The organism is Lactobacillus melliventris, assembly GCF_013346935.1.
Classification (GTDB): domain Bacteria; phylum Bacillota; class Bacilli; order Lactobacillales; family Lactobacillaceae; genus Lactobacillus.
Map to the genome: position 1 here is coordinate 230,687 of NZ_JAAEEB010000001.1, position 110,143 is coordinate 340,829.

Annotated in this window: 101 protein-coding genes, 1 other RNA gene and 1 riboswitch (1 of these 103 only partly in view); of the genes, 47 read left to right on the forward strand and 55 right to left on the reverse strand. The window is 35.8% G+C overall.

What is annotated here, in order from left to right; translation table 11 throughout:
• From GYV61_RS01080 to GYV61_RS01155, 16 genes are all read left to right on the forward strand, one after another.
• Positions 1-389, forward strand: the final stretch of a protein-coding gene (locus tag GYV61_RS01080) for a DNA polymerase III subunit alpha (RefSeq protein WP_174794433.1). Its footprint begins 2,752 nt before the window's first position; only the last 389 of its 3,141 coding nucleotides appear in the window; its start codon lies beyond the left edge, outside the window; it ends in the stop codon at positions 387-389.
• A 163-nt stretch (positions 390-552) separates the two neighbouring features.
• Positions 553-1,512, forward strand: coding sequence for a 6-phosphofructokinase (gene pfkA, locus GYV61_RS01085; protein WP_110446052.1), 960 nt, complete (start codon positions 553-555; stop codon positions 1,510-1,512).
• 29 nt (positions 1,513-1,541) lie between these two features.
• Positions 1,542-3,311, forward strand: coding sequence for a pyruvate kinase (gene pyk / locus GYV61_RS01090; RefSeq protein WP_122037558.1), 1,770 nt, complete (start codon positions 1,542-1,544; stop codon positions 3,309-3,311).
• Positions 3,312-3,484: 173 nt separating this feature from the next.
• Positions 3,485-4,372: a CvfB family protein gene (locus GYV61_RS01095; RefSeq protein ID WP_174794434.1), complete on the forward strand. Its 888-nt coding sequence runs from the start codon at positions 3,485-3,487 to the stop codon at positions 4,370-4,372.
• Complete coding sequence (gene xerD, locus GYV61_RS01100; protein WP_174794435.1) at positions 4,365-5,264, forward strand: site-specific tyrosine recombinase XerD; 900 nt, start codon at positions 4,365-4,367, stop codon at positions 5,262-5,264. Before GYV61_RS01095 ends, xerD begins: the two co-directional genes overlap by 8 nt.
• Before the next feature lie 9 nt (positions 5,265-5,273).
• The gene (locus GYV61_RS01105) at positions 5,274-5,624 is read left to right on the forward strand and encodes a reductase (RefSeq protein WP_174794436.1); all 351 of its coding nucleotides are present in this window, start codon (positions 5,274-5,276) and stop codon (positions 5,622-5,624) included.
• Between the two features lie 5 nt (positions 5,625-5,629).
• A complete protein-coding gene (locus GYV61_RS01110) occupies positions 5,630-6,367 on the forward strand; it encodes a segregation and condensation protein A (RefSeq protein ID WP_110446056.1) in 738 nt (245 codons plus the stop codon).
• A complete protein-coding gene (scpB, locus tag GYV61_RS01115; protein ID WP_174794437.1) occupies positions 6,357-6,965 on the forward strand; it encodes an SMC-Scp complex subunit ScpB in 609 nt (202 codons plus the stop codon). Before GYV61_RS01110 ends, scpB begins: the two co-directional genes overlap by 11 nt.
• A gap of 2 nt (positions 6,966-6,967) precedes the next feature.
• Positions 6,968-7,684 (forward strand): pseudouridine synthase, encoded by a 717-nt coding sequence (locus tag GYV61_RS01120; protein ID WP_046325201.1) that lies wholly within the window; start codon positions 6,968-6,970, stop codon positions 7,682-7,684.
• Between the two features lie 29 nt (positions 7,685-7,713).
• A riboswitch (FMN riboswitch) is annotated at positions 7,714-7,828 on the forward strand.
• An 81-nt stretch (positions 7,829-7,909) separates the two neighbouring features.
• Positions 7,910-8,596 carry an ECF transporter S component gene (locus GYV61_RS01125; RefSeq protein WP_046325202.1) on the forward strand — a complete coding sequence of 229 codons (687 nt, stop codon included), beginning with the start codon at positions 7,910-7,912 and terminating at the stop codon, positions 8,594-8,596.
• Positions 8,597-8,699: 103 nt separating this feature from the next.
• The gene (locus GYV61_RS01130) at positions 8,700-9,188 is read left to right on the forward strand and encodes a LysM peptidoglycan-binding domain-containing protein (RefSeq protein ID WP_174794439.1); all 489 of its coding nucleotides are present in this window, start codon (positions 8,700-8,702) and stop codon (positions 9,186-9,188) included.
• Between the two features lie 38 nt (positions 9,189-9,226).
• Positions 9,227-9,913, forward strand: a complete 687-nt coding sequence (cmk, locus tag GYV61_RS01135) for a (d)CMP kinase (RefSeq protein WP_174794440.1) — start codon at positions 9,227-9,229, stop codon at positions 9,911-9,913.
• Positions 9,914-9,973: 60 nt separating this feature from the next.
• Positions 9,974-11,179: a 30S ribosomal protein S1 gene (gene rpsA, locus GYV61_RS01140; RefSeq protein ID WP_122026031.1), complete on the forward strand. Its 1,206-nt coding sequence runs from the start codon at positions 9,974-9,976 to the stop codon at positions 11,177-11,179.
• Between the two features lie 58 nt (positions 11,180-11,237).
• Positions 11,238-12,545, forward strand: coding sequence for a ribosome biogenesis GTPase Der (gene der, locus GYV61_RS01145; protein WP_174794441.1), 1,308 nt, complete (start codon positions 11,238-11,240; stop codon positions 12,543-12,545).
• Between the two features lie 185 nt (positions 12,546-12,730).
• Positions 12,731-13,006: an HU family DNA-binding protein gene (locus tag GYV61_RS01150; RefSeq protein ID WP_046324801.1), complete on the forward strand. Its 276-nt coding sequence runs from the start codon at positions 12,731-12,733 to the stop codon at positions 13,004-13,006.
• A gap of 116 nt (positions 13,007-13,122) precedes the next feature.
• Positions 13,123-14,379: a tetratricopeptide repeat protein gene (locus tag GYV61_RS01155; RefSeq protein WP_174794442.1), complete on the forward strand. Its 1,257-nt coding sequence runs from the start codon at positions 13,123-13,125 to the stop codon at positions 14,377-14,379.
• 139 nt (positions 14,380-14,518) lie between these two features.
• Here GYV61_RS01155 and GYV61_RS01160 read toward each other — a convergent pair whose 3' ends face one another.
• Entirely contained in the window at positions 14,519-15,406 is an 888-nt protein-coding gene (locus GYV61_RS01160) for a YitT family protein (RefSeq protein WP_046324803.1), read from the reverse strand.
• 84 nt (positions 15,407-15,490) lie between these two features.
• Here GYV61_RS01160 and GYV61_RS01165 point away from each other — a divergent pair, with 84 nt between their 5' ends.
• On the forward strand, positions 15,491-16,690 hold the full coding sequence (locus GYV61_RS01165) for a CCA tRNA nucleotidyltransferase (protein WP_122026035.1): 1,200 nt from the start codon (positions 15,491-15,493) through the stop codon (positions 16,688-16,690).
• Position 16,691: 1 nt separating this feature from the next.
• Here GYV61_RS01165 and trhA read toward each other — a convergent pair whose 3' ends face one another.
• Positions 16,692-17,357 (reverse strand): PAQR family membrane homeostasis protein TrhA, encoded by a 666-nt coding sequence (trhA, locus tag GYV61_RS01170; RefSeq protein WP_110446703.1) that lies wholly within the window; start codon positions 17,355-17,357, stop codon positions 16,692-16,694.
• Between the two features lie 121 nt (positions 17,358-17,478).
• Here trhA and GYV61_RS01175 point away from each other — a divergent pair, with 121 nt between their 5' ends.
• The 11 genes from GYV61_RS01175 (at position 17,479) to GYV61_RS01225 (ending at position 28,475) form a co-directional block, all read left to right on the forward strand.
• Positions 17,479-18,339: a DegV family protein gene (locus GYV61_RS01175; RefSeq protein ID WP_110446064.1), complete on the forward strand. Its 861-nt coding sequence runs from the start codon at positions 17,479-17,481 to the stop codon at positions 18,337-18,339.
• A gap of 3 nt (positions 18,340-18,342) precedes the next feature.
• A complete protein-coding gene (locus GYV61_RS01180) occupies positions 18,343-18,573 on the forward strand; it encodes a YozE family protein (RefSeq protein ID WP_046324806.1) in 231 nt (76 codons plus the stop codon).
• 51 nt (positions 18,574-18,624) lie between these two features.
• Positions 18,625-19,464, forward strand: a complete 840-nt coding sequence (gene ylqF, locus GYV61_RS01185) for a ribosome biogenesis GTPase YlqF (protein ID WP_046324807.1) — start codon at positions 18,625-18,627, stop codon at positions 19,462-19,464.
• Positions 19,461-20,216 (forward strand): ribonuclease HII, encoded by a 756-nt coding sequence (locus GYV61_RS01190; protein ID WP_174794443.1) that lies wholly within the window; start codon positions 19,461-19,463, stop codon positions 20,214-20,216. The genes ylqF and GYV61_RS01190 overlap by 4 nt, the downstream gene beginning before the upstream one ends.
• A gap of 45 nt (positions 20,217-20,261) precedes the next feature.
• Positions 20,262-21,092, forward strand: a complete 831-nt coding sequence (dprA, locus tag GYV61_RS01195; RefSeq protein ID WP_174794444.1) for a DNA-processing protein DprA — start codon at positions 20,262-20,264, stop codon at positions 21,090-21,092.
• A gap of 81 nt (positions 21,093-21,173) precedes the next feature.
• On the forward strand, positions 21,174-23,285 hold the full coding sequence (topA, locus tag GYV61_RS01200) for a type I DNA topoisomerase (protein ID WP_174794445.1): 2,112 nt from the start codon (positions 21,174-21,176) through the stop codon (positions 23,283-23,285).
• An 85-nt stretch (positions 23,286-23,370) separates the two neighbouring features.
• A complete protein-coding gene (gene trmFO / locus GYV61_RS01205; protein ID WP_174794498.1) occupies positions 23,371-24,687 on the forward strand; it encodes a methylenetetrahydrofolate--tRNA-(uracil(54)-C(5))-methyltransferase (FADH(2)-oxidizing) TrmFO in 1,317 nt (438 codons plus the stop codon).
• The gene (gene xerA, locus GYV61_RS01210) at positions 24,688-25,614 is read left to right on the forward strand and encodes a site-specific tyrosine recombinase/integron integrase (protein WP_174794446.1); all 927 of its coding nucleotides are present in this window, start codon (positions 24,688-24,690) and stop codon (positions 25,612-25,614) included.
• Positions 25,614-26,138 (forward strand): HslVU peptidase proteolytic subunit, encoded by a 525-nt coding sequence (hslV, locus tag GYV61_RS01215; protein ID WP_046324812.1) that lies wholly within the window; start codon positions 25,614-25,616, stop codon positions 26,136-26,138. Before xerA ends, hslV begins: the two co-directional genes overlap by 1 nt.
• Before the next feature lie 18 nt (positions 26,139-26,156).
• On the forward strand, positions 26,157-27,566 hold the full coding sequence (hslU, locus tag GYV61_RS01220; RefSeq protein ID WP_174794447.1) for an ATP-dependent protease ATPase subunit HslU: 1,410 nt from the start codon (positions 26,157-26,159) through the stop codon (positions 27,564-27,566).
• Between the two features lie 18 nt (positions 27,567-27,584).
• Positions 27,585-28,475 carry an aldose 1-epimerase family protein gene (locus GYV61_RS01225; RefSeq protein ID WP_046324814.1) on the forward strand — a complete coding sequence of 297 codons (891 nt, stop codon included), beginning with the start codon at positions 27,585-27,587 and terminating at the stop codon, positions 28,473-28,475.
• A 154-nt stretch (positions 28,476-28,629) separates the two neighbouring features.
• On the opposite strand, the gene plsY is transcribed toward GYV61_RS01225, so the two are convergent.
• On the reverse strand, positions 28,630-29,265 hold the full coding sequence (gene plsY / locus GYV61_RS01230) for a glycerol-3-phosphate 1-O-acyltransferase PlsY (RefSeq protein ID WP_046324815.1): 636 nt from the start codon (positions 29,263-29,265) through the stop codon (positions 28,630-28,632).
• A gap of 95 nt (positions 29,266-29,360) precedes the next feature.
• Between plsY and parE the strand changes: the two genes are divergently transcribed.
• The 4 genes from parE (at position 29,361) to GYV61_RS01250 (ending at position 35,928) form a co-directional block, all read left to right on the forward strand.
• Complete coding sequence (gene parE, locus GYV61_RS01235) at positions 29,361-31,319, forward strand: DNA topoisomerase IV subunit B (RefSeq protein ID WP_194240777.1); 1,959 nt, start codon at positions 29,361-29,363, stop codon at positions 31,317-31,319.
• 15 nt (positions 31,320-31,334) lie between these two features.
• Positions 31,335-33,788 (forward strand): DNA topoisomerase IV subunit A, encoded by a 2,454-nt coding sequence (gene parC / locus GYV61_RS01240; protein WP_174794448.1) that lies wholly within the window; start codon positions 31,335-31,337, stop codon positions 33,786-33,788.
• A gap of 139 nt (positions 33,789-33,927) precedes the next feature.
• The gene (locus GYV61_RS01245) at positions 33,928-34,863 is read left to right on the forward strand and encodes a LysR family transcriptional regulator (protein ID WP_174794449.1); all 936 of its coding nucleotides are present in this window, start codon (positions 33,928-33,930) and stop codon (positions 34,861-34,863) included.
• Between the two features lie 135 nt (positions 34,864-34,998).
• Complete coding sequence (locus GYV61_RS01250; RefSeq protein WP_174794450.1) at positions 34,999-35,928, forward strand: manganese-dependent inorganic pyrophosphatase; 930 nt, start codon at positions 34,999-35,001, stop codon at positions 35,926-35,928.
• Between the two features lie 41 nt (positions 35,929-35,969).
• Here GYV61_RS01250 and GYV61_RS01255 read toward each other — a convergent pair whose 3' ends face one another.
• Entirely contained in the window at positions 35,970-36,329 is a 360-nt protein-coding gene (locus GYV61_RS01255) for a helix-turn-helix domain-containing protein (RefSeq protein WP_034979176.1), read from the reverse strand.
• A 1,511-nt stretch (positions 36,330-37,840) separates the two neighbouring features.
• On the opposite strand from GYV61_RS01255, the gene xerS reads away from it, so the two are divergent.
• Positions 37,841-38,926, forward strand: coding sequence for a tyrosine recombinase XerS (xerS, locus tag GYV61_RS01260; protein ID WP_110446075.1), 1,086 nt, complete (start codon positions 37,841-37,843; stop codon positions 38,924-38,926).
• An 18-nt stretch (positions 38,927-38,944) separates the two neighbouring features.
• On the opposite strand, the gene GYV61_RS01265 is transcribed toward xerS, so the two are convergent.
• From GYV61_RS01265 to GYV61_RS01275, 3 genes are all read right to left on the reverse strand, one after another.
• Positions 38,945-39,580, reverse strand: a complete 636-nt coding sequence (locus GYV61_RS01265; RefSeq protein ID WP_110446076.1) for an NUDIX hydrolase — start codon at positions 39,578-39,580, stop codon at positions 38,945-38,947.
• A 48-nt stretch (positions 39,581-39,628) separates the two neighbouring features.
• Positions 39,629-40,507: a DegV family protein gene (locus tag GYV61_RS01270; protein WP_174794451.1), complete on the reverse strand. Its 879-nt coding sequence runs from the start codon at positions 40,505-40,507 to the stop codon at positions 39,629-39,631.
• An 88-nt stretch (positions 40,508-40,595) separates the two neighbouring features.
• Positions 40,596-40,997, reverse strand: a complete 402-nt coding sequence (locus GYV61_RS01275) for a MarR family winged helix-turn-helix transcriptional regulator (protein ID WP_174794452.1) — start codon at positions 40,995-40,997, stop codon at positions 40,596-40,598.
• A gap of 338 nt (positions 40,998-41,335) precedes the next feature.
• Between GYV61_RS01275 and GYV61_RS01280 the strand changes: the two genes are divergently transcribed.
• Positions 41,336-43,024 carry an Rqc2 family fibronectin-binding protein gene (locus GYV61_RS01280; protein ID WP_174794453.1) on the forward strand — a complete coding sequence of 563 codons (1,689 nt, stop codon included), beginning with the start codon at positions 41,336-41,338 and terminating at the stop codon, positions 43,022-43,024.
• 31 nt (positions 43,025-43,055) lie between these two features.
• Here GYV61_RS01280 and GYV61_RS01285 read toward each other — a convergent pair whose 3' ends face one another.
• The 10 genes from GYV61_RS01285 to GYV61_RS01330 all read right to left on the reverse strand — a co-directional run bounded on the left by GYV61_RS01285 (position 43,056) and on the right by GYV61_RS01330 (position 54,865).
• Positions 43,056-46,232 carry a carbamoyl phosphate synthase large subunit gene (locus tag GYV61_RS01285; RefSeq protein ID WP_174794454.1) on the reverse strand — a complete coding sequence of 1,059 codons (3,177 nt, stop codon included), beginning with the start codon at positions 46,230-46,232 and terminating at the stop codon, positions 43,056-43,058.
• A gap of 2 nt (positions 46,233-46,234) precedes the next feature.
• A complete protein-coding gene (locus GYV61_RS01290; RefSeq protein WP_046324826.1) occupies positions 46,235-47,290 on the reverse strand; it encodes a carbamoyl phosphate synthase small subunit in 1,056 nt (351 codons plus the stop codon).
• Positions 47,291-48,202 carry an RluA family pseudouridine synthase gene (locus tag GYV61_RS01295; protein ID WP_174794455.1) on the reverse strand — a complete coding sequence of 304 codons (912 nt, stop codon included), beginning with the start codon at positions 48,200-48,202 and terminating at the stop codon, positions 47,291-47,293.
• Positions 48,192-48,659: a signal peptidase II gene (gene lspA / locus GYV61_RS01300; RefSeq protein WP_110446081.1), complete on the reverse strand. Its 468-nt coding sequence runs from the start codon at positions 48,657-48,659 to the stop codon at positions 48,192-48,194. The genes GYV61_RS01295 and lspA overlap by 11 nt, the downstream gene beginning before the upstream one ends.
• Before the next feature lie 9 nt (positions 48,660-48,668).
• On the reverse strand, positions 48,669-50,345 hold the full coding sequence (locus tag GYV61_RS01305) for a formate--tetrahydrofolate ligase (RefSeq protein ID WP_174794456.1): 1,677 nt from the start codon (positions 50,343-50,345) through the stop codon (positions 48,669-48,671).
• A gap of 609 nt (positions 50,346-50,954) precedes the next feature.
• Positions 50,955-52,184 (reverse strand): metallophosphoesterase, encoded by a 1,230-nt coding sequence (locus tag GYV61_RS01310; RefSeq protein ID WP_174794457.1) that lies wholly within the window; start codon positions 52,182-52,184, stop codon positions 50,955-50,957.
• A complete protein-coding gene (locus tag GYV61_RS01315; protein WP_174794458.1) occupies positions 52,171-53,304 on the reverse strand; it encodes a THUMP domain-containing class I SAM-dependent RNA methyltransferase in 1,134 nt (377 codons plus the stop codon). The genes GYV61_RS01310 and GYV61_RS01315 overlap by 14 nt, the downstream gene beginning before the upstream one ends.
• Positions 53,305-53,369: 65 nt before the next feature.
• Positions 53,370-53,739: RNase P RNA component class B (rnpB, locus tag GYV61_RS01320), an RNA gene on the reverse strand.
• 26 nt (positions 53,740-53,765) lie between these two features.
• Positions 53,766-54,206: a DivIVA domain-containing protein gene (locus GYV61_RS01325; protein ID WP_174794459.1), complete on the reverse strand. Its 441-nt coding sequence runs from the start codon at positions 54,204-54,206 to the stop codon at positions 53,766-53,768.
• A gap of 92 nt (positions 54,207-54,298) precedes the next feature.
• Positions 54,299-54,865, reverse strand: a complete 567-nt coding sequence (locus tag GYV61_RS01330) for an SLOG family protein (RefSeq protein WP_046324835.1) — start codon at positions 54,863-54,865, stop codon at positions 54,299-54,301.
• Between the two features lie 69 nt (positions 54,866-54,934).
• Between GYV61_RS01330 and recU the strand changes: the two genes are divergently transcribed.
• Both recU and GYV61_RS01340 read left to right on the forward strand, forming a co-directional pair.
• Positions 54,935-55,567 carry a Holliday junction resolvase RecU gene (gene recU, locus GYV61_RS01335; RefSeq protein ID WP_046324836.1) on the forward strand — a complete coding sequence of 211 codons (633 nt, stop codon included), beginning with the start codon at positions 54,935-54,937 and terminating at the stop codon, positions 55,565-55,567.
• Positions 55,557-57,923 carry a transglycosylase domain-containing protein gene (locus GYV61_RS01340; RefSeq protein ID WP_174794460.1) on the forward strand — a complete coding sequence of 789 codons (2,367 nt, stop codon included), beginning with the start codon at positions 55,557-55,559 and terminating at the stop codon, positions 57,921-57,923. Before recU ends, GYV61_RS01340 begins: the two co-directional genes overlap by 11 nt.
• Before the next feature lie 38 nt (positions 57,924-57,961).
• Here the strand turns inward: GYV61_RS01340 and GYV61_RS01345 are convergent, their stop codons facing one another.
• The 8 genes from GYV61_RS01345 to GYV61_RS01380 form a co-directional block, all read right to left on the reverse strand.
• Positions 57,962-58,162, reverse strand: a complete 201-nt coding sequence (locus tag GYV61_RS01345) for a DUF3923 family protein (RefSeq protein ID WP_110446086.1) — start codon at positions 58,160-58,162, stop codon at positions 57,962-57,964.
• Between the two features lie 65 nt (positions 58,163-58,227).
• Complete coding sequence (gene nth / locus GYV61_RS01350; RefSeq protein WP_174794461.1) at positions 58,228-58,857, reverse strand: endonuclease III; 630 nt, start codon at positions 58,855-58,857, stop codon at positions 58,228-58,230.
• Complete coding sequence (locus GYV61_RS01355) at positions 58,858-59,499, reverse strand: DnaD domain protein (protein WP_174794462.1); 642 nt, start codon at positions 59,497-59,499, stop codon at positions 58,858-58,860. It lies immediately after the preceding gene.
• 73 nt (positions 59,500-59,572) lie between these two features.
• Positions 59,573-60,871 carry an asparagine--tRNA ligase gene (asnS, locus tag GYV61_RS01360; RefSeq protein WP_174794463.1) on the reverse strand — a complete coding sequence of 433 codons (1,299 nt, stop codon included), beginning with the start codon at positions 60,869-60,871 and terminating at the stop codon, positions 59,573-59,575.
• Between the two features lie 67 nt (positions 60,872-60,938).
• A complete protein-coding gene (locus GYV61_RS01365; RefSeq protein ID WP_110446089.1) occupies positions 60,939-61,421 on the reverse strand; it encodes a hypothetical protein in 483 nt (160 codons plus the stop codon).
• The gene (locus tag GYV61_RS01370) at positions 61,408-64,197 is read right to left on the reverse strand and encodes a helicase C-terminal domain-containing protein (protein ID WP_174794464.1); all 2,790 of its coding nucleotides are present in this window, start codon (positions 64,195-64,197) and stop codon (positions 61,408-61,410) included. The genes GYV61_RS01365 and GYV61_RS01370 overlap by 14 nt, the downstream gene beginning before the upstream one ends.
• A gap of 21 nt (positions 64,198-64,218) precedes the next feature.
• On the reverse strand, positions 64,219-67,866 hold the full coding sequence (gene addA, locus GYV61_RS01375) for a helicase-exonuclease AddAB subunit AddA (protein WP_174794465.1): 3,648 nt from the start codon (positions 67,864-67,866) through the stop codon (positions 64,219-64,221).
• A 2-nt stretch (positions 67,867-67,868) separates the two neighbouring features.
• Positions 67,869-71,342 carry a PD-(D/E)XK nuclease family protein gene (locus tag GYV61_RS01380; RefSeq protein WP_174794466.1) on the reverse strand — a complete coding sequence of 1,158 codons (3,474 nt, stop codon included), beginning with the start codon at positions 71,340-71,342 and terminating at the stop codon, positions 67,869-67,871.
• 75 nt (positions 71,343-71,417) lie between these two features.
• Between GYV61_RS01380 and mvk the strand changes: the two genes are divergently transcribed.
• From mvk to fni, 4 genes are read left to right on the forward strand one after another with little or no spacing between them, the layout of a single operon-like run.
• Positions 71,418-72,326 carry a mevalonate kinase gene (mvk, locus tag GYV61_RS01385; RefSeq protein ID WP_174794467.1) on the forward strand — a complete coding sequence of 303 codons (909 nt, stop codon included), beginning with the start codon at positions 71,418-71,420 and terminating at the stop codon, positions 72,324-72,326.
• A gap of 3 nt (positions 72,327-72,329) precedes the next feature.
• On the forward strand, positions 72,330-73,289 hold the full coding sequence (mvaD, locus tag GYV61_RS01390; protein ID WP_174794468.1) for a diphosphomevalonate decarboxylase: 960 nt from the start codon (positions 72,330-72,332) through the stop codon (positions 73,287-73,289).
• A gap of 36 nt (positions 73,290-73,325) precedes the next feature.
• Positions 73,326-74,408, forward strand: a complete 1,083-nt coding sequence (locus GYV61_RS01395) for a phosphomevalonate kinase (RefSeq protein ID WP_174794469.1) — start codon at positions 73,326-73,328, stop codon at positions 74,406-74,408.
• 9 nt (positions 74,409-74,417) lie between these two features.
• Complete coding sequence (fni, locus tag GYV61_RS01400) at positions 74,418-75,434, forward strand: type 2 isopentenyl-diphosphate Delta-isomerase (protein WP_174794470.1); 1,017 nt, start codon at positions 74,418-74,420, stop codon at positions 75,432-75,434.
• Between the two features lie 58 nt (positions 75,435-75,492).
• Here fni and GYV61_RS01405 read toward each other — a convergent pair whose 3' ends face one another.
• Genes GYV61_RS01405 through GYV61_RS01420 form a run of 4 tightly spaced genes read right to left on the reverse strand, consistent with a single transcriptional unit; the run spans position 75,493 to position 79,382 of the window.
• Positions 75,493-76,278, reverse strand: a complete 786-nt coding sequence (locus tag GYV61_RS01405) for an HAD family hydrolase (RefSeq protein ID WP_110446097.1) — start codon at positions 76,276-76,278, stop codon at positions 75,493-75,495.
• A gap of 15 nt (positions 76,279-76,293) precedes the next feature.
• Positions 76,294-77,679: an RsmB/NOP family class I SAM-dependent RNA methyltransferase gene (locus GYV61_RS01410; protein WP_174794471.1), complete on the reverse strand. Its 1,386-nt coding sequence runs from the start codon at positions 77,677-77,679 to the stop codon at positions 76,294-76,296.
• Positions 77,672-78,574, reverse strand: a complete 903-nt coding sequence (locus GYV61_RS01415; protein WP_238786731.1) for a hypothetical protein — start codon at positions 78,572-78,574, stop codon at positions 77,672-77,674. The genes GYV61_RS01410 and GYV61_RS01415 overlap by 8 nt, the downstream gene beginning before the upstream one ends.
• 52 nt (positions 78,575-78,626) lie before the next feature.
• Positions 78,627-79,382, reverse strand: coding sequence for an SAM-dependent methyltransferase (locus GYV61_RS01420; RefSeq protein WP_174794473.1), 756 nt, complete (start codon positions 79,380-79,382; stop codon positions 78,627-78,629).
• Between the two features lie 84 nt (positions 79,383-79,466).
• On the opposite strand from GYV61_RS01420, the gene lepB reads away from it, so the two are divergent.
• Entirely contained in the window at positions 79,467-80,045 is a 579-nt protein-coding gene (gene lepB / locus GYV61_RS01425; RefSeq protein ID WP_110446101.1) for a signal peptidase I, read from the forward strand.
• Between the two features lie 62 nt (positions 80,046-80,107).
• Positions 80,108-80,299 (forward strand): LBP_cg2779 family protein, encoded by a 192-nt coding sequence (locus GYV61_RS01430; protein ID WP_046324857.1) that lies wholly within the window; start codon positions 80,108-80,110, stop codon positions 80,297-80,299.
• A gap of 265 nt (positions 80,300-80,564) precedes the next feature.
• Here the strand turns inward: GYV61_RS01430 and GYV61_RS01435 are convergent, their stop codons facing one another.
• The 14 genes from GYV61_RS01435 to GYV61_RS01500 all read right to left on the reverse strand — a co-directional run bounded on the left by GYV61_RS01435 (position 80,565) and on the right by GYV61_RS01500 (position 91,850).
• Positions 80,565-81,404 carry a hypothetical protein gene (locus GYV61_RS01435; protein ID WP_174794474.1) on the reverse strand — a complete coding sequence of 280 codons (840 nt, stop codon included), beginning with the start codon at positions 81,402-81,404 and terminating at the stop codon, positions 80,565-80,567.
• Positions 81,404-82,111, reverse strand: coding sequence for an ABC transporter ATP-binding protein (locus GYV61_RS01440; protein WP_038522685.1), 708 nt, complete (start codon positions 82,109-82,111; stop codon positions 81,404-81,406). The genes GYV61_RS01435 and GYV61_RS01440 overlap by 1 nt, the downstream gene beginning before the upstream one ends.
• Positions 82,111-82,476 carry a GntR family transcriptional regulator gene (locus GYV61_RS01445; RefSeq protein ID WP_174794475.1) on the reverse strand — a complete coding sequence of 122 codons (366 nt, stop codon included), beginning with the start codon at positions 82,474-82,476 and terminating at the stop codon, positions 82,111-82,113. Before GYV61_RS01445 ends, GYV61_RS01440 begins: the two co-directional genes overlap by 1 nt.
• A 140-nt stretch (positions 82,477-82,616) precedes the next feature.
• On the reverse strand, positions 82,617-83,456 hold the full coding sequence (locus GYV61_RS01450) for a hypothetical protein (RefSeq protein WP_174794476.1): 840 nt from the start codon (positions 83,454-83,456) through the stop codon (positions 82,617-82,619).
• A 76-nt stretch (positions 83,457-83,532) separates the two neighbouring features.
• The gene (locus tag GYV61_RS01455) at positions 83,533-84,360 is read right to left on the reverse strand and encodes a hypothetical protein (protein WP_174794477.1); all 828 of its coding nucleotides are present in this window, start codon (positions 84,358-84,360) and stop codon (positions 83,533-83,535) included.
• 43 nt (positions 84,361-84,403) lie between these two features.
• Positions 84,404-85,213 (reverse strand): hypothetical protein, encoded by an 810-nt coding sequence (locus GYV61_RS01460; protein ID WP_174794478.1) that lies wholly within the window; start codon positions 85,211-85,213, stop codon positions 84,404-84,406.
• Positions 85,213-85,917, reverse strand: coding sequence for an ABC transporter ATP-binding protein (locus GYV61_RS01465; RefSeq protein ID WP_174794479.1), 705 nt, complete (start codon positions 85,915-85,917; stop codon positions 85,213-85,215). The genes GYV61_RS01460 and GYV61_RS01465 overlap by 1 nt, the downstream gene beginning before the upstream one ends.
• 10 nt (positions 85,918-85,927) lie before the next feature.
• Positions 85,928-86,281, reverse strand: a complete 354-nt coding sequence (locus tag GYV61_RS01470; protein ID WP_174794480.1) for a GntR family transcriptional regulator — start codon at positions 86,279-86,281, stop codon at positions 85,928-85,930.
• A 76-nt stretch (positions 86,282-86,357) separates the two neighbouring features.
• Entirely contained in the window at positions 86,358-87,122 is a 765-nt protein-coding gene (locus GYV61_RS01475) for an ABC transporter permease (RefSeq protein WP_174794481.1), read from the reverse strand.
• An 18-nt stretch (positions 87,123-87,140) separates the two neighbouring features.
• Complete coding sequence (locus GYV61_RS01480; protein WP_174794482.1) at positions 87,141-87,896, reverse strand: ABC transporter permease; 756 nt, start codon at positions 87,894-87,896, stop codon at positions 87,141-87,143.
• 5 nt (positions 87,897-87,901) lie between these two features.
• Positions 87,902-88,765 carry an ABC transporter ATP-binding protein gene (locus tag GYV61_RS01485; protein WP_174794499.1) on the reverse strand — a complete coding sequence of 288 codons (864 nt, stop codon included), beginning with the start codon at positions 88,763-88,765 and terminating at the stop codon, positions 87,902-87,904.
• Positions 88,766-89,121: 356 nt separating this feature from the next.
• Entirely contained in the window at positions 89,122-90,363 is a 1,242-nt protein-coding gene (gene pepT, locus GYV61_RS01490) for a peptidase T (protein WP_174794483.1), read from the reverse strand.
• A 13-nt stretch (positions 90,364-90,376) separates the two neighbouring features.
• Positions 90,377-91,174, reverse strand: a complete 798-nt coding sequence (locus GYV61_RS01495) for a Nif3-like dinuclear metal center hexameric protein (protein WP_174794484.1) — start codon at positions 91,172-91,174, stop codon at positions 90,377-90,379.
• Positions 91,167-91,850, reverse strand: a complete 684-nt coding sequence (locus GYV61_RS01500) for a tRNA (adenine(22)-N(1))-methyltransferase (protein ID WP_174794485.1) — start codon at positions 91,848-91,850, stop codon at positions 91,167-91,169. The genes GYV61_RS01495 and GYV61_RS01500 overlap by 8 nt, the downstream gene beginning before the upstream one ends.
• 266 nt (positions 91,851-92,116) lie before the next feature.
• Between GYV61_RS01500 and GYV61_RS01505 the strand changes: the two genes are divergently transcribed.
• Both GYV61_RS01505 and GYV61_RS01510 read left to right on the forward strand, forming a co-directional pair.
• Positions 92,117-92,557, forward strand: coding sequence for an 8-oxo-dGTP diphosphatase (locus tag GYV61_RS01505; protein WP_174794486.1), 441 nt, complete (start codon positions 92,117-92,119; stop codon positions 92,555-92,557).
• 11 nt (positions 92,558-92,568) lie between these two features.
• Positions 92,569-93,798 carry a CPBP family intramembrane glutamic endopeptidase gene (locus GYV61_RS01510; RefSeq protein WP_174794487.1) on the forward strand — a complete coding sequence of 410 codons (1,230 nt, stop codon included), beginning with the start codon at positions 92,569-92,571 and terminating at the stop codon, positions 93,796-93,798.
• A 44-nt stretch (positions 93,799-93,842) separates the two neighbouring features.
• Here GYV61_RS01510 and rpoD read toward each other — a convergent pair whose 3' ends face one another.
• The 10 genes from rpoD to rpsU form a co-directional block, all read right to left on the reverse strand.
• On the reverse strand, positions 93,843-94,964 hold the full coding sequence (rpoD, locus tag GYV61_RS01515; protein WP_084619548.1) for an RNA polymerase sigma factor RpoD: 1,122 nt from the start codon (positions 94,962-94,964) through the stop codon (positions 93,843-93,845).
• A gap of 13 nt (positions 94,965-94,977) precedes the next feature.
• Positions 94,978-96,786, reverse strand: coding sequence for a DNA primase (gene dnaG / locus GYV61_RS01520; RefSeq protein ID WP_174794488.1), 1,809 nt, complete (start codon positions 96,784-96,786; stop codon positions 94,978-94,980).
• Between the two features lie 15 nt (positions 96,787-96,801).
• Positions 96,802-98,868 (reverse strand): glycine--tRNA ligase subunit beta, encoded by a 2,067-nt coding sequence (glyS, locus tag GYV61_RS01525; protein WP_174794489.1) that lies wholly within the window; start codon positions 98,866-98,868, stop codon positions 96,802-96,804.
• The gene (gene glyQ, locus GYV61_RS01530) at positions 98,861-99,778 is read right to left on the reverse strand and encodes a glycine--tRNA ligase subunit alpha (RefSeq protein WP_046324875.1); all 918 of its coding nucleotides are present in this window, start codon (positions 99,776-99,778) and stop codon (positions 98,861-98,863) included. Before glyQ ends, glyS begins: the two co-directional genes overlap by 8 nt.
• Before the next feature lie 243 nt (positions 99,779-100,021).
• Positions 100,022-100,777: a DNA repair protein RecO gene (gene recO, locus GYV61_RS01535; protein ID WP_174794490.1), complete on the reverse strand. Its 756-nt coding sequence runs from the start codon at positions 100,775-100,777 to the stop codon at positions 100,022-100,024.
• Position 100,778: 1 nt separating this feature from the next.
• The gene (gene era, locus GYV61_RS01540) at positions 100,779-101,687 is read right to left on the reverse strand and encodes a GTPase Era (RefSeq protein ID WP_046324877.1); all 909 of its coding nucleotides are present in this window, start codon (positions 101,685-101,687) and stop codon (positions 100,779-100,781) included.
• Positions 101,687-102,211: an rRNA maturation RNase YbeY gene (gene ybeY / locus GYV61_RS01545; protein ID WP_174794491.1), complete on the reverse strand. Its 525-nt coding sequence runs from the start codon at positions 102,209-102,211 to the stop codon at positions 101,687-101,689. Before ybeY ends, era begins: the two co-directional genes overlap by 1 nt.
• A gap of 5 nt (positions 102,212-102,216) precedes the next feature.
• Positions 102,217-103,167: a PhoH family protein gene (locus GYV61_RS01550; RefSeq protein ID WP_110446122.1), complete on the reverse strand. Its 951-nt coding sequence runs from the start codon at positions 103,165-103,167 to the stop codon at positions 102,217-102,219.
• Between the two features lie 24 nt (positions 103,168-103,191).
• On the reverse strand, positions 103,192-103,635 hold the full coding sequence (locus tag GYV61_RS01555; protein WP_046324880.1) for a GatB/YqeY domain-containing protein: 444 nt from the start codon (positions 103,633-103,635) through the stop codon (positions 103,192-103,194).
• A gap of 138 nt (positions 103,636-103,773) precedes the next feature.
• On the reverse strand, positions 103,774-103,950 hold the full coding sequence (rpsU, locus tag GYV61_RS01560; RefSeq protein ID WP_009560161.1) for a 30S ribosomal protein S21: 177 nt from the start codon (positions 103,948-103,950) through the stop codon (positions 103,774-103,776).
• Positions 103,951-104,114: 164 nt separating this feature from the next.
• On the opposite strand from rpsU, the gene GYV61_RS01565 reads away from it, so the two are divergent.
• The 3 genes from GYV61_RS01565 to GYV61_RS01575 all read left to right on the forward strand — a co-directional run bounded on the left by GYV61_RS01565 (position 104,115) and on the right by GYV61_RS01575 (position 106,656).
• The gene (locus tag GYV61_RS01565; protein WP_174794492.1) at positions 104,115-104,942 is read left to right on the forward strand and encodes a pyruvate, water dikinase regulatory protein; all 828 of its coding nucleotides are present in this window, start codon (positions 104,115-104,117) and stop codon (positions 104,940-104,942) included.
• 148 nt (positions 104,943-105,090) lie between these two features.
• A complete protein-coding gene (gene msrA / locus GYV61_RS01570; RefSeq protein ID WP_174794493.1) occupies positions 105,091-105,627 on the forward strand; it encodes a peptide-methionine (S)-S-oxide reductase MsrA in 537 nt (178 codons plus the stop codon).
• Positions 105,628-105,777: 150 nt separating this feature from the next.
• Positions 105,778-106,656, forward strand: a complete 879-nt coding sequence (locus GYV61_RS01575; RefSeq protein ID WP_046324883.1) for a YitT family protein — start codon at positions 105,778-105,780, stop codon at positions 106,654-106,656.
• A gap of 322 nt (positions 106,657-106,978) precedes the next feature.
• Here GYV61_RS01575 and GYV61_RS01580 read toward each other — a convergent pair whose 3' ends face one another.
• Together GYV61_RS01580 and GYV61_RS01585 are read right to left on the reverse strand one after the other, a co-directional pair.
• A complete protein-coding gene (locus GYV61_RS01580; protein WP_174794494.1) occupies positions 106,979-108,550 on the reverse strand; it encodes a glycoside hydrolase family 30 protein in 1,572 nt (523 codons plus the stop codon).
• A 15-nt stretch (positions 108,551-108,565) separates the two neighbouring features.
• A complete protein-coding gene (locus tag GYV61_RS01585; protein ID WP_174794500.1) occupies positions 108,566-110,137 on the reverse strand; it encodes a glycoside hydrolase family 30 protein in 1,572 nt (523 codons plus the stop codon).
• Positions 110,138-110,143: the final 6 nt, after the last annotated feature.

Consider the following 110,143-nt stretch of genomic DNA (forward strand, 5'->3'; position numbering starts at 1 on the left):
AACAGGAAAAAGCAGTCATGGAAGTAGAGTCCTTGGGCTTTTCCACGTTAACATCACCTTTAATAACGGTAGAAAAATACGCGCAAAAGTTTAATGCAAAAGCACTAAGTGAATTTCAAATTCATGAAAGTGGCATAGCCGTAGGAAAATTAATGTCATTAAAGTTAGTCAGAACTAAAAAGGGGCAAACCATGGCTTTTGGCAATTTTGCCGATACGACTAGTAAGCAGGATATTGTAATTTTTCCTGGTGTTTATGATAAAATTCAATCGAATTTAAAGGAGGGTAATATTTATTTATTAGGCATTAGAGTTCAGAACAATCGTTTCGATTCGAGTAAAAAACAATATATTTTAACAAATTTAAAGGTTGTTAATTTACAAGAGTAGGGTTTTTGGTTAAGCGTTAACAAATAAGTATTGTTACCGCTAACATCAAAAAAGACCGTCAAATCAAGAATTTTAATCCTTTTTTGTGAGATTTTTTCGTGAAAGAATGTTAAAATTTAGTGGATGTGAGAAATTACACAATAAATCTTGATGAGGTGAATTCATGAAGCGAATTGGAATTTTAACGAGCGGTGGCGACGCTCCTGGCATGAATGCGGCTGTTAGGGCAGTAACTAAAACCGCTATTCATCATGGACTTGGTGTTGTTGGTATTCGTTATGGTTTTGCCGGGCTTGTAGCTGGTGACTTTGTAACCTTAACTGCTGAAAATATTGATCACATGATTAATGCAGGTGGTACTTTTCTCTACAGTGCCCGTTACCCGGAATTTGCACAAAAAGAAGTGCAAGAAAAGGGAGTAGAGCAATTAAAAAAGCATGACATCGATACTGTAATTGTTATTGGTGGTGATGGTTCATATCATGGTGCGCTGGCATTAACCCGTTTGGGAATTAATTCTATTGGGTTACCGGGTACCATCGATAATGATATTCCATACACTGAATATACAATTGGTCTTGATACCGCCTGCAATACAGCCATGCAAGCCATCGACAGAATTCGTGATACTGCCAGCAGTCATCACCGTGTTTTTGTTGTGAATGTGATGGGACGTGATTGTGGTGACATTGCTATGCGCGTTGGTTTAGCCAGTGGCGCCGATGCTATCGTCGTTCCAGAACGGCAATTTGATATTAAAGAAATTGCGGAGAGATTAAAACGTGGTTTCAAAGACGGCAAAGACAATGGTATTATCATTTTAGCTGAAGGTGTCATGAATGCTGCTGATTTTAGAACTGAGCTTTTAAAATACGGCGATTTCGATTGCAGAGCCAATATTATTGGTCATATGCAGCGTGGCGGATCACCTACAGTTTTGGATAGAATAAATGCTACAAAGATGGGCAATTATGCGGTTAAGTTACTTCTTGATGGTAAAGGCGGTTTAGCTGTCGGCATGGAGAATGGCCAACTGGAAACCCACGATATTCTGGATTTATTTGATGAAAAACATGCCAGCGAAGAGTCGTTAATTGATATTAATGAAGAAATGACTAAATAATTAGTCGATTTTGGGGAGATTTTTAAATAATGAAGAAAACTAAAATTGTTAGTACCTTAGGGCCAGCTTCAAATGATATTGAAACTATTACAGCTTTGGCTAAGTCAGGCGTAAATGTATTCCGTTTCAACTTTTCACATGGTGATCATGCTGAGCATCTGTCACGGATGAAAATGGTTCGTCAAGTCGAAAAAGAAACTGGCTTAGTACTTGGTATCGCATTAGACACCAAAGGTGCTGAGATTAGAACCACTGATCAAGAAGGTGGCAAGTTTACCATTAATACTGGAGACCAAATTCGTGTATCAATGGACGATTCCAAACCGGGTAACAAGGACATGATCCATGTTACTTACGAAGGTCTTTATGGTGATACCCACGTTGGTGGTCATGTTTTAATTGATGATGGTTTAGTTGACTTATTAATTAAAGAAAAAGACGAAGAAAAGAAAGAGCTAGTTTGTGAAGCTCAAAACACTGGTGTTATAGGTTCCAAAAAGGGTGTTAATGCACCTGGAGTTGAAATTCGCCTGCCAGGAATTACCGCAAAAGATGCTGATGACATCAAATTTGGTTTAGCTCATGGCATTAACTTTATTTTTGCTTCGTTTGCACGTAAGGCACAGGATATCCTTGATATCCGTAAGTTGTGTGAAGATGCAGGTTGTGATTATGTTAAGATTTATCCTAAGATTGAATCACAAGAAGGTATCGATAATGCAGATGAAATCTTGCAAGTTTCAGATGGTTTAATGGTTGCTCGTGGTGACATGGGGGTTGAAATTCCATTTATTGATGTGCCATTTGTTCAAAAAGATTTAATCAAGAGAGCAAACGCACTTGGCAAGCCAGTTATTACTGCTACCCAAATGCTTGACTCAATGCAAGAAAATCCTCGTCCAACTCGTGCTGAAGTTTCAGACGTAGCTAACGCTGTACTTGACGGTACCGATGCAACTATGCTTTCTGGTGAATCCGCCAACGGTTTGTACCCAGTTAAGGCTGTTTCTGCAATGGCTGAAATTGATGAAAGAACTGAACAAGAACTTCTTAAGCGTAATACATTGGCTCTGCAAAGATTTGAAGAATACAAGGGTTCAAACGTTACTGAAGCTATTGGTGAATCTGTTGTGCGGACTGCCCAAGAATTAGGTGTTAAAACCATTATTACTGCAACTAATTCAGGCTATACTGCCAGAATGATTTCTAAATATCGTCCAAACGCCAATATCTTGGCCTTAACTTTTGACGAAAAGATTCAACACTCACTTGGCATTTCTTGGGGTGTTCAACCTTTACTTACTGACAAACCAGCTTCGACTGATGATATGTTTGAAGTAGCAGCTAATGTTGCCAAGGAACAAGGCTATGTTAAAGATGGTGATTTAGTAATCATTGTTGCTGGTGTTCCTGTTGGTGATTCAGGTACAACCAACTTAATGAAATTACAAATCATTGGTAGCAAATTGGCTCAAGGGCTGGGTGTTGGTAACGGCTCAGTTGTTGGTAAAACAGTTGTTGTTAATAGTGCTGAAGAAGCTATCAGCAAGGTTAAAGAGGGCGACATCATGGTTGCCAGAACTACTGATCCTGATTACATGCCAGCTATTAAGAAGGCTTCAGGTTTAGTTGTTGAAGCTTCTGGATTGACTTCACACGCTGCAGTTGTCGGTTTATCATTAGGAATTCCAGTTGTGGTCGGTGTTACTGGTGCTACTGAAAAGATTGGCAGTGGTATTACTATTACTGTTGATGCTCGTCGTGGTGCTATTTACCAAGGTGAAGTTTCAAATCTTTAATTAAAGTAAAATGTGAAAATAGCCAGTAGCCAGTACTGGCTATTTTTGTTTGCTTTTGATCTGGGTAAATTAAATTAAAATCATTAGTTAATTTGGTTTGACTGATATCAATTTAAGCCATTAAAATGATATACTTGTTATCAGATCCAATATCTAGACTTAGGAGATTAATCATGCTAGGCACTATTGCAACTGGAAAAATAATAGATCAAAATGAAAATTCTTTTTTTGTTCAAGTCGAAGGTTTCACTTATGAATTGAAACGAAAGGAAATTACTCAGGAAGAAAAGCCAAAACTGGGAGATCAAATCAAAGGATTTCTGTACGATAATAAACAGCATAATCGCGAAATGACCCAGTTTCTACCCTTTGCTCAAGAAGATCAATATGCTTGGAGCAAAGTGACTGAAGTCAAGTATAACTTAGGTGTTTTTGTAGATATTGGTTTGCCAGATAAAGATATAGTGATTTCCTTGGATGATCTCCCTTATGACAAAGAACGCTGGCCTGAAGTTGGTGATCAACTGCTAGTTCATCTTGAAACTGATGAAAAAGATCGTATTTGGGCAAAAATGGCGGATGAAAATATTTTTGAACAACTTGCAGCTCATTTTCCAGACGGTATGAATAATAAAGATGTTTTTGGGACTGTTTATTCAGCCCGTGAAGTAGGAGCATTTGTAATTACTAAAGAATATTATTTGGGTTTTGTTCATCCGTCACAAATGGCTCGGCCACTACGTTTAGGTGAACAATTTAAGGGTAGAGTTGTTGGTGTTAGTCAGTATGGCCGCCTAAATTTGAGCAGTCTGCCGCGATCATTTGAAGAAATAGATGAAGATGCGCAGATGATTTTGATGAGTTTGCGCAGAAAAAAAGATAAAACATTACCTTTTTATGATAAATCTGATGCAGAGGATATAAAAAGCTATTTTGGCATCTCAAAATCTGCTTTTAAACGAGCATTAGGACACTTGTTGAAGGGAAAATACATAGTGGAAGATAAAACTACTGGAACAATTTCATTAGTTAACGACCCCGAAGAAGACAAAAATGAATAATTTAACAGAACAAGTTGAGGACTATTTAAGATATAGTCAAATTGAGCGAGGACTAAGTGCTAATACAATTACTGCTTACAAGCAGGATTTAAGCTCTTTCATTAATTTTTTGCAAAAGGAAAATTTAACTTCCTGGCCGACTAAAGCAATTGATATTGATGCTTTTTTGGCCGAGCAACGCGATCAAAAGAAAGCAACAAGTTCTATTAGTCGTTTAATTTCAAGTCTGCGAAAATTTTACCAGTGGCTGGTAAGACAAAATATTCAAAAATTGAATCCTATGCTTGAAATAGACTCACCCAAAAAACGTCGTCCTTTACCAGTTGCTTTAACCACAGTCGAAGTTACTGACTTACTTAAGCAACCTGATATAAAAAAGAAACTGGGATTACGAGACCGTGCTTTACTTGAAACGTTGTACGCAACGGGCATAAGGGTGAGCGAATTAATAAACCTTAAATTTACCGACTTGCATGAAGAATTGAAATTAGTCAAAGTTTTTGGTAAAGGGTCAAAAGAACGGTTGATTCCTATTAGTAAAGTTGCTTTGTCCTGGATTAATAGTTACAAAGAAAAAGTACGTGATCCACTCATATTAAAAGTGGGAAAAAATACGGATTTTATTTTTCTTAACAGCCGCGGCGGTTCTCTAACTCGACAAGCTGTGTGGCAAATTATCAAGCATTACTGCAAGCTGGCAGGTATTCAGAAAAATGTTACCCCTCATACTTTAAGACACACCTTCGCTACTCACTTACTTGAAAATGGGGCTGATTTGCGTGTGGTTCAAGAGATTTTAGGACACTCGGATATTAGTACTACACAAATTTATACCAATTTGTCCCAAAAACATATCATACAAGTTTACGAGAAAACTCATCCCCGAATTTAAGGTGATTAAATGTTAATTGAATGTAAAAATGACACGGAAAAAGTAGCAATGGGTTTGTTATCCTATTTACCGGATTTTAAAAATCTCGCAAATCTTAAGGATGAAATTCAATTAAATAAAAATAGTGCTGAATTTTGTCTATATCTTTATCGGTCTAAGGATCCTAATTTTATTGGTGTGATTGGCACGCAAGCGAATAAACAATTTGTTGTCATTCGCTACATTTCATTTGCTCCTGATTTTCGCAAAGCTAAATACGAAGCAAAGGCAGTACAAGAACTGGCTCAAAGTAATCCCCAAAAAAGAATTACGGCTGTTCCTGAATATATTGATCTGATTAAATATTTAAAAAAGGACTAAAAAATATGAGTGCTAATCTTACTTTGGAATTACCCAATTTTGAAGGCCCCTTAGATTTGTTGCTGCACTTAATTAAAGTACAGAAAATTGATATTTATGATATTCCGATAGCCCAAATTACCAGCCAATATTTAGCTTATTTACATCAAATGCAAAGTCTTAATTTGAAAATTGCCGGTGAATATTTCGTGATGTCATCATTGTTGTTACGCATAAAGTCTCAATCACTACTGCCGCAAAATGATTTCATAGAAAATGATGAGGAACAGGAAGATCCTAGGGATGAACTCGTACAGCAGCTTATTACCTATTCAATATTCAAAAAAATCTCGGTTTACTTTAAAAAGCGTAACGAAAAGGTTCCCATTACTGCTGCTAAAGAGGAAAGCGTGCCCCTTAGTAAAAAGATTCAGCCGTTACCTCGAGGACAAATTACTTCCACCGAATTGGCTAATACGTTTATTTTAGTATTACAAAGAATGAAGATCAGACAGCCAGATATTGTTTCGGTTGAGGTGAAAGAGACCTCTGTTAAAGAGATGAGTACTTTTTTGCAAAATGAATTGGCAAAGCGCAAAAAGGTCAGTTTTTTTGCATGTTGTCAAAGAATGAAAACTTTATCTGATGTTATTGGTTTGTTTTTAGCATTGCTTGAACTTTGTAAAAAGCAAGAATTGCGGGTAACACAAAATAGAACATTTGGCGATCTGAACTTAGAAAGAATTGATAGCGATGATAACTAAAATTGCCCAGTTAGAGGCTCTATTGTATGTGGCCGGTGATAGTGGCATTGAAAGCACTAATTTGTGTGAACTTTTGCAAGTTGACAGGCCTGCACTGCGCGAATTAACTAAAAGTTTGCAGGAAAAATTACAGCAAAATTCAGATTCAGGTCTACAAATACAGCAACTAAACGATTCTTATAAATTGACAACAAGGCCGGAAGTAAGCAAAACAATTGAAAACTTTTTTCAAAAAGATTTAACTAAAAGTCTTAGTCAGTCCGCTTTGGAAATATTAGCAATTGTTGCTTATAAGCAGCCTATTACTCGGATAGAAATTGATGAAATCAGAGGGGTAAATTCATCTGGTGCTTTACAAACATTAATTTGGCGGGGTCTTGTAAAGATAAATGGCAAAAAAGAGGCTCCGGGACACCCTAATTTATACGTGACAACTGACTATTTTTTGCAGTATTTTGGTTATCAAAGTTTAGCCGATTTACCTCTAATTGAAGATTTTGAAGATGATAGTGTTAATGCCGAAGGTGAAATCGATTTATTTGCGGCTAAGGGTCAAGCAGATAAGAATATTGCTAAAACTCAAAAAGGAGAATCATAATGGTGTTAGAACGATTACAAAAAGTAATTGCTGAAGCTGGAATTGCTTCACGACGCAAGGCTGAAAAAATGATCACCGCAGGGCGGGTGACAGTTGATGGTAATGTAGTTACAAAATTAGGTACTAAGGTAGATACATTTAGTAATATTACCGTCGATGGCGAACCAATTGAGCGGGAAAGTTTGCACACATACCTTTTTTATAAACCGCGTGGTGTGGTATCGACTGCCAGCGATGACAAAGGCCGAAAAACCGTTGTTGACTACTTTAAAGAATTGCCCTACCGCTTGTACCCAATTGGCAGACTAGATTATGACACGTCAGGTTTACTCTTGATGACCAATGACGGAGAGCTTGCAAATTTATTGATGCATCCACGCAATAATGTAGCCAAAGTATATGTTGCTAAAATTACGGGTGTGCTTTCTCCTGCAGAAATCAGTCAGCTTACCCACGGAGTAAAAATTGATCGTCATAGATGTGCTCCAGCTAAAGTTAAAGTAATTAGAACTGACCGCAAAAAAAATAGCCAAATAGTACAGTTAACTATTCATGAGGGGCAGTATCATCAAGTAAAAAGAATGTTTAAGGCCGTTCATCATCAGGTTAAAAAATTAGCACGTGAAAGATATGCCTTTTTAACCCTGGATTCTCTGATTTCCGGAAGTTTTCGCGAATTATCCCATGAGGAAGTTGACAGATTAAAAGACGTAGATTAAGATGGTATTTGAAAATTAAATATTAAGTTTGTTGTCTTCATGGCAGGGTGAAAATCCCGACCGGCGGTGAGAGTCCGCGACCCACGAAAGTGGTGGAATCTATTGTGATACCGATAGTTAAAGTCTAGATGAAAGAAGACAGACTAAACTAAAAGCCAAGATCTTTAGCTTACTTTTACTCGGTCTGTTGCTAGGAGCAGCAGACCGAGTTTTTTGGAGGTAAGAATTTTGCAAAGAAAAGGCAGAAATAATTTAGTCAATATAGTAGCTTATACTTTAATTGGAACAATTGCATATGTATTAATGCTTTTGGAAATACCATTGCCTGTCACTAGCTTCTTAAAATTTGATTTTTCTGATGTTGTAATTACAATTGGTACTTTTTTATTTGGTCCGTTACCCGGTATTTTCATCGCGTTTGTGAGAATGCTAATTAATTTAATATATAAAGGTTTTGCTCTACCAAGTTTAGTGGGTCAATCTGCGGCCTTTTTAGCATCAATTTCATTTGCTTTACCGTTTTATTATTTGACTAGAAATATCAATAAAGATGAAAAGAGTTTTACAAAAAAACATTTAAAACCAATTTTAGGTATAGTCCTTGGCATTATAGCAATGGCTTTTGTTTTGTCAGTTTTAAATGCTCTGGTCCTAACACCTTTTTATGCAGCAACTACGGTACCCAATTTGCCAGCTATTCATGGTTATTCAGGTCTACTGGCGTTTACTGAGAAAGTTTATTTGGGCAAATTGCTCCACATTCCATCAATGAGTGCCTATATTTTTGGCATTATTGTGCCGTTTAATTTATTAAAAGGGGCAATAAATGGTACGGTTGTTTACTTACTGTTTGAAACTGTTTTGAGAACAATCAAACCATTTGTCAGAAAAAACTTCAATTTAAAAAACTAAAATCAGAAATTATAAAATCGGTCTATTAAATGACCGATTTTTTTATCCACTTAAATGTTAAATATGCTAAAATTAAACAGGTTAGGTAAGGAGGCTTTTTAAGATGACTAATAATCCTAAGGGACCATATCAACATTATAAACGTCCACAAAAAACAAGAGTTGAAGCGTACAACTCTGTTTCTAAAGGTTGGATTGTACTCATTGTTTTACTTATAATGATACTAATTGGCCTTGTTCCAGTAGTTCATCATTTAGCAGCGAATAATAGTTCAAGTAATAAAATAGTTGAAGTACGCAAAACCCATAAAAAAGCTGCTAAAAAAGCAAAAACTAAAGCTTCTCCTGCAAAAAACAAACTTGTCGAAAATAAAACTAAGAGCAAGCCGAAAGCAGAACAGAAAGCTAAGGTTAAGCAAAAAAGGAAACACGCAAAAACTAAACCCAAAATTAGACAATATATAGTTCAAAGTGGAGATTCTTTAAGTAGTATTGCTCGTCGTTTTAAAATTTCTGTTGGTCAATTAGCTGAGTTAAATCAACTTGATCCTAACAGTCAGGTGGATATCGGACAAGTACTGCGTATCAAATAACTTAGAAAGGATAGGGACTGCAGTCCCTTTTTTATTGAATGCAAGTAGCAATTGATGGACCAGCTTCAGCTGGAAAAAGTACAGTAGCGAAGATAATAGCTCAAAAATTGAACTTTACGTATATTGATACGGGAGCAATGTACCGTGCTTCTACCTGGTTAGCACGTGAACACAAACTTAGTTATAGTGATGAAAAAGGCATATTGGCTGCTATTGACAAAGAAAAAATTGAACTGAAAAGTGAAAATGGCCAACAAAAAGTTTTTGCCGGCGATAAGGATATATCTCAAGATATACGTACACCGGATATTTCTGCTCACGTTTCTCAAGTATCAGCTTTGGCAGGTATCAGAGCTAAAATGGTCAGTTTGCAAAGACAAATGGCCGGTCAGATGAATGTAGTGATGGATGGTCGTGATATTGGGACCACGGTTTTGCCTGCAGCTGACGTTAAAATCTTTTTAGTTGCGTCTGCTCATTCTCGAGCCCAAAGAAGAATGCTTGATTTTAAAGAAAGAGGAATTAAAACTAACCAGTCCCTTGAAGAAATTGAACAAGACATAGTGGAAAGGGATTATAAAGATTCGCATCGTAAAATTTCACCATTAAAAAAGGCACTTGATGCTATTGAAATAGACACAACTTCTATGACTATAGACCAGGTAGTTAATGCAATCTTATCTGAAATTAAAAAAAGTCAAAAAAACTATAAAAAAAGGGTATAAAACAGTAGAAAAATATCAAACTTTCATTTAGAATTAGAGTATGATATTGGGAGGTAAATAATGTCAGAAAACAGTAATCAATTTTTAGATGCATTAAAGCAAATGCAAGGAGTTGAGGTCGGAGATATTGTAGATGTTGAAGTCTTAGACGTTGAAGAAGGTCAAATCGATGTTGGTGTTGAAAATGCCGGTATTGAAGGTGTAATTCCTCGTCGTGAATACACTTCAGATCGCAACGTTGACCTACGTGAAGCAGTTAAACCAGGCGATAAGCTCAAAGCTTTAGTTTTAAGAAAAGCCGGCGGAGACAAAGAGAATGGTGAATTCTTCTTCTCAGTTACCCGCTTGAAGGAAAGAGAAGCTTACGATGAACTGCAAAAAGATTTTGAAGCCGGAAAGACAATTGAAGGCACAGTTACTTCTTCAGTTCGTGGTGGTTTGTTAGTAGATGTAGGCACTAGAGGATTTTTACCTGCGTCATTAATTTCTAACCGTTATGTTTCGGATCTTAAGCCATTTATCGGCAAAACCATGAAACTTAAAATTACTGAAATTGATCCAAGTAAGAACCGCTTAATCCTTTCTCACAAAGATTTAATTGAAGAAGAACGTGAAGAAGCTTTTGACAAGGTTGCATCACAGTTAGTTGTGGGTGATGTTGTTGAAGGCAAGGTTTCCCGTTTAACTAATTTTGGAGCTTTTGTTGATGTTGGCGGTGTTGATGGTTTAGTCCACATTTCCGAGATCTCATACAAACATGTTGATAAGCCAAGCGATGTTTTAAAGGCTGGTCAAGATGTCAAAGTTAAAGTAATTGGTATTGATGATGATAGACATCGCATCTCCCTTTCAATTAAGCAAACTGAACCTTCTCCTTTTGAACAAGCTACAGCTGACTTACACGAAGGCGATGTGTTTGAAGGCGAAGTTAAATCTTTAACTAACTTCGGTGCTTTTGTTGAAGTAGCTGATAATATTCAAGGTTTAGTTCACGTTTCTGAAATATCATATAAACACGTAGACAAGCCAAGTGATGTTTTAAAGGTTGGTCAAAAAGTTAAAGTCAAGGTCTTAAACATTGACCCTGGTGAGCGTCGCATTTCACTTTCTATGAAGGCTGCTGAGCCAAAGAATTCTGAAAATGAAGGCAACCGTTCACACAGTTCATATAACCGCAATTCAGTAAATAAAAAATATATGAACAATGATGACAGCGGCTTTGCTTTAGGTGACATCATAGGTGACCAATTAAAAGATCGTCGTTAATTTAAATAAAAAGCCGACTCTTAAGTCGGTTTTTTTATTTGTAAAAGGAGGCTGAAAAATGGTTTTACCCGTAGTTGCAATTGTAGGACAGCCTAATGTTGGTAAATCAACGCTTTTCAACCGGATTATTAATCAACGGTTAGCAATAGTTGAAGATAAACCTGGCGTGACTAGAGACCGTAATTATGCGCAAGCTGAATGGTTAGGGCACAAATTTGATTTGATTGATACTGGTGGAATAACTTGGGAAAATAGTAATATTGAAGAAGAAATAAGAGCCCAAGCTGAAATAGCAATTGAAGAAGCGGATGTAATCATCTTTTTAACTAATGTCGCTAATCATGTAACAAATCTTGATGAGCGCATTGCCCAAATGCTTTATCAAACTAAGAAGCCAGTGATTTTAGCTGTAAATAAAGCTGATAATCCAGAGCAGCGGATGGACATTTATGATTTTTATAGCTTAGGTTTTGGCGATCCTATTCCTGTTTCAAGCGTGCATGGCACGGGTATTGGAGATTTGCTGGATCAAATAGTGCAAAGTTTGCCTAAAGACTTGAAGCAAAATGAGCAGGAGCAAATTTCTTTTAGTGTAATAGGTCGGCCTAATGTAGGAAAATCATCAATTGTCAACCGCCTTGTCGGAGAAAATCGTGTAATTGTTAATAACGAAGAGGGAACGACCCGTGACGCAGTTGATACCCCTTTTGAAACAGATGGTACTAAATTTAGAATTGTTGATACAGCTGGTATAAGGCGCCGGGGAAAAGTTTACGAAAAGACTGAAAAATACTCAGTAATGAGAGCAATGGGTGCAATTGAGCATTCCGATGTTGTCTGCTTAGTACTTGATGCTAGCACAGGTATTAGAGAGCAGGACAAGCATGTTGCTGGGTATGCCCACGATGCTGGTAGAGGGATTATTATTGTTGTCAATAAATGGGATTTGCCTAAAAAAACAAGTAACAGTGGCAAGGATTTTGAACAAATTATTCGTACAGAATTTCAATATCTTGATTACGCTCCTATTTTATTTGTTTCAGCAAAAACGGGGCAAAATCTGGCGAAAATTCCCGAATTGGTTCGAAGAGTTTCTCATAATCAGCAACAAAGAATTAAATCCAGCGTGTTAAATGACCTCTTACTAGAAACCAGCAAGTTAGTTCCGACGCCTATGATTAAAGGTAAAAGATTACGCGTTTACTACATGACGCAGGTAGCCACTAATCCACCAACTTTTGTCGTATTTGTCAATGATCCGGAATTAATGCATTTTTCATATCAGCGCTTTTTAATTAACCAGTTAAGGGAAAATTTTGACTTCTCCGGCACCCCTATAAAAATTATTGCTCGAAAAAGAAAATAGTTTGTATCTACCAAAGACACAAAAATCACATTTTTAGAGGTAATTGCTTGTTGTATCAAGGGTTTTGTGCTATTTTGAAATCAAGGAAAAAAGTGATGCTAATAATCATTTATTCCCTGTTCCTCTATTGAGGAATTAAATAAGGATCTTACTAAGAGATTCAAGTTACAGGAGGTGAATTCCCAATGGCAAATAAGGCAGAATTAGTCACTGAAGTTGCAGCAAAAGCTAAATTAACTAAAAAAGATGCAGCTACAGCAGTTGATGCAATTTTTAGTTCAATCCAAGAAGATCTTGCTAAAGGCAAAAAAGTACAATTAATTGGCTTTGGTACTTTTGAAGTACGTAAGCGCGCAGCTCGTAAAGGACGTAATCCACAAACAGGCGATGAAATCCAAATTCCAGCAAGTGTTGTACCTGCATTTAGACCTGGTAAAGCTCTTAAGGAAGCTGTTAAATAGCTCAATGACTTTATTTAAAAGATGGTGGCTTAATTCGCCATCATCTTTTTTGTTTGATATTATTTGTAGCTGTAATTGACCTGATCGGCTAAAATAAAATAATGGAGGAATGAAAAATGAGCTATTCGGAAAAGCTGCTTGACGCAATTGAGCGGCAAGATTTTTCTCAAGAAAAGTCATTATTACAAAAAGCCTTGGACAAAGATGAACCAGAGATTTTAGCATCACTAGCTGAGAACTTGGTGGGGTTAGGATTTACCGATCTAGCAAAGGAAATTTATCGCAGTTTAATTGCCCGTTTTCCCAAAGAAGACTTGTTTAAGATTTATTTAGCTGAGATATTATTAAATGACGGTCAAGATGATGATGGTTTAACTTTGCTTTATAATGTTAGTCCTGACTCCTCCGCCTATCTTGACAGCTTGCTTGTTCAAGCTGACTATTATCAGACTAACGGTCTGCTGGAAACGGCCTATCAAAAACTGCTAGAAGCTGAAAAAATTGCACCTGATGAAGATGTCGTAAAGTTTGGTTTGGCTGAACTCGATTATCTGAGTGGCCATTATGAACAAGCACTTTCGAGATACCAAGATTTGTTGAAGCGTCATAAAACATTTAGTGAAGTCAATTTAAATGACCGTCTGTTTCAAACTTTAGCCAAATTAGGTCGTTACGAAGAGGCAGGGGAAGTAATTGCTAAAAATGGCAATGATATTCTTGATATTGACAGTAAGTATCAGGCTGCCTTGGTAATGTTAACTCTGCATAAAGATGACCAGGCAATTAAGTATTTGAATGAAGTAATCGATCAAAGTCCTGATTATGTTAATGCTTACAGGTTGTTAACTACGGCATATGAGCATAAAAACGATAACGAACAAGAATTACGCTCGGCTCAATTAGGAATAGCATATAATGAACTTGACCCCGTTCTTTATAAAAAAGGAGCACAAGCAGCTGTTAGGTTGAATGACTTAGATACAGCTAAAAACTTGTTACAAAAAGGAATAAAAAAACTTCCTGAAAACTTTGATTTGCGTTTGCAGTTATCTAATCTTTACGTTAGAGAAAATGACAATGAAGCAAACATTGCTCTTTTTGCCAAGGTTGACGATGAAGACTTAGAACCACAGGTTCACTGGAATTTAGCTCTTTCTTACCAAAATTTGGATCAAAGTGCAAAAGCAAAAAGTGAGTTTTTATTAGCCTATCCAGAATTTAAAAATAATAGTGCTTTTTTAAAGCAAATGCTACTATTTTTTAATACCGAACCCAATTCTCAAGACATCGTAAAGGAATTATTAGAAGCCTATCTAAAACTCGAACCCGAAGATACTGAGATGCAGGAAATGTATGATGAATTACTGTCATAATTGCTAAATTAATATGATTACCTGGATTTGAAAAAAAAGATAGTTTTGTAAGCATCCACCTTAAATTTAATAATTAAAAAAGGCAAATAAACTAGTTGCGAAAAACTTGAGTTATTTGCCTTTTTAAATCTTTATGAAGCTATTTCCTAATCAGCAGGTGGTGGCTTTTTTGTTTATAAGTAAAGCCTTCGCCTAAAACCTCATGAACTTCAATAACGCTGACAAATGCCTGGGGATCTTCTGCAGCTATTAATTCTTTTACTAGGGGAATTTCTCTGGGAGAAACTACTAAGTAAATTACTGGTCTTTTAGTTTTTTTATAACCACCACGCGCCTCAAGATAGGTGAAACCACGATCCAGCTTTAAGTCAATCATTTTTGCAATTTCTTGATAATGATCAGAAATAATAAGCAGACCACGTGCAGAATATGCACCCTGTTGAACAGCGTCCATAACACGTGACAGAATAAACGCTGCTACTAGGGTATACATGATATGTTTGAGGTCAAGGTATGTTAAAGAAGATAATAAAATAATGGTATCGCAAAACAGTAAAACTTTGCCAGAAGATATGCCATATTTCATTTGCATAATTCTGGCGATAATATCTGTACCACCCGAAGTACCATTAAAACGAAAAACTAACCCTAACCCAATGCCAGAAAGCGTGCCAGCCAGAATTGCTGACAAGAAGAGGTCGTGTTCTAGGTTCAATTGAGATATAATAGGGATTAAGCGCCAGAACCATAGGAAAAAGGACAGCCATAATGTTCCCCAAATAGTATAGGCCAACAGTCTTTTGCCCATAAAACGGTATCCTAGGATGATTAGCGGTATATTAAGTAGTAAGGACGATAATCCCATATTAATGCCCCAGAAGTGTCTTAATAACAAGGTAATACCGCTGATACCACCATCTGTGAGTTTATTTGGTACTGAAATCATGTCAAGGCTGAGAGCATAAATCGCACAGCCAATCATAATCATTAACAGTTCCATGATGCTTTTTTTGTTAATTTTTTGCATAATAAAAACTTTCTTTTCTAAACCATTACCTTAAGACTACCATAAATTAAAGACAAAAAAACTAATAAATGAGTTGATTTAATAATGATGAAAATAAATAATTTACCAGCTATTTTTACAGCAGCTTTTCCGGTACTTCAACAGTTAGAACAAGCAAATTATGAAGCATATTTTGTTGGTGGTTCTGTTCGCGACCTGCTTTTAAAAAGGCCGATACACGACATTGATATTGCCACGAGTGCCTATCCAGAAGAAGTTAAACAGCTTTTTCCTAAGACAATTGATACCGGAATTAAGCATGGTACAGTTACCGTTTTGCATGGCGGTTCAAGCTATGAAATAACTACCTTTAGAACAGAATCAGGTTACCAGGATTTTCGCAGACCCGATCATGTTACTTTTGTGCAAAATTTAGCTGAAGATTTAAAAAGGCGTGATTTTACCATTAACGCTTTAGCGATGAATAGAAAGGGTGAAATAATTGACCTTTTCAACGGCATAGGAGATTTACAAAAGCACCTCATTAAAGCAGTAGGAGATCCAATGAAGAGGTTTCATGAAGATGCTTTACGGATGATGAGGGCTGTTCGTTTTATGAGTCAGCTTTGTTTTGACCTGGAACCTCAAACTGAAAAAGCCGTAATGGATATGCATCAACTATTGCCCAAAATTTCAGTTGAACGAATTCGTGATGAGTTTGTCAAAATGGGTACCGGAATGAACTCACGCGCAGCTTTCAAAGTGTTTTTACGGACGAAATTAAGTGAGGGTGTGCCGGATTTTGCTGGTAAAAGTGAGTTGCTGGGGATCTATCCCAAACTGAAATTTAACCCAAGTATGGAAACCAGTTTGTGGGCTATCATAATCATTTTATTGAAAATTACTGATAATCAGATAACTCAGTTTATGCGTGATTGGAAAAATTCAAATGCCATGACGGAAAAAGTTAAAAAAATTGTAAATTTGTTTGACTTAATTTCTGCAAAATCTCCTTCTGACCTTGAATTATTCAATGCTGGTAAAGAGACTCTCCTTAACACTATTGATGTAGCTCACATTTTAGGACAACCAATCAATTCTGAGGCTTTAGTAGATCGCTATACAGCATTGCCGATTAAATCAATGTCTGAACTTGCCATTGACGGGCAATTCTTAATAGCTAATGGCGTAAAGCCAGGACCAAACTTAGGACAAATACTTAATCAAATAAAGCAAAAAGTCATTGCAGGTGAATTAGTCAACTCTGAAGATGATATTCAAGAATATTTAGAGCAAATTAAGTAATTCAAACGTACAGTAGTACGGAGAAAAACATTAGGGTTGAGCCTAAAATAACGAATAGATGCCAGATTACATGAATAAAGGGAATACCTTTCATTGTGTAAAAAAGGGCACCAACTGTATAAGCTACGCCACCGCCAACTAAAAGCCAAAATCCCGTGGGACTGAGACGAACATAGAGGTAGTTGCCAGCCAAAATTACGAGCCAGCCCATTGCGACATACAAAATAGTATCAAGTATTACATGCTTACCCCTATTAAAAATATAGTAAATGATGCCAAATATAGCGATGATCCAAACCAAACTGAACAGTAAAATACCCCATTTACCACCAATGGCGACTAATGAAAAAGGGGTATACGAACCAGCAATTAGCAGAAAAATTGATGAGTGATCAAAAATTTGAAAAACATTGCGGGCGCGGGTAAAAATTAAACTATGAAAAAGTGTAGAGAATAAATATAGGAGAAGCAAACAGGAACCATAAATAGTAAAAGTGACGATTCTTAAGAGGCTATGGGTTGAAACTGCTTTAATGATTAACAGAACTAGACCTGCTACTGCTAAACAGAAGCCGATACCATGGGTGACAGCACTTAAAATGTTATCTACTAAGTAGTATGTTTTGGATCTTTGAGCAGGTTCCTGCCACAACTTTTGCAATTTCATCATGAAACAGTTTGTTCGCTTTCTTTTATTTACAAGTTTTTTTGCTATAATGATTTATAATTAATACAGTTCACATTCTATCATAAATGAGAACATCTAAGCAGAATTGAGGGCGAGTACGTTGTCAGAAATTAAAATTTTGACTGATTCTTCCGCGCAGTTAACGCCGGAAGAAATAAAAAAATATCATATTACCGTTGTGCCTTTGTCGGTCACAATTGACGGCAATACCTATATTGATGGAGTGGAAATAACCAGACAGCAATTTGTCCAAAAAATGAGCGAGTCTAAAAAGTTGCCAACCACCAGTCAACCACCAATCGGAACAATAGTTGATACCATTAATGAGCTGACTAAAGATGGCAGTGAAGTCATCGGCATTTTTCTAGCCAAGGTATTAAGCGGAACAATTGACGCTGCTCGTCAGGCTGTGAAATTAACGGGTAAATCTGATCTGGTTCATATTGTTGACTCTGAATTGACGGATCGTTCTGAAGGCTTTCAGGTTTTAGCTGCTGCACGCGATGCAGCTGCAGGCAAGACTATTCCTGAAATTTTAGCTCATATTGAAAAAATTAAAAAAACTCAGCGTTTGCACTTACTAGTTGTTAATTTAGAAAATGTTATTAAGGGTGGACGTTTGGGTCCCTTAGCCGGCAAAATTGTGAACATGCTTAATATCAGAATTGAATTGCAGATGCCCAATGGCCATTTGAAAATTGCTAAAAAAGGTCGCGGCAAGAAGTTCTCTTTAGCTTTTGATAAGCGCATTTTAGATGAGATCGAAGCTAATAAAGAAAAAATTAAAGAAGTTGGCATATCTTATGTCGCAAATGGTAGTACGCCGCAGAAGCTTCTTGATTTAGCCCAGAAAATTAAAGATATCAATTCCAAAATAGATGTTTTGGTGAGAGAAACCAGTCCTATTATTGCTACACACGCAGGGATGGGTGCTTACGCAATTTTGTATTATACGGAGTAGAAATTGGCCTATAGAGAAAGTTTTTATCGTTATTTGATGACTCAGCGCAATGCTGATTCAAATGATGAAGTTGCACAATTTGCCAATAACGCACAAAATGATCAGACTTTTCCTAAACAAGAACAGAATTATGAGAAATTATCTGATTATCTTGAGCTCAATGCTGGCTATTTACCAAGTATGAGCATTTTTGATAAAGCATATCAAATGTATCGTGAAAAGATGACGTATTAATTTAAGGCTTCCTTGAAATTTGAAGCCATTTTAGTTGGGGAAAGGCAGATAATGGTTAACATTCAATGGTATCCGGGACATATGAATAAAGCTCGGAATCAACTTGAAGATAAAATGAGCTTGATTGATGTCTTCGTTGAAGTTTTGGATGCAAGAATTCCTCAGTCTTCACGTAATCCAATGATCGAAAAATTGGTGGGAGATAAGCCACATTTAATTATTTTGAATAAGGCAGATTTAGCTGATCCAGTAATGACCAAAAGATGGCAAAAAAAATTTACCACCAAAGGAAAATATGTGATGGCTTTGGATTCTCTTCATAACACCAATATGCAGATATTAGTGAAAATGATTAAAAAAGCTGCTGCTAATAAAATTAATAAGTTGACCCAAAAAGGGGCAGTCAGCCCAGTGATTAGAGTGGCTATTGCCGGCATACCTAATTGTGGTAAATCAACCATTATTAATCGTCTTGTAGGCCGAAATGTGACTCAAGTTGGTAATAAACCGGGAGTGACAAAGGGCCAAAATTGGTTAAAAACTACTGAAAATATTCAAGTCTTAGATACTCCAGGTATTTTATGGCCTAAGTTTGAAGACCAAACAGTTGGATTAAAGCTTGCCGCTCTTGGTGCCATCAAGGATACTGTTTTTAGTGCCGATGATGTTGCTTTATTTGTTTTATCAAAATTGCGCAAACATTATTTAAACGATTTAAGTAAGTTTGCTCGCACACCAAAAGCTGAAATTGAACGAATTAATGATACTGATTTGTTATTGGCATTAACTGAAGAATACGGCATGCGTGATGATTATGATCGCTTTTCTATGTACCTATTACAAAGGCTGCGCAAGGGAAAAGTAGGAAGGATTACATTAGATCGCATATGACGATTGGAGAAATCAAAAAATTACTTGCTAAGGATGCAGTTAGTCCAGAAGATTTGAATATCTTAAAAAATGATACGCGTGTTGGTGTGCAGAAATTACTACTTAGTTACAATAATCGTCAGCAAAAATTAGCTAAGAAGAAAGCGGCTTTTTTAAAAAGATTTGCATATGAAAAAACGTTTTGGGCAAAAAAGCAAATAGTTGCTGGCGTAGATGAGGTGGGCAGAGGTCCATTAGCCGGTCCGGTGGTGACAGCTGCTGTAGTCATTGATAACAGTTTTGATCTAATTGATGTTAATGACTCTAAAAAATTAAGCGCCAGTCGGCGTTTAGAATTATATCCATTAATTTTAGAAAAAGCAGTTGATGTGGCAATTGGAGTTAAAAGTCCTGAGATTATTGATAAAGTAAACATATACGAGGCAGACCGGTTGGCAATGGCTGAAGCGGTAAAGGATTTACATGTTAAAACTGATGCCTTGCTGGTTGATGCTATGCAAATACCGGTGAATCTACCGCAAATTCGATTAATTAAGGGAGACTCTAAGTCAAACTCTATTGCCGCAGCTTCAATTGTAGCTAAAGTTTTTAGGGATAAATTGATGGCGGATTATGCGCGAATTTATCCTGAATACCATTTTGACGAAAATGCTGGTTATGGCACTCAGACTCATATTCAAGCACTTAAGAAATACGGACCATGCCCGATTCACCGCAAGACTTTTGCACCTGTAAATTCCTTTTATCAATAAAAAATATTCCTCCTTTTTACGTATTTGTATTTAGGAGGTTTTTTTATGAAAATTACCAGCTTTCTTTTGCGCTTGAAATTACAAAAAAACATCGGTTATGTTAAGATGTTACGGGTTGCAAGTCAGTTAAATGTTGATGAGGTCACTATTCAAACTATCAAAAATTTGGACTTGACAAGCAGCTTGATTAAAACCTGCATCAATGCTTATAATGACATGCATGCAGACAAAATGATTAAAAGAGTAGAAAAACAATGTCAAATTATCAGTTTTTTTGATTCTGAATATCCTGAGAACTTACGTCAAATATACCAGCCACCGCTAATTTTATTTTTACAAGGTAATGTACAATTGCTGCAAAAAAACATCGTAACAATAGTCGGCTCACGGCAGGCGACCAGTTACAGCAGTATTGTTTTGAATAAGATTGTACCTAACTTAATAAAAAATGATTATGTTATTGCCAGTGGCTTGGCTAAAGGCGTAGATGTAATGGCACACAAAGCAACATTAAAATATCATGGTCAAACAATAGCGGTGGTAGGTAATGGCTTAAATCATTATTATCCCATGATAAATTGTCATGTGCAGGAACAGATTGCACAAAAGGGGTTAATACTAAGTGAGTACCTGCCAGATACTCCGCCTAAGCCATTCAGATTTCCTCAACGAAACAGAATTTTAGCTGGTATAGCTGAAAGTGTAATTGTCACAGAAGCCAAGCAAAAATCTGGGTCTTTAATTACAGCTAATTTAGCTTTACAAGAAAATCGTAATATTTATGCTGTTCCGGGACCAATTACCAGTGAGCTTTCTCAAGGACCTAATAAACTCATTCAAGCAGGAGCTTATCCCATTACTGATTTTGATTTCTAACTTGAAAGATTTGACAATTAGTAGTTAAATATTCTATTCTCAATTAAGTATTTAAAAAAGAATTTAATGAGGAGGCTTTTGATGCCTACTAAATCAAAGCCAAAGAAACGTAAAAAAACATTAGTCATAGTTGAGTCTCCGGCAAAGGCTAAAACTATTGAAAAATATTTGGGGCGTAATTATCGTGTTATCGCTTCAAAAGGACACATTCGTGACTTACCTAAATCACAGATGGGAATTGACTTCGACAATAATTATAAGCCAAAGTATATTTCAATTAGGGGTAAGGGCGATACCATTAAGGAACTTAAGTCTGAAGCTAAAAAAGCTAAAGATGTTTATTTAGCATCCGACCCCGATCGCGAAGGCGAAGCCATTGCCTGGCACGTAGCCCATGTTCTTAATTTAGACCAAAATGACAAAAATCGAGTAACTTTTAACGAAGTCACTAAAGATGCAGTTAAAAACAGTTTTAAAAATCCTAGAACGATCGACATGGATACTGTTAATGCCCAACAGGCCCGGAGAATTCTGGACAGAATTGTGGGCTACTCTCTTTCTCCTATTTTATGGGAAAAAGTTAAAAAAGGCTTGAGTGCTGGACGTGTTCAGTCGGTTGCTTTAAAGCTGGTGATTGATCGGGAAAAAGAGATCAAGAACTTTAAGCCCCAGGAATACTGGACAATTGACGCTGAATTCAAAAAAGCGGCCAAGACTTTTAAGGGTCAATTCTGGGGGATAAACGGCAAGAAAACTGATTTGCCAAATAATGATGCTGTACAAAATGTTTTAACTAAAGTCGATAAAAAGAAAATTTTTCAAGTTGAGAATGTGGTTAAACGTGAACGCCGGCGCCAACCAGCTGCCCCCTTTACTACATCCACTTTGCAGCAGGAAGCCAATAAGCGCTTGAATTATCGTACTAGAAGAACAATGAGTATTGCTCAACAATTGTATGAAGGAATTAGTCTGGGTAAGCAGGGCACTGTTGGTCTAATTACCTATATGAGAACAGACTCTAAACGTACTTCTCCGGTGGCGCAGGCTGAAGCTTCAAAATTTTTAAACGAGAAATATGGTAAAGAATACGCTGCCAAAGGGGCTCGCCATTTTAAAAATCAAGAAGATGCTCAAGATGCCCACGAGGCAATTCGACCAACTAGCGTCTATCGAACACCAGAGTCGCTTAAATCCGTTTTAACAACTGAACAGTATCGTTTGTATAAATTAATTTGGTCCCGCTTTTTAGCCAGTGAAATGACCCCAGCTGTATATGATACGGTAAGAGCAGATATCACTCAAAATGGGATAATTTTTAGAACAACCGGTTCTAAAATGAAATTTGCCGGTTTTACCAAGGTTTATGACAACCAGCAGGAAACCAATATTGAACTGCCGGAATTAAATAATGGCGATGAAGTCAAACTGACTAAATCAGATAATAAGCAACATTTTACCATGCCACCTGCTAGATATACCGAAGCAAGTTTGGTTCATGCGCTAGAAGAAAATGGTGTCGGTCGGCCTTCAACTTATGCGCCTACTATTGATACAATTCAGCGGCGTTATTATGTTAAATTGGATGGTAAAGCGATTGTCCCAACCGAGTTGGGAGAGATCGTAGACAATTTAATTGAGCAGTTTTTCCCTGACATCGTCAATATCGATTTTACGGCTCAACTCGAAAATGACCTTGACGGAATCGAAGAGGGTAAGAAAAACTGGGTTAAAGTCATTGATGAGTACTACCATCCCTTTAAAAAAGAATTAGACAAGGCCGATGCCGGTATTAAAAAGGTGCAAATTAAAGATGAGCCTGCAGGATTTAATTGTGACATCTGTGGCGCACCAATGGTTATTAAAATGGGACGTTATGGTAAGTTTTATGCTTGTTCTCGTTTCCCTGATTGTCGTAACACTAAAGCAATAGTGAAAAAAGTAGGCGTTACCTGTCCTAAATGTGGTAAGGGTGACGTAATTGAGAAAAAGTCTAAGCGTAACCGTAAATTTTATGGTTGCTCGCGCTACCCGGATTGTGATTTTGTTTCCTGGGATAAACCGATTAACCGTAATTGTCCCAACTGTGGTCATTTTCTCATTGAAAAGAGAAATAAAAAGGGGCCTGTTGTCCTCTGTCCGAACGGCGATTATAAAGAAGAAGCTAATAATGAGAAAAACCCGATAGAAAGTTAAATTTATGTTAATATCATCAGATCATTTGTGGTTTGATGATATTCTTGTATATAAGAAAATAATTTTAGTAAAGGAATATGATGATATGCCTGAAAAAGTAACTGTAGTCGGTGGTGGCTTGGCTGGTAGTGAAGCAGCTTGGCAATTAGCCAAACGTGGAATCACGGTTGATTTTTATGAAATGCGTCCGCAAAAAATGACACCTGCTCATAAAACAGACCAGCTGGCCGAACTGGTATGTACCAACTCAATGCGTTCGAATCAATTATCTAACGCGGTTGGATTATTAAAAGAAGAAATGCGGCAACTTGATTCATTAATTATGGCGGCTGCTGATCAATCTCAAGTTCCTGCAGGAGGAGCACTTGCAGTTGATCGGACTGAATTTAGCGGCTATGTCACAAGCAAGTTGCACTCTTTACCTAACATTAATTTTCATACAAAAGAAATTACACAAATCCCGTCTGACACGATTGCCATTGTTGCAACGGGTCCTTTAACTAGTGACAAGCTTGCCGCAGAAATACAAAGGTTTTCTGGTGCAGAAAGTTTGCATTTCTTTGATGCCGCAGCTCCGATAATTGCTGCTGCTTCGATCGATATGAATATCGTTTATAAGAAATCACGTTATGACAAGGGAGAGGCTGCATACTTAAACTGCCCCATGACAAAGCAAGAGTATGAGAATTTTGCGCGGGAATTAGTCAATGCCGAATCGGCTGAAGTTCACGACTTTGAAAACAGTGATGTTTTTGAAGGTTGCATGCCGATTGAGGTCATGGCAAAAAGAGGACCTAAGACAATGCTTTTTGGTCCCCTTAAGCCGGTAGGGTTAGAAGATCCGACTACTGGTAAAATTCCTTATGCTGTGGTTCAGCTCAGGCAGGATAATGCAATAGCATCAATGTATAATATAGTTGGTTTCCAAACGCATCTTAAATACGGTGAACAGAAACGGGTTTTTTCAATGATTCCCGGACTTGCTCATGCTCGTTTTATTAGGTACGGTAAAATGCATCGCAATACTTATATGGCTTCACCAGCAGTTTTAACTCCAGCGTATGAGGCAAAAAAGCAGCCTGGTTTATTTTTTGCTGGTCAAGTTACTGGGGTTGAAGGCTATGTTGAAAGTGCCGGCAGTGGTCTTGTTTGTGGAATTAATGCTGCCAGAAGAGCTAATGGGCAAGAACCGGTGACTTTTCCCAAATTAACTGCTTTAGGTTCGATGGCTAATTATGTCACTAGCGCCGATATTAAGCATTTTCAGCCAATGAATGCCAGCTTTGCACTAATTCCTGGACTAGAAGGGCGTAAGATCCGTAATAAGAAAGAACGTCATTTACAAATAAGCCAGAGAAGTTTAGAGAGCTTAAAGGAATTTCAACAGAAAGTATTGAATTAAATGAATGAACAACAAGATAATTTACTAGTTCTTTTTACCGACTATTTGCTCAATGAGCGTCAGTACAGCCCTAAAACAATTATCTCCTATCAAACCGACTTAAAATCTGCAAAAAGGTTTTGGCAGGATTCAGGGGGATTTGATGGTTGGAAAAAAATAGGTAGAAGAGACATTGAAATATATCTGCAGCACTTAGCCGATCAAAATTTAGCGCGTTCGACACAGTCGCGCAAGATGTCTAGTCTTAGGTCGTTTTACCGCTTTTTAACTAGACGCAAAATTGTTAAAATAGATCCAACCCAGACTATAATTCTACGTGCCAAAGAGCGCAAACTACCTCAGTTCTTTTATGCTCCTGAACTTAAGCAGGTTTTTGACTCATTATCTGGAACTGACCCGTTAACTTTGCGTAACTTGGCATTAATTGAATTGTTTTATACTACGGGGATGAGGGTCAGTGAAGTAAGCAATTTAAAAAGAAAACAAATAGATTTAGATTTAAAGATAATTTTAGTTCATGGTAAGGGTAATAAAGACCGGTATGTTGCTTTTGACGATCAGACTAAAGCTGCTTTGGTCAAATACTTGGAAGATGGACGCAAGCAGCTTTTAAATGATCAGGAAGATTTAGGCTATGTATTTCTAAACAACACAGGAAAGCGGCTAACAGAACGTGGTATCGAGTATATCATGCAAAAAGTTTTCAATGGAGCTGGCATTAATGGTAAAGTACATCCGCACGAGTTGCGCCATTCATTTGCGACGGCAATGTTGAATAACGGCGCCGACTTGCGCAGTGTACAAGAACTCTTAGGCCATGATAATTTGTCAACAACTCAAATATACACGCATGTAACTATGAGTCATTTGCAGGCAAACTATGAAAAATACTTTGCTCGCAACGATAAGAAAGATGAGGCAAAATAATGACAACAATATGTTCAGTAAAATTTAATGGTAAAACCGCAATTGCTGGTGATGGCCAGGTTACTTTAGGAGAAAAAGTAATAGCCAAAGCTACTGCTAAAAAAATAAGACGTATTTATCATGATCAAGTGGTAATTGGTTTTGCTGGTGGTGTAGCTGATGCTGTCAGTTTGCAGGATATGCTTGAAGGTAAACTGGAAGCTTTTGGTGGAGATTTACGCAGGGCAGCCGTTGAAATGGCCCAAGCTTGGCGTAAAGATGCCACTTTGCAAAAGCTGGAAGCAATGCTGATTGCGTTTAATGAAAAAGATCTTTTGCTAATCTCAGGTAACGGTGAAGTGCTTGAACCCGATGAAAATGTAGTGGCGATTGGCTCTGGCGGAAATTTTGCCCAAGCGGCTGCAATTGCAATGACCAGACATTCTTCTAATATGACTGCCAGTGAAATTGCTCATGAAGCCGTTGAAATAGCCTCTGGAATTGATATCTTCACTGATGATCAGATTATCACAGACGAATTGTAATAACGGAGCGTAAAAAATATGGAAACCAAAACACCTAAACAAATAGTTAACTTACTTAATGAATATATAATAGGGCAGGATGAGGCCAAGAAGGCTGTTGCTGTTGCTTTGTATAATCGTTATCGCAGAATGCAACTGCCAAAGAAAATGCAAGAGGACATTACCCCCAAGAATTTGTTAATGGCTGGCCCTACTGGTGTTGGTAAAACAGAAATTGCTAGAAGGCTGGCCGCAATTGTCAACGCCCCATTTGTTAAGGTAGAAGCTACAAAATTTACTGAAGTTGGCTATGTGGGCCGTGATGTGGAATCGATGGTCCGCGATTTGGTCAATGAAGCGGTTCGTATGGAAGAAAAGGATCAATTTGACCGTGTTCGCCCTCAGGCAGCTAAAGAAGCCAATAAAATTTTAGTACGCTTGCTTGTACCCGGAATTAAGCGTGACAAACGCAAGAATCAAATGCAGGAATGGCAAGACATGATGTCGATGATTATGGCGGCTGGTCAAAACAATGACCAGAATTCACCAGCAGATCAAGAAGAAATAACAGATGATATTCGCAATGAGAGATTGACTGTTTCAGAACAGTTGAATAAAGGTCTGCTTGAAAATCGTGAGGTTACAATCGAAGTTGAGCAGGCACCAAAGGTTAACTCGATGGGTGACATGATGGGGCAAATGGGAATTGATATGAGTTCAATGCTCAATGATTTAGTACCTAAGAAGAAAATCAAACGAACTCTCCTTGTCAAAGATGCCCGGGAAGTTTTAATTCAGCAAGAATCCCGTAAAATGGTTGATTATGATTCCTTATATCAAAAGGCAATTGAACGAACGGCAAATAATGGGATCATTTTTATTGATGAAATTGATAAGATTACAGCTGGCAATCAGAAAACTTCCGGTGAAGTATCGCGTGAAGGAGTACAAAGAGATATTTTGCCAATTGTTGAAGGTTCAACAGTTCAAACTAAATATGGCCCGGTAACTACAGACCATATTCTCTTCATTGCAGCTGGCGCTTTTTCAGAGTCCAAGCCGAGTGACCTTATCCCCGAATTACAAGGACGTTTCCCAATTAGAGTGGAACTTAATGCCTTGTCAAAGGATGACTTCGTTAAAATACTTAAGGACCCAGAGGACTCATTATTAGAGCAATATGTAGCATTGATGAAAGCCGATGGGATAAAGTTAGTCTTCACACAAGAAGCAGTTGAGCGGATTGCGCAAATTGCTTACGATGTTAACCAGGGAACAGATAATATTGGTGCCAGACGGTTGTCAACAATTCTTGAGAAGTTGCTGGAAGATGTCCTATACGAAGGCCCGGACATGACAATGGGAGAAATTACTGTAACTGAAGCATATGTTAATGAAAAACTTAGTGATATAATAACAAATAAAGATCTAACTAAGTTCATTCTTTAACAAAGGTGATGATTAAACATGAATTACACTATCAAAAATAGCATTCTTAAAGTTGAAATTGCTAGTAAGGGTGCTGAAGTGCAAAGTGTAAAAAGTTTACATAGTGGATATGAGTATATTTGGCAGGCAGATCCTCAAGTCTGGAATCGGCATGCACCTGTTCTTTTTCCAATAGTCGGCAGACTAAAAAATGACGAATATACTTACCAAGGGAAAACCTATCATTTAACTCAACATGGTTTCGCCCGTGATTTAGAGTTTCAAGTGGTGCGTCATACAGATGAAAGTATTACATTTTTGCTGACCGACTCTGAAGAGACCAGGAAGGTTTATCCGTTCAAGTTTGAACTACGAGTGAATTACAATTTACTCAATAATCTCTTAGAAGAAAACTTCACTGTTGTTAACAAAACGGATGGCGAAATGATCTTTGGTATTGGTGGTCACCCTGGATTCAATATTCCTACAAGTAAAACCTTATCTAAGGAAGATTTTTACTTTAGTACCAAACCTTCTCGTGCGCGTGTTCATATTCCTTTGAAGGGCGCATTTCTGGATTGGCCTAATCGGTCGTTGGCTTCTACTAATAGCTTAATTACTCTTAGTGATCATCTATTTAAAAATGACGCGCTGATTTTTCAAATGCGCGGCCACGATAATAGGATATCTTTAAAAACTGATGCCAATAATTTTCATGTAAATGTTTGGTTGCGAGATGCACCTTTTGTGGGTGTGTGGTCACAATACCCGACAACTGCAGATTATGTCTGTATTGAACCGTGGTGGGGGATAGCAGACCGCTTTGATACCAACCAAAAGCTGGAAGAGAAGTATGGTATGAACCATCTGGAAGCGGGAGAAACTTTTACTGCTGGTTTTAGCATGGCTTTCCATGACCAAGACGAATAAATTTTGAGTTCAAGATAATAGACGCAAAAAAGGAAGTACCAGACTTCCTTTTTTTATATCACCAAAATAAAAATTAAATATTGCGAACAAGTGTTCATACATCTATAATATAATAGCTAGCTGTTGAGACTAGCCGTATTTATTTGCTATGCAATTATAGTTTGTGGTGCTTTTTCTTATACCAATACCACAAGCCAAAGGGAATAATATTTTCTTGGTGCTGCAATAAGCGTTTAATATTGCTTCTGTGACGAATAAACAAGATAATCATGATGCAGCCAACAATGATTTCCAAAAAAACATCATGAAAAAAGAAAGTTGCAATAAATATCAGAACCACAGCAATCAGGCTTGAAAGGCTGACATAAGACGTGATAAAAACTAATGGTAGAAAAATAAGAGCGCAAATGCCAAAGAACTTGAGATTATAACCTAAGAAGAGGCCGGCACTGGTTGCTACAGCTTTTCCGCCCTTAAATTTGAGAAAAATAGAGAATGTATGTCCTAAGATCGCCAGACCACCCGAAATTAATAGGATATATTTGGGCACATTAAGATGAAATATCCTTGGCAAGTTGGTAGCGAGTGTTCCTTTTAAAACGTCAACGATGAGAACCACACTGCCGGCAAATGGTCCGAAGACGCGAAAAGAGTTGGTGGTACCGATATTGCCGGAGCCATAGTTTCTAATATCTTCAGCAAAAAAGATTTTACCGACGATCACGCCTGTAGGAAAAGACCCTATTAAATATGCTAGAATAAATATCAGAATTAAATTTAAATTTATCATTTTTATCCCACTCTCTTAAAGTCTAATGCTATTTTAGCAGAGATTATTGCGTTTGCGGGCTAAATAATAAATGATTTTTAACTGGAGGAGTCTATTTGGTTAAAACAAATAAAAAAATAAATTCTTATGATGACTCATCAATTCAGATTCTTCATGGTCTGGAAGCCGTGCGTAAACGGCCGGGAATGTACATTGGGTCGACTGATGTGCATGGCTTAAACCAGCTAGTCTACGAAATTGTAGATAACTCGGTTGATGAAGCAATGGCCGGATTCGGTAACGAAATTGACGTGACGATTCATAAAGATAACAGTGTGACGGTTCGTGACTTTGGCCGGGGTATGCCTACTGGAATGCATAAATCGGGTAAGCCCACTATCGAAGTCATCTTAACCGTTTTACATGCTGGGGGTAAGTTTACCGAGCAAAACTACAAAACTTCAGGTGGACTTCATGGGGTTGGATCCTCTGTGGTTAATGCTCTTTCCAGTTATATGGACGTGAAAGTTGTGCGAGAAGGCACTGCTTATGAAGAAGAGTTCAAAGATGGTGGTCATCCAGTTGGAACTTTAAAATGTTTGGGTAAAACTAAAGAGCCGACAGGCACTACCATTACTTTTAAACCTGATGAGAAAATTTTTTCAACAATCAGATATAAGTATGAAACTATTCAAGAGCGCATCAGAGAGTCTGCTTTTCTGTTAAAGGGCGTACGCTTTGTTTTAACTGACGAACGTGAACCCGAACATCATGATGACTTTAAATATGATGATGGCATTAAAGCTTTTGTCTCATATCTCAATGAGGGTAAAGATTCTTTAAGCGATGTTTTTTATTTTTCCGGAAAACAAGATGAAATTGAAGTTGAGTTTAGCGGTCAATACAGTGACAGCTACTCAGAAAATCTGGTTTCTTTTGTTAATAATGTGCGCACTTCAGACGGTGGCACTCACGAAGTAGGGGCCCGTAGTGGCTTTACGCGTGCTTTTAACGATTATGCCAAGAAGCAAGGCTTGTTAGGGAAAAAAGATAAAAATATTGACGGGTCGGATTATCGTGAGGGCTTAAGCGCGGTTTTATCAGTTAAGATCCCAGAAGAGCTGTTGGAGTTTGAAGGGCAGACTAAAGGTAAATTAGGCACTCCGCAAGCAAGATCTGTAGTTGATGCGATTGTCTATGAAAAAATGTCTTACTACTTAATGGAAAAAGGTGAGCTGGCTCAAGAGCTGGTAAAAAAGGCACAAAGAGCGAGGGATGCTCGTGAAGCTGCCAAAAAAGCGCGCAATGAAAGTCGAAATGGTAAAAAACGGCGCAAAAAAGAAGTGCTTTCAGGTAAGTTAACTCCAGCACAATCACGCAACCCCAAAAAGAACGAATTATTTTTGGTTGAGGGTGACTCAGCTGGTGGCTCCGCAAAACAAGGTAGAGACCGTAAGTTCCAGGCTATCTTGCCTTTACGTGGTAAAGTTTTGAACACCCAAAAAGCCAAGCTTCAGGATATTTTTAAGAATGAAGAGATTAACACTATGATCTACACTATCGGCGCTGGAGTCGGAGCCGAATTTAACGTGGAAGATTCCAATTATGATAAGGTAATTATCATGACGGACGCCGATGATGATGGTGCCCATATTCAGATTTTGTTGTTAACCTTTTTCTACCGTTATATGAGGCCAATGATTGAACATGGTAAAGTTTATATTGCTCTGCCTCCTCTTTATCGTCTGCAAAAAGGTCGTGGTAAAAAGGCTCAAGTGCAATATTCCTGGACCGATGAAGAGCTTGCTGCCGCTGAAAAGAAAATGGGTCGCGGTTATACTTTACAGCGATTTAAGGGACTGGGAGAAATGAATGCTGAGCAATTATGGCAAACAACTATGGATCCGGAAACCAGACTGCTTATTCGTGTCAAAATCGATGATGCTGCTTTAGCAGAACGACGTGTTACCACACTCATGGGAGATAAGGCTGGAGCCAGACGAAAATGGATTGAAGAGAATGTTAAGTTTAGATTAGGCGATAACACTTCAATTTTAGAAGAAGAAAATGAATAAAGAGGTTTTTGATTAATGGCAACAAAAGAACGAATTCGTGAAATGCCGCTTGAGCAAGTCATGGGTGAGCGTTTTGGCAGATATTCCAAATACATTATTCAGGAACGGGCCTTACCGGATATTCGTGACGGGTTAAAACCTGTGCAGAGAAGAATCCTTTATGCCATGTTCCAGGATAACAATACTTATGACAAACCATTTAAAAAAGCAGCTAAAGCTGTAGGTAATATTATGGGTAATTTTCACCCTCATGGTGACAGTTCAATTTATGGTGCTTTAGTTCACCTTTCGCAAGATTGGAAAATGCGGGAGCCTTTAATTGAAATGCATGGTAATAATGGCTCAATGGACGGGGATGGCCCCGCGGCTATGCGTTATACTGAATCTCGTTTGAGTAAAATATCTAACATGTTACTGCAGGATATTGATAAAAATACAGTCAATATGGTCCTGAATTTTGACGATACCGAGTATGAGCCCACCGTTTTACCGGTACGTTTCCCCAATTTACTAGTTAATGGTTCTACCGGTATTTCAGCGGGCTATGCTACAGAAATTCCGCCACATAATTTAACCGAAGTAATTGATGCGACTATCTATTTGCTAAAAAATCCTAATGCCACTCTTAGCGATCTGATGCAATTTGTCAAAGGTCCTGATTTTCCAACTGGCGCCATCGTTCTGGGCGAAAAAGGCTTACGTGAAGCTTATGAGACAGGGCGTGGCCGAATACAGGTAAGAGCTAAATCTTCTATTCAAGAAATAAGAGGGCACCGGGAAGAAATTGTAATTACGGAAATTCCTTTTGCTGTTAATAAGGCGCTGCTAGTTAAGAAAATGGATGAAATCCGTCTTAACAGAGAAATTGACGGGATAGCTGAGGTCCGGGATGAAACTGACCGTCATGGTTTGTCAATTGTAGTCGAATTGAAAAAAGGTGCCGATGCACAAAATATTTTAAATTATCTCTTTAAAAATACTGAATTACAGGTTTCCTATAATTTCAATATGGTTGCTATTGATCACATGACGCCAATGCAGGTTGGTTTAAAGCATATCTTGTCTTCATACTTAGAACATGAAAAAGAAGTAGTTACCAAAAGAACTAAGTATGATTTAAATAAAGCTGAAGAACGTCTGGAAATTATCCAGGGCTTGATTCATGCCATGGACATTTTAGATCAAGTTATCAAAGTCATTCGGGCATCAAAAAATAAGACCGAAGCTAAGAAAAATTTGTCTAATGAATTTGAATTTTCAGCTCGACAAGCAGAAGCAATTGTTTCTTTGCAACTATATAGACTTACTAATACCGATGTAGATGCTTTAGTTAAAGAGCAAACGGAATTAAGCGAAAAGATAGCTCGTTTTAAGGAGCTTTTATCTAATAACAAAACTTTGGAAAAGGAAATAGTTAAAGAACTATCACTTGTTAAAAAAGAATTTGGTAATCCAAGAAGGACCGAAATTTCTTCTGCAAATGCTAAGATCCAAATTGATGAAAAAGCTCTAGTAGCCGATGAACAGGTACGTGTGTTGATAAGTCGCGATGGCTACTTGAAAAGATCTTCTATTCGTTCATGGCAGTCAAGTGATGATGAGGATAACGGCTTGCCAAGCGGGGATGATGTGGTATTTGAAAAAACAGTATCTACTTTAACCAATTTATACCTTTTTACCAGTCGAGGAAATGTTATTTACCGTCCGGTAAATGAACTAGTTGAGGCAAAGTGGAAGGAAACTGGCCAACATTTGTCTCAAGAAATTGGGTTAAATGATGATGAAAACATTATTCGTGTATTTGACCTCGACAACTTAAACCAAAATGTCAACTTTTTACTTGCTACCAATGATGGTTATATCAAACAATTACAATTAAGTAATTTGCAACCTACAAGGACTTATCATTCACGAGCAATTACAGCGATGAAAATGAAAAAATCAGACAGCATGGTTGTTCGCGTTGATTTAGTTAAGAATAAAAGTAATGACGAAATAATTTTATTTACTCATAACGCATATGCTATTCGCTATAATTTGGCAGAAATTCCTGAATCTGGAGCCAAATCGTTTGGAGTAAAGTCTGTCAATCTTAAGCCTGCGGACTATATCATTTCTTATATCTTAATAAATCCTAATTATCTTGATTTGGTTCATGTTGGCATAATTACACAAAGAGGGGCGTTTAAACAGTTTAAAGCTAATCTGGTAAATAAAGTATCACGTGCCAAACGAGGGGTACTTGTATTACGAGAACTTAAAACTAAGCCACACCGCATTGTCGCGGTTACGTCTTATGGGCAAGATCATACTTTAATTGTAACCACTACGAGTAAAAGGCACATAAAGATCTTAACTAGTGATTATCCGTTAGGTGATAGATATTCGAATGGTTCATTTGTGATTGATACTACTAGTGACGGGGAGCCAGTTAATATAAGACTGAGCAGGCCATCAGGCAATAATTAATTTTAGTTTATTTAATGATATCAATAAATTGTGAAAGTGCTTTATTGAATTACAATAATACTTTGACACAAAGGGGTTTTTGATTGATAATAGCATATATATAGAGCCATATTATTGTTAAGATAGAAGGAATAATATTATGCCTAAAACAGATACAATACTCTCAACCAAGTCCCTACATTATTTTTTGCAATTAATTGATACTATGAATTATACTCAGGCAGCTCAGATCCTGGGCATTACTCAACCGGCTTTAACTCAACAAATTAAGAAAATCGAGCATGCAATTGGAACACCGTTATTTGGACAAATGGGTAAAAAGCTTTACTTAACGGAAGCGGGTAAGCAATTGCAAACTGGAGCGATTCAATTGCTTGGAACCATTAATTCTGTGGTTAGTGATATTCAAGAATTTACACAGGCTGACAAGGGTAATATTGCAATTGGTGTTTTAGAAAGTGTTGATTCTGATCTGCTCAGACGGTTTTTGGTTGAGTTTAACCAAAAGTTTCCGCATATTACCATTAGTGTCTCTTATTTTAACCGGAAAGATCTTTGGTATAATCTTGATAATAATTTAATTGATTTAGGATTACTTTATGTTCCTGAAACTGCTAAAAAGAGTCAATCCAATATACAGAATCAGTATGAACAAATGAAGGTCACACAAGAGAGATTGACAATCTTGACACATAATTCTAGTTTTAAGGCAAAAAAGGCATACCCAGTTTCCAAATTTTTAGGAAAAAATTGGGTGCTTTATCCGGATGGCTTTTACTTAACTCAATTACTAAAAGATAAATTAGGCTCAAAATTAAATGCTAAAAACGGGTTAAATGTTCCTTTAACCTTTACTTCGACAAAGCAAATGGTTGATACAGCGCAGGAAACTGATTATGATACAGTTGTAAGTGAATCATATTATCAGCTTAACCAAGGTGAAATTGATTTAAAACCAGTATTTTTAAAAGGTGTTCCAAAATTCACAACATCAATTATCTATCGCAAGGGTAAGAAAGAAGTTCCTCGGATTGAAAACTTTTTGGCCGAATTTAAAAAGTTTTTGAAAGCTTAATGCATCTTACAATCAATAAGACATAATCAATTATTTAAACTAAAATATAAATTTAAATTTCTTCTAGGAAGAAAAGGTTTTATTAGGTAAACTAGAAGATAAGTAAAAAAATTAAAAGAAACAGGGGAAAGTTAAATGGAAAAAGAATTAGTTTTTGGTCATCAAAATCCAGATACAGATGCCATAGGAACAGCGATTGCATATTCATATTTGCAAAATAAATTAGGCTACAATACAGAAGCGGTAGCTTTAGGTGAACCTAACGATGAAACAGCCTTTGCCTTAAAGAAATTTGGTTTTGAAGCGCCAAGAGTTATTAAAACAGCTGCTAATGAAGTGAATAAGGTAATGCTTGTTGATCATAACGAACCGCAACAAAGCGTTTCCGATATTGATAAAGTGACTGTAACACATGTTGTTGACCATCATAGAATTATGAATTTTAATACAAGTATGCCTCTGTTTTATCTTGCGGAACCTGTAGGTTGCACAAGTACAATTATGTATGGACTGTACAAGCATTTTAAGGTGGAAATTCCCAAAAATATTGCTGGAATTATGCTCTCAGCAATAATATCAGACACATTATTGCTAAAATCGCCAACTACTACTGAGAGAGATAAAAAGGCTGTTCAGGAACTTGCAGAAATTGCTAATGTTGATTACCAAAAATATGGTTTGGAAGAACTGAAGGCTGGAACTAATATAGCAAGTAAATCTGAAGAAGAATTAATTGATCTAGATGCTAAATCATTTGATTTGAATGGCAAGAACGTTCGGGTTGCTCAAATCAATGTAGTTGACTTACCAGAGGCTTTGGAACGTAAAGAGGCTTTCTTAAAGACAATGGAAGACTCCGCCAATTCTGAAGGCTACGATTTATTTATGCTGCTTATAACTAATGTACTTGACTCAGATTCAACTGCATTAGTTATAGGTTCAGATGAAGCTTTAGCTTCATTTGAAAAGGCATTTGGTGAGGTTAAGGATTCTGAAATTAGCTTGCCGGGTGTTGTTTCGAGAAAGAAACAGGTTGTGCCACCACTAACTGAAGCTTTTAAGTAATTTAAAAAACACGAAATAGATTTTCTCTATTTCGTGTTTTTTTAATCTTTATTAATTTCCTTAGCCAAAATGATGAATGATTTGCATACTCTTTCAGCTTTATCAGGTGACATTTTTCTAAGTTCATTAAGAACCTTCTTAATAAATACTGGAGTATTATCTTGATGATTTTCAACTTTAACTTCTTTAAAGCGATAGGCATTCATAATAATATCCGGTGTAGTGGTATTTAAGGCTCTGGCAATGGAGTCAAGCTTTTGAATACTAATATTCTGGTTTTTGGTACGCTCGAGACGGGAAATAAAATTAACCGACAAATCGCTTAATTCAGCGAGATCCTCCTGGGTTAATTTTTGTTCACGTCGCCTGCGACATATTTCTTTTCCTAAATTTATACTCATGGAATAAATTCAACCCTTTCAAAAAAATAATTCCATATTCTATAATAACAGATTAATTATAGAATTAAACATTAAAATAAAAAAATAATGAATAAAACACTTGCTTTTAGCAAAATTAAACTCAAACTAAATGTTTTAAACTATACCCCACATAGTATTGTAAGCTATTTTTTGGGAAAATAAAATAAAAAAGCACCAATTAATAACCTTAAAATGAAAAAGGAAAGAGTGGCAAATATTATATCAAAGACTGCTTTCGCTTGCTATGGCTGCGAGTAGAAAGACACTTGCTCAAAAAAAGAGCACGACTAAATGGGTTTATATATTTATCAAGCTTAGAAAGCGCTTTTATTTATATTTTTCCATATTTATGCTAGTTATTTTGAATATAGAAATTAACTGCGGATGGATTAACTATATTTTGGGGTAGTATGTTATAACTGTTCGGGTAATTCTTATATTGCAAGTTAAAATTAAAACTGAAATTTCTATTTCAATCATAAAAATACACTGTCAGTCTTTATCATAAAACTTTTAGCAAATTTTGAATATAAAGTAACTTTTTTAGCTCCAAGAGGGTGATTTAGGTTTGAGATATTTCAGCATGCCTAAGCAAGATATAACTTCGTATAATATATATTATGTAAAGTTATATTAAAAATTCAGGATAGAGGGTTAATCAACAAATACCTTGGTTAAAATTTTTATGTTGACACAAGTATTTAGAGTCTTTTAAAATTCAAAAACCGCTTAACTGATCATTTAACAGCAATTAATTTTCTCAGTAGTAATTTAAATTTTTCTTACATAGACAGATTTCCATCTTTGAATTCACAAAATTTAATATAGAAACAACTAGTTCTAAATCGTAAAAGTTTATGTATTAAGTGGCAAATCATCATAAGTGTGAATCGTTAATGTAAGTGGTAAGTTTAGTATCTTTTTAATTGGTATAAAGAAAGTGTGCGATTTACTGGAAATAGTAATTTGGTATTACATTTATTTTATTGCTTTCATTAAAACTATAATTTTAATGAAAGCAAATAAAGGAAATATTGCAGTCAAAATTTTCTTTATATCAGACTCTATGGCTCACACAAAGTTAGCAATTAGCGCGTAAGTTTTTAAACGAGATATTTTAAATTGTTGCTTTAAATATGTTAATGTATAGCTTAAAAATAAAGCTGTTTCCCCTCTTTTAAAGTACGCTACAGCTAGCTCCAATTTCATGGTTTTCTCTCTTAATGCTCTATAATTTTGATCTGAACACTCTATTTTTAGCAATTAATTATCAGGCTTAAATAACTAAATAATATTTATCAAATCACCCTCTTAATTTCTAGCAAATTAAACCGCAGTTCAATAATCTGTGCGATAAATGTACTTGAGCGACTATCTGTTTGATTTTTCCCCTTTCTTTAGGGTAACCAAGAATAAAAATGACAAACATACATTCTGATTTTGCTTTATAATAGAATACATAATTATTTCAGTCAGGAGAATTTTGCTACGTGGAAACAAAAAGATACTTAGATCTAATCGATGATGAATTGAAAAAAATGCCGGATTTTGTCAAAGATTATAACTTTGGTACCAGTCATTCTTTAGCTACATCCTATCAATATTTAACAGAAATCAGACGTTTCTTTGACTGGCTGCGCCAAGAAGGCATTTCACAGGCTAAAAATAATCAAAAAATTGAAACTGAAACTTTGGCCAAACTGCAGCGCAATGATATTATGCTTTACATTAACTATTTGGGTCACGTCAAAAATAAGCAGGGTAATCTTAACTCCCCCACTACTATCAATCGTTCCATAAATGCGTTGAGGTCCTTGTTTAAGTTTTTAACTATAACTGCTGATAATATTAATGGTCAGCCATATTTTGAACGAAATGTAATGCTTAAAATTGATTCCCTCAATAATACAGAAACGCTGAACTACCGTGCACATGTCCTTGAATCACACATGTATACCGGCAAATTAAAATATCAGTTTCTAGACTTTATTGCTACTAAATACGAACTTCAATGCAATAAACATGCTCTACCGGGTTTTAAAGTTAATAAAGAACGTGATATGGCAATTATTGCATTAATTTTGGGAACAGGGATAAGGGTCTCAGAATGTGCAGGAATTGATGTTTCTGACATTAATTTTAGAAAGGCTACGCTGGACGTAACACGTAAAGGTGGTCAAAGAGACAGCGTTCCAATTGCCGAATGGACAATAATTTATATCAAAGGATATAAAAAGATACGCCAGGAACGCTATTCAGCCTCAAAAAAAGATGCAGCATTCTTTCTTACACGGTGGCACAATAAAACAAGAAGGATTACTGCCAGTGCAATTGAAAAGATGGTTAATAAATATTCAGCTGCCTTTGGACATCCACTTACCCCTCATAAATTGCGTCATACTGTGGCTTCTGAATTATATGATGTGACTAAAGACCAGGTTTTGGTTGCCCAGCAGCTGGGACAAAAAGGAACTTCAGCAACTGATTTATATACTCACGTCGATCAAAAAAAGCAAAGAGCTGCCTTGAATGAGATTACTGAAGCTGATAAAAACAATAGTAAAAAGCAAGCATAATAGTGCTTGCTTTTTTGGTTATTCGAATCTGGTCTGCCAATTTGAACTTTGATTAGCCTCAAAGCACATTTTTATTTCTGCTAAAGAGTTTCGTGGTAGTGACAAAGGTGGCAGATTATCAAAGTCAAAGAACGAGCATTTTTCAGTTTCAGTATTATTGACAAACTTTCCTCCTAAATCTCTGCAGAGAAAAATAACATTGCATACATTAATAGCGCGTTCAACTCGTTTATTATCATAAATGTTAGTTGAATGGTTATTTACGGCAATGATTTGCTCAACCGCGATCTTATGACCAGACTCTTCTTCTGCCTCCTTTATACAATTTTCTTTAACCGTCATATTTGGTTCACACCAACCACCAGGCATTGACCATAAATTGTCGGTAGACTCTTTCACCAACAAAATTTTTTGCTTAGTAAAAATTGCTGCTCTAGTAGATACTTTAGGGGTTTGATAGCCATCATCACTACTAAATAACCCCTTAACCACGTTAATAGGTTCACCAGTTTTAGCAGCCATCATCTTTGTGGCAATTTCTCTTATCTGTTGGTATCTTTCTCTATCAAAACGATCGTGGCCGTATTCAATGCCATCTTGAGCAATACTTTGTAGTTCTATTGCCCACCTTGAAAGTTGGTCTAATTTTTTCATAAAAAGCCCCAATTTCTTAGCAAAAGCGCAACCTTTCAAAGGTTGCTCTTACTTTGTTAAATCAATTTTATCAATATCTATCATCCAGCCAATAGCAAAAGATTTTTCTCCCAAATGTGTCGCAATAACGGGACTAAACTTCGTTACTGAAATATTTTGCTTGGGAAATTTCTCCTTTAAAAAGTCCTCTGCTTCTTCAGCTTGACTTTTATCATTAGAATCAATGATAAAAAGTTTAATTTGGTCTTTATAAGGCAACTTATCAATCTTTTCCACTGTTAAACTTTTAATTTTGATAAAAGCCCGTTTCATTGATCGAATCTTATCAAATGCCACAATATCGCCATCTTTAAAAGTAAGCAGTGGCTTGATGTTCAGCATGGATCCGATAAAAGCAGTGGCATTGCTCAAACGTCCCCCACGACTCAGATTTTTTAAATCATTGACTACAAAAATCTCATCAATGGTTGATTTGATTTTATCTAATTTTACCAGAATGGTATCAAGGTCAAGACCATTCTTTATCATTCTGGCTGCAGCTAAAACCAAATTTCCCTGCAGACGAACTGTCATCATCGTGTCTATAGCATGTAGATTATATTTGGGATTGTTTTCCGATATATTACAAAGTGTCTGATAAAAACCTGAAATTCCGCTTGAAAGTGTAATTGCGATAATAGCTTCATACCCTTCGTCATGTAAGCGATCAAAAAGACGAATTAAATCACCGCTACTTGGTTGAGAAGTCTTAGGAAAATCAGCTCCCTCTCTTTGCATTTTAAAAAGCTGATCAGAAGTAATATCAACATTTTCTAAGTACTCTTTTTGACCTATGATTATGGGAATAGATATAACAATAATATTGTTTTTTTCCGCCTCTTGTTTTGTTATGGCGCTGGTACTATCAGTAACTAAAGCAATCTTCATCTAACTTACCTTTCGCTTTTGTCTGTACAACATACAAGAATTATAGCATAAAAAAATAAGTGTTTCGACCATCAACTAGTAGAACAAATTATTTTTCACTTCTTTGTAATAACTCACTGAAGATGTGGTTAAAAGTTGCTACTTCTTGTTTGCTAAGACCTTGCAACAAGGATTCTTCTATCTCTTTTAATACTTGTTTTAATTGGATAATTTTTTGAAGTCCTGTTTCATTTAACAAAACAATTTTGCTTGAATCTTTCTCAGATCTTTTAACTGTAATAAAACTAACTGTTTTCTTCTGCTGTAATTGTCTACTCAATGTAGATAACGAAATTTTTAAATTGTCAGCTAAATCTCCCATTTTTAAAGCTGTATTGTTATTTTGATCGAAATATAGCAAAATTCTAGTTTGTGATAAATTTAAGCCACATTTTCTATTTATTTCGTTTTTTATATTTCCCGCAATTGTGCTAAAAGATAAAACATCCATTTAACTACCTTTTCTGATAAAAACCAAAATAACTTATAAGCATGTATTTAAAAAGTCCATATGTTTTCCCAAAGAAAATTAGTTTGTGAAACAATTGGGTTACCTGTATAGTAATATTATTTACTATTATTTTTTGCTTATAAATATTTATATTAATAACTTTAAATCTATATTACCAGTATATCAGTTTTTTGCAATAGCTGCTTTAAAAAGTAGATTTATAATTAATATATGATTAGTAGTACTCTTTTTTAAGATTTAATCATAAAATCTGCCTAAAGCGAATACAAATTGTTTAATAATTGATATAATAGTAAGCGTGTTTTGAGGTGATAATTATGGCTTTTGACGGCTTATTCATACATAGTCTTTTAAATAGTGTTAAGCCAAAAATAATCAATGGTCGGCTTTCAAAAATATACCAACCATTTGAACAAGATTTAGTATTAACTTTTAGAAAAGAGCGCAAAAATATTCAGTTGTTACTATCAGCAAATGCGCAATACCCTCGGTTTTACATAACTAGCCAGACTATTGCCAATCCTGATAAGGCTCCTACTTTTGTCATGGTACTGCGCAAATATTTGGAAGGCTCAGTATTAAAAGAGATTGAACAGCTGGGTGTAGACCGCATAGTAAATTTTAATTTTAGTAATCGTAATGAGCTGGGAGATCAAGTTCAGTTAGTTTTATCTTTAGAATTAATGGGACGACATAGTAATGTCATACTTTATGATCAAAAAAGTGGACATATAATCGATTTGCTTAAACGGATTAATCCAGATGAAAACAGAGTGCGGCTGCTTTTACCTAAAGCAAAATATGAATTACCGCCCTTAATATCTGGAATAAACGGCTTTGAAGTAACAGAAAAAGAGTTTAGAGAAAAAACTATGCATTCTGATCCAGTAGATTTTGCCAGTCAAATTGGTGGCCTGGATCGTGACGATCGTCAGGAGCTCACTGGTTATTTGGAAGATGATTTTTCTTATTCGTCCTTTAAAACTTTTATGGATCAGTTTAATAAAAAAGGCGCTTTTATATTAAAAACGCCAAAAAATAAACGTAAGATTTTTCCCTACCTACCCTACCATCTTAACCTGACAAAAGAAAGTGCTGATCCGGATATTAATCATGCTTTAAATGAGTTTTACGAGTATCAGTCAAATCAAGATTGGGTAAGGCAAAAGTCAGCTCAAATTGAGCGGCTAATCAAAAATGAGTACAAAAAATTAACCAAAAAAATTGTTAAGCTCAAAAAGCAGCTAGAACAGGCAGAAAATTCTGAAGGATACAGGATACAAGGAGAAATACTTAACGCAAATTTATCGCAAGTTAAGCCAGGGATGGCAGAGGTTTCTTTGCCAAATTATTATGATAATAATCGCCCATTAAAAATTAAACTCGATGTTGCCCTTTCTCCGGCCCGTAATGCGCAGAAATATTTCACTAAATATAAAAAATTACGTGATTCTATTAAACACGTTAAAGAGCAAATATCTATTGCTCAGGATAACTTAGATTATTTTGATTCTGTTCAGACTGCAATTGATAATGCTGAACCGCAAGATATCGATCAAATTACTGAAGAGTTAATGAACCAGGGATATTTGAAGAAGCCCCAAAAACCAAAACGGAAAAAGAAAATTACCGAAAAAAATCTGAATAAATTTCGTATATCTTCGGGTAAAACTGTTTTAGTTGGCAAGAATAATTTGCAAAATGACTGGTTAACTTTAAAAAAGGCCAATAAAACTGATATTTGGTTTCATGTTAAAAATATTCCGGGCTCACACGTGATTTTGCAATCAGCGGAGGCGACAGATGAGGACATTCGAGAAACAGCTGAAATCGCCGCATATTTCTCTAAAGCTAAAAATTCTGCGCACGTACAAGTCGATTATGTTCAAGATAAACGTGTCAAAAAACCAAATGGAGCAAAACCAGGCTTTGTAATTTATACTGGTCAAAATTCAATTGAAGTAACCCCTGAAAAAACCAGGGTATTATCGAAGAGAATAAATTAGAAAGCGAGGATGAAGAAATCATCCTCGCTTTTTAAATCGGCTGAGTGGTTAATGATAAAGACTCTAAAACACTTAAAATAAGTTCAGTAGTTTCGATACTTGAAAACACTGGTATGTTCTGATTCAAAGCCTCATCGCGTATTCTAGTTGCATCATCACTAGCGGAATCAGATAAATTTGTAATATTTATTACCATATCAATCTTATGCTGGCGAATCTTGTCTAATAAGCTGCGAGAGCCATGACTAATTTTTGACACTATTCCAGTTGTAATACCGGCTTCTGCCAGTTCATTAGCCGTGCCCTCGGTTGCAATTATTTTAAACCCTAACCGATAAAATCTTTGAGCCAATTCTGTAACTTTTTTCTTGTCTTCGTCGCGCACCGATATAAAAATTATTCCATAATTTGGTATTTTTAAACCACTAGCTTCATACCCTTTGTATAAGGCCTTTGCGAGTTCGGTATCCCTGCCCATAACAGAACCAGAAGACTTCATTTTAGAATCGAACGTATTTTCGCTTTGATAATTAATATAAGAAAAGACTGGCATTTTAACAAATATAAAGCTATTTGAACGCCATAATCCACTTTTGTATCCCAATTCAGGCAAAGACTTTCCGATTAAAACTTCTGTCGCACATTTGGTAATATCCTTACCAAGAGCCTTGGAAAGAAAAGCAATATTATGGCCGGCATAAGGCTTAATTTGTAATAAATATACTTTCTTATCAACAATTAAGAAATGTAAAGTAAAAATACCACGCATATTGATACGCTTAACTAGTGCAATAGTAAATTCAGTTAATAATTTCTTGGCCGTTTTGGATAAGTTTTGTGGTTTAAAAACAGCTATTGAATCTGACGCATGTGAACCTGTTTGTTCCAAGTGCTCAATGATACCTGGAAGGGTTACATTTTTTCCATCTGAAATGGCAGTTATCTCATATTTATTTCCCTCAATAAAATGAGATAAGCTTACCTTAGAAAGCTGATTTTCTTTTAAATATTTTTTTAAGGCTGGTAAATCATAAACGACAGCCGATTTTTGCTTTACTCCCAAATTATTAAAACCACCAATTAAAATTGGAAATCCGTGTTCTTTAATGAACTTCTGAGCAGCACTTTTATTAACAGTCGTTAGGAGTTTGTTTTGACTTAAATTTTTTACTGGTTTATTTAACGCCTGTTTTATGCGATCTTTAGGATTAACATCCTTGTTACCTAAAATATTCAGACCGTTTTCGATAAGTTTCTTACGCAGAGCATTCATTTCTTTACCAGAAAACTGTATTAAAACATCTTTGATTTTTTCTTTCTTGGCAATTTGAAGAATACTTTCAACTGTAATTGGCTCAAAATAAACTTTAGCTACTCTTTTGTAGCTAATAGCAACTGATTCATCGTTATTTGAAAGTAAAATAATGTCATAATTATTATTATGTAAAGTATCAATTGCATGACTTATCATGTAGTCGAATTCACTCGTAACTGACACTTGTGATGGCAGCATTCCAATTATTAAAACCTTTTTAGAGGCAGTCAAAACTTGGCTTTCGTCTTGAACTCCAAAAGAACTATAATATGCTTTAACTAATGGCTTAATGGTTCCCGCAGTGCCATCAATTTGCTGGAAGGCGGGTTTTAAATGTATTTTTACAAGTCTTTTTTCAATCGCATCCACACTGATCATAGATAAGTTAGCAATTAAAAGATTACGAAACCCCCTCTTTTTGGCTTCAATTAATAATTCATCGGTTAAGTGCTCATTTACTAATTTATGACCAATTTCAACTATATGAAACAGCTTTTGGAAATATACTGGATGAATATGAACAATTTCATGTAATTCTTGATAACTAAAACCTTTTGCAATTGCAGCGAGTAGCTTAAGTAAATGTAACTCATCAGGTTGTTTTAGATCAGAAATAATTTCTGATTTATCCTTAGCTTTTTCCGCCTGCAAAACGCTTAGTGACATTTTTATATTTACTGTTGAAGCCAAACCTTTTAAAAAAGCAGATTCAAAATTTGTACCTAAACCAATAGCTTCTCCACTCGCCTGCATTCTACTGCTTAATTTGTAATGATTGCTACCAGATTGCGTTAATGACCAAAATGGCATCCTAATGGCTACTTTGTCTAAGGTTGGTTCGATTGCAGCATTAAGTCCTGATAATGGATCTTTAATTTCATCTAAACGATAACCGAGTGCAATTTTACAAACGATATAACCCAAACTATACAGTCCTATCCTCTTAGACCAAATAGCACTACGCGTTAGTCTGGGTTTTATCGATAAAACTTTGACAGCAAATTTAGTACCTTCGTGTTTAACTGCGAAATGTATATTAAGAATTCCTACTATTTGCAGACTATCTGCTATTTTTTTGGCAATTGTCCGAATCCTTTGTACTTGGTCATTGTTAAGGGTCAAGGCTGGCATTACAGCCGCCGAATCACCGGCATTAATAGCTACAGACTCAATAGTATCTGCTAGATTAGTAAAAAGTGTATTCCCTGAGCCATCACGAATAATATTGGCAATTATTTCGTCCCAAGAAGATAAGTCTTCTGCTAAGTGATAATTGCCAAACGAAAAATTTTCCAGTCGTTTTTCTTTTTGTAAATATTCGTTTAGATCAGTAATATTATTAAAAATAATTTTTTGGTTAAGCACTGAATCATTTTGTTTGATAAGCATCACAGGAAAGTGAACGAACTCTTCCAGTTGTTTTTGCAAATTAATTGCATCGAAATCAGTTAGATTCCAATATTTGCTGGCCTCAATCTGATTTTCTGTCAGAAAAGCGTTCATTTTTTGATGATTGTCAATTGCCAAAGTGCGTTTGTTTAAAGTTAACAAGCGCACTCCCATTTGACTCAGAATACCATCTTGAACAAGTTCCCGGGTAACTTTTAAACCAGTTGTAGAGCCGTAAGCAGAGATAATGGCATTTGGTTCTTCCATGCGAATTATTCTTTTGAGAAATTCCAAGGTCATTGGTTCAAGATATACGGTTAAGCCGGGTTTTTTATCAGTAGAAATAGTTGCAGGGTTAGGATTGACTAAAACAACTTGAATATCTTCTTCAAAAAGTGCATTAATAGCGTCTTCAACTAATAAATCAGTTTCGGATACTTTACCGACTAAAGTTGGACCTGATCCGATGATTAATACTTTATCTAAATCATTATCTAAAGGCATGTTTACACCATCATCTTTACAAAGTTATCAAAAATGGGAAGAGCATCTAGACTTCCTGGTGCTCCTTCGGCATTGAAAGCTGTACCAATTACCTTATTGGTTTTATTGCTGTAACCGGCAAGTAATTCACTGTGAAGATCGTAAAATTCTCTTTCCATTTTGAATTGAACGCTGTTTGGCAGAACCAGTTGATCAATATTCATAGCCACTTGCCAAATCTTGTTTGTATTTTGATCAATTACAGGATAATTAATACCATTATATGGTTGTGGTAAGTCGACAAGTTCAAAATTCAAAAAATCGCTTAATGTTAAAAACCCTAAGCCAATTCCCCAAATGGGAATTTGACCATAAAATGCTGAAAGAATTGGTTCTAGGTCTGGCATTAATTCATTTGGCCTGCCAGGCCCTCCCGAGATGATAATTCCTTGCGGTCGCAAATTTTCAATATCGGGCACAGCAACATTATATGGTAAAACTGTAGCATTAACCTTTCTTAAAGATAATTCTCTAAGCATGGAATGCTTTAAACCAAGATCAATTATAGCTACAGTTTTCCCTACATTAGGTACTGCATAGGCATTCTTAGTAGAAACAGCTGCAGATTTGTTTTTAGGCAATACTAAGGCTTTAATTTGGTCAAAAGCGTGTTCATCATTTGTGTCCATAATCGACGCTTTGATTGTTTTCTCCTTATTCAAAAGATGAACTAAGGCTCTGGTATCGACATTAAAAATTGCTGGTATATTTTTTTCTTTTAAAAAAGAAGCTAAATCCTGAAAGTTGCCACTTTCGGAAATATTTTGTGCAACATCATTGGCGATTATTCCTTTTACTGTCGGATTAATGCTTTCATAGTCAATAGCATTAATACCGTTGCCACCAATCATTGGGGCAGTAAATACAAGAATTTTACCTGTATTGGTTGGGTCAGTCAGTGCTTCTTGATAACCAAAATTACCCGTTTGAATTGCTAACTCACCGGTAGAAATTATTGAAGCTCCTAATCCTTCTCCTGGAAAAGATTGACCATTTTCCAGAATCAAATATCGTTTCATTTAATCACTTTTTTCTCTCAATTCAGTCAGTCTTTGCAAAAAAATTCGTGGAGGTTTTACTGCAAATTCGAGCCATTTACCAGTTGTTGGCTGTCTGAACCCTAATACTTGAGCATGCAAAAATTGACCATTTCCCTTTAAGGTATGATGCGGTCCGTATAATGGGTCCCCTGCAACAGGATGTCCAATATAAGTAAGGTGTACCCTGATTTGATGAGTACGACCTGTTTCAAGTTGACATCTGAGTAAACTGTAATTTTGAAATTGTTCAAGAACAGTAAAATGTGTAATGGCTTCTTTGCCGTTTGCTACTACAGCCATTTTTTTACGATTATAATGATCGCGTCCAATTGGAGCTTCTATTGTTCCTTGTTTTTCAGAAAAATTGCCGTGTACTATTGCTAAATACAGTCTTTTATTAGTTTTTGTGGCCAATTGTTTTTCTAAACTTTCACGCGCCAAAGCATTTTTGGCCACCATTAATAAACCAGATGTATCCTTGTCAATGCGATGGACGATGCCCGGACGAAATCCTTCAGTGCTTTTAGCCAGATTTTTCGTATGAAATAATAATGCATTAACGAGTGTGTGATCTGGGTGTCCAGCAGCTGGATGGACTACCATACCCTGTGGCTTGTTAACTACTATAACGTCTTGATCTTCATAAACTATGTCTAATGGAATATCTTCTGGGACTAGAGCCAGTGGCTTTAATTTTGGAACAATAACCGTAATTAAGTCATTTTTTTGAACCTTATAGGACGACTTAACTATTTTTTGGTTAACCAGGATATTTTGATCATGGAGCAATTCCTGAATTCGCGAACGTGATAAAGAAGGAATTGCGTTTGCCAGCACTTTGTCTATTCTGCCCTTTTCATCATGGATAACAAGCTGGTATTTATTTGACATCGTTTTTTTCGCTTTCGTCAAAAAAGAGTAGATAAATAAATACCAATATTATGCCAATTGTAATGGCAGAGTCAGCAATATTAAAAATATTGAAGTGAATAAAGTCAACTTGAATCATATCAATAACATACTTTAAATGAATACGGTCAATTAAATTGCCAATAATTCCGCCTAAAACCAGTGCTACACCAGAATCAAAAAGCTTACTATGAAAATTGTTTCGTAGCAGGTAATATAAACAAATTACGATAGCGATAATACTAATCAGGTAAAAAAGTCCCATTTGACCGGGCAAAATATTCCAAGCAGCTCCGTCATTTTGTACATAAGTAAATGAAAAAACGTGGGGAATAATCTGCTGCGTTTCTCCCAGCTGGTAATTACCGGCAATAAAGGATTTCAACCCTTGATCAAGAAGTACAATAAATAATGAAATAATTAAATATAAGAATTGCATTGATACTTTTTAAAATAAGCCACTAATTTTACCATTATTGTCAACGTCAATATCTAATGCTGCTGGGTGTTTAGGTAATCCTGGCATATCTAAAACATGTCCAGTGGTGATAACAATAAATCCAGCTCCATTTTTCAGACTTGCGCCCTTCACATGCAAAGTAAAATCGGTTGGTGCTCCTAATAGTTTTTGATTATCAGTAAATGAGTACTGTGTCTTGGCAATAATGACTGGCAGCCTATCCTTCCCCATTTTCTCAAGTTCATGAATATCATTTTCGGCTTTTTCAGTATATTCTACTTTAGCTGCATGATAAATTTTTTGTGCTATTTTAGCAATTTTAGTTTTTACCTTATCATCTTTTTGATAAGTGGGTACTAGCTTGCCTGCTGCTGAATTTGCTAAATCAAGGACAGCTTTCGCAGCTTCTATTCCGCCCTTTGAGCCCTGTTCATGATAATCAACGACAACAGAATCAATTCCTTCTTCTTTAATCAATTGCTGTAAAAGCGAAAGTTCATTTTCGCTGTCAGTTGCAAAATGATTAATTAAAACAATCACAGGAATACCATAATTACGCATATTGTTCATATGTCTCTTAAGATTTGCAAAACCGCTACGTAAAGCAGACAGATTTTCTTTACTTAAGTTTTCAGTAGTACCTTCTGCTTGATATTTTAAGGCACGTACGGTCGCTACGACCACGCTGGCATCAGGCTTTTTATCCAAATGCTCAGATACAAAGTCCATGAATTTTTGACCACCTAAGTCGCTGCCGAATCCTGCTTCAGTTAAAACATAATCACTTAAATGCAATGCTAAATTAGTTGCCATAACGGTATTGGCACCGTGGGCAATATTGGCAAAAGGTCCACCGTGTACAAGAGCGGGTGTATGTTCAATTGTTTGCACTAGATTTGGCTTTAAGGCGTTAGAAAGCAAGGCTGCAATTGCACCCTCAAATCCCAAATCCTTGACATACACAGGCTTATCATCTTTAGTGTAGCCCACGAGCATTAGACCAATTCTCTTTTTTAAATCATTAATGTCGGTAGCCAAACACAAAATGGCCATTAGTTCATTGGCAACTGTGATTGCAAAACTGGATTTATGCTCAATTCCGTTGAACTTTGAACCTTGTCCTACAGTGATATTTCTTAAACTGCGATCATTTACGTCAATTCCTCGTTTCAAGAGAATCCGGTCAGGATCTAGTCCAAGTTCATTTCCCTGATAAATGTAGTTGTCTACTAAGGCTGCCAAAGTGTCAATAGCAGCTGTCAAGGCATGCATATCTCCCGTAAAATGGAGGTTAATGTCTTCCATTGGAATTACCTGGGCTTGTCCACCACCAGTTGCTCCGCCTTTTAAGCCAAAAACTGGGCCCATTGAAGGTTCGCGCAAGGCAATCATCGTTTTCTGGTGTAATTGATTGTTAATGGCATCTCCCAGACCAATAGTCATTGTTGATTTACCTTCTCCAGCTGGAGTTGGAGAAATTGAAGTAACCAGAATCAGTTTACCAAGGTGCTTGTTCGCCAGTGTCTTTTTAATTGCCTGCCAATTGATCTTGGCCTTATCATTGCCATATGGCTCAATATCTGTACTACTTAAGCCAACCTTAGCAGCAATTTCGTTAATGGGTAATGCGTGTGCTTCTTGTGCAATTTGAATATCTGATTTCATTGCGCATGCCTCTTTCTGTATATAAATTTAATAACTAAACATCCATCTTATGTAATATCCTTTTCATATTAGAATTTAGGTCCCACCTTTTCTTTAATCAATTGTCATTATATCAAACATTAAGCATTTTTTATGCATAACCTGCTATAAATTATGAATAAAGCTAAATTTTCTGCAATAAATAAAATAGCTACTTTTTCCAAATTATGATATGACCCCCCAAATTTAAGACAAATTTGGCGGTCACATCACTATTCTATTTTGACTATTTTTCAAATCTTAACAAATAATAGTGACCAAATTCGTCCAATTTAATTTCATAAATTTTAAAAAAATGCCATTGCAGTAAAATAGTTGGCTCAGATAACATTTTGGTCCTAGAACGAAATGGGAGTTTGAATATGCTCGTATCCCAATAAGAATTAAAATAAGTATAGAGCAATAAAATAAGGAAAATTAAAGCACAAATAAGTGCTGGCCAATTAAAAACTTTAGTGCTTTCATATAAAAATATCAGACTCAAGAAAAATACAATTAAGATCCAGCAAAAATATATTAATCCACTGCGACCTAAAATAATAAAATGCTTTTTTTTCATAAAAATCCCTGTTAATACCAAACTTCTGCATTGAGGTTACTGTGATTACTAGTATCGAATAAAGTTTTCATATAGTCGCTAAAGCGCGGCCTTTGACTAACTAAGATGTTAAATTCTTTAGACGAGTATAAATTTTTTAGTTGCTTTTTTGCGATATGATTATGACCCGTAAAATATTGATAATTCATTTCAATAAAAAGACGGTTTACCCTTTTTAGCAATCTAGATTGATCATCGTTTAAGTGATCTTTTTTATTTGAATTACCAGTTAAATTTCTTATTTGAATCTTCTTTAAGTAGCTGTGAAAGTGAACCAGATTCGGATCTAGCCGTTCTTCTTTAGTTAAAAAAGGTTTCATATCAAATGTATGTCGCTGATATTCAATGTGATCCGGTCTTACTTTGACTATGCCATATCCTTGATCGTATGAACAAAAACTTGAAGTAACAATTTCTGTAGTGGGTGTTTTTGCCTGTGGCTCGACGATATTTTGAGCATGAATGTGGCCGGAAAAAGCCATTTTAACCTTATAATCTTGGCATAAACGGCATAATGTTTGTGCATTGTTTAAAACAAAGCCGCGATTAACCGCCGGATTATGAACATAAAGATTATGGTGCATGAATAAAAGTGGTTTAAGGTGCCTCATCTTGGCACTTTCTAACTGCTTTTCTAACCAGACAATTTGCTCTTCGCTTATTTGCCCTTCAGTAGAGGGAGCTCCACTAGCTTCATGTTCACCATAAATGTTGGAATCAAGTAATAGTAAGAGGTATTCTTTATTTAATTGTACGCTGTATGCCAATGAATTGGGATCAATACTTTGAGCACAATCATATGAGCTTTTAAAAATTCCTTGCCAATCAGTGGGACTTATTTGATGGGCATAAAGCTGATTAGGACCTTGAAAAGCTCTGGCCCACCCATCATATATGTCGTGGTTTCCTGGCAAAACCAGTAATTTAGTTTCACTTAAATTACGAAATATTTCTGCAAATTTTTGTGCCGAAATAAGCTCACCGTTAAAAGTAACGTCACCAGTAACAATAATAGCTGCCGGCTTTTTTTCATTAGCAAAAGCAGTAAAAGCCCTCAAAGCTGTTTCTTGATATACCAGGTCTTTACCCTGACTGGTATCTTGAATACGTTGAAACGCTTGACCATCATCATGCAAGCTATCTGCAATTAAATGCGTATCTGTAATTACCCAAAATTCGGTATTCGCTTTATTTGTAATCATTTTTTCTTGCCCAATATTGGTAGAAATCAACTCTTAAGTTGCCATTAAATAGTTTGCGCTTTTTGGTCGCTTTTTTACCGAAAAATTTTTCAAATGCTGGATCGCCAACCAAATAATACTGGCTGAATGTGTCATATTTTAAAAGTGACTCACCCATTTGTTTATAAATTACCTCGGCTGATTCCCGATCTTTCAGCCTTTTACCATAAGGCGGATTAGCGATTATAACCCCATTTTCTAAGTCTGTGGCAAAATCCTTTACTGCAACCTGCTTAAAGTAAATATCCTGTAAAACACCAGCATTGTTGGCGTTTAATTTGGCAATTTCTAAAATGGACTGGTCGATATCACAGGCCCATATTGGCTGGTCAAGAGGCTTAATTTCACTTTTAGCTTGCGCCACCAATTCATCATGAATAGAGCTGTCAAACCAATCAAAACCATCAAAAGCAAATTGCCGCCAAATCCCAGGGGCAACATTTTTCCCTATTAGAGCTGCTTCAATAGCTAAAGTACCTGAACCTGTCATGGGGTCAATCAAAGGATGGCTGCCATCATATGGAGTTAGTTTTAATAATCCTGCCGCAAAATTTTCTTTCAGCGGTGCTCCACCATGTTCAATCCGATAGCCTCTCTTAAATAAACTGGCACCAGTAGTGTCTAGCGATATGCGGGCAATGTCTTTATTAATATGAATATCAAGAGGATATTCATTACCATTTTCTGGTAAAAAGCCACGACGATGATACTGATCGGACATTTTATTTACAATCGCTTTTTTTACAATTGATTGAATACCAGGTTCGGAGTGCAACTTTGATCTGACTGACCGGCCTTTAACAGGAAACTTAGCGTCAACTGGTAATAGCTCAGCCCAATCAATATCATAAACCTGATTAAAAAGGGTATCAAAATCGGTCGCCTTGAACTCCTTAAGTAAAATTTTAACGCGGTCTGCTGTTCTCAACCATAGATTGGTTTTGACAATATCTTTTTGATCGCCCTCAAAAAATACTCTACCATTCTCCGTATGGGTTTGATATCCCAGCGTTTGTAGTTCCTTTGCAACAACGCTTTCAAAGCCGACACCCATGGTTGTATATAATTGATATTTTCTCATCTTTTATTCTTTCCTTTAAAAAAAGCGTTGAGCCCTTTGAAAAGCTCAACGCTGCCAATGCAAATTTCTGTAAGCCACGTTCTGTTCGGGTATTTGTGGCATAAATACCTGTAGCAGCCATCTATCTTTGCTATATTAGTAGCAATCCAATCTTTAGTTCATTTTCTTAGATTGAACGCCCCCACCAAGTTTGGGTTGCACGCTCGCAGGGTTTACCTCGTTCCACCAAAAGTGTTTCCACTTCTGCTTCGTCACTGTGGCACTTTTCAGAATATTCATGCATATCATTAGAATGACTTAGCACTTTTTTCGCCGTAACTTAAAATTCTTTAGCTTATTGGGCTAAATACGAACACTACAAGCATCTCAGCTCGTGCGTGCGTGGACTTTCCTCAGCCTGACCTCTTTCAGATCAAACCGCGACTGCTCAAAAATTGCACCATTAAGAATTATATCAAAGCTTACTCTTTTTGTAACCCATAAACTCGTTGTTCAAGATTATAAACTTTGCGTTCAAGAGTAGAAATTCGTTGAATAATGGCCATATTAGTGGAATTTTCAGTTTGTGTATCTGATTTATTAATTGGATTGAAGCTCTGCGTTGAACGTTCATGATTAGGGGTATATGTCTTGATACTTTCCGCAGATGTTACTGGAGTTATTCTCATTGTTTTTTGTGAATCAAGAGCTTGCTCTTTATGATGGTCATCCATTAATTCACCCTGCAGCTTGCCAATTTGGCCGTAAAGGTCTTCAATTATTTGCTCAAAGGTGTCATAATCTGCAATTACTTTATCTAAAAAAGCGTCAACTTCATCTGGGTCTAAGCCTTTAACTTTTGTCCTAAATTGTTTTTTTAAAATATCCTGTGTGGATAGTTGAATATCATTTAAATCTGCCATGATAATATACAACTCCTTTTTTTATCACTTTTATTCTAGCAAAAACTAGCCATGCTTAAAACAAAAATGTTAATTTCGAAATAAAGTTATCCTTATTCTTTATAATTATCTTCTTGATTTTCTTGATACTCCTCAGCTTCATCTTGTAGATCATAAAAATCAATTAATTCAAGCGGATATTCTTTTGTTTCTTGGTATTTCTTGATTAAATTATAATCAAACTTGGGTTTACCTGGATTTTCAGGGTCATAAAGCATTAAGGCTCTATCTGTATGTAGTAGCATAAAATTCTGGTAATTGCGCAGTTGAACTGGGTTTTGATACGGTTCTTTAGATGTAGAAGCAAAAAAGTCAACTTGACTTTTTAAATTAAGATACTTTTCTTGATTGCTTTCATTCCATCTGCCGGCAAAGTCTTCATAGGGCACAATAATAGATGTTCTTAAAGGATATTTTTCCCGCAAGGATACGGCCACTTCACTTGCCCATTGCTCTACTCCCAGATTTGCTCCAGTTATTACCCAATCTAGCTGGTTATTCTCCAATAAATTTAACATATGTTTTTTTAAAACTAATTTTATGATTTTGATTTTGGGATCCTTATCTCCGAAGGTATTTAATTCGTAGTTACGGTACCCAGTTACCCATAGTCTTTGCATAATGAAACAAATGGCTCCTTGTTCAAAAACTTTTTCTTTATTGCTATAATGCTAGCAGGAGTGATATTTATGGTCAAATATCCAACCGGCAGTTCTGCCGCTTTTCGCAACTTAAATGATAAGCCCCAAGCTTCACATAAAAGAAGAAAACATAAAAATATTAATTTTTCCGATCGAGGGATGAACCTTGAACAGATGATTAATGAATCTAATAAATATTATCGTACTAAAGAAATAGCCGTGGTACATAAAAAGCCTACGCCTGTTCAAATTGTTAAGGTAGACTACCCTAAAAGATCACGTGCAGTAATAAAAGAAGCATACTTTCGCCAGGAATCGACCACAGATTATAATGGTGTATATAAAGGTTACTATTTGGATTTTGAAGCTAAAGAAACCAAAAACAAAACTAATTTTCCCTTAAAAAATTTCCACGAACATCAAATAGTTCATTTAGCAGAATGCTTGAAGCAAAAAGGAATATGCTTTACAATAATAGGATTTACAAGCTTAAACCGCTATTTTGTTACTCCCGCAAGCGCAATTATCAAAGCTTGGTGGACAAAAAACAAAAGTTCATTAACATTAAAAGAAGTCGAGGATTGGTCAATAGAGATTAAGAACGGTTTTCAACCAACACTTCCGTATTTGAAAGCTGTAGATTCTTTTATCTCGGATAGGAAAATACACGATGACAAATAAAAATTTCAACTCAAATAATGGACGTGAATCACGTAAAAACTACCGCCAAAGTTTACCTAAACCATTGTGGCGCCGCATACTTAAGTGGACGTTTTTGGTTATTTTTCTATTTCTGGTAGCCGGCGTTGGTCTATTTGCATTTTACGCTAAGGATGCTCCCAATATTAGTCGCGCTGACCTTGAAAGTGGCGGCTCTTCAGGATTATATAATACAAATGGTAAATTTGTAATGTCTTTAGGTACCGAAAAGCGACAATACGTCAAGGACAGCAAAGATTTGCAACTGTTAAAAGATGCTATCGTGTCGGTTGAAGATAAACGCTTTTATAAGGATAAGTTGGGAATTGATCCGATTCGAATTGTAGGATCAATGTTAACTAATGCCAAGAGTAAAAGTATCTCTGCCGGCGGTTCTACCATCACCCAGCAATTAGTTAAGCTGACAAAATTTTCAACAGCTGCTTCCCAACGGACTTTACGCAGAAAGGCTCAAGAAGCCTGGCTGGCCATGAGGGTGCAGCGAGAATACAGTCATGATGAAATCTTGGAATTTTATATAAATAAAGTTTACATGAATTATGGCAATACTGGAATTGGCACTGCAGCTAATTTTTATTATGGTAAAAAAATTGGGGACTTAGACTTAGCTCAAACAGCGATGCTGGCAGGAATGCCTAATAGGCCTACTGTTTATAATCCCTATACCTACCCGCAATATGCAAAATACCGCCGTGATATTGTTTTAAAGGCAATGTTGAGGAATAAAAAAATTTCGCAAGAACAATATGATGAGGCTAGCAAGGAAAGCATTAAAAAAGGCTTAAAACCGCATAATCAGCGTAAACAGTCAAATTTACGTAAAATTAATGATCCTTATGTTAAAGAAGCAATCGCTGAGGTTAGAGCCAAGGGTTTTGATCCTTTCCGTGATAATTTAAAAATTACGATTAATATGGATCAGAAAGCTCAAAAGAAACTATATCAATTGGCTAATAATGGGCAGGTTCCCTTTACTAACGATAAAATGCAGATTGGTGCTTCCGTAGTTGATCCTAGCAATGGTCATGTGGTAGCTATATTGGGCGGCAGGCACCTGCCTTCTTCAGTCCAGCTAGGCTTAGATCGGGCTGTGCAAACTACTCGTTCAACTGGATCTTCAATTAAGCCTGTTTTAGATTATGGTCCTGCCATTGAATACCTTAATTGGTCAACAGCTAAAATGCTAGATGATAGCAAATACGTCTATCCGGGGACCAACGTTCAATTATACGACTGGGACAATAAATATGACGGCATGATGACTATGCGGCATGCCTTAGAACAATCACGTAACGTTCCTGCAGTAAAAACATTAAGAGAAGTCGGCATACCTCGTGCGAGAAAGTTTGCCGGCAAAATGGACATTGATATTCCGAAGGATTCCGGCCTGTCTGTAGCTATCGGCGCGAATGCTTCCAGTTTACAAATGGCGGGAGCTTTTAGTGCTTTTGCAACGATGGGTATTTACCATAAACCGCAATTTGTTTCAAAAATTGAAACTCCTGATGGATTAACCAGAAATTATGATTCTGAGGGTATTCGTGTTATGAGTAAAGCCACAGCTTACATAATTACGGATATGTTAAAAGGTGTTATAAAACATGGCTCTGGCAGAAATGCCCAGATTAATGGTTTGTATCATGCCGGTAAAACTGGATCAGTTAAGTATTCAGAACAGGATTTAGCACGTTACCCAGGGTACGCAGCTACGCCAAAGGATTCCTGGTTTGTTGGTTACACACCTCGTTATGCAATAGGTGTTTGGACCGGCTATGATAACCTTAAAGATGGGACTATTTCCGGCATCGGACAGCAGTCAGCGCAGCTTTTTTATAAAAACATGATGACCTATTTAATGAGAAATAAAGAAAATGTTGACTGGCAAAAGCCCGACTCGGTGATTAGGGCTAGAATTGCTAAAAATTCGAATCCTCCAGAGGTTTCTTCTACTGGGGAATGGCAACTGTTTGTTCGTGGACATTCTCCTGTTGGTATAGTTGATGATAGCAGCGACTATGATGAAGACGATGAAAAAACTAATACTAATAATTCATCTTCTACCAGCAATACTCAAGAAAGAAATTCAGTTCATCACGAAAATGGTTCAACGACCCAAAACAATAAAAATGAAAAGAAAGATAAGGATTTAAAAGATAAGCCGCAAACAGGTAATACTGGTAAAGATAATTCATCTGATTCGAGTCAAAATAATGATGCAAATAATTCCAATTCTGAAAATAATCCGCACCATGAACAGAAGCCGAATAAGCCTGGAGGCGAAAGTAATAACTCGGGCAATGACGAGAATCATCATTAATTAAAAGAACCGCTGAAAAAATTTCAGCGGTTCTTTTATTATTTTTTCACAAATAAATAAACTATTAGTTCTATAAGGCCAATAAAAGCAAAAAAGACTATTAAAACAGCTAAGGAAATGAGTTTGACATTCATTGTATTAGCTGTACCCGTGCCATCATAGGGACGCAGCCAGAGAAATAATGCCATACCAGCAAATAAAACAACTAAAATAATGTTAGTTATGCGCCACCTACTCATGTTTTAAAACCTCTTTTAAATTAATTTGTTAAAGGAATTATACTAAATTTTTTAGTTTTTTAGTACTATTTTTCTTTTAAATAAGTATAGGGGTCATTCTTGTCCCGTGCTGTCATTGAGTAGCGACCAAATAAAATCATAGCGTGATGTGTATGAATCCATTCACTTTTAGGTAAAATTTCCTCTAATCTCTTTTCTACTTCCAGTGGCTTAGCATCTTGCGGTACTATATGAAAGCGCTTAGAAATTCGTGATACATGAGTATCGACTGCTATCGCAGGTATGCCAAACCCTTCAGCTAAAACAACGTTAGCCGTTTTCTCTCCGACTCCAGGTAAAGAAAGCAAACTTTTTTTGTCATGAGGAATTTTACTATCATATTTTGAAACTAAAATTTCAGCAGTTGCTTTTAAGTGCTTAGCTTTAGAATGATAAAGTCCAATTTGAGAGATATGTTTTTCTATTTCCGGAATCGTTGCTGTTGCTAAGTTTTTCGGTTCAGGATAGTCTTTCATAAATTTAGGCATTACTCGATTTACCATTTTATCAGTGGTTTGAGCGCTCATTAAAACCGCGCATAATAAATTAAATTTATTATCCCATACCAGTTCACTTTTTGCGTCAGGATACATTTTGTTGATACATTCTAGAACTTTTCTGGCTTCTTTAGCACTAAGAATTTTTTCTGTTTCCATTTAGCGATTCCTCCTCAAAAACTTTTGGACCTCACTCACTGTTTTTAAATTATGCCTTTGCCAATTTAACAGAATGCGATCGATGTACTTTAAACTATATGCCTGAGATAAAACAGCTTCCCGCAAAGCCAGCTTGATAACAGCAGGATCATAATGGTCAACGTTTAGCCAGGCAGCAATTTCTTCGCGTTCGATTGGGCTTAAGTAGCGGCCAAATTCAATTTCAAATTGGCGAACTAATTGATTTAGAGGACTGTTGTCAATTACAGAGGTTGAATTATCTTTGCCATTTTTATTGAGGGTACTATCAGTTTTTCCTGCTAACAATTTATCCAGTTTGTCGTACAGCTGGTTAAGGTTATATTTATTTCCAATCATGCCCTTTTGATCAGTTACCTGATCAATTACCAAAAAATTTTGTTCAATTAATTTTTGCAATAAGGATCCAATTTCTGCAACGGAAAAATTAGTGTTGGCCGCAATTTCTTCATTAGTTGGGAAAAAGTCTCCTTTTTGAGCAAACATTTCCAGTTGCAAAATGACCATCATTTCAGCGTCATCAATTTTTAGCTGGGGATAATAAGCTAGCAAACCGTTTGATAACAGAGTTACACCTAAAGCACGGTAATCATTATATTGCATGATTTTTCTCCTTTAAAAAAGTTGAACTAAAGTAATTTTAGTTCAACTTTTAATTATCTGATTGATTTTATTATTAAGGCTCAAGTCTGTTAATCATTCTTGGGAATGGGATAGCTTCACGAACATGGTCTAAATTACAAATCCAAGCAATTACCCGTTCAAATCCCATGCCAAAGCCAGAATGAGGTACGCTACCATATTTACGCAAATCAAGGTACCAGCTATAATCATTTTCATTTAAGCCAGCTTCATGAATTTGTTTAAGTAAGGTATCGTAATCACTTTCACGTTCAGAACCACCCATTATCTCGCCATAACCTTCAGGTGCTAGAACGTCTGCACATAGATATTCCTTAGGGTTCTCAGGATTCTTCTTCATATAAAAAGGTTTAATAGCGGTTGGATAATTTACAATGAAGAACGGACGATCAAATTGTTCAGAAATAAAAGCTTCATCAGGTGCGCCAAAATCATCCCCCCATTTAAAGTCTCGTCCATCATCCTGCAACATTTTTACTGCATCATCATAAGACAAACGGGTATAATTGCCCTGAGAAGCAGGCTCAAGTTTCTTAGGATCTCTTCTCAAAATTTCCAGTTCATATTGGCAATTTTGTAAAACTTGTCCAGTGACATATGACAGGAACCGTTCCTGCAAAGCAAGAGATTCAGCTTGATGCATCCAGGCCATTTCCGGCTCCATCATCCAAAACTCGGTTAAATGACGACGAGTTTTTGACTCCTCTGCTCTAAAAGTTGGGCCAAACGTAAAAATTTTTCCGAATGCTTCAGCCCCTACTTCACCATAAAGTTGACCAGATTGAGAAAGATATGCATCTCCACCGAAATATTCAGTATGGAATAATTCCGTAGTTCCTTCGGGAGCAGAATGCATAAAGATCGGAGCATCAAATTTTATAAAACCTTCATTTTCAAAGAAGTCAACAGTTGCTTTGAAAATAACGTTTCTGATTCGCATGATCGCAAACGGGCGCTTGCTTCTTAACCACAAATGCCTGTGATCAAGAAGAAATTCAATACCGTGTTCTTTATTACCGATAGGATAGCCTTCATTATTAGTAATAAGCTTCAAATCCGAAATCTGAATTTCATAACCAAAGTGAGAACGTTCGTCTTGATGAACAGTCCCCTTGATGTAGAAACTTGCTTCTTGATGCAGTGATTTTGCTGTCTCAAAAACTTCATCTGAAACAGCATTTTTACGAATAACGCCTTGGAAAAATGCTGTACCATCACGTAATTGTAAGAAAACTATCTTGCCACTTGAACGTTTATCCGTCAGCCAAACGTGCATTTGCACTTCCTGGTCGACATGATTGCGACAATCTGCTATAGAAATTAATTCTGTCATAAACTTTTATTCCACTTTCCTTATCATAATCAAATTAATAATACCAAAGTTTGAGCAATTTAGCGACTTAACCTATTAATTTTCCATTTTTAAAATCAAAAAGTTGATAATGATATTCCCCCGCATCATTTTTAGAACTTACTTCCCAAACCGGCTTATTCTGATACCAGCCTAGATTTACCTCAGTAATTTTTGCAGTTGGCCTTTTAGCACTGTATTTGTTGCGGATAACTGCTTCATTAACACCCTTACTTGCTGGATATAAATATGCTTTTTTAGACCCAGGCAAATAAATAAAATAATAGGTCTTATGATTCTTAGTCAGACCTTTTAAAGAATAGCTGTTAATGCCACGATTCAAATGATAGGTCTTTTCGGTGTACTTGATCGGAGTCTTTTGTAGGGCAATTTTGTTAAGCTCGCGGGTTTCTGCTCTTTCAGGATTACCAGCTTTATAAAAAATTATTATAAAAGCAAAGTATAACAATACCAGTATTAAGAATACCCATGCTAAAAATTTAAATGTTTGTTTAGTATCATCTTGTATCATAGTTTTCTAGCTTTTCTTGTAAATCATTCAAAGATATTTTTTTAACTTTAACGGGAACAGCAGCCAGAAAGATAGGACCATAATCCTGAGACCAAATTCTCGAATCTAATATTAAAAATTGCCCTTTATCCTGCTCTCCCCGTATTAGCCTGCCCATTCCCTGCTTAAACCGAATAACCGCCCGAGGCATCGTGTCAGAATGAAAAACGTCAATTCCTCTGTCAACGAGCTGTCTTTGGCGCAATTTAACTTCAGGTAAATCAGGGGCTTCAAATGGCAATTTGGTTGCTATGACCAAATCTACACCACATTCGTGAAAATCAATTCCTTCCCAAAAACTATCTGCACCAAGTATCAGAGCTTTTTTAGCAATGGCGAATCTTTTAATAATACGATTATTTGACCCAGAAACACCCTGAGCCAAAATTTCAAAATCACGTAAGTTGGGCGAATTGATAATAGCACTAAATGTTTTTTTGATTTGTTCTAAATTTGTCATTAGTATTAAAACATGATTTTTATTTGCCAAGTCATTTTCAATAATTTGTGTTAGCTTTTTTTCGTAGGAAGGATCATTGATATCTGGAAAATCAATTACAGATAAAACCTCAAGATGTTTTGCTAATTTAAATGTGCTTGTTCCAATGTATTTTTGGGGTGCTAAGTCGGTTAAACCCAAAAGTTTAATTATAAAATCAAAACCATTTTCACTAATCAAAGTTGCACTTACAAATGAAATGTGATCGAAGCGAGCGTATATTTTCTGCAACTCTGGCGTTGCGTCAAGCATCAGCCAGCTTAAATTGGCACTCAAAGGATCTTGAGGATTAGTTAAAGTCACAATGAAGCCTTCTGATTCAACATAAGCCTTTTTACGAAGCAAATCAGATAACTGATAGCTTTTTGTAATAAAATCATCCAGTTGATCAATTTGGCCTGAAGTTTCACTTAAAATTGCATCCCGGTCAATATTTGAATTGTCAGTTTCATTGTACATCTTAAATAAAATTTGATTGGTATTTTGCCTGATGTCTTCCAGCTTCCGCTGCAGCTCCGTCAGTTTGACTAAAAACTGACTATTTTTGGGAAATAAATCCCTTCCTCTAAAGCTAAGTAGCAAATTACCATTAGCCAAAGTATTTTGGCTGACAGCCTTTTTCTTTTTAGAACAAAGTAAACGCTGCAAATGATTTATTACCTTAATTAACTCAAGGATTGCCGGATCCAGCTTTTCCAATAAAAAATTAAACTGAACGTCATTACCGTATTGATTAAATACACTGTCATCGGCATAATAAAGCAAATTACGCAGATGGTTGAGAGCTCCCCATAATGATTCGAACTGAAACGAATCGTTTCTAGAACTGATAACATTGTCTACAAAGCGGTGAGCCTCATCAATAACAAGATACGGATTTTGTCCCCAAATAGTATCGTTATAATGATTGGCTAAATATGCGTGATTAGTCACTAAAATGTCAGCCTGCTCTTGCCTTTGTCTAGCCAAGTTCCAAAAATCAACGCCCGCAAAAATGCTACCAACGCGAGCATCTCCAGGATGGGCAATTTGAGTAAATAAAGGTGCACGATAGTTAGTAAGCTGCAGTTCGTCTAAATCGCCGGTCTTAGTTTCGGTTAACCATACTAAAATACGCATTTGCAAAACTAAAGTCAACTTATTAGGAGTACCTTGATATAAACTCTGATAAAAGCCATCTAGATCAAGGTAATGACTGCTGGCTTTGACTTCTTCGGCTTTTAAGTCCAACTTGGTAACGTTCAATAATTGGGGTATTTCATGATTAATAATCTGTCTTTGCAAAACTTTTGTAGGCGTAGCAATTACTAATTTTCTATTGGTATATAAATGATAGGAATAAGCAAATAAATAAGAAAAAGTCTTACCGGTACCATTAGGAGCTTCAACTAATAGTGTCCTTTGCTTTGAGGCGCTTAAAAACTGTTCAATGCGATTAATTAGGTCTACCTGCGGTTGCCGGTAATTAATTTTATTTTGAAACAGCTTCTTTTTTGCGCTATCACTTTTCGGAAAAGTAGTTGACGACTGACCTGCGGTGATTGGTACTTTTTCCTGCTTACGCAAGATTATTTGTCGTACTTGTTGGTATGCAGAAGATAAAGGACGTTTCTCTTTACGTGCATCATCAGCAATAGTTGTAAAAATCCAGGAAGTATCGCGGATTAAACCGTGTGCCAAAGAACTTAAAGTGTTAAGGGTAGCTTGGGGTAAATTTTCAAGCCGCTCAATAATTTTTATTAGTAAAACTGCAGTGCCATATGCATCAGAGTCAGCTTTATGGGGGTTTAAATGTTTAATTTGCAATAATGCCGTTAAATCGCTCAATTTATATGATGGTTCCGTAGGAAAAGCAATTTTGGCCAGTTCCACGGTGTCAATTGCACGATTGGTTAAGGGCTCATAACCATGTTGTACTAATTCATAATTTAAAAACGGCAAATCAAAATTGACGTTATGAGCAACGAAAACAGTATCCTTTAAAATTTTTACAATCTTTGGTGCATAAAAAGAAAAATCTTTTGCATGAGCCACATCCTTATTGTGTATATGAGTCAGATTTTGAACCGCTATTGGAATTTCGCGGTGGGGGTTAATCATAAATGAATATGTTTTGACAACTTTCATATTTTTAATAATGGCGCAGCCAAACTGGATAATATGATTGTTATCTTCTCGCTGTGTTCCGGTAGTTTCCAGATCAACAACTGCAAATACGGTCTGCTCAAATGATTTCATTCTGCATTACCCCTCCTTTCTTTACTTAACTTCAACAATTTGGCATGCATCTAATAAGATTAAATATTTAGCTTTAACTTTTTGGTCGGAAAAAGAATTTAAAGCTCTTTCATATAAACGCAATTGCCCCGCATACTTTTGCTTAATTTTGGCGATAGCTAATTCTAAATGGCTGTGATCGATATGATCAGTTTTATAATCAAACAATATTATGCCATCTTTTTCACTAAAATAACCGTCTATTGTACCATGAATTAAAATTTTTGCATCCGGGTCACTGAAATTAGCAAATAGAACGTCAGCTGGCAACAGACTTGAAAATTCAATTTCGCGCTGCAGATTTGCAGGATTTTCCCAAAATTTTTGGGCAAAATCACTATGAACAAACCAATTTATTTGTTGCAAATTTAAACTGGCAACAATTTTGCTGTTGAGCTTATTTTGTTTTACTAACTGCCGCACTTCTTCTTCAACCTGCTCTGCTTTGCCGGAGCCATGATAATCATAGTATTGCAGGATCAGGTGCATTGCTGTACCAATTTCCGCCCCGGTAAATTTTGTCTGATATAAAAAATCAGGTTTAGTATCAATCGGTTGCAAATAACGGTTGGTAGAAGAAATCAGGTGCGCGTTTTCAAGTTCAGCATCAAGAGGATCATTAAAAGCTTTTTTAATCTCGGATACCGATTGATAAGCAGTTGTTTGACTGGCATCTTGAAAAGGATAATTAAAATTAAACAGTTTTTTGGTATATTGTGCTAGTGCTGAAATGCTTTCAGTTTTGCTTTCTTGCGGGCTAATTTCTTCTTGAAGATGAACTTTTTCGTCATGGTACTGGATATAAAGCAATTCTTGACTAGTTTCCGAGGCTGAATTGATATCACTAATTTTTTGACTTAAAAGCTTATCCCATCTGATTGATGGACCAATCAAACTCATAGGATTTGAAGCGTTAAGCTTGCTGCTCAACGAGAGATGTCCTTTTTGATCAGCTTCATTTTGCCAATTTTCAATTATCTGCGGTAGATTCTTTAAATCAGCTACCAAAATTAACTTTTGCTTAGCTCTAGTCATCCCCACATATAAAATGCGCGCTTCTTCTTCTAAAAGTTGTCTCTTCTTAGATATATTTACAATAGATTTAACCAGGGTATCAGCACGATAATGTTTTTGCTTGATAGTTAAACCTACAGCACTTGAATTGATAATATAATTGCCGCTTAAATCCCTCTTTTGAAATTGATGCTGCAAGCCTAAGTAAAAAACAATGGGAAATTCCAAACCCTTGGAACTATGTACAGTCATTAAGCGCACGGAGTTGCCAGCTTCTTTAGTTAAGAGTGGCTGGGCCAAGTCCTTTTGGCTGCGTCGCATTCGCTCGATAAAATTAATAAATTGATATAGGCCCTTAAAACCAGCGCTTTCATAAGAAGCAGCTCTTTCATATAAAGCCTCTAAATTAACTCTTCTCTGCTTGCCATTAGGTAGAGAGGTCATAATTTCAAGCAGGCTGGTTTTTTCATAGATACTCCAGATCAATTCTGAAATTCTATGTGTTGCAGCGAATTTACGTAATTCTTCGAGTTGATTCAAAAAATCTTTTACTTTTTGACTAAGTTCGTTACCCACGGCAACATAAGAAGTTAAAGCGTTGTAAAAACTGGCATTCTGCGTATGAATTCTGATAGTACTGAGTTCTGGTTCTGTAAAATTAAAAAGAGGCGACCTTAATACAGCTACTAAAGGAATATCCTGGTCTGGATTATCAATGATCCTGAGGTAGTTCATGATAATAGTTAATTCTAAAGTTTGAAAATAATTTTTCGCATCGGTAACCATTATTGGAATATGGCTTTTGGCAAACTCTTGCATAATTTCAAGATTATTGCTGCGACTTCTGGTTAAAATAACAATATCACTGTACTTAAAAGGTCTTAAATGATTGCTATTTGGCGAACTTTTGTCATAAACTAACAAATTTTCTTCTGCGAATTTGTTAATTCGGTTAATAACCATCGCAATTTCAGCTGAATCAATATCATCAGTATCTTCATCTTGCGAGCTTTTTTCGTTGTTATTTTTTTCATGAAAAAGTATTTCAGTCGCGTCAGGAAGATTTGAGGGGTAATATTTGGCACCATAAGTCAGCTGACTCTCATGGTTATAATCAATGCCACCAAAGTCAGCTGTCAAAATATTTTTAAATATTTGATTAACAATAGAAATAACTGGCTTAGAGGAGCGGAAATTGTCCGACAATAAAATTCTTTCTTCTTTTGCTTGATTTTCTTTAAGGGCTGCCTCTTGATATTTATGTAAAAACAAACTTGGTTCGGCCTGTCTGAAACCATAAATTGATTGTTTAACGTCGCCAACCATAAACAGATTGTTTTGACCATCTTTTTTAATTAGTTGCAAAATATTTTCTTGTAGCGGATTGATGTCCTGATACTCGTCGACCAAAATCTCATTAAATTTATTTTGATAAAATGTCCGCGCCATTTGTGATGCAGAAGTGTCTTGGCTGAGAATTTGGTAAGCTAATTGTTCCATGTCACTAAAATCAAGCAGGTTTTCTGCTCTTTTAAGCTCATTGAAACGGTCAATCAGTGCCAGTTCTGCTTTTACAACCGCAGTCATTATTTGCTGGCCTTTTTGCATCATGGACAATTGCTCTTTTTCGTCAGTGGCATAAAAAGAGGTAAAGGCAGTAAAAATCTGATCTCTTGCTTCTTTTTTAAAATCAGAGCACTTGTCATAAAAAGCTATAATATCTTCGTCCCATTTTTTAGAACTATGCGGATTACCTCTGAAAATACAAGCACGTAGTTTTTCTCGCTGATCATCATATGTGCTATCATTTTTCAAGTCATGCAAATAACCACTAAGACATTTTTCAAACAAGTCAAAACTTTCTTTTAATTTGTGCAGTTCCTTAGTAGCCATGACCGCACTTTGACACATATGCTCTAACTTATCAGCAAGATTTTGAAAAAGATCGACTAAATAAGGCTTAATTTCTTTCTGCCACAAAGAAGATTTGCTTACTTCTTCTCCCATCTGATATTTTTGGGCTAACCCTTGTAGCCATTGGCGATAATCAGGTTTTGCCATTGCGTAATTGTATAAATCTAACAATAAATTCTGTGGTGATTCCGCATCCCTGTCACCTGCAAAATTGTCATAAAAAGCTATGAAGTCTTTATCTTTTTTCTCTAAAAACTCTCCTTCAACTTCTTTCAATGCCCTTTCTCGCATTAATTCTGCTTGTGAATCGTCAGTTAGTATACTGAAGCTGGGGTCAATGTTAATTATGTAATAAAAGCGATGGATTACATCCAGACAAAAGGCATCAATTGTAGAGATATTGGCAGAATTAAGCAAATTTAACTGTTGACGCAAGTATGAATTGTTTGAAGACTTCTGTATTTCATTTGATAATACTTCTTTAATCCGTTTTTTCATTTCAGCTGCAGCTGCTTTTGTAAATGTAACTACTAAAAGCTGATCAACACTGACACCAGAAAGAATTTCTTTCATTAAACGTTGCACAAGAACGGTAGTTTTACCACTACCTGCTGAAGCTGATACAAGTATGTCGCGACCATGATCATTAATAGCTTTTTCCTGAACGGCTGTAAATGGGGTTTTCTCTTTTTCTAGAACCATCTTTAATTTCTCTCCTTTAGCCGTTTTTTAATCTTTTCCAACAGTTCCTCCCTTTTCAGGCTTCCTACTTGATGATATTTATTTTCTTTCAACATGGCATCAAAAAAGAAAATATCACGAAAGTCTGAATAAGTTAAGGCATTTTTTCCATTCCCATATTTATAGGGATTTAACTTTACTTTTCCCGCTAAAATTTGACTGGAGGCATCTTTAATAAGCTCTTCGTCGTATTTGAGCAATAATTCAAATTCATCACTATTGAAATAACTGCCACCAAATTTTAAAGATCCATCTTTTGTGGAACTAACTCCGGCATAAATGGAAGAAGTACTACGTGGATTGTTTAAGTCAGGCTCAGCAGCGAGCATTAATAGCTGGTCGTCATTAATTAAACCGGTATATTTAAGTTTAATTTGACCATCTAAGTAGTCTTCTTTTATCTGCAAATTAGTGTTATACAAGTTTTTGCTATTTAGCCTCTCAGTTTGTCTGGTAACTGTTTGGTAAAAAGCACCTAAAAGTGAGAGTGGTTCAGAACCAGCAAAGAATTTGTGGTTTTGCATTAAAACATCTAGATATGAAACCATTTGTAAAGAAATACCTTCGTAAAATAATCCCAGATCAAATTTTTTAGCTGAGGACTTATAATCAATTACTTGAGCAATTAATTCGTTTTGCTCTGGAACCTGAGCCAAATCAACTCGATCTATTTTTCCTCTTAAATTAACGTAATGATTGCCTTTTATGCCTGGCAGCTTAAAGTTAAGTCCTTGCACCTGCTCACCTTTTCCAAAACTGAGCTCTGAATATTTAGCACGCAGAGGGGTTTTGGAAACTGCATGGTGCCAATTGCTTGCCACTTTACTGGTAGTTTGATCAAGGCATTTAAATAAAAACTCATTGAATGGATCATTTAATAATTGCTTGTATCTGGCTTCGCCTTTCATTTTGGTACGTGCAATTTCCAGTAACTGATTAAGTGTTTCATCATCAATTTCTTTTAAATCAAGTGAACGGTCATTTAGTTCCTTAACCAAACGATCAAAAGTTTCGTGGAAATAATTGCCAGCTTGTATAAAATCAAATTCATTTTCAAATCTCTTATGAAGGCGTAAGCCATATGTTAAAAAATATTCGTATGAATTTTCATAAAAGGTTTCCAACTGCGAAACTGAAGAATTGAGGTTTGACCCATATAATTTTTGTGCCAAATCAGGGCCGATATTTTGGGGTTCATTTATAAAATTACTTCCCTCTATGACTTTAGCTGTTTTTTGTGGTAAAAGTTTAGCGGTTAGCTTTAACAATTCTTTAACATCAATGTCTTTTTTTGCCTGGTTAAGATAACTTAAATATCCTAAACTTGCTTGGGCATTAGTAATAAAAGACAGTAGCTGACTCGTTTCTTCTGGCAGATTATGCTGCGAAAATTCTGCTGCACCAGCGTTCTTAAACCTTTCATAATAGATTGAAGGTTGAACTGTGTCTCCTTCATCAGAGGCTAAAGAATAAGTTAAGTAAACTTTATCCTGTGCTAAAGCCAGACAAATACCAAACTGGTAATTTTGATCCCAGTTGCTTAATTCTTGTCTGTCTTCAATATATGAGTCTTCACCAAAATCCTTTTTCAGTTCTGCTAGGTTTTCTGGACTTAAAAACCCGGGAGTGTTTTGTATCTGCGGCAGCCCATTAACCGTTGCGCCCATAATAAAAACTTGTTTATAGCCACTAACTTGAACAATCCCCATTTCAGATAAATTGACTGCATCAAGTGTGGCCGGAATTTGCGAAAAGGTAGCTTCCTTAAAACCATTGATCAGTACATCAAAAAAGCTCTTAAGGTCAAAACTGTCCGGATTAATCAGTAAATAATCATGTAAGAGGTTGATCAATAAGTCCCACACCTGCTCAGACTGACGCGCTTCTTGCAAGGCCCCACTCTCTTGAGCATCAGCACGCCACTTTTCTAAAATATTATTCACACCGTTTCGAGTTAAAAAGTCGAAAAAGGTCGTAATTGCTTTTTGGGTATCTGTCTCATCTTTTAAGCTTTGGAACAACTTGGTAATTTGTTTAACAAAAAAATCCTTTAGTTTATCTATTTTGTTAACTTCTTCTGGTACCTTGTCTAAATCAATTACCTCTGCAGCCATATATTCAGTGAAACTTCTGCGCCAAAGATTATGGTTAATGCCGTGTGCCAGAACAAAATTTTCCAGCTGATCAACATCGTATATATAAGCAGATTCATCTTGATACCACTTCGGGATAATAAGCCTAGTTTTCATGATTGCCAGCATATTTTGCGTTTGAAATGGTCTATTCAGCAACTGCGCAATATTTTCAATCAAAACAACCAGAGGGTGATATTTCATTTCCTGCTGCAAGTCATTAAAAAACGGAATTTGATTCTGCCTTAGAATTGGAGTTAAATAGGTTTCGTATTCATGTAAATTAGGTGCCAAAACCAAAAAGTCCTGGTAACGATAATGCCTTAAAGCAACCTGCTGATAAATGGTATGAGCAACGTAATAAGCTTCAGCGTATCTATTGTCAGCACGCACAAGCTGCACCTGATCCAGTTCACCAATATCACTAACCGTCCCCGTCCAAAATTCATTGAGTAACTCTCTTTTGGTAGGTTTGGGATTAATAATTGTCGTTGATATTTGATGAGGCAAATTACGGGTTTGAATATACTGCAGTAGTTTATTGATGGTAGTTTGAATAACGTAATCATAGTCTCCCGGCTCCGGGGTAGAATTAATTTCACCCTCTTTGGTTTTGAATGCCAAAGTGACACTATGAGCTTTAGCCATCAGTAATTTAACGGTTAAGCATTCTTGCAGTGAAAAATGGGAAAAATCACTGAAGTAAAAGTCGGTTGTGCTTAGTCCCTTGCAGTCAGCCAGATATTCATTTAATTGCAATTGAATTTCATTTGAAGTAGAAAATTTACCTTTAATAGCCTCAATGAAAGCAGAATATAAAATATTCAAATCTGCAACTTTGTTTTTGGTTTCAAGATCTAGAGTATCCAGATCAATCTCGTTAAGGTCCAAGTTACCTTCGCGTATTTGCAAAATTGTGTCATACAATTGTTTGAGCAAGCCGGGATTTAAATTGGTGGTTTGAAAGAGATGCAGCTGCTCTTTATTTTGCTCAATGATTTTTGCTAAAAGCATAGCCGCTGCAGCATCATCCAGCTCTGTTGGTAAGCCCTGCTTGGCATCTTTTAAGAAGAACCAGGCCAACCTGGAAAAAGATAAAACTTGTAAATTTTTCACTGATTGCTCTGTCTGGTTTTTACTAACAGCTAGCCTGTTAATTGCCCTGACTTCTGTGGTAAACTTAATGTGATTAGGAACGATGACAAAAGTTTTATGATTAGGAAAACGTTGATAATTTTCTATTGCTTCCTGTAAAACTTTTTCCTGCATGGGATCGGTTTGCCGACCTAGTAAAATTTTAATCATCTATTCTGCGCTCCTTTGCCATTATTTTAGCATAGGAACTAAAAATTTTTAAAAACAATAAGGATCTTAAATAAAATGAAATCAAGTTTTTTAGGACACGGAAAAGTTATTTTAATTGGTGAACATTCAGTAGTTTATGGCTATGATGCTTTGGCATTGCCAATCACTTCTTTGCATATTAAAACAACTGTAGAACCATCTGAAAAAATGTGGATGGATACGGCTCATTATCAGGGGCCTTTTTTTATGGCTCCGGATGAATATGATGGCTTAAAATATGTAGTTAAAACAATGTTGAAAAAAGCCGCAAGTCAAGCAGCTCTTAAAATAACCTATACGGGAGAGATTCCAATTGAACGCGGTTTAGGTTCTAGTGCAACCGTGGCACTGGCGACTACGCGCGCAATGAATGATTATTTCCACTTAAATTTAACTGAAACTGAAATTATTAATATAACTAACCACGCAGAAATGATCAACCATGGTAAAGCATCGGGTCTTGATGCTGCCACTGTTAATTCTGATTGCCTCATCTTTTTTAATCAAAAAGATGGTCCCAAGCCGCTAAGGTCGAAATTACAAGCTACCTTACTTATCATGGATACAGGTGATTTGGGTAGTACGAAAAAAGCTGTCACTCAAGTTCATAAGCTTTTAAATGAATCCCCGACAGCGCAAAACAATCTTGAGCAATTAGGTAGATTAGCTGATGAAACTAAAACTGCCTGGTTAAATAAAGATGCAGCGACAGTAGGCTTAGCTTTTAATCGGGCTCAAGAAATATTGCATTCATTTAACCTTTCAACTGGTAAGATTGATCAATTACAAAAAATAGCTCTCGCAAATGAGGCCTTGGGTTTTAAATTGTCTGGCAGTGGACTGGGCGGCATCGTGATTGCTTTGTGTCGCAATGAGGATGATGCTCTGAAAATAGCGCATAAATGTCAAAATATTGTGGCACATAGTTGGATTGAGGAAATTTAATTTATGGAAAAAACAGTTCGTGCTCATACCAATATTGCCCTGATCAAATATTGGGGAAAAGCAAACCAAAGTCTGCGTTTACCACTAATGTCCAGTTTGTCTATGACACTTGATCAATTTTATACTGATACTAAAGTTTCTGCAGGTCCTAAAAACCAGTTTTGGTTAAATGGCGTTGAACAAAGTGGACAAAGTTATCAAAGGGTTTTTTCTTTTTTAAAACTGTTACAAGAAAAATTTGACGTTAAGGGTAATTTAAAGGTTGAGTCAGTTAATCACGTTCCTACAGCTGCAGGCCTGGCCTCTTCCAGTTCTGCTTTTGCGGCTTTAGCGGGAGCCTTTTGCGTGCACTATGGTATTAATCTGTCAGCAGTTGAACTTTCCCGTCTGGCTCGTTGGGGTTCAGGTTCAGCCAGCAGGTCAATATATGGCGGCTTTGCGATTTGGCAAAAAGGTACTGATAATGAATCATCCTATGCTTATGCTTTAGATGAAAAACCCAAAATGGATCTACAACTATTAGTGGTTGAATTGAATAAAAACCCTAAAGAATTATCCTCTACTCAGGGCATGAAACAAGCACAAACCTCTCCTTTTTTCAGGCCGTGGCTTGAGCGTAATCAAGCTGAGTTGGCCCAGATGGTTGCTGCTATCAAAGCAAATGATTTTTCAAAACTGGGTAGTTTAGCAGAATTAAATGCCTGTGAAATGCATGCTGTTAATTTAACTGCCCAACCGGGTTTTACATATTTTGAGCCTGCAACTATTAAAGCAATCAAATTAGTAGCTGATTTGCGCAGGCTTGGTATAGAATGTTACTTCACAATAGATGCCGGACCTAATATAAAAATCTTAAGTCAATTAAAAAATGTAAAAGATATTACTAAGAGGTTTGTATCCGAATTCCATAATGTTAACATAATAAATGCAAGTTTTGGTCCAGGTATTTCATGTCTGAACTAGTTAATGTAAATTAATTGATTAGGAGATTTAATTCTTTTGATAACAGAACAAGCACCCGGAAAATTATACATAGCTGGCGAGTACGCAGTATTAGAACAAGATTGTCCTGCAATTTTAGTCGCAGTCAATCAGTTTATTCGCGTTTCAATCATTAAGTCGAAATCAAAAACTGGTTTAATCCACTCTAAACAATATTCTCAAAGCTCCATTCATTGGGTTAGAAATGGCGCAAAAATGGTTATTGACAATCGTGATAATCCATTCGAATACATTTTGGCTGCGATTTCATACACGGAACGTTTCTGCTTGGAACAAAAAGTCAAGATGAAAGTCTATGACTTATATGTCAATTCAGATCTTGATTCTTCGGATGGGAAAAAATATGGTTTGGGCTCCAGTGCTGCAGTTACAGTAGCCACAGTCAAAGCAATCTTGCGTTTTTATAATGTTGCTTTTAGTAATGAATTAGTTTATAAATTATCAGCCATTTCTCATTATTCAGTTCAAGGAAACGGTTCTGCTGGTGACATTGCAGCCAGTGTTTATGGTGGCTGGATTGCCTATCAGACTTTTGATAAACAATGGCTTGCTAATGAACTGGCTCATAAAACATTATCGGAAGTGGTCAATGAAGCCTGGCCTGGTTTGAAGATACAACTTTTAACCCCTCCCGCCGGCTTAAAACTAATGATTGGCTGGAGTCAAAAGCCTGCCTCCACTTCGCGGCTTGTTGATGAAACTAATGCCAATAAGGCCGCCTTAAACGGACAATATCAAGAATTTCTCAAGCTTTCGCGTAAATGCGTACTAAAGATGATTACCGGATTTGAACAACAAGATATTCAGTTAATAAAAAAGCAAATTCGAGTTAATCGTAAATTGTTGCAGCATTTTGCACAAATAAATCAAATTGCAATTGAAATTCCGCGACTTTCCCAACTGATCAATATCGCCGAATCATTTGGAGGAGCTGCTAAAACTTCCGGTGCCGGAAATGGCGACTGCGGTATTGTAATCGCTGATGCAAATACAGATACTGCCTATCTTGAAGATAAATGGCGCCAAAACGGTATAATGCCGCTAGACTTTCGCGTTCACCAAATTCGGGTTGCAGACTAGAGGAAGAACATGTCACTTAGATCTAATCGTAAAGAAGAACATTTGGTTTTAGCAGAAAGATTTTATCAAGATAATAAACAAAATAGTTTTGATCAGATGCATTTGGTGCGGCCGGCTTTACCTGAAACCGAAGTAAGTGTCAAAGCCATACAAACGACAATGTTTGGCAAAAAAGTGGCAGCCCCCTTTTTTATTAATGCAATGACCGGTGGTTCTCATAAATCCTATTTGATTAATAAGAAATTAGGACAAGTTGCCGCTAAAACTAATATTGCTCTGGCACTTGGCTCAGCCAGCATTTTGACGAAAGAGCCTTCTCTTAGTGACAGCTTTTTGATTGCACGCCAGCAAGACCCCACTGGCGTTTTAATTGCAAATGTAAATGCTAAAACTGCGGCCGAACAAGCACAAAAAATAGTTACAGAATTAAAGGCTGACGCTTTACAAGTTCATTTGAACGCAGTGCAAGAAATAGCCATGCCTGAGGGAGACCGTGACTTTTATTGGCTAAATAATTTAAAAGAATTACGTCAAAAAGTAACCGTGCCAATTATCATTAAAGAAGTCGGCTTTGGTTTAGATGAAAGAACAATTCATTTGTTGAAAAATGAAGGCTTTAAAGTTTTCGATGTTGCTGGCAGTGGCGGTACAAATTTTGCCCAAATAGAAAATGCTCGTAATACCAATGATGTTTCTTATCTGAAAGATATCGGCTTACCCACTGTCATTTCAAGCTTAATGGCTGCTAAACAGCAGGTTGATTTTATTGTTTCAGGTGGCGTGCGTAATCCTTTGGACGTTTTTAAGGGATTATGTCTAGGTGGAAAAGCTGTTGGTATATCAAATGTTTTTCTACAAGCTTTAATCAAACACGATATTAATTATTTGCAAAATTTTATTTTAGAATGGCAAGAAGAACTTGCTAACCTGCTAGCTATTTACGGTCAAAATGATTTAACAAAGTTAACCAAAATCAAAAAATATTATGATTTGCCGTTAAAAATAGCCATTGATCAGCTATTATAGGTTCTTATAAAAAAACAAATAACTATTGTCTTACATATGATTAGTTATTTGTTTTTTTTTAATTTAATAGACGCCAAATCTCTTTTTGAACGGCGCTATCATTGCTTGAGCCGATAATGTGAGTAGCAGCCTTCTTAGCCACGGGAAGTGCTGTTCCTGTGGCATAACTGGTGCCAGCATATTTTAGCATCCCCACGTCATTGCCACTATCACCAAAAGTTACCATTTCTTTAGGATTAATTTTGAATTTACTACTTAAAAACTGTAAGCCCTTTGCCTTATTCATACCTTTTGTTGACATATCTATCGATGAAGAAGAGCCAGAAACAAAGTCAATTTCAGGATAATTACGTCTTAATTTTTCTAAAAGATGCGGCATTTTATTTTCAGCAACATCAAACGTAACCTTGAAGATTTGATCATCAAGGTGATTAAAACTCTCAACAACTGTCAGTTTTTCATAGTACTTTTTTAGTTCTTTAGCGTACTCAGGTCCATCTTTTTTTAAAATATAAGCGCTGGCAAGACCCGAAACCGTGACTTTTTCATTACTTTTCTGAATTATCTTCATGATTGTTTGCCAGTCCTTTTCAGAAAGACAATCAACGTGAATTACCTGCTTGCCTTGTGCTACTAATGCCCCATTCTCCGCTATGTAGAATAGCTGATTGGCCACTTGTGGAAATCGCGAATATAAATTTTCAAACTGATTTCCGCTGGCAACAACAAACTTAATTCCCTTTTTTTGCATAATCTGAAATTCTTGCAAAAACAATCCCTGATCATACGTTTTCTGATCTGTTAACCAAGTTCCGTCCATATCTGTAGCAATTAGTTTAATCATTCTTTTTTCTTTCTATTAAACTCGTAGTCCCTTAGGATAATAATTCTTAATAATATGATTGCTGATTTTACCAAAACCTAAAATGAAATTTTGGCAACTGACTAAAACAAAGCCTGTTTCGTTAGCTTGCGTTCTTAATGTTTCTCCGTGTAAATACTTTAAATAGCTTTCCCTGCTTAGTTCAACTACTCTGTTTTGTTTCTGTTCTGCTAACACCATGGCTAATTGATGTCCGGGTTCAAAACGGTTTTTCTTTAACACACCCAGTTCAACGCCATTTGCTAGTATCTGCAAATGAAGATTCGCACTATCTGATAATGCCGGTATAAAAACGTGATTATTACGTACTCGACTATTTAACCGCCAATTTTTTATTGCTGCTGGTAAATTAAATTTATCTAGTACTTCCGCTATTAATTGAATTTCAGATTTAGTTAGAGCTTCTTTTTGAGGCCTTTTTTTCTTCTTCGCTTTTTGATTTGGCGAGATTTTGCCAGGGACGGCCACTTTTGACGATAATTTTAATTTTGCAGCAAATTGCCCTTCACCTAACTCAGCTGTAGGCCAAAATCGTACTGTCTTAATGAGATCAGGGTTATTGTCAGCCCATTCAGGGTGTCCATGAGCAATAGCGTGCGTTTTTACGTCTAGTGACATAATAGTCAAATTAAATTTTTGACTTAGCCACGAAACTATTTGTTCATTTTCCTCTGGAGAATATGTACAGGTAGAATAGACTAATTCTCCTTCTGGCTTTAACATTTTGACTGCCGCATTTAAGATTTCTTTTTGTCGTTCTTGGCAAAGCAGGACGTAATTTTGTGACCAATACTTAATAGCCTGAGGGTTCTTACGAAACATACCTTCTCCACTACAAGGCGCATCAACTAAAATTTTATCAAAATAATGAGGAAAACACTGTGCTAATTTTTCTGGCTTTTCGCTGACAATTAAAGAATTTGTTGTGCCCCAACGTTCAAGATTTTCGCGCAATACTTTTGCTCTGGTGTGTGAAATTTCATTTGCAACCAAAAGTCCTTCACCCTTTAGCTGTTCGCTGATTGCAGTACTCTTGCCACCTGGTGCGGCACATAAATCAAGCACTTTTTGTCCCGGACGCGCTTCAACAAATAATGCTGGAAACATTGCCGTGGGTTCCTGTGAATAAACAGCTCCACTTACCCAGGCTGGATCTTGACCACTGATTTTACCATAATAGGCTTGGGGTATGCCTGAAACTTCTTTTTTTGGATCACAAGAAAGACAGTGGTTTTCTTTTAATGAATTAACGCGAAATGCACTTTTGGGACTATCATTAATTGAATTGAAAAACTGCTGTGCTCTACTTTTTCCTAATAACCTAGTATATTTTTCCTTAAAATCCTCAGGCAGTTTAGGCATTATTTTGATCCTTTCGTGATAAATGCAAGATGCATATGCTGTATATAATAGAAATGATGATCCAGCAGCCTGTAAGGAGCCAGATTAAGTGCTGCGGCTTTGATAAAAATGTTCGCCATATCAAGAAGAAATATGCACTTATAGTTACCAATACTTCAATCAATAATATTCTGATACCGTGATTTATTAACCAATTACGCAATAAATTGCCCTTTAAGTGAGTTGACTTAACCGTTTTCCAATCTATAAAAGCTAAAACTAAATTGCTAAATGAAGCAATTAACAATAAGATTATGATAAATGTAATTTCCCTAATGATTGAAAACTGATGTATTTGGTGGTTTTTAACAAAAAGCGGTATTTTAGCCTTAACCCCATAATGTTTGGCAATTTGACGAATTACTTTATTTGAACTATCTATTATAATTTGATAATCACGTAATTTAAATTTTCCCGTTGGCTGTTTGGGACTAGTAGTAAGATAATAACTATCTTGTTTCATTTGGCGATAATGTTTTAAAGTACCTACAACTGTATAATATTTCTTATTCAAATACACATATTCGTTCCCTTGCACCTTATAGGTAGGGACTTTCGCATTTAATCCCAGTACAGCAAAAGAAACCTGGCCTTTAAAGTCTTCTTTAGTAAAATATCTGCCAGACTCTGTCGGCAAGTTTAATACATCATGGTTTGACCAGACCAAAGTTTGATTTTTTTTAGATCTGCAAGTCATATGAACTTGAATTTTGTTATGGGGATATTTTTTTTGCAAATAAAGCAAAAAAGATCTAACATTTTGCTTATTTTTTATTTCAATGTAGCGGGTATTATTACTTAGACCATATGCCTCAAGTAGTTGATCCGCTTCTCGTGACTGAACGTTTGACAGCATACTGCCAATTCCTAGAAACGATAAAAATATAATAATAACTAAAATTATTTTTTTAAATTTCATGTGCTATCTCAAAAATTTGTTCATCAATAAAATCAAAACTTGTAAATGTCTGGTTGATTAGCCTTAGTTCCTTTGAATGAAGAAATGGCTCCTTTTGCCAAAAACTTGCAGAGTTGGTCACACCATTTTTTTCACCTACAAACAATAGATGTGTGGCAGAATTAAATTTTTGCCAAGTGGCAACAACTTTTTCATCACTGTTGCCAAAGTTAGGTGCCCAGGAGCAAATTATTAAATCGACATCATTAAATTGCTTGACAGCTCTTACAGCATCATAATTACTAACAGGCACAAATGCTTTAACGCCAGTGTTTGAAGTCTTTGACCAATTAAAATTATCCGTGACCTTCATTTTAACGCCTACTTGTGACAAAGCTTTACTCCAATAGCCGTTACCTGCCATTATTTCTAATCCAGTGTTAACTTTTAGCTGATCTTTAATTACTTGGGCTGTTTCTAGATTTGGAATTGACCATAGGCCAAACTTAATTGCTAAAAATTGCCGGGTATTATTTAGCAGCTGATTAATCGTTTTAAAATCTTCTAGTTGATCCCTAGAATTAAATTTGTGGCAAATTTCCTCAGCGATATCGGGTAAAAACCCCAGCTTTTCTGGTGCTCTTTTTAAAACCTGCTTTTGCCTTATGGTAGCAACAATATTATTAATTTCCTCTACTTGTTGATGCACAGACTCAATAATAAGTCTGGCATCTAATTGGTTAATTTTACTTAAAAAATCTGTCATTATCAAATACCTATAATGATTTTAACATTCAAACGACCAGATTTCAGTTATAATAAAGAGTAACATGAAAAAGGAGAATATTTTATGGCAAAAAAAGTTACAAAAAACCAAGACGAAGAGGAAGAAAGCTTAGGTAAATTTATTCTTGATGTCGTCATAATGATGGCAGTAATTTTGGGAGTTTTCTTTGTTTTATTCCATTTCGTACTTTCTAATGATAGAGTTTCAGGGCCATCGATGCAACCAACGTTTGAAGATAATGATCGTTTAATCGCTGTCCGCCATTTCACTCCTAAGCGCAATGACGTGGTAGTGCTGCTTGCTCCAAAAGCCGCAAATGATACCCCTGGTGCTTATTACATCAAACGCATCATTGGTTTACCGGGTGATAAGCTGGTTTCCAAGAATGATAAGATGTATGTCAATGGTAAGCTCTTACCTGAGCCATATCTAGAAAATCACTTTAAAAAAGCTAATAATGCTCAAGGACAGACGTATACGACCAATTTTACTTATAAAGTTCCCAAAGGTTATTATTGGGTAATGGGTGATCACCGTGACATATCTAAGGATTCGCATATGTTTGGACCTGTTAAAAGACAGAATCTGATTGGTAAAGTCAAATTCAGGTATTGGCCATTTAATAAAATTCAAGGTTTTTAACTTTAATTTTCTTTGAATTTTAGTATTTTTCCGTTAAAATAAATTGTAAAGGAGAATTTAATATGAATCAGCAGTTAGAGGAATTATCCGATGCAATTATTGACTTTCAAGTCAAACATCATGTTACTGATACGGATTTAGCTTTTGCTAGTCATTTGTCAGTTGAAAAGATTCATGCGATGAAAACTGGTGAAGGTGAATTTACTCCTGAAGAAATCAATCAGCTGTATGATTACCTTGCTGCGAATCATTGAAAAGTTTGTTATAAATATAGCCTGCAATTCGTCTTAGTTAATTGCAGGCTTTTATTTTTAGTAAATTTAGAAGAATGCTCATTATAGGACTAGTTACAAAAATATTCTACTTTTGTAAAGTTTAGTAGCTAAAAGCATTGTTGCTTAGACTATATCGCCTTTTGTCTTTTTTCTGGTTTAACATTTTTATTATTTGTCTCATGGCTATTTTTTTGCTGTTGAAAAGACGCTAAAAAATTTTTTAGCGTCTTTTAGTATGCAAATTTTATTTACCTTCTCTTGCTTCAAAAAACTTACTGAAAAGAATGGTATCAAAAAACCAGAACAATATGTTAATCAGAAGCATTAATAATAATGCTATAGCTAAATCATCATTTGTACCTGTGGTTTCTCCCATCATAAACCTAAACGGAAACGAAATTATTTGTAGGCCTATGTTACTGGCTTTGATTGCAAGCCAGGCAACTAAAATAATGACTAAAACGGCAATTATTCGAAAATAAGCTTTGCTGAGCGCTTGTGGCAGGAAGTCTAAAAGTGCACGACTTGAGTAATTTAAAAAGCTGATTATGAAGTACCCAAAAAATGCGCAAAGAATAACCATCATAAGTGCACCAAAGAAATTAAACATAATCTCCAAGTCAACTTGTTGCAAATGTCTGCCAATATCAGCAAACAATTCGATTAGGGAGCGATGAAACTGACTATCAAAAGTGAAAGTTACAACACTTAAAATTAATGTGCAGATAATTTCTAATATCACAAAGAAAAGTAAAGCAGCAAATGAACTTAAAATGTTATCAAAATAGAGTTTATTATCATCAATTGGTATTAAGCGCCAAGTCTGATTACCACTCACTCTTTCATTTTGAAAACAGGTAGTTAAATAAAAGATTCCAGTGAACAGCCATGCTTGTACAATAAAAATAGCTAGCCATAATGTAAAAAAGTTAGAAAAAATTTGTCTGTTGATATAAACGTGGCCGTTATTAAAATTGAAAAAAGTCATCGCAAATGAGGCAACAGTCTGGATAATTAACAGAAGAGAAATCCATTTAGTTTTTAACCTAAAGAGTACGGTAAAATAACGATTAAAAATTGCCATTATTCCTCCTCCTCTCTCTGGTAAAAGCTTTCATAAAAATCTTCTACTGTCTGGTTATCCGCTCTAATTTCTTCAGTAGACTTTTGCATACAGACAGTTTTATTTTTAATAATTACCACTTCATCTAATACTGCAGCAATTTCATTGACAAAATGATCAGAAATTAAAATAGTAGACTTTTCCTGCTTCCATAAGATGATCGATTTGATAATCTTTTTACGAGCCATAGCATCAATTCCGGAAAAAGGTTCATCCAGAAGATATAAATCGGTTTTTCTAGAAAAAGTTAGAGCAATTATCAGCTTTTCTTTCATTCCTTTGGACATTTCAGATAAGCGCAGATCAGAAGCTAAATTCATGAATTTTCTTAACTGCTCAAATTGCTTTAGACTAAAATCATGGTATAGAATTTGGTAAAACTTGACGATTTCATTAACTTTGACGGAGTTGGAAAATCCAGTTAAGCCATCAGTAAAAGAAAGATGCTCTTTTCTATCAGCCTCTTTAGTAAAACCAGCAACTTTTACCGTGCCTTGGTAATTTTTGGCAACTCCGCTGATAATTCTCATCAATGTGGTTTTACCTGCACCGTTTTCGCCCAAAAGAGCGACAATTTTTCCCGGTTTGAGTGTTAAATTTAAATCAGTAATAATTTTTTTCTGGTTCTTTTTGTAAACCAAATCGGTTATTTCTAAAGGGTTTGCCATTATTTATGCTCCTCTTTAAGATATTCAGATAAAGATTTGAGAATTTGTTCGTCAGATACTCCTAAAGAATTCATACTATGTACAAACTTATCTAGTTCCGCATTAATTAGTTCCCTTTTTGTTTTATCAAGTAAAGTAGTATCTTCAGTGACAAAATTACCTTCTCCCCTCTTGGTGTACAAAATACCTTCAAAATTCATCTGTTGTAAAGCACGTTGCACGGTATTGACATTAACAGTAAGTTGCACTGCCAGTTCACGTACAGAAGGGATTTTTTTACCTGGCTTCAATTTGCCGGTAATTATTTGTCGATATAGGTATTGCTTAATTTGTAAGTAAATGGGAATGTTATCTTTAAATTCCACAAGTCCACCATCCTTTGGCCGTAATACACCTATAATACACTATCATAAACTAGATTGATTTTTTCCGCAAACCTTTTAACATTTGTAGTTAAACTACTTTTTGTAAATAGTTGGTAAGTTTCTACTTTTTATTAGTAACCCTACTTATGTTCAGTTGCTTCATAAAAATGATTAATTAGGAAAATATTGCTGCCTAATAAAATAAGATCGCTAATTGCGTTTGCCAAAATTGCAAAAGGTAAACTACTAGAAAGATTAAGTCCATAATTAGTCGGATGAATCACTGATAAAAGAACTTGGTAAACAAAGATATTTTGGATTTTAAAGAAGAACCAGATTAATCCGAAGATTATGACTATGTGTAATACTTTCACAACTGCTCCATTAATGTTTGCAGGGACAAAATCTAGTATTGCTCGGCTGGCAAAATTAAAGAAACTGATAACAAAATATAAAAAGAAACAACTTAAAATAGCTAAAACGATCGTACCAAGTATTATCCAGAATAAATTAATGTCAAGATTGCGTAGAATGCTTTTTAATAAATCGCGGAAAAAGTATACAACAGGCTTGTCGGTCAGATACGATGAAAACAGTAATATCATTACTGTGACGAATTCGAGTACAATAAAGTAAATAAAAGATACGAACGTGCTTAATACATTAACAAGATAAAATTGCCCATCGCTTATTGCAGCTAAGCGCCAAGTTTGACTGCGATTAAATTTCTCGCTTTGTAACGGCGTAATAAAATAAACAAAAAAAATAACAAAAAAGGCCAAGAAGACAAAATATAATGCCCATTCCGGTAAAATTCCGACATTGTTTTGGGGATTTTTGCGGATATGCCAATTGATTACTTCATAATATGTAAAAAAGGCACATGCAAGAGCTGCAATTACCTGGAAAAAAAGTAATATGTGTAATTTTTTAGTTTTAATTTTAAATAATCGATTAAATAACCTATTAAATTCTGCCATTTTGAACTCCTTATTTTTTAATTTTGCTCGATGCCAAATTGTCGCTCATATAAAATTGGTATTATGCCTCTATTTTTTACTCTGCTTCAAAGAAATGCTTAAATAAAAAGATATTAATGACGAACACAATTAAATTAACAACTACAACAATTAAATTAAGATAGGGTAAAGTATTGTTGTAAGCCGGATTTAAGTTTAAAAAATGCAAAAGGCTGCCTAAAAATTGGTCGACAAAAATTTTTTCTACTTTGGTAAAAAGCCAGGCTATTACGATAACAATAAAAATATGTAATAGTTTGACAATTAATCCGTTTGAAGCTACAGGAAGATAATCCATGATCGCTTTACTGGAAAAATTTAAAAAGCTGATCAATAACGAAATGAAAAGGCAACATAAAAGTAAGAGTAACATGATATCAAAAATTAAACGAATTGTATTCAGATCAAAATTTGGTCTAAATTGCTTAAACATTCTTTCGCATGATTTACGAAAAGCCTTGTCCATAAAAAATGAAACAATTAGTAAGATCCCTGCAACAATAATGTCAAGAAAAATGAAATAGAAAAAAGTAATAAACGAGCTTAAACTATTAGCAATATAAAATTTTTCATCAGTGATTGCAGTTAAACGCCAAGTTTGACTCCGATTAATTCGCTCATTTTTGACAGCCATATAAATAAAAAAGAAAATGATAAAAAAGACACTCAATAGACAAAAGTACATTAGCCAATCAGGTAAAAGCTCGGAGTAAAGATTTAAAAATTCACCAAACTCACCTGTACGAATCAGTATCCCAAAAATAGAAAATGCTAAAGCACCAACTATTTGAATAATTAAAAATGAATAAACTTTCTTGGCTTTTTCTACAAAGAATCTGCCAAATAAATTTTTAAAAGAGGTCATGCTTTTCCCTTCTCCTCTGAAAACATTGAAACAGTATTAGGTTTTACTTCTCTCCTGCTTCAAAAAAATGATTGATTAAGAAGACGTTAATACCAAGTATTATTAAATCAATGATAAACATCATTAATACAACGGATTCCAATCCCGCAAGACCAGTGGATCTTAGTAAAACTATATTGATAATATAGTTGGCAAAGACACTATAGAGCCTAACTAGTAATCCCACCAAGACGATAATTATAAATATGCGCACAAAAGAAATTAGAATATGACTTGATGCATGTGGTAAAAAGTCTAAAATTGCTTGACTGGAAAAGTTAAGGAAACTAACCAAAAAGTAAAGAAAAAGACAAGTAAGAATTAGCAGTAACATAATGCCAATAAAATCAAGAATTGCAGTACTGTTTAAATCAACATCAATCTGTAAATTTTTGCCAAATTTAGGATTAGTAAATATTGATAAAAATAAAAAACAAATTGCAATTAACACATCTAAGAGCACAAAATAAATCAACGAAACAAATGAACTTAAAATATTCGCAACATAAAACTTGCCATCACTGATTGGTGCTAAACGCCATGTTTGATTTCTATTTAACCGTTCATTTTCAACTACAGTTAAAATGAACAAAATCGGTCCGAACAAGAAAGTTAATGATGCAAACAGTGCCATCCATCCTGGTAAAAACTCGAGATTATCGTGCGAATTAAAGTGAAGTCTGCCAGAATAAAAACTAAAATAAGTAAAAAATGCTGAAGCTAGAGAACTAATGAATTGCAGAATAACTAAAAGATAAACATTTTTGGCTTTTTTCTGCAGTAACTTTTCAAACAAATGATTGAAAACGTTCATTATTCCTCCTCCGCATCGTATAAACCTTCATAATAATCTTCAACACTTTTATGATGCTCGCGGATCTCTTCAGTAGATTTGTGCGTGTAAATGGTTTTGTCTTTAATAATGACGATTTCATCAAGCATACTGGCTATTTCGTTGACAAAATGATCTGAAACAAGAATCGTTGAATTTTCCGGTTTCCATAAAATGATCGAATTAATTATTTTTTTGCGCGCCATGGCATCTATCCCCGAAAAGGGCTCATCTAATAAGTAAAGGTCAACTTTGCGCGAAAATGCCAGGGCAATGATTAACTTTTCTTTCATTCCTTTGGACATTTCAGATAAGCGCATCTCTGAATCTAATTTCATAAACTGACGCAACTGTTCAAATTGATTTTGATCAAAATCTTGATAGATGACCTTATAAAATTTAACAATTTCTTTGATTTTCGTTGAATTAGCAAAACCTGTTAATCCATCAGTAAATGACAGATGTGCTTTTCTTTCTGCAACATTATTCTCGCCTGAAATATTAACTGTCCCGTGATAGTTTTTGGCCATGCCACTGATGATGCGCATTAAAGTTGTCTTCCCAGCACCATTCTCACCTAGAAGGGCTACAATTTTTCCTGGTTGTAAATTTAAATTGATGTTATCCAAAATTGTTTTTAGATTTTTCTTGTAAGTTAAATCTCTTATTTCCAATAGATTTTCCATTTTTTACTCCCTACTTTAAGTGTTTAGTTAAAATTAAATTAAGCTGTCGCGCTGAAACTCCTAAGGCCTTCATATTATGCACAAATTTACTTTGTTCAGATCTGATAATGTCTCTTTTAATTTTTTCCAGTAATTTTTTATCATTAGTCACAAAATTACCCTCTCCTCTTTTAGTAATTAAAAGCCCTGACATAGTCATATGTTTGAGCGCTTTTTGAATAGTATTCACGTTGACCATTAGATGGGTTGCTAAACTACGGACAGATGGAATTTTTTGACTGGGTGTAAGTTTTCCGGTAATTATTTGGCGACATAAATCTTCTTGGATTTGAACATATATCGGCCTATCATCTTTAAACTTCATATTTTCCCTCTAACTGTATTACATTTATAATACACTATAATATTACAATAAACTTAAAAGTTATGCAATTACTTACTTAAAATCTTTTTCTGCGAAAGATTAAATAGCCGGTAATCACAAAAATAAGAATATAGACTAGACTACCCATAAAAAGCTCTTGGTTATTCAGGTGGGTAGTTAAAACATACATGCCATAATTACCATATTGCCGGGTTAAGTCCACCATATTAAAAGGGTTCCATTTCATAATGCTTATAAGCTTGCCCCCGTTCATTAAGTCGGAAGAAATGTTTTGACCTATGAATGTCACTAACAGGCTTGCTGTAATTACAATTGCACTACTATTAATTAGGCACGAGAGTAAAAAAACAATAGCAATAATTAACATTGTAGTTACTAAATCTATTAGAGAAGCAGTTACCATGTTTAGCCATACCGGCTGATGGTATAAATAAAGTTCTGACCAATTAACTCGATAATTAAATATGGTATAACGCAGACAAATGGTATAAAAAAGAGCTAGCAAATGCAGAAAAACATCGTATAAGAACAAAACAATATACTTCGATAAGTAGACATATATTTTATTCGAAGACTTATATAAAAGTGTCAAAATCGTATTGTTTTGAAATTCCATCGAAAAACACGTGGCACCTACTATCACTAGGATAAACATTATGAAATCAGATGAATCAAAAGTTAATGTTAAAATTAGCTTTTTACTTTCATCTGCTAAAGCGAAACCGGTAATAAGCATTAGAAAAAATAATATAATAGCTGCAATCCAGCTAATTTTGCGGTGCACTAATTTATATAGTTCCTGCTTAATACTATAAATCATTTTAGTTATCTCCTCTCTTTATACTCGTCGATGTTTGAATAGATAGTATCCCAAGACCATAAAAATTATGCCGTAAACGATATTGGCTATAATTAGTTCAACATTTGATAAGTTCGATTTTAAGCTAAGGTTTGGATTTGATAATTGCTGGGAAATAAAAATCATATTTAAAAAATTCCATTTAATAGTACTTATAAAATGGGGAAAGCTTTGCATTAATCCCCTCGAAAAACTGGCACCAAAAAATGCTAGTACAATTCCAAAACAAACTACTACAGCGTTATTTTTAACCAGCATAATGAGCATAAAAGATAAACCAATGCTAAAAAAGGAATAAATCAATGCTCCTGCTAAGTTAATTAGCAGATCATTTAAAAGATTATTACCATTTTTGTTAAGTAACCAATCATACCTGGCAGCATTAAAGAACATGCTTAAAATCGAAGTAAGTAGAAATGCGATTACTGTTAAGAAAAAACTATAGATTAAGACAACCAAAAACTTGGCAAAGTAAATTTGATACTTGCTTGAAGTCTTATACTCCAACATGATAATCGTGTTATTCTTGTATTCCATTGAAAAAATTGCAGATGCTACGGTAATAACAATTAAAGGAATCCACTCAATTGCACCAAATCCGTAGCTAAGGGATTGGCGCGTAATAGGTTTAGTAAAAAAGTTGTAAATCATTGTTACAATGAGAACAATCAGACCATACAAAGCGATGTTTTCATGGCTTAATTTATAGATTTCCTGTTTAAAGCTTATAAGCATTCTGTCTATCCCCTTTTCTTTTCCAAGACATCAACTACAATTCGTTCAAGGTTGGCTTCAAGCGGCAAAATTTCTTTTAAATGAACACCTTCGTTAAAAAGCAGATCTTCTATTTTGTATATGTCGTTTTGACTTACTATCAAATAATTTTCATTTTCTGTAAACGTGATCTGGTAAGCAGCAAAAATCTTTTTTGCAAGTTTATTATTTTCAGTAGTCAAATGGTATTTTTGGTGACTAATTTTTTCAAATTCTTTGACCTCTTTATTCAATATAATTTCTCCCCCAGAGATTAAGACAACTCTCGTCATTACTTTTTGTAATTCACTTAAAATATGACTTGAGATTAAAAAAGCTGTTCCTTGATCAGAATATCTTTTGATTAATTTTCTTATTCGAATCGTTGATTCAATGTCAAGTCCGTTCATTGGTTCATCAAGAATTACAATTTGGGGCTGATTTAATAAGGCGATTGCTATTCCTAATTTTTGCTTCATACCAAGAGAATATCCTTTAGCCTTATTATTAATATATGAATCCATTTGTAATTCAGAAATCAAATGTGCCATATCTTTTTGGTCATGAGCATAAAGAGTTAAATTTTGTTTACCAGTAAGAAATGGGTAAATTGCCGGATGTTCAATTAACGCACCTGCCTTATTTAAAGCCTGATGATCATTTTCAGAAACTTCTCGCCCATTAACTACAACTTTTCCTTTGAATTTCATTAAACCCAGGATAGTTTTCATAATGGTGGTTTTCCCAGCACCATTTGGTCCAATTAAGCCTATTATTTCACCAGGTTTAATCTTAAAAGTGGCATTTTTGACTAACACTGTTTTGCCAACATAAGTACTAACATTATCCATTTGTAGTACAATAATACTTTTCACTCTTAATCATCCTTACTAAAAATTATTATACTAGTGAGCTACATAAATAATACACTAATATAATAAAATAAATTTTATTTTTTTGCAAATTTATTTTTAATCAAAAGTCTTAGAATAATTTAAATGTTCCACATCTTGCCTGTTAATATTACAAGAAATAAAAAAGGCACCTAAAACCATTTTTGATAATGATTTTAGGTGCTCGTTAGCATATTTTTAATAACTGTGCATAATTTTGCTAACCTTTTATAAGCTTAAATTCCTTTATCAGAACAAGCTTTTAATTTTTAATTTTTTTATAAACAGTCTTAAAAAGGCCCGTTTTTGTTTCACTACTTATTAGCGGCAGCATTCATTTGTACCATTTTTATCATGACGTCTACTGCTTTTGCCATAGACTCAAGAACGGTATATTCAAACCTGCCATGCATGTTTTCCTGTCCAGAGAAAAGGTCGGGACAAGGTAAGCCTCTATAAGTCAGAAGTGAACCATCAGTTCCTCCTCTTACTGGATCTTCATTAATGGTTAAGCCTTCTGCCTTATATGCTTTTCTTGCCAAATTAACAATCTCCATGTGATCTTTAAGAATATCGGCCATGTTGTAGTACTGATCTCTCATGTTAAGCTTAATTCTCTCAGTACCAAAGTCCTTGTTCATTTGATTAACAATAGCCTTGACTTTATTTTTACGATATTCCAGACCATCTCTTTCAAAATCGCGGACGATGTATTCCATTTGAGCGTTATCAACTGTACCAGTAAAATTGGTTAGATGATAAAAGCCTTCCCTGCCGGACGTTTTTTCAGGGACTTCGTTTTGCGGAAGTTGATTTTGGAAGTTAATGCCAACTTGGATAGCATTAATCATCTGATCTTTAGCTACTGAAGGATGTACATTTACGCCTTGGATATCTAGAGTAAATGTAGCTGCGGAGAAAGTACCCCAATCTAACTTTCCAGGAGCCCCACCGTCTACTGTGAAGGCAAAATCTGCCCCAAATTCATCAATATCAAAATGCTGGGCCCCCATACCGATTTCTTCGTCAGGAGTAAAACCAAAGCGAATCTTACCGTGTTTGATTTCTGGGTGGTTTAACAAATATTCTGCTAATGTAACTAATTCCGCTACGCCACATTTATCATCCCCGCCAAGCAGTGTGTCTCCTGAAGCTGTAATAATAGTCTGTCCCGCATATTTCTTTAAGTTCGGAAATTCGGCAGGATCTAAATAGAATTCGGAATCTCCAAGGCGAATTTTTGATTTGCCGTCATAATTTTCATGAACTTGCGGTTTGACATTTTCCGCATTAAAGTCTGCGGTATCACAATGCGCTAGAAGTCCCATTACAGGTACATCATAATCTACATTAGCCGGAATTTCCGCAATGACACAGCCTGATTTCTGATTATAATGCACATCTTTCAGGCCAAGCTCTTTGAGATCAGGTAAAATAACCTGTTTTTGAAAATCTTCTTGACGCTTAGTTGAAGGAAACCTGTCTGAATGCTCATCAGAGCGTGAATTAACTTTGACATATTTTAAAAATCTTGGTAATAAATTTGGATACTCCATCTTATCTCCTTAATTAACATAAATCTTGAAATGGGTTAGTCGATACTTCAGATTGGGTGATTTCGACATTCCAAGAGTTTTCTTTATTCCATTCATGCAGCTTTTGATAAATTTTTTCTTTAAAAATCTTTTCAGTGTAGTGACCTGGATCAACTACCGTCAGACCGGCAGAAATCATATCGTGGCCTGTATGGTAATAAACATCTCCTGTAATAAAAGCATCAATATTCTCTTCTACTGCTTGATGCCAATATTTACCGCCATCACCACAAATAAAACAAACTGAAGATATAGTCTGCTGATTATCAGCAGTAATTAATCTTACCATTTTTACCTGCATCTTGTCTTTGACGTAATAAGCAAATTCCTTGGCAGAAAGTGGCTGAAGCAATCTCCCCTTACGTCCTATAGCAATGCCATCATTATCTGGACAAAACGGCTCAACGTCTTTCAAACCCAACTCTTCAGCTTGCCAGTCGCTTGAACCATCTTCAGCCTTGTCTGAATTAGTATGTATAGAATAGACCGTAATGCCATGAGCAATTATTTTACCGTACATAGCATATTGGGGATTGGCAAAATCCAAGTTTGGAGCGGGGCGAAACATCAAGGGATGATGACTGATAATCAAGTCAACACCATTTTGCACTGCCTCGTCCACCACTTGTGGTCTGACATCTAAGGTGGTCATTATTTTAGTGACATTTTGCTCAAGTGAGCCTATTTGGATGCCAATTGGATCACCTTGGCTAGCTATTTCTTCTGGAAAATGTTGTCTCAAGACAGCAACTATATCCTTTACTTTAGTCATTTAATTCTTCCTCAATCATTTTTATTTCAGATTCAATTTGCTTAATATGTGCCCCATCTTTTTCCTGGGCCTTATTTAAATTAGTTAGCAGCCTTTGATGGTAAGCTAATTGATCACGCCATTTTTGATAAAAAACTTGATTTTTTTCTTTTAGAATTTCAGGTCCAAAAAATATTTGCCGGTCAGTTAAACTGATAGTATTTTCCAGCTCTTGTGCCTTAATCAGTTCATATATATGTCCGGCTTCAGCGATAATTTTTTCGTTAATAATTTGATACTTATGTGCCGAAAGCCATTCACGCACACCCGGCTCCCCCACATTAGGCTCCAAAATTAATGTAGCAAAATGAAAATTTCTTGACCAAGCTTCGTTTAAAATATTGGTCATTAACTTGCCACCCATACCGGCAATTACCACTGTATCAATTTTGTCTTTGGCGCTAATTGTTTCAAGTCCAGATCCTAAACGAGTTTCAATTTTGTTTTTTAAGCCAGCAGCAATGATATCTTTTTCAGCATTTTCTAAAGGCCCAGCTGCTACATCACTGGCAATAGCATAATCCACTTTACCCTCTTTTACTAATTGGATCGGTAAATAAGCGTGATCTGTTCCAATGTCTGCTACACGGGCTCCTTGATCAACCATTTGTGCTAAAGTACTTAATCGTAAATTCATCCTCATCCTACTTTCTTTATAATAGAATTTTAGCATAATGCTTTTTATAAGATAAAAATAAAATAATAAATTTAGCTACTCTTATTATTAGTTTCTAAAGCAATCTGGCGGTCTGACAGCGCTGATACATCTGTTAGCTTCATTTAGAACTAAAGCAAAAATCATTGCTTGCTATATTAAAACAAAGTGTAAAAATTTTCTTTTTCTTTCTAAATTCCTATTTTATAATTTAATGTAAGACTTAAAAGAAAGAGATATTTCATTTAATGGATAGAACCGAACCAGTTACTTTAACGAATATGTGTATGATTAAAAGCAAGAATAAAATATTAGTGTTGAATCGTAATGATCCCTCTTGGCCAGGACTTACTTTTCCAGGTGGCCATGTTGAAGATCATGAGTCCTTTTATGATTCAGTGGTGCGGGAAGTTAAAGAAGAAACAAATTTAGATATCAAAAACCCGCGCCTATGTGGCATTAAGCAATTTTATGATGAAAATGATCACCGCTATCTTGTTCTTTTTTATATAGCGACTGAATTCACTGGCACAGTCAAAGCCTCAAGAGAAGGCAAATTGACGTGGATGACTAAAGAAGAACTTTTCCAACATAAATTAGCATATAATTTTGACCGTGACTTGCTGGTATACTTTAATGAAGATATTGATGAGCATATCTTGGACGGTAAACGGGATGAATTATTTTAAGGAGTATCGAAATGCTTTCTGAACAAGCAATTAAGTGTTGGCATTTAGGACAAATAATAGTCCAAGAAATTCTGATCATTGTGGCATTTGGGCTATTTTTTATAATCAAACCCCTGACCAAGAGTAGACTAGGAGCAATAATAGTTCTGCCAATTTTGTTCATACTGGTTCTATTGCAACTAACCCTTTTATATGAAAAACATCCTGAAAGAAAATTGGTTTATTTTAATCATTATTTTCAGTCTGTCAATATATTATTATGCTTTTTTGTACTACTCACTTTGGAAGCAGCATTCATCAAAATTTTGAATAATAAGAATGCGATCTTTTTATTAATTCTCCTTACCCTGTATGAACTCATTATGCTTCTTCCAATGGCGGAACTGGCATGGGGCAAAATAAAGAATCCGATTGGCCAGATCATAACTTTATTGTTGTTTGCAAGTTTGATTGTTTCGCTACCTGAAATTTTAACTATGGATAGCCATTCTTGGCTTCAAGTTCTCAACACCACAGGAATCACAGGTAGCATTTGTTTTGTGATTTCATCAATTGTTGTAATGAAAAGCTGGCATTATCAAAATCCGAGTTTGAGAATAAGTCCAAGAGCTAAGTATTCAGTTCTTGCGGTTATATTTATTTTTATTATTGCTGACTGCCTAATTAATGCTTTTAATGATGCAGATAATTTAGGACAATTGCTAACACGCTGGGATTTTCATATAACAACAAAACACGTAACTCAGTATATTTGTCAGGGCATAGAAGCTGGTGTAGCTGAAGAATGGTTAATGCGTTTTTGTGTTTTAAGTATATCACTCAAAATATTTAAAAATTCTAAAAATCAAGTTTTATTGGCAGTATTACTGGATGGTTTGCTTTTCGGTTCAATTCATCTTACTAACGCACTAATGCAACCACTCTCTGCCACAATTTTACAAATGATTAATGCGTTTGCCGCAGGTATTGTTTTTGCTGGAGTTTATTTATATACAGGTTCTTTTTTGGTTAATTTGGGCTATCATGCAGTTTATGATATACTAGCCTTCCTAGCTACTGGCTCAACAGTTATGACAGTACCCCATATCTTTGACTGGGAATATCTCTTTATTACCACTTTGATCTATTTGGCTTTTGCTTTCTTCTTATTATCAGGTAAGCGAAAAAGTGTTATCGCATATAATTTGCAGCAATGGGGACTAGAAAATAATCATGCTGCTAGCGATTTAACTTTTAGCTAATAAAAAAGACAAGATTTTTCAAATCTTGTCTTTTGTTTGGCTAATTAATCTAGGAAATCACGTAATTGATTTGACCTACTTGGATGTCTTAGTTTACGTAAAGCTTTAGCTTCAATTTGACGAATACGCTCTCTCGTAACTCCAAACACTTTACCAACTTCCTCAAGTGTTCTAGTACGACCATCATCCAAGCCAAAACGTAATCTTAAAACGTTCTCTTCACGATCAGTTAAAGTGTCAAGCACTTCTTCTAATTGTTCTTTGAGCATTTCGTATGAAGCATGTTGTTCAGGACTAGTTGCATCCTTATCCTTAATAAAGTCACCTAAATGTGAATCATCCTCTTCACCAATAGGAGTTTCCAAAGATACTGGTTCTTGTGCAATTTTTAAAATGTCCCTAACTTTAGAAGTAGGCATGTCCATTTCTGCCCCGATTTCCTCAGGAGTTGGTTCACGTCCTAAGTCCTGCAACAGTTGTCTCTGAATTCTAATCAACTTGTTAATTGTTTCAACCATGTGGACCGGAATTCGAATAGTTCTAGCTTGATCAGCAATTGCACGGGTGATAGCTTGTCTAATCCACCAAGTTGCGTAAGTTGAGAACTTGAAACCTAGGCTGTAATCGAATTTATCTACTGCCTTCATCAGACCCATGTTACCTTCCTGGATAAGGTCCAAAAATGACATACCACGACCTACATAACGCTTAGCAATAGAAACCACTAAACGAAGATTGGCCTCAGCCAATTCTTGTTTAGCTTCTTCATCACCTTTTTCAATCCTTTTTGCCAAAGAAATTTCTTGATCAGCATTTAGTAAGGGTACGCGGCCGATTTCTTTCAGATACATTCTGACCGGATCATTCATTCTGACACTTGAAGGTGCCGACATATCTTTTAATTCAGCCTTTTCAACATCTTTTTGCTTTTTTAAAGCTAATCTCGAAGGATTACCCTTCTCGTCAACAATGCTAATGCCATTATCTTCAAATTCCTGAACTAATTGGTCAACTGCTTTTCCCTGTAGTTTATAGGGCTTAATCAATTGAGCAACGAATTCTTTTTCAGTAATAGATTTATCTTTTTTAACATCTTTAACTACCTTTTTGACCATTTTGTCTAAAGATAATTTTTCGGTGTTAGCGGTTTTTCCATTTTCTACCACAATAAGCCCCCCTTTAACCCTGGATCCTTTTTAACTGCAAAATTTTACGAGTAATACTTAATATTTCATCCGTATCAGTTTTACGTTTAGCATCTTGTAAATCATTCATTAGTTGCTGTAGTTTAAAATCAATTTTACGCCTGTTTAAAGCATTAATTTGCTCATCGATTTCGCGGTCTGAAAAATCCTGGGGCATGTCTGTCATTTCAGCATTAACTATTATACCTTGAAGTTCACTAGGAATAAAATCTAAAAAACTATTAACTCCCGGATTTTCTTGATTTTCACTAAAATTTAACCATAATTCCGCTAATTTTTGATATTTGGGATCTGGAAATAAAAATTGGTGCGATAATAAATATTCACGAGCATGTTTTGAATGAATAAATAAATATAATAACCGAGTTTGAACAGGATCATTTTTACTATAATTCTGTTCAGGTTCAACAGGAGAATCAGGATAATTATTATTTGCTTCTTCAGGTTGCACACCATAATTGTTTTGGTGTCTTCTAGCCGCATTTTGCTGTCTGCGATATTTGGTAAAATTAACTTTGAGTGAATCCTTAGAAACACCTTGTTGTTGCGAAATCTTATCCAAATATAGATCTTGCTCTACTGGATTAGACAATTGAACAATCTCTTTCACTGCTTCGTCGAGATAAGCCAATTTTTCGCGGTCATTTGCTAAATTATATTTTTGAGCCAACCTTTTAAGAAAAAAGTCTGTAGGAGTTAAAGCACCCTTAACTTCTTCCTGATATTTTTCCCAACCATATTTCTTTACATATTCATCAGGATCCAGCTTTTCCGGCAGCACTACTATCCCTAAATTAAAACCACCAATGCTATTAAACATTCTGGCTGCACGTTCTTCAGCGTGTATTCCTGGATCGTCTCCGTCATAATTAATAATGATATTTTTAGTGATCCTGCGTAACATATAAATTTGTTGATCAGTCAAGCTGGTTCCCATCGAAGCTATACCGGATTTAATTCCTGCTTTATAGGCCGCAATTACATCCATGTATCCCTCATACAAAATTAAATGCTTTTCGCTGCGGACTGCTTTTTTTGCTTCCGCAAAATGAAAAAGAGTTTTAGATTTAGTAAAAATTTTGGTTTCAGGACTATTAATGTATTTAGCTTCTGTTTTATCTTGCGAAAGCCTTCTACCAGAAAATCCAACCACATAGTCGCCTTCATCAGTGAGAGGAAACATCAGCCGATCTCTAAAGCGATCAAATAATTCACCAGTCTGAGATTGCACAAATAAGCCACTCTCAGCCAAATCTTCATCTTTAAATTTCTGGTCTCTTAAATAAGTCAAAAGCAAATTGTTTTGTTTAGGAGCATAACCAATACGAAAATGAGCAATTATTTCATCGTTAAGACCACGTTGTTTAGCATAATTATATCCTGGTCTACCAGCATTGGTTGAAACTAATACTTTATGATAAAAATCGGCAGCCTCCTCATTAATTTTTATTAAAATATTGGAAAACTTTGGTTTTTGGTTATTATATTGTCCGATATCAATATGACCAAAATCAGCAACTTTTTGAACACTCTCAGGAAATGTGAGATTTTCTTTATACATTAGAAAAGAAAACACATTACCACCTTTGCCACAGCCAAAGCATTTAAAAAATTGTTTCCCTTCATTAACAGTAAAAGAAGGAGTTTTTTCTTCATGAAATGGACAAAGACCAACATAATCTTTGCCTTTCTTTTCTAGAGAAACATACTGGCTTATGACATTTACAATATTGACATTATTACGAACTTTAGCAATAGTTTCTTCAGGTATAAGACCGGCCATCTTTGCACCTACTTTTTATTTAATAACTAATTTGCTTAAATCACCCAATCGCTTTGAAAGTTGTGCCACATCACTTAGCTGTGCCAAACGATTATTTTTAACAGCTTCATCTTTAGCCATAATCATATTAGTTTCGAAGTAAAGATCAATTACTGGCTGTAATTTCACAAATCCGTCATAAAGATCTGCTAATTTATCAATTTTACTTAAATCGTTAACGCCCTCGGAAAGTTGGATTTCGGTATCGTTATCAAATAAGTCCTTGTTAACAATATTCTTACCTTTATATTTTGCCTTTTTCAAAATATTATTAATTCTAATTAAACTTTCTACTACTGGTTTGAATTTATCATCATCATGATGTAATTGCAAAACTTTTGCTGCAGCTAAAATTTGTATTGGATCCTGCTGACTTGAAGCTAAAACTGCATCAATTATGTCATATTTATAATTATTTTTCTGTAAGTACTGTTTAATACGATCACGAATAAATAAAGAAATCTCTTCTTCCTGCTCAGCTTTTTTAGGCAGCTTAGCCGGAGTTTGATTTTCAAGAGCCGACACAATCTCTGGTAAGACATCATTAAAAGGTAATGACCAACTCTGGTTTATTAAAATGCGCACAATACCATAAGCATAGCGGCGAAGAGCGTAGGGATCATTGGATGAACTAGGGATCATACCCACAGCAAAGAAGGTAATTATAGTATCTAATTTATCTGCAATAGATAACAAGGAGCCTACAGTTGTTTGGGGCAAATTTCCTTCTGAAGTAGTTGGCATATAATGTTCTGCAATTGCTGCGGCAACATCATCCTTTTCACCAGCCAATTTGGCATAATGCTTGCCCATGACACCTTGCAATTCAGCAAATTCTCCTACCATTTGAGTTACCAAATCAAACTTATATATTTGGCTAGCACGATCGAAATCACTGACAACTTGCTTATCTAGGTGCCATCTTTTTGCTAAGAAATCACCAATGATATTGACACGCTTCATCTTCTCAGACATTGAGCCAATTTTGTCATGAAACGAAACATTGTCCAATTTTTGTACAAAGTGACTTAGAGGATATTTTATGTCTTCATCATAGAAGAATTGCGCATCATCAAGTCGTGCTACCAAGACCTTTTCATTTCCTGAAACCACATTTTCTAAGTAATCTTTATTACCATTGCGCACAGCAATAAAATGATTAATTAATTCTCCATTTTGATCATAGACTTCAAAGTAACGCTGATTATCCTTCATCGAAGTGATAAGAACTTCTTTGGGCATCTGCAAATACTTTTTAGCAAAAGAACCTGCAAAAACAGTAGGATATTCAACTAAATTTGTTACCTCTTCAAGTAAACTTTCATCAGGTTTAATTTGCCAATTATTTTTCTTAACCAATTTATTCATTTGGTCAATGATCATTTTCCGACGTTTATTTGCGTCAACAATCACAAATTGATCTTTTAACGCATCTTCATAGTCGGAACTATTGGCTAAAACTACGCTATCTCCCAGAAAACGATGCCCTGCCGTCTTTCTACCAGCTGTAATGTCAAGAATTTTTACGGGTATTACATCACTGCCATATAGTGAAACAAGCCAGTGAATAGGACGGACAAATTCGAAATCGTGAGAATCCCACCGCATTTTTGTGGGAAAAGTCATAGACTTAATGATTTCACTCATTCCCAAAAGGATATCACTTGTTTTTTTACCCTCTTTTTTTACATGCACGTAAGCGTATTCCGTACCTTTTAATTTGTCAAAATAAATATCGTCAGTGGTCATTCCTTGGCCACGGGCAAATCCCTGTGCGGCTTTGGTCCAATTTTTATCTTTGTCAAGAGCAATTTTCTTTGCAGGTCCCTTTTTTATTTCATCAATATCTTCTTGTTTTTCCGCCAAAGCTTCAACTAAGACAGTTAGTCTCCGAGGCGTTGAGAAAGTTTTAGTACATTTAAATTTAAGACCTTTTTCTTTAAGAAACTTTTCTGTTCTTTGCGCAAGCTGTTTAACACTCCGTTCAACAACATGAGCCGGCATTTCCTCAGTACCAATTTCAAATAAATAATCTTTAGCCATTTTCAAGTCCCGCTTTCTTATCTTCTGCTTTTTTCAATAACGGAAAGCCTCTTTTTTCGCGTTCTTCTACAAAACATACCGCTACTTCATGAGCCAAATTTCTAATTCGAGCTAAATAACCCGCTCTTTCAGTAACTGAAACAGCTCCCCTGGCATCAAGCAAGTTAAAAGTGTGTGAACATTTTAAAATATAATCGTACGCTGGTTGAACTAAGTTTAGGCCGATTAATTCTTTAGCTGTTTTTTCATAAACATCAAAAAACTGTAAAAGATCTTCCTGATTTGATTCTTCAAAAGCATACTTGGAGTTTTCATATTCAGCTTCTTTAAATATATCACGGTATAAAACACCATTGCCCCATTCTAGGTCAAAAACAGAGTTGACATTCTGTATATATGAAGCTAATCGTTCCACTCCATATGTGATTTCACTCATTGTGGGTTTAACGTCAAGTTCACCAACGGTTTGAAAATAAGTAAACTGACTTACTTCCATTCCATCAAGCCAAACTTCCCAACCAACACCGGCACAGCCCATTGAAGGGTTTTCCCAGTTGTCTTCTACAAACCTAATGTCATGCTCAAGTGTATTGATACCTAGTTCTTTTAAGCTGTCTAAGTAGTATTGTTGAATATTTTCCGGTGCAGGTTTTATCACCACTTGGAATTGATGATGTTGAAACAATCTGTTAGGGTTATCACCATACCTGCCGTCAGCCGGACGTCTTGATGGCTCGACATAACATGCAGCCCATGGTTCTGGTCCCACAGCGCGTAAAAAAGTATAGGGACTCATTGTTCCTGCTCCCTTTTCAACATCGTAAGAGGGCATTACCATGCAGCCCTTTGAAGACCAAAATTTTTCTAATTTAAAAACCATATCTTGAATAGTTAATTTTTTCTTTGCCATTTATATTTCCTTCCTGCATCAGACCATAAAAAAAGCCTATGCAAAACATGCATAGGGACGAGATTTAATCGCGGTTCCACCCTAATTCAGGAAATAATTCCTGCTCTTAATTAAATTGACTAGAGGTGCCTTTTCCCAGATGCTCTCCCACTGTTTAGCACTCGCTTAACAGGTACTTTTTTTATCCTCATTATCGCCAAAATACATTATTATTTTACCATAAAATTCAGTGAAGCAGAAGACTCACTCGTTTAATTTAAGTTCATCTAAAAACTTTTTAGTTTTGAGGTTAAGATCAATTGTTTCCTGATATATGCGGTCAATAGCCTTACGGGTCGCCGTTTTGGTAGCAGTATTTATTTTGATGTCGCCTAACCGTTCAAAAGGAAGTAAAAAGATCGTTCTTAAAACAGCAGTTTCCTTTGGTTTTAAATGTAATCGGCCAGGATCTGTATCAAAATGCTGACTACATAAAATGCCACCACTTTTAATGGAATAATCAAATTCGCCTTGTTCTTTACCACAAATAACGCAATGACGCATTTCTGGCTCAACACCATAAGCTTGCAATAATTGCATTTGCACAATTTGGGTGATCATTTCAGGATCAGTTCCAGCGTTAATTTTTTGTAACGCAAAATTTGCCAGATTATAGTATTTACCCAGATTTTGATATTCAATAAAAGCATGATCTATCAAATCAAGGATAAAAGAAGCATATGCATTTTTAGTTAAATCACTAAACAGGCCATCAAATTGACTGACGTCTTTATAAGTTCTGAGCGTACTTAGACCGTGACCAGTAAAATATATGACATAAGTGCCATAGGAAAAATTAAGTAAAGATGCACCTAGTTTTGATTTTGGCTTAAGTGCTCCATGAGCAAGTAGAGTAATTATTCCATTATTCTTGGTCATTATTTTTGCCAATAAATCTGCCTCACGGTATTTTTGCCTTTTAAAAATAATTCCCTGCACTTCTTTTAATTGTCGTGCCATTTTAGCTAAAATCCTTGGGATTATAGCCTATTTGCTTTAAAAAGCGTGGATCAGAACGCCAATTATGTTGAACTTTAACCCAGAGATGCAAATTGACTTTTTCACCTAACAAATCTTCAATTTGATGTCGGGAATTAATGCCAATCTGCTTCAGCATCTTTCCGCTTTTGCCAATAATAATTCCTTTTTGACCATTCTTTTCAACATAGATGGTAGCTTCAATTTGCAGTTTATTATTTTCATGCTTATTCATTTGTTCGACCCAAACAGCAGTAGCATGAGGAACTTCTTCAGCAGTCAGGTTTAAAATTTGTTCACGAATTAATTCTGCTACCATGAAATATTCAGGGCGATCAGTTATTTGATCTGTTCCATAATATTTAGGTCCTACAGGTAAATATTGATGCAACACCTGAATCAGATCACTAATCCCTATTCCCTGCGTTGCAGAAACTGGCAAAAATTCCTTAAAAATGTCCAGTTGACGGTATTGATCAATAATTGGTAACAGTGCGTTGGGATTAACCTGATCTACTTTATTAATAAGAAGCAAAACTGGAACCTTCGCTTTTTTCAACAAATCAGTAATATAAGCATCACCTTTGCCCATTTTTTCTGGTTCAACCATAAATAAAATGAGATCGACATCGTTTAAGCTAGACAAGCTGGCTTTATCCATATAATTATCTAAATCAAGGTGGGGCTTAAATATACCGGGAGTGTCAACAAAAACCGCCTGCATATCATCAGTGGTTAAAATGCCAGAAATCTTGTTACGCGTAGTCTGAGGTTTACTTGAGGTAATAGCAACTTTTTGACCTACTAAATAATTCATTAGGGTAGATTTACCAACATTAGGTCTTCCTAATAAAGCAACAAAACCAGATTTATTTTTTATATCATCAGTCATTATTTTCCTCTGCCTTCATCAAGTTGATCCGGATATAGTGGCAACCCATATTCTTCTAAAACTTTACCCTGAATTTTAAACATTACTTTTGCTTCATTTGGTTTAATATGATCATACCCATTAAGATGCAGAAAGCCGTGAACCAAGGTATAACCAAATTCGCGGTCCCAACCTGTACCATAATCCTTACTATGACGCATAATTACACTCGGACACATAAATAGATCGCCTATATCCTCACTGAATTCTGGATCATCTTCAAATGTACTGTAATCCAACAGGTCTTCACCATCTTCAATGGCAAACGAAATAACATCAGTCGGTCTGTCTTTGTCACGATATTTCTTATTAATTTCATTGCTTTTCTCTTCATCAACAAAATTAATACTCATTTCCAAGTTATTCTTTTTAGCAATATCATTTTTAGCAAGCAAAAGAAGGTCATTAATCCATTTCTTCCAATCACGCGTTTTATCATCAAGAAAACCAACTTCATCATTGAAAGTAATATCAATTGGGTTCATTAATTTTATTTATCTTCCTTTTCATATGCATTAATAATCTTGGCAACAACCGGGTGACGAACAACATCGTTAGCTGAAAACCAAATAAATTTTATTTCAGCAATATTTTTTAAAATTCTCTGGGCATCAATTAATCCACTACGTTGTTTTCCAGGAAGATCAACTTGAGTCATATCACCATTAACAATCATTTTTGAATTGAAACCCAGTCTTGTTAAAAACATTTTCATTTGAGCATCAGTGGTATTTTGAGCTTCATCTAAAATCACAAAAGCATCGTCCAAAGTGCGTCCGCGCATATAAGCCAAAGGAGCTACTTCAATAACTCCCCGTTCCATTAAATGATCAGTAGTATTTGTTCCTAATATAGCATAAAGAGAGTCATAGATTGGCCTTAAGTAAGGATCAACTTTTTCTTTTAAATCACCAGGTAAAAAGCCTAATGACTCTCCTGCTTCAACAGCAGGCCTAGTTAATACAATTCTAGAAACTTCTCCTCTTTTAAAAGCAGCAATTGCACATACCACCGCTATAAATGTCTTACCAGTACCGGCAGGACCAATACCAAATACAACATCATTTTTTTCAATTGCTTCTACATACTTTTTCTGACCCATATTTTTAACTCTAATCGGTTTGCCTTTAGCATCCCGAATTAAAATCTTTTTGTATAAGTCAGGAAAATATTCCGTAGTACCTTTATCGGCCATTTTCATGGCACTCACAACATCAGCGGGACCAATGTTGATATTGGCATTAACTACATTATCCAAAGCTTGCAGAACAGCTGATACTTTCTTGATATTTTTATCTTCACCCTGAATGGCAATGCTATTACCAGTGTCAATTACACTAGTATTATAGCCAGTTGATAAAAGATTCAAGTTACTATCATTAACTCCAACTAGTTTTTGGATATTTTCAGGATTTTTAGGAATAAAATTGGTTTGGGCCAAATAACTCTGCTCCTTTTCTTGCGTTTAACTTAACTGCTTACGCACCGCATTAGAAGCTGCTTTACCATCAGCTTTACCTTTTATTTTAGGCATCAAAGCTTTCATCACTTTGCCAAAATCGGACTTGCCCTTAGCTTCAGTTTCAGAAATTGCTTGGGAAACAGCCTGGTTGAGCTCTTCATCTGTCATTTGCTTGGGCAGATAATTTTCAACAATAGCTAATTCCTGTTTGGTTTCTCCTACTAAGTCGTCTCTATTAGCCTTAGTAAATTCTGCAATTGATTCTTCACGCTGCTTCTTTTCTCTGCTGAGAACTGTCAGTTCTTCATCAGCGGTTAAATCATGACCAGCTTTAATCTTTTCATTCATCAAAGCTGCTTTTATCATACGCACTGTGTTTAATTTTACTTTATCACGTGCTTTCATTGCGTCTTTCATATCTGACATTATTTGCTCAGACAAACTCAAATAAATTCCCTCTTTCTGTGTAAAGTCTAGGTAAATTATATCAAATTTGAACCTTAGTTTAAATTAAATGATGCCTTAAACTTTTGATATTTGTAATGAAAAAAACGACTTCTATCTTTTGATAAAAGTCGTTTATAATTAATAATGTCTACGTTTACGAGCTGCTTCAGACTTGAGTTTCCTACGAACGCTAGGTTTTTCATAGAACTCGCGCTTACGGTATTCTTGTAGAGTACCGCTTCTAGAAACGGAACGTTTAAAACGACGAAGAGCATCATCAATAGACTCGTTTTCGTGAACGACTGTCTTGGCCATATGTGATCCCTCCTTCCATTTCTTGACGTTACCGTCATACATTTAACTAAATTATATCAAACATCAACAATCGGTCAATACAAACGTTCAATATTTTTTAGAAAAAAGTTAACCTGTTAATGACTTTTGTTAAATTGTATAATAAATTAAAAAAGGAGTAAATGATGGCTGAAGCGACACCAAAAAAAGAAGTTAACATTATAATTATTTCAGATTCTGCAGGAGATACAGCGTTCAATAATGCTGTAGCTGCCGCAGCACAATTTCCTGACGCGCAAATCACTTACAGAAGATATCCTTTCATAATTAACAAAGAAAAATTAGAGGAGACTTTTGAAGAGATAATACAATACCCTAATTTGTTACTTATTTACAGCCTGGTAAAAGATGAAATGCAAATACCAGTTATTCGCTTTGTCAGAGAACATCACATCGAAAGCGTAGATATTCTGTCGCCTGCAATTGAGTCTATCCAAAAATTGACTGGTCTTAAACCTGAGCAAAAAATTGGTGCACAACACAAAATGAACCAAAAATACTTCGATCGGATTTCTGCAATGGAGTTTGCTGTAATGTACGATGATGGGAAGGATCCTAAAGGGTTTTTGGAAGCAGATGTTGTTCTGCTGGGAGTTTCAAGGACTTCAAAAACGCCTTTATCTTTATTTTTAGCAAACAAAAATTTGAAGGTAGCGAATTTACCGCTGGTGCCTGACACCCATATTCCTAAAGAAATATATCAAATTGATCCTAAAAAGATTATTGGTTTGACTAACGATTTATCCGTTTTAAATGAAATTAGGCGTGAAAGAATGATTTCTTATGGTTTGAGTCCTGATACGTCTTACTCTAATACTGATGCGATTAAAAAGGAATTGGATTCTGCGCAAAAACTCTATGATAAATTAGGCTGTTTTGTAATTAACGTTGCGCACCGCTCAATTGAAGAAACAGCAGCTATCATAATGAATCATTTAGGAGTCCAAAAATAATTTCTAGTGAAATTTTTAACTGATAATGGCTTATTTAAAAAAGCGCCAAGTTTAAGAATATCTAGGCTGATTAATTGCAGTAAGGTGGCTCAAAAAATAAAATAGAAGTAGGCAATAACAGATTTTAGTTCATAGAAAGGGCCAAATTATGCAAGCAAATAATGAAAAACTAGATACTGCGATTTTCGCTGGTGGGTGCTTCTGGTGCATGGTTAAACCTTTTGATTCACTGCCTGGAATTAAGAAAGTGATTTCTGGATATACAGGAGGTCATGTCCCAAATCCTACTTATGAGCAAGTTTGCACTGGAACTACTGGTCATACAGAGGCAGTGGAAATAACTTTTGATCCTGAAATTATGTCGTATCAGAAATTATTGGACTACTATTGGCAAGTAACGGATCCTACAGATGCAAGCGGACAATTTCAGGATCGTGGAGATAACTATCGTCCAGTAATCTTTTATAATTCCCCTGCTCAAAAAGAAGCAGCTGAAAATTCAAAAGAAGCTTTACAAAATAGCGGCAAATTTGATGCCCCCATTGTTACTCAAATTGAACCTGCTAAACCGTTTTATCCGGCAGAAGATTACCATCAGGATTTTTACAAAAAAAATCCTTTCCGGTACAATCTTGAAGAGTCTGGTGGTAGAGCAGATTTCATAAAAAAACATTGGCAGAATTAATCAAAGTTTTGACCAAAAGTGCTTTAAATTTTACGTAGTTGTGTTAGTATACTTAAGAAAAATACTAGTTTTTATATTTAATATAAAAACTAGTATTTTATTATTTTATAAAAATTAATTAGAGTGCTTAATAAAAAGGATTTATTAACAATGGATCAACTTGACGCGTTCAATCGGCGGTATAACCTACTATCAAAAATTTCTGCATCTTTTTTTTATTCATTAGCGGTTGCCGTAGCTTTAAATTTCTTTTGGACACCCGGCCACATGTACTCCTCGGGGGTTACTGGTTTTGCACAATTGATTAACACTATGAGCGAGCGGTTTTTGCCCTTTACCTTGTCAACTTCAGTCCTCTACTTTGTTCTTAACTTGCCCCTACTTCTTTTAGCGTGGATAAAGATTGGCCATAAATTTACCTTCTTTACCATTATTACTGTCATACTTGGTTCAATTATGATGAGAGTCATTCAACCGGTGAATATGCATATTGACCCTCTTGTCTGTGCTATTTTTGGTGGTATGATCAACGGACTGGGAACAGGTTTTGCTCTAAAGAATGGTATTTCAACTGGCGGACTGGATATCATTGGAATAGTAATTCAAAGGAAAACGGGTACTAGTTACGGTAAAATCAGTATTTTAATTAACCTGATTATTATTGCTGCTGCGGGTTTTGCTTTCGGCTGGACCCGTGCCCTTTATTCAGCTTTGACAATTTTCATCAATGGCCGTGTAATCGATGCTGTATACACTCAGCATCAAAAATTACAAGTCACAATTGTTACAGAAAAGCCTAAAACAATCATTGATGGCATTCAAGAAAAAATGCACCGGGGCATCACTATCTTTCATGATGTTGAGGGTGCATACAGCCATAACGAGAAAAAAGTTCTCATTACAGTTATTGATAGATATGATATGTATGACGTTTTACATATTGTTAAAAAAAGCGATCCATATGCTTTTATGAGTGTTACCGAAGTAGAACGAGTTTATGGCAGTTTTAAGGAGCAAGAAATAGTTTAGAAAATAAAAATGATAATTCATCAGGCCTTTAATGAAGGTATTATTAAGACTAAAATTAAGTTTTTAGATTTTAGCTATGGACAAACTTTTAATACTTAATCGAAAACCTGTTTTTAAAATTTATCTCAATCCTTTTCTTTTTTATTACTCTTCCTACTATCAAGTTATGATATACATTCTGTACGAATTTTAAAAATGGCTTTACTTAGATAAATTAATCTAACCCGAATGTTTTATTTAGTCAATAAAAAGGTCGCACTCAAATTAAATAATATCGTGCGATCTTAGTAAAATTATTTTTATTTATATATTGTACTGTCTATTATCTTTTATTTTTGTTTACACCTTTGCCTGGAGCTTCATCTTCTGATAAGTTGCTTGGCAATGGATTTAATTTAAATGCCTCATCTGAACGCGGTGAACTTGTGTTGATCTTGCTATTAGATTTATGCAAAGTTACTGTCCCCCATGCTGGTACTGTTACTTCTTGCCACTTCACTGCTTGTCCACTTATAGCTACTGCGGCTTTCAATGCCTTTCCTGTAGGATTATACAAGTGTGCCGCAATATCTCCGTTTGGTGCTAAAAAGGCTACAGATCCAATGCCGCCAGTATATCCATCTTGCGTATACGTTGTTGATCCTATGACTTTAGATCCCGGCTCAACATCTTGACCAAAGTTACGCAACATATAATATTCCAGATTGCGTTGAACTTTACCTGTCTTGTGGTCAATTGTAACAACTCCGCGACGTCCTGTAGATCCAACCATATTAGGTAGTCCGCGTTCATCCAGAGCCATATTCCATAAAATAATTGATGATGTGCCTTGGCGTACCAGCCAGTTACCAATTAAGCCCATCATAATATGCGATGCATCCTCTGGAGTTTCTTCTAGCATGCAGCGACGTTCAGTCATAGATGATTTCCAGTTAGGAAAGGCCCGACTACCTTTAAATAAATTACTGTAAGGCCCATCATAGGTGTGAAAAGCAAACCCATCAAACGCGGTAGCTTGTTGCGGGGTTATCTGCTCTGCTAGGTTAGTGTTTAACACATTAAAACTGCCATCCCAGAAATAAATCTTAGTGTCAGGGAAAGACTTGTCTAAGGCAGGACGTAAATACTTGTATCCAAAATTAGCTATTTCAGGAATTGTCCAAATCATAGCTGGCCAGGCAGCCGCATTAGACGGTTCATTTTGAATAGTTAACGCATAAATCGGTATACCTAGTTTTTTATATGCTTCCAGATACTTGACAAAGTATTGGGCATACACGCCTTCAAAAGTATCTTTATCATCATAGCTGTATCCTGTATACTCACCAAACCGTAAGTGTCCACCCATCTTCAATTCGCCAGTATTTTTCATCCAAGCTGGCGCTGACCATGGAGAAGCCATGATTTTCACTGCTGGATTAATTTGTAAAATTTCTTGTACTACTGGTACGATATACTTCAAATCTTTTGTCGCATTGGGTGCTCCAGGGGTACCCTCACCAATTGAAAACTTGGCAAGATTAGAATCATGCTCTCCAAATGGAACGTCATCATATGTATAATATGGTTGGCTAGCTGGTTCACAAGATCCTAGGGGAATACGAATCATGGAATAAGCACCCTGCTCAGGATCAAACAATTCATGTAGTAAAGCGCTACGTTGTTCTTTACTCTGTTTCCAAATTAATGAGGCTGCGGCATCCGTAATAGCAGCACCTGCACCTAACCAATCTTGATGCTTATCGGCAGGATCAATAATGATTTTATAAACATCCTTTTGAACGTTGTCCTGTAATTGCGGCGTATTTAAAGGCGTACGCTTCTGCGAAAGATCACCAGCTGTGACTGTCCAAAATTCTTGCGAAAATTGATTCGATTTATTAATATTTGACATAATTTTCCTCCTATATTATCTTTTATTTTTGTTTACACCTTTGCCTGGAGCTTCATCTTCTGATAAGTTGCTTGGCAATGGATTTAATTTAAATGCCTCATCTGAACGCGGTGAACTTGTGTTGATCTTGCTATTAGATTTATGCAAAGTTACTGTCCCCCATGCTGGTACTGTTACTTCTTGCCACTTCATTGCTTGTCCACTTATAGCTACTGCGGCTTTCAATGCCTTTCCTGTAGGATTATACAAGTGTGCCGCAATATCTCCGTTTGGTGCTAAAAAGGCTACAGATCCAATGCCGCCAGTATATCCATCTTGCGTATACGTTGTTGATCCTATGACTTTAGATCCCGGCTCAACATCTTGACCAAAGTTACGCAACATATAATATTCCAGATTGCGTTGAACTTTACCTGTCTTGTGGTCAATTGTAACAACTCCGCGACGTCCTGTAGATCCAGCCATATTAGGTAGTCCGCGTTCATCCAGAGCCATATTCCATAAAATAATTGATGATGTGCCTTGGCGTACCAGCCAGTTACCAATTAAGCCCATCATAATATGCGATGCATCCTCTGGAGTTTCTTCTAGCATGCAGCGACGTTCAGTCATAGATGATTTCCAGTTAGGAAAGGCCCGACTACCTTTAAATAAATTACTGTAAGGCCCATCATAGGTGTGAAAAGCAAACCCATCAAACGCGGTAGCTTGTTGCGGGGTTATCTGCTCTGCTAGGTTAGTGTTTAACACATTAAAACTGCCATCCCAGAAATAAATCTTAGTGTCAGGGAAAGACTTGTCTAAGGCAGGACGTAAATACTTGTATCCAAAATTAGCTATTTCAGGAATTGTCCAAATCATAGCTGGCCAGGCAGCCGCATTAGACGGTTCATTTTGAATAGTTAACGCATAAATCGGTATACCTAGTTTTTTATATGCTTCCAGATACTTGACAAAGTATTGGGCATACACGCCTTCAAAAGTATCTTTATCATCATAGCTGTATCCTGTATACTCACCAAACCGTAAGTGTCCACCCATCTTCAATTCGCCAGTATTTTTCATCCAAGCTGGCGCTGACCATGGAGAAGCCATGATTTTCACTGCTGGATTAATTTGTAAAATTTCTTGTACTACTGGTACGATATACTTCAAATCTTTTGTCGCATTGGGTGCTCCAGGGGTACCCTCACCAATTGAAAACTTGGCAAGATTAGAATCATGCTCTCCAAATGGAACGTCATCATATGTATAATATGGTTGGCTAGCTGGTTCACAAGATCCTAGGGGAATACGAATCATGGAATAAGCACCCTGCTCAGGATCAAACAATTCATGTAGTAAAGCGCTACGTTGTTCTTTACTCTGTTTCCAAATTAATGAGGCTGCGGCATCCGTAATAGCAGCACCTGCACCTAACCAATCTTGATGCTTATCGGCAGGATCAATAATGATTTTATAAACATCCTTTTGAACGTTGTCCTGTAATTGCGGCGTATTTAAAGGCGTACGCTTCTGCGAAAGATCACCAGCTGTGACTGTCCAAAATTCTTGCGAAAATTGATTCGATTTATTAATATTTGACATAATTTT

Excerpts from the sequence above, each read along its gene's own strand:
- plsY (WP_046324815.1), bottom strand. The coding sequence starts at position 29,265 with ATGATAAATTTAAATTTAATTCTGATATTTATTCTAGCATATTTAATA.
- hslU (WP_174794447.1), top strand. The coding sequence starts at position 26,157 with ATGGAAACCAAAACACCTAAACAAATAGTTAACTTACTTAATGAATAT.
- GYV61_RS01505 (WP_174794486.1), top strand. The coding sequence starts at position 92,117 with ATGGATAGAACCGAACCAGTTACTTTAACGAATATGTGTATGATTAAA.
- GYV61_RS01345 (WP_110446086.1), bottom strand. The coding sequence starts at position 58,162 with ATGAGTAGGTGGCGCATAACTAACATTATTTTAGTTGTTTTATTTGCT.
- GYV61_RS01495 (WP_174794484.1), bottom strand. The coding sequence starts at position 91,174 with ATGACTAAAGTAAAGGATATAGTTGCTGTCTTGAGACAACATTTTCCA.
- GYV61_RS01485 (WP_174794499.1), bottom strand. The coding sequence starts at position 88,765 with ATGGATAATGTTAGTACTTATGTTGGCAAAACAGTGTTAGTCAAAAAT.
- der (WP_174794441.1), top strand. The coding sequence starts at position 11,238 with ATGGTTTTACCCGTAGTTGCAATTGTAGGACAGCCTAATGTTGGTAAA.
- pfkA (WP_110446052.1), top strand. The coding sequence starts at position 553 with ATGAAGCGAATTGGAATTTTAACGAGCGGTGGCGACGCTCCTGGCATG.
- trhA (WP_110446703.1), bottom strand. The coding sequence starts at position 17,357 with ATGAAATTGCAAAAGTTGTGGCAGGAACCTGCTCAAAGATCCAAAACA.
- GYV61_RS01420 (WP_174794473.1), bottom strand. The coding sequence starts at position 79,382 with ATGACAGATTTTTTAAGTAAAATTAACCAATTAGATGCCAGACTTATT.
- GYV61_RS01440 (WP_038522685.1), bottom strand. The coding sequence starts at position 82,111 with ATGGCAAACCCTTTAGAAATAACCGATTTGGTTTACAAAAAGAACCAG.
- dnaG (WP_174794488.1), bottom strand. The coding sequence starts at position 96,786 with ATGGCCGGTCTTATACCTGAAGAAACTATTGCTAAAGTTCGTAATAAT.
- nth (WP_174794461.1), bottom strand. The coding sequence starts at position 58,857 with ATGGAAACAGAAAAAATTCTTAGTGCTAAAGAAGCCAGAAAAGTTCTA.
- GYV61_RS01435 (WP_174794474.1), bottom strand. The coding sequence starts at position 81,404 with ATGGCAATTTTTAATCGTTATTTTACCGTACTCTTTAGGTTAAAAACT.
- GYV61_RS01255 (WP_034979176.1), bottom strand. The coding sequence starts at position 36,329 with ATGAGTATAAATTTAGGAAAAGAAATATGTCGCAGGCGACGTGAACAA.
- cmk (WP_174794440.1), top strand. The coding sequence starts at position 9,227 with ATGCAAGTAGCAATTGATGGACCAGCTTCAGCTGGAAAAAGTACAGTA.
- GYV61_RS01430 (WP_046324857.1), top strand. The coding sequence starts at position 80,108 with ATGAATCAGCAGTTAGAGGAATTATCCGATGCAATTATTGACTTTCAA.
- GYV61_RS01190 (WP_174794443.1), top strand. The coding sequence starts at position 19,461 with ATGACGATTGGAGAAATCAAAAAATTACTTGCTAAGGATGCAGTTAGT.
- trmFO (WP_174794498.1), top strand. The coding sequence starts at position 23,371 with ATGCCTGAAAAAGTAACTGTAGTCGGTGGTGGCTTGGCTGGTAGTGAA.
- GYV61_RS01510 (WP_174794487.1), top strand. The coding sequence starts at position 92,569 with ATGCTTTCTGAACAAGCAATTAAGTGTTGGCATTTAGGACAAATAATA.
- GYV61_RS01365 (WP_110446089.1), bottom strand. The coding sequence starts at position 61,421 with ATGATACAAGATGATACTAAACAAACATTTAAATTTTTAGCATGGGTA.
- GYV61_RS01105 (WP_174794436.1), top strand. The coding sequence starts at position 5,274 with ATGTTAATTGAATGTAAAAATGACACGGAAAAAGTAGCAATGGGTTTG.
- GYV61_RS01280 (WP_174794453.1), top strand. The coding sequence starts at position 41,336 with ATGGCTTTTGACGGCTTATTCATACATAGTCTTTTAAATAGTGTTAAG.
- GYV61_RS01285 (WP_174794454.1), bottom strand. The coding sequence starts at position 46,232 with ATGCCTTTAGATAATGATTTAGATAAAGTATTAATCATCGGATCAGGT.
- lepB (WP_110446101.1), top strand. The coding sequence starts at position 79,467 with ATGGCAAAAAAAGTTACAAAAAACCAAGACGAAGAGGAAGAAAGCTTA.
- GYV61_RS01585 (WP_174794500.1), bottom strand. The coding sequence starts at position 110,137 with ATGTCAAATATTAATAAATCGAATCAATTTTCGCAAGAATTTTGGACA.
- ylqF (WP_046324807.1), top strand. The coding sequence starts at position 18,625 with ATGGTTAACATTCAATGGTATCCGGGACATATGAATAAAGCTCGGAAT.
- GYV61_RS01275 (WP_174794452.1), bottom strand. The coding sequence starts at position 40,997 with ATGGATGTTTTATCTTTTAGCACAATTGCGGGAAATATAAAAAACGAA.
- GYV61_RS01470 (WP_174794480.1), bottom strand. The coding sequence starts at position 86,281 with ATGAAGTTTAAAGATGATAGGCCGATATATGTTCAAATCCAAGAAGAT.
- GYV61_RS01465 (WP_174794479.1), bottom strand. The coding sequence starts at position 85,917 with ATGGAAAATCTATTGGAAATAAGAGATTTAACTTACAAGAAAAATCTA.
- mvaD (WP_174794468.1), top strand. The coding sequence starts at position 72,330 with ATGGAAAAAACAGTTCGTGCTCATACCAATATTGCCCTGATCAAATAT.
- GYV61_RS01355 (WP_174794462.1), bottom strand. The coding sequence starts at position 59,499 with ATGCAATATAATGATTACCGTGCTTTAGGTGTAACTCTGTTATCAAAC.
- GYV61_RS01475 (WP_174794481.1), bottom strand. The coding sequence starts at position 87,122 with ATGATTTATAGTATTAAGCAGGAACTATATAAATTAGTGCACCGCAAA.
- GYV61_RS01155 (WP_174794442.1), top strand. The coding sequence starts at position 13,123 with ATGAGCTATTCGGAAAAGCTGCTTGACGCAATTGAGCGGCAAGATTTT.
- scpB (WP_174794437.1), top strand. The coding sequence starts at position 6,357 with ATGATAACTAAAATTGCCCAGTTAGAGGCTCTATTGTATGTGGCCGGT.
- GYV61_RS01565 (WP_174794492.1), top strand. The coding sequence starts at position 104,115 with ATGGCTGAAGCGACACCAAAAAAAGAAGTTAACATTATAATTATTTCA.
- GYV61_RS01415 (WP_238786731.1), bottom strand. The coding sequence starts at position 78,574 with ATGCTGTCAAACGTTCAGTCACGAGAAGCGGATCAACTACTTGAGGCA.
- rpsU (WP_009560161.1), bottom strand. The coding sequence starts at position 103,950 with ATGGCCAAGACAGTCGTTCACGAAAACGAGTCTATTGATGATGCTCTT.
- GYV61_RS01310 (WP_174794457.1), bottom strand. The coding sequence starts at position 52,184 with ATGATTACAAATAAAGCGAATACCGAATTTTGGGTAATTACAGATACG.
- GYV61_RS01250 (WP_174794450.1), top strand. The coding sequence starts at position 34,999 with ATGGAAAAAGAATTAGTTTTTGGTCATCAAAATCCAGATACAGATGCC.
- GYV61_RS01095 (WP_174794434.1), top strand. The coding sequence starts at position 3,485 with ATGCTAGGCACTATTGCAACTGGAAAAATAATAGATCAAAATGAAAAT.
- glyQ (WP_046324875.1), bottom strand. The coding sequence starts at position 99,778 with ATGGCAAAGAAAAAATTAACTATTCAAGATATGGTTTTTAAATTAGAA.
- ybeY (WP_174794491.1), bottom strand. The coding sequence starts at position 102,211 with ATGAACCCAATTGATATTACTTTCAATGATGAAGTTGGTTTTCTTGAT.
- GYV61_RS01380 (WP_174794466.1), bottom strand. The coding sequence starts at position 71,342 with ATGATTAAAATTTTACTAGGTCGGCAAACCGATCCCATGCAGGAAAAA.
- GYV61_RS01455 (WP_174794477.1), bottom strand. The coding sequence starts at position 84,360 with ATGACCTCTTTTAAAAATTTATTTGGCAGATTCTTTGTAGAAAAAGCC.
- GYV61_RS01405 (WP_110446097.1), bottom strand. The coding sequence starts at position 76,278 with ATGATTAAACTAATTGCTACAGATATGGACGGAACTTGGTTAACAGAT.
- GYV61_RS01150 (WP_046324801.1), top strand. The coding sequence starts at position 12,731 with ATGGCAAATAAGGCAGAATTAGTCACTGAAGTTGCAGCAAAAGCTAAA.
- xerD (WP_174794435.1), top strand. The coding sequence starts at position 4,365 with ATGAATAATTTAACAGAACAAGTTGAGGACTATTTAAGATATAGTCAA.
- GYV61_RS01245 (WP_174794449.1), top strand. The coding sequence starts at position 33,928 with ATGCCTAAAACAGATACAATACTCTCAACCAAGTCCCTACATTATTTT.
- parC (WP_174794448.1), top strand. The coding sequence starts at position 31,335 with ATGGCAACAAAAGAACGAATTCGTGAAATGCCGCTTGAGCAAGTCATG.
- fni (WP_174794470.1), top strand. The coding sequence starts at position 74,418 with ATGTCACTTAGATCTAATCGTAAAGAAGAACATTTGGTTTTAGCAGAA.
- GYV61_RS01575 (WP_046324883.1), top strand. The coding sequence starts at position 105,778 with ATGGATCAACTTGACGCGTTCAATCGGCGGTATAACCTACTATCAAAA.
- GYV61_RS01160 (WP_046324803.1), bottom strand. The coding sequence starts at position 15,406 with ATGCAAAAAATTAACAAAAAAAGCATCATGGAACTGTTAATGATTATG.
- GYV61_RS01270 (WP_174794451.1), bottom strand. The coding sequence starts at position 40,507 with ATGAAGATTGCTTTAGTTACTGATAGTACCAGCGCCATAACAAAACAA.
- dprA (WP_174794444.1), top strand. The coding sequence starts at position 20,262 with ATGAAAATTACCAGCTTTCTTTTGCGCTTGAAATTACAAAAAAACATC.
- GYV61_RS01110 (WP_110446056.1), top strand. The coding sequence starts at position 5,630 with ATGAGTGCTAATCTTACTTTGGAATTACCCAATTTTGAAGGCCCCTTA.
- GYV61_RS01340 (WP_174794460.1), top strand. The coding sequence starts at position 55,557 with ATGACAAATAAAAATTTCAACTCAAATAATGGACGTGAATCACGTAAA.
- GYV61_RS01325 (WP_174794459.1), bottom strand. The coding sequence starts at position 54,206 with ATGGCAGATTTAAATGATATTCAACTATCCACACAGGATATTTTAAAA.
- GYV61_RS01295 (WP_174794455.1), bottom strand. The coding sequence starts at position 48,202 with ATGTCAAATAAATACCAGCTTGTTATCCATGATGAAAAGGGCAGAATA.
- GYV61_RS01165 (WP_122026035.1), top strand. The coding sequence starts at position 15,491 with ATGATGAAAATAAATAATTTACCAGCTATTTTTACAGCAGCTTTTCCG.
- GYV61_RS01460 (WP_174794478.1), bottom strand. The coding sequence starts at position 85,213 with ATGAACGTTTTCAATCATTTGTTTGAAAAGTTACTGCAGAAAAAAGCC.
- GYV61_RS01370 (WP_174794464.1), bottom strand. The coding sequence starts at position 64,197 with ATGAAATCATTTGAGCAGACCGTATTTGCAGTTGTTGATCTGGAAACT.
- pepT (WP_174794483.1), bottom strand. The coding sequence starts at position 90,363 with ATGGAGTATCCAAATTTATTACCAAGATTTTTAAAATATGTCAAAGTT.
- GYV61_RS01410 (WP_174794471.1), bottom strand. The coding sequence starts at position 77,679 with ATGCCTAAACTGCCTGAGGATTTTAAGGAAAAATATACTAGGTTATTA.
- xerA (WP_174794446.1), top strand. The coding sequence starts at position 24,688 with ATGAATGAACAACAAGATAATTTACTAGTTCTTTTTACCGACTATTTG.
- addA (WP_174794465.1), bottom strand. The coding sequence starts at position 67,866 with ATGGTTCTAGAAAAAGAGAAAACCCCATTTACAGCCGTTCAGGAAAAA.
- GYV61_RS01450 (WP_174794476.1), bottom strand. The coding sequence starts at position 83,456 with ATGGCAGAATTTAATAGGTTATTTAATCGATTATTTAAAATTAAAACT.
- recU (WP_046324836.1), top strand. The coding sequence starts at position 54,935 with ATGGTCAAATATCCAACCGGCAGTTCTGCCGCTTTTCGCAACTTAAAT.
- mvk (WP_174794467.1), top strand. The coding sequence starts at position 71,418 with ATGAAATCAAGTTTTTTAGGACACGGAAAAGTTATTTTAATTGGTGAA.
- glyS (WP_174794489.1), bottom strand. The coding sequence starts at position 98,868 with ATGGCTAAAGATTATTTATTTGAAATTGGTACTGAGGAAATGCCGGCT.
- GYV61_RS01580 (WP_174794494.1), bottom strand. The coding sequence starts at position 108,550 with ATGTCAAATATTAATAAATCGAATCAATTTTCGCAAGAATTTTGGACA.
- pyk (WP_122037558.1), top strand. The coding sequence starts at position 1,542 with ATGAAGAAAACTAAAATTGTTAGTACCTTAGGGCCAGCTTCAAATGAT.
- hslV (WP_046324812.1), top strand. The coding sequence starts at position 25,614 with ATGACAACAATATGTTCAGTAAAATTTAATGGTAAAACCGCAATTGCT.
- GYV61_RS01480 (WP_174794482.1), bottom strand. The coding sequence starts at position 87,896 with ATGCTTATAAGCTTTAAACAGGAAATCTATAAATTAAGCCATGAAAAC.
- recO (WP_174794490.1), bottom strand. The coding sequence starts at position 100,777 with ATGGCACGACAATTAAAAGAAGTGCAGGGAATTATTTTTAAAAGGCAA.
- GYV61_RS01130 (WP_174794439.1), top strand. The coding sequence starts at position 8,700 with ATGACTAATAATCCTAAGGGACCATATCAACATTATAAACGTCCACAA.
- GYV61_RS01330 (WP_046324835.1), bottom strand. The coding sequence starts at position 54,865 with ATGCAAAGACTATGGGTAACTGGGTACCGTAACTACGAATTAAATACC.
- msrA (WP_174794493.1), top strand. The coding sequence starts at position 105,091 with ATGCAAGCAAATAATGAAAAACTAGATACTGCGATTTTCGCTGGTGGG.
- GYV61_RS01305 (WP_174794456.1), bottom strand. The coding sequence starts at position 50,345 with ATGAAATCAGATATTCAAATTGCACAAGAAGCACACGCATTACCCATT.
- lspA (WP_110446081.1), bottom strand. The coding sequence starts at position 48,659 with ATGCAATTCTTATATTTAATTATTTCATTATTTATTGTACTTCTTGAT.
- GYV61_RS01315 (WP_174794458.1), bottom strand. The coding sequence starts at position 53,304 with ATGAGAAAATATCAATTATATACAACCATGGGTGTCGGCTTTGAAAGC.
- GYV61_RS01265 (WP_110446076.1), bottom strand. The coding sequence starts at position 39,580 with ATGAAAAAATTAGACCAACTTTCAAGGTGGGCAATAGAACTACAAAGT.
- GYV61_RS01500 (WP_174794485.1), bottom strand. The coding sequence starts at position 91,850 with ATGAATTTACGATTAAGTACTTTAGCACAAATGGTTGATCAAGGAGCC.
- era (WP_046324877.1), bottom strand. The coding sequence starts at position 101,687 with ATGACTGATGATATAAAAAATAAATCTGGTTTTGTTGCTTTATTAGGA.
- topA (WP_174794445.1), top strand. The coding sequence starts at position 21,174 with ATGCCTACTAAATCAAAGCCAAAGAAACGTAAAAAAACATTAGTCATA.
- GYV61_RS01290 (WP_046324826.1), bottom strand. The coding sequence starts at position 47,290 with ATGAAACGATATTTGATTCTGGAAAATGGTCAATCTTTTCCAGGAGAA.
- rpsA (WP_122026031.1), top strand. The coding sequence starts at position 9,974 with ATGTCAGAAAACAGTAATCAATTTTTAGATGCATTAAAGCAAATGCAA.
- GYV61_RS01225 (WP_046324814.1), top strand. The coding sequence starts at position 27,585 with ATGAATTACACTATCAAAAATAGCATTCTTAAAGTTGAAATTGCTAGT.
- asnS (WP_174794463.1), bottom strand. The coding sequence starts at position 60,871 with ATGACAGAATTAATTTCTATAGCAGATTGTCGCAATCATGTCGACCAG.